110 protein-coding genes, 2 pseudogenes and 1 riboswitch (1 of these 113 cut by a window edge) are annotated in these 115,343 nt (G+C 35.1%); of the genes and pseudogenes, 43 read left to right on the top strand and 69 right to left on the bottom strand.

What is annotated here, in order from left to right; genetic code table 11:
* The 5 genes from AC4BHA_RS06420 to AC4BHA_RS06400 all read right to left on the bottom strand — a co-directional run.
* Nucleotides 1-207, bottom strand: partial view of an ABC transporter permease gene (locus tag AC4BHA_RS06420; RefSeq protein WP_066099955.1) — the start only. 648 nt of this gene lie to the left of the window's left edge; 207 of the gene's 855 nt are visible here — the first part of the coding sequence; its start codon is at nucleotides 205-207; its stop codon lies off the left edge, out of view.
* Entirely contained in the window at nucleotides 200-1,120 is a 921-nt protein-coding gene (locus AC4BHA_RS06415; RefSeq protein WP_066099958.1) for an ABC transporter ATP-binding protein, read from the bottom strand. Before AC4BHA_RS06415 ends, AC4BHA_RS06420 begins: the two co-directional genes overlap by 8 nt.
* 421 nt (nucleotides 1,121-1,541) lie before the next feature.
* Nucleotides 1,542-2,165 carry a pyridoxamine 5'-phosphate oxidase family protein gene (locus AC4BHA_RS06410; RefSeq protein ID WP_490558312.1) on the bottom strand — a complete coding sequence of 208 codons (624 nt, stop codon included), beginning with the start codon at nucleotides 2,163-2,165 and terminating at the stop codon, nucleotides 1,542-1,544.
* A 128-nt stretch (nucleotides 2,166-2,293) separates the two neighbouring features.
* Entirely contained in the window at nucleotides 2,294-2,602 is a 309-nt protein-coding gene (locus AC4BHA_RS06405) for a GNAT family N-acetyltransferase (RefSeq protein ID WP_306821531.1), read from the bottom strand.
* Nucleotides 2,603-2,660: 58 nt separating this feature from the next.
* Nucleotides 2,661-3,287: an NUDIX hydrolase gene (locus AC4BHA_RS06400; RefSeq protein WP_066099964.1), complete on the bottom strand. Its 627-nt coding sequence runs from the start codon at nucleotides 3,285-3,287 to the stop codon at nucleotides 2,661-2,663.
* A 182-nt stretch (nucleotides 3,288-3,469) separates the two neighbouring features.
* On the opposite strand from AC4BHA_RS06400, the gene AC4BHA_RS06395 reads away from it, so the two are divergent.
* Entirely contained in the window at nucleotides 3,470-3,886 is a 417-nt protein-coding gene (locus AC4BHA_RS06395) for an organic hydroperoxide resistance protein (RefSeq protein WP_140461321.1), read from the top strand.
* Between the two features lie 144 nt (nucleotides 3,887-4,030).
* Here AC4BHA_RS06395 and AC4BHA_RS06390 read toward each other — a convergent pair whose 3' ends face one another.
* A complete protein-coding gene (locus tag AC4BHA_RS06390; RefSeq protein WP_490551768.1) occupies nucleotides 4,031-4,303 on the bottom strand; it encodes a DNA-binding protein in 273 nt (90 codons plus the stop codon).
* Between the two features lie 349 nt (nucleotides 4,304-4,652).
* Between AC4BHA_RS06390 and AC4BHA_RS06385 the strand changes: the two genes are divergently transcribed.
* Both AC4BHA_RS06385 and yidC read left to right on the top strand, forming a co-directional pair.
* Nucleotides 4,653-4,940, top strand: coding sequence for a hypothetical protein (locus AC4BHA_RS06385; RefSeq protein ID WP_066099970.1), 288 nt, complete (start codon nucleotides 4,653-4,655; stop codon nucleotides 4,938-4,940).
* A gap of 26 nt (nucleotides 4,941-4,966) precedes the next feature.
* Nucleotides 4,967-5,749: a membrane protein insertase YidC gene (gene yidC / locus AC4BHA_RS06380; protein ID WP_308810529.1), complete on the top strand. Its 783-nt coding sequence runs from the start codon at nucleotides 4,967-4,969 to the stop codon at nucleotides 5,747-5,749.
* 145 nt (nucleotides 5,750-5,894) lie between these two features.
* Here yidC and AC4BHA_RS06375 read toward each other — a convergent pair whose 3' ends face one another.
* Complete coding sequence (locus AC4BHA_RS06375) at nucleotides 5,895-7,382, bottom strand: aldehyde dehydrogenase family protein (RefSeq protein WP_490551769.1); 1,488 nt, start codon at nucleotides 7,380-7,382, stop codon at nucleotides 5,895-5,897.
* A gap of 358 nt (nucleotides 7,383-7,740) precedes the next feature.
* On the opposite strand from AC4BHA_RS06375, the gene AC4BHA_RS06370 reads away from it, so the two are divergent.
* Nucleotides 7,741-8,157, top strand: a complete 417-nt coding sequence (locus AC4BHA_RS06370; protein WP_066099976.1) for a hypothetical protein — start codon at nucleotides 7,741-7,743, stop codon at nucleotides 8,155-8,157.
* Between the two features lie 62 nt (nucleotides 8,158-8,219).
* Here AC4BHA_RS06370 and AC4BHA_RS06365 read toward each other — a convergent pair whose 3' ends face one another.
* Nucleotides 8,220-9,143: an aromatic acid exporter family protein gene (locus tag AC4BHA_RS06365; protein WP_066099977.1), complete on the bottom strand. Its 924-nt coding sequence runs from the start codon at nucleotides 9,141-9,143 to the stop codon at nucleotides 8,220-8,222.
* Nucleotides 9,144-9,307: 164 nt separating this feature from the next.
* Here AC4BHA_RS06365 and pepT point away from each other — a divergent pair, with 164 nt between their 5' ends.
* A complete protein-coding gene (gene pepT, locus AC4BHA_RS06360) occupies nucleotides 9,308-10,540 on the top strand; it encodes a peptidase T (protein ID WP_066099978.1) in 1,233 nt (410 codons plus the stop codon).
* A 377-nt stretch (nucleotides 10,541-10,917) separates the two neighbouring features.
* Here the strand turns inward: pepT and AC4BHA_RS06355 are convergent, their stop codons facing one another.
* Nucleotides 10,918-11,292 carry a DUF2750 domain-containing protein gene (locus tag AC4BHA_RS06355; RefSeq protein WP_066099981.1) on the bottom strand — a complete coding sequence of 125 codons (375 nt, stop codon included), beginning with the start codon at nucleotides 11,290-11,292 and terminating at the stop codon, nucleotides 10,918-10,920.
* A 1,639-nt stretch (nucleotides 11,293-12,931) separates the two neighbouring features.
* Here AC4BHA_RS06355 and AC4BHA_RS06350 point away from each other — a divergent pair.
* On the top strand, nucleotides 12,932-13,912 hold the full coding sequence (locus tag AC4BHA_RS06350; RefSeq protein ID WP_066099986.1) for an ABC transporter permease subunit: 981 nt from the start codon (nucleotides 12,932-12,934) through the stop codon (nucleotides 13,910-13,912).
* A 179-nt stretch (nucleotides 13,913-14,091) separates the two neighbouring features.
* On the opposite strand, the gene AC4BHA_RS06345 is transcribed toward AC4BHA_RS06350, so the two are convergent.
* The 4 genes from AC4BHA_RS06345 to AC4BHA_RS06330 all read right to left on the bottom strand — a co-directional run bounded on the left by AC4BHA_RS06345 (nucleotide 14,092) and on the right by AC4BHA_RS06330 (nucleotide 18,014).
* Nucleotides 14,092-14,568 (bottom strand): BsuPI-related putative proteinase inhibitor, encoded by a 477-nt coding sequence (locus tag AC4BHA_RS06345; RefSeq protein ID WP_066099988.1) that lies wholly within the window; start codon nucleotides 14,566-14,568, stop codon nucleotides 14,092-14,094.
* A gap of 62 nt (nucleotides 14,569-14,630) precedes the next feature.
* Entirely contained in the window at nucleotides 14,631-16,052 is a 1,422-nt protein-coding gene (locus tag AC4BHA_RS06340) for a hypothetical protein (protein WP_490558311.1), read from the bottom strand.
* 333 nt (nucleotides 16,053-16,385) lie between these two features.
* Nucleotides 16,386-17,153 (bottom strand): alpha/beta fold hydrolase, encoded by a 768-nt coding sequence (locus AC4BHA_RS06335; RefSeq protein ID WP_066099995.1) that lies wholly within the window; start codon nucleotides 17,151-17,153, stop codon nucleotides 16,386-16,388.
* Between the two features lie 465 nt (nucleotides 17,154-17,618).
* Nucleotides 17,619-18,014, bottom strand: a complete 396-nt coding sequence (locus AC4BHA_RS06330; protein ID WP_066099998.1) for a hypothetical protein — start codon at nucleotides 18,012-18,014, stop codon at nucleotides 17,619-17,621.
* 394 nt (nucleotides 18,015-18,408) lie between these two features.
* Here AC4BHA_RS06330 and AC4BHA_RS06325 point away from each other — a divergent pair, with 394 nt between their 5' ends.
* Both AC4BHA_RS06325 and AC4BHA_RS06320 read left to right on the top strand, forming a co-directional pair.
* Nucleotides 18,409-19,446 carry an endonuclease I family protein gene (locus AC4BHA_RS06325; RefSeq protein ID WP_139891174.1) on the top strand — a complete coding sequence of 346 codons (1,038 nt, stop codon included), beginning with the start codon at nucleotides 18,409-18,411 and terminating at the stop codon, nucleotides 19,444-19,446.
* 98 nt (nucleotides 19,447-19,544) lie between these two features.
* Complete coding sequence (locus AC4BHA_RS06320; protein WP_066100001.1) at nucleotides 19,545-20,030, top strand: DUF4306 domain-containing protein; 486 nt, start codon at nucleotides 19,545-19,547, stop codon at nucleotides 20,028-20,030.
* A 200-nt stretch (nucleotides 20,031-20,230) separates the two neighbouring features.
* Here AC4BHA_RS06320 and AC4BHA_RS06315 read toward each other — a convergent pair whose 3' ends face one another.
* Nucleotides 20,231-20,545, bottom strand: coding sequence for a hypothetical protein (locus AC4BHA_RS06315; protein ID WP_066100008.1), 315 nt, complete (start codon nucleotides 20,543-20,545; stop codon nucleotides 20,231-20,233).
* Between the two features lie 413 nt (nucleotides 20,546-20,958).
* Here AC4BHA_RS06315 and AC4BHA_RS06310 point away from each other — a divergent pair, with 413 nt between their 5' ends.
* A complete protein-coding gene (locus AC4BHA_RS06310) occupies nucleotides 20,959-21,186 on the top strand; it encodes a hypothetical protein (protein WP_139063780.1) in 228 nt (75 codons plus the stop codon).
* A 124-nt stretch (nucleotides 21,187-21,310) separates the two neighbouring features.
* Here the strand turns inward: AC4BHA_RS06310 and dacB are convergent, their stop codons facing one another.
* Nucleotides 21,311-22,792, bottom strand: a complete 1,482-nt coding sequence (gene dacB, locus AC4BHA_RS06305; protein WP_225983682.1) for a D-alanyl-D-alanine carboxypeptidase/D-alanyl-D-alanine endopeptidase — start codon at nucleotides 22,790-22,792, stop codon at nucleotides 21,311-21,313.
* A gap of 1,163 nt (nucleotides 22,793-23,955) precedes the next feature.
* Between dacB and AC4BHA_RS06300 the strand changes: the two genes are divergently transcribed.
* The 4 genes from AC4BHA_RS06300 to AC4BHA_RS06285 all read left to right on the top strand — a co-directional run bounded on the left by AC4BHA_RS06300 (nucleotide 23,956) and on the right by AC4BHA_RS06285 (nucleotide 28,027).
* Nucleotides 23,956-24,399 carry a hypothetical protein gene (locus AC4BHA_RS06300; protein WP_490558310.1) on the top strand — a complete coding sequence of 148 codons (444 nt, stop codon included), beginning with the start codon at nucleotides 23,956-23,958 and terminating at the stop codon, nucleotides 24,397-24,399.
* 313 nt (nucleotides 24,400-24,712) lie between these two features.
* On the top strand, nucleotides 24,713-25,174 hold the full coding sequence (locus AC4BHA_RS06295) for a hypothetical protein (RefSeq protein ID WP_139891175.1): 462 nt from the start codon (nucleotides 24,713-24,715) through the stop codon (nucleotides 25,172-25,174).
* A 206-nt stretch (nucleotides 25,175-25,380) separates the two neighbouring features.
* The gene (locus AC4BHA_RS06290; protein WP_490558309.1) at nucleotides 25,381-26,451 is read left to right on the top strand and encodes a DUF3900 domain-containing protein; all 1,071 of its coding nucleotides are present in this window, start codon (nucleotides 25,381-25,383) and stop codon (nucleotides 26,449-26,451) included.
* Nucleotides 26,452-27,157: 706 nt separating this feature from the next.
* Nucleotides 27,158-28,027, top strand: a complete 870-nt coding sequence (locus AC4BHA_RS06285; RefSeq protein WP_490558372.1) for a DUF6612 family protein — start codon at nucleotides 27,158-27,160, stop codon at nucleotides 28,025-28,027.
* A 55-nt stretch (nucleotides 28,028-28,082) separates the two neighbouring features.
* Here the strand turns inward: AC4BHA_RS06285 and AC4BHA_RS06280 are convergent, their stop codons facing one another.
* The 3 genes from AC4BHA_RS06280 to AC4BHA_RS06270 all read right to left on the bottom strand — a co-directional run bounded on the left by AC4BHA_RS06280 (nucleotide 28,083) and on the right by AC4BHA_RS06270 (nucleotide 32,242).
* On the bottom strand, nucleotides 28,083-28,937 hold the full coding sequence (locus AC4BHA_RS06280; RefSeq protein ID WP_490558308.1) for a DegV family protein: 855 nt from the start codon (nucleotides 28,935-28,937) through the stop codon (nucleotides 28,083-28,085).
* Between the two features lie 166 nt (nucleotides 28,938-29,103).
* A complete protein-coding gene (locus AC4BHA_RS06275) occupies nucleotides 29,104-30,549 on the bottom strand; it encodes a UDP-N-acetylmuramoyl-L-alanyl-D-glutamate--2,6-diaminopimelate ligase (protein WP_490558307.1) in 1,446 nt (481 codons plus the stop codon).
* A 310-nt stretch (nucleotides 30,550-30,859) separates the two neighbouring features.
* Nucleotides 30,860-32,242, bottom strand: a complete 1,383-nt coding sequence (locus tag AC4BHA_RS06270; RefSeq protein WP_066102227.1) for a DHA2 family efflux MFS transporter permease subunit — start codon at nucleotides 32,240-32,242, stop codon at nucleotides 30,860-30,862.
* Between the two features lie 443 nt (nucleotides 32,243-32,685).
* Between AC4BHA_RS06270 and AC4BHA_RS06265 the strand changes: the two genes are divergently transcribed.
* The gene (locus tag AC4BHA_RS06265) at nucleotides 32,686-33,060 is read left to right on the top strand and encodes a YuzC family spore coat inner layer protein (protein ID WP_066100033.1); all 375 of its coding nucleotides are present in this window, start codon (nucleotides 32,686-32,688) and stop codon (nucleotides 33,058-33,060) included.
* 284 nt (nucleotides 33,061-33,344) lie between these two features.
* Here the strand turns inward: AC4BHA_RS06265 and AC4BHA_RS06260 are convergent, their stop codons facing one another.
* Nucleotides 33,345-33,782, bottom strand: a complete 438-nt coding sequence (locus tag AC4BHA_RS06260; protein ID WP_077247926.1) for a GNAT family N-acetyltransferase — start codon at nucleotides 33,780-33,782, stop codon at nucleotides 33,345-33,347.
* 299 nt (nucleotides 33,783-34,081) lie between these two features.
* Nucleotides 34,082-34,960, bottom strand: coding sequence for a Cof-type HAD-IIB family hydrolase (locus AC4BHA_RS06255; RefSeq protein WP_066100036.1), 879 nt, complete (start codon nucleotides 34,958-34,960; stop codon nucleotides 34,082-34,084).
* Between the two features lie 414 nt (nucleotides 34,961-35,374).
* Here AC4BHA_RS06255 and trhA point away from each other — a divergent pair, with 414 nt between their 5' ends.
* Nucleotides 35,375-36,025, top strand: coding sequence for a PAQR family membrane homeostasis protein TrhA (trhA, locus tag AC4BHA_RS06250; RefSeq protein WP_066100039.1), 651 nt, complete (start codon nucleotides 35,375-35,377; stop codon nucleotides 36,023-36,025).
* Between the two features lie 327 nt (nucleotides 36,026-36,352).
* Here trhA and AC4BHA_RS06245 read toward each other — a convergent pair whose 3' ends face one another.
* The 4 genes from AC4BHA_RS06245 to AC4BHA_RS06230 all read right to left on the bottom strand — a co-directional run bounded on the left by AC4BHA_RS06245 (nucleotide 36,353) and on the right by AC4BHA_RS06230 (nucleotide 38,403).
* Nucleotides 36,353-36,526, bottom strand: coding sequence for a hypothetical protein (locus tag AC4BHA_RS06245; RefSeq protein ID WP_181161988.1), 174 nt, complete (start codon nucleotides 36,524-36,526; stop codon nucleotides 36,353-36,355).
* A gap of 53 nt (nucleotides 36,527-36,579) precedes the next feature.
* On the bottom strand, nucleotides 36,580-37,377 hold the full coding sequence (locus AC4BHA_RS06240; protein ID WP_490558306.1) for a type II toxin-antitoxin system SpoIISA family toxin: 798 nt from the start codon (nucleotides 37,375-37,377) through the stop codon (nucleotides 36,580-36,582).
* A 101-nt stretch (nucleotides 37,378-37,478) separates the two neighbouring features.
* The gene (locus AC4BHA_RS06235) at nucleotides 37,479-37,937 is read right to left on the bottom strand and encodes a hypothetical protein (RefSeq protein WP_066100045.1); all 459 of its coding nucleotides are present in this window, start codon (nucleotides 37,935-37,937) and stop codon (nucleotides 37,479-37,481) included.
* Nucleotides 37,930-38,403: a DUF2243 domain-containing protein gene (locus tag AC4BHA_RS06230; protein WP_140461313.1), complete on the bottom strand. Its 474-nt coding sequence runs from the start codon at nucleotides 38,401-38,403 to the stop codon at nucleotides 37,930-37,932. Before AC4BHA_RS06230 ends, AC4BHA_RS06235 begins: the two co-directional genes overlap by 8 nt.
* Nucleotides 38,404-38,545: 142 nt before the next feature.
* Between AC4BHA_RS06230 and AC4BHA_RS06225 the strand changes: the two genes are divergently transcribed.
* Nucleotides 38,546-40,078 carry an FAD-dependent oxidoreductase gene (locus AC4BHA_RS06225; protein ID WP_139891181.1) on the top strand — a complete coding sequence of 511 codons (1,533 nt, stop codon included), beginning with the start codon at nucleotides 38,546-38,548 and terminating at the stop codon, nucleotides 40,076-40,078.
* A gap of 256 nt (nucleotides 40,079-40,334) precedes the next feature.
* Nucleotides 40,335-41,195 (top strand): EamA family transporter, encoded by an 861-nt coding sequence (locus tag AC4BHA_RS06220; protein WP_490558305.1) that lies wholly within the window; start codon nucleotides 40,335-40,337, stop codon nucleotides 41,193-41,195.
* 122 nt (nucleotides 41,196-41,317) lie between these two features.
* Here the strand turns inward: AC4BHA_RS06220 and AC4BHA_RS06215 are convergent, their stop codons facing one another.
* On the bottom strand, nucleotides 41,318-41,938 hold the full coding sequence (locus AC4BHA_RS06215; protein ID WP_490558304.1) for an FMN-dependent NADH-azoreductase: 621 nt from the start codon (nucleotides 41,936-41,938) through the stop codon (nucleotides 41,318-41,320).
* Between the two features lie 180 nt (nucleotides 41,939-42,118).
* On the opposite strand from AC4BHA_RS06215, the gene AC4BHA_RS06210 reads away from it, so the two are divergent.
* Both AC4BHA_RS06210 and AC4BHA_RS06205 read left to right on the top strand, forming a co-directional pair.
* Nucleotides 42,119-42,538, top strand: a complete 420-nt coding sequence (locus AC4BHA_RS06210; protein WP_066100061.1) for a MarR family winged helix-turn-helix transcriptional regulator — start codon at nucleotides 42,119-42,121, stop codon at nucleotides 42,536-42,538.
* A 10-nt stretch (nucleotides 42,539-42,548) separates the two neighbouring features.
* Nucleotides 42,549-43,772: an MFS transporter gene (locus AC4BHA_RS06205; protein ID WP_066100066.1), complete on the top strand. Its 1,224-nt coding sequence runs from the start codon at nucleotides 42,549-42,551 to the stop codon at nucleotides 43,770-43,772.
* Between the two features lie 229 nt (nucleotides 43,773-44,001).
* On the opposite strand, the gene AC4BHA_RS06200 is transcribed toward AC4BHA_RS06205, so the two are convergent.
* Together AC4BHA_RS06200 and AC4BHA_RS06195 are read right to left on the bottom strand one after the other, a co-directional pair.
* Nucleotides 44,002-45,480 carry a sensor histidine kinase gene (locus AC4BHA_RS06200; RefSeq protein ID WP_181161987.1) on the bottom strand — a complete coding sequence of 493 codons (1,479 nt, stop codon included), beginning with the start codon at nucleotides 45,478-45,480 and terminating at the stop codon, nucleotides 44,002-44,004.
* Nucleotides 45,473-46,129, bottom strand: a complete 657-nt coding sequence (locus tag AC4BHA_RS06195; protein WP_066100072.1) for a response regulator transcription factor — start codon at nucleotides 46,127-46,129, stop codon at nucleotides 45,473-45,475. Before AC4BHA_RS06195 ends, AC4BHA_RS06200 begins: the two co-directional genes overlap by 8 nt.
* A 367-nt stretch (nucleotides 46,130-46,496) precedes the next feature.
* A riboswitch (cyclic di-AMP (ydaO/yuaA leader) is annotated at nucleotides 46,497-46,623 on the bottom strand.
* 428 nt (nucleotides 46,624-47,051) lie between these two features.
* On the opposite strand from AC4BHA_RS06195, the gene AC4BHA_RS06190 reads away from it, so the two are divergent.
* Nucleotides 47,052-48,353 (top strand): NCS2 family permease, encoded by a 1,302-nt coding sequence (locus AC4BHA_RS06190; protein ID WP_490558303.1) that lies wholly within the window; start codon nucleotides 47,052-47,054, stop codon nucleotides 48,351-48,353.
* Between the two features lie 133 nt (nucleotides 48,354-48,486).
* Nucleotides 48,487-49,713, top strand: coding sequence for an aminopeptidase (locus tag AC4BHA_RS06185; RefSeq protein ID WP_066100078.1), 1,227 nt, complete (start codon nucleotides 48,487-48,489; stop codon nucleotides 49,711-49,713).
* A gap of 154 nt (nucleotides 49,714-49,867) precedes the next feature.
* Here the strand turns inward: AC4BHA_RS06185 and AC4BHA_RS06180 are convergent, their stop codons facing one another.
* A complete protein-coding gene (locus AC4BHA_RS06180; RefSeq protein WP_139891185.1) occupies nucleotides 49,868-51,628 on the bottom strand; it encodes an ABC transporter ATP-binding protein in 1,761 nt (586 codons plus the stop codon).
* A 310-nt stretch (nucleotides 51,629-51,938) separates the two neighbouring features.
* On the opposite strand from AC4BHA_RS06180, the gene AC4BHA_RS06175 reads away from it, so the two are divergent.
* The 4 genes from AC4BHA_RS06175 (at nucleotide 51,939) to AC4BHA_RS06160 (ending at nucleotide 56,900) form a co-directional block, all read left to right on the top strand.
* Nucleotides 51,939-52,385 carry a MarR family winged helix-turn-helix transcriptional regulator gene (locus AC4BHA_RS06175; protein WP_066100083.1) on the top strand — a complete coding sequence of 149 codons (447 nt, stop codon included), beginning with the start codon at nucleotides 51,939-51,941 and terminating at the stop codon, nucleotides 52,383-52,385.
* Nucleotides 52,386-52,399: 14 nt separating this feature from the next.
* Entirely contained in the window at nucleotides 52,400-54,130 is a 1,731-nt protein-coding gene (locus AC4BHA_RS06170) for an ABC transporter ATP-binding protein (RefSeq protein WP_490558302.1), read from the top strand.
* Complete coding sequence (locus AC4BHA_RS06165) at nucleotides 54,127-55,980, top strand: ABC transporter ATP-binding protein (protein ID WP_490558301.1); 1,854 nt, start codon at nucleotides 54,127-54,129, stop codon at nucleotides 55,978-55,980. The genes AC4BHA_RS06170 and AC4BHA_RS06165 overlap by 4 nt, the downstream gene beginning before the upstream one ends.
* A 236-nt stretch (nucleotides 55,981-56,216) precedes the next feature.
* The gene (locus AC4BHA_RS06160) at nucleotides 56,217-56,900 is read left to right on the top strand and encodes a Na-translocating system protein MpsC family protein (RefSeq protein ID WP_490558300.1); all 684 of its coding nucleotides are present in this window, start codon (nucleotides 56,217-56,219) and stop codon (nucleotides 56,898-56,900) included.
* Nucleotides 56,901-57,913: 1,013 nt separating this feature from the next.
* Here the strand turns inward: AC4BHA_RS06160 and hmpA are convergent.
* The gene (hmpA, locus tag AC4BHA_RS06155) at nucleotides 57,914-59,125 is read right to left on the bottom strand and encodes an NO-inducible flavohemoprotein (protein WP_490558299.1); all 1,212 of its coding nucleotides are present in this window, start codon (nucleotides 59,123-59,125) and stop codon (nucleotides 57,914-57,916) included.
* A gap of 166 nt (nucleotides 59,126-59,291) precedes the next feature.
* Between hmpA and AC4BHA_RS06150 the strand changes: the two genes are divergently transcribed.
* Complete coding sequence (locus tag AC4BHA_RS06150) at nucleotides 59,292-59,744, top strand: RrF2 family transcriptional regulator (RefSeq protein WP_066100101.1); 453 nt, start codon at nucleotides 59,292-59,294, stop codon at nucleotides 59,742-59,744.
* Nucleotides 59,745-61,055: 1,311 nt separating this feature from the next.
* On the opposite strand, the gene AC4BHA_RS06145 is transcribed toward AC4BHA_RS06150, so the two are convergent.
* Together AC4BHA_RS06145 and AC4BHA_RS06140 are read right to left on the bottom strand one after the other, a co-directional pair.
* Nucleotides 61,056-61,586 (bottom strand): NADPH-dependent FMN reductase, encoded by a 531-nt coding sequence (locus tag AC4BHA_RS06145; protein WP_066100107.1) that lies wholly within the window; start codon nucleotides 61,584-61,586, stop codon nucleotides 61,056-61,058.
* Between the two features lie 281 nt (nucleotides 61,587-61,867).
* Complete coding sequence (locus tag AC4BHA_RS06140; RefSeq protein WP_395940463.1) at nucleotides 61,868-62,176, bottom strand: GNAT family N-acetyltransferase; 309 nt, start codon at nucleotides 62,174-62,176, stop codon at nucleotides 61,868-61,870.
* A 269-nt stretch (nucleotides 62,177-62,445) separates the two neighbouring features.
* Between AC4BHA_RS06140 and AC4BHA_RS06135 the strand changes: the two genes are divergently transcribed.
* Nucleotides 62,446-62,994 carry a 2'-5' RNA ligase family protein gene (locus AC4BHA_RS06135; RefSeq protein WP_066100113.1) on the top strand — a complete coding sequence of 183 codons (549 nt, stop codon included), beginning with the start codon at nucleotides 62,446-62,448 and terminating at the stop codon, nucleotides 62,992-62,994.
* Nucleotides 62,995-63,404: 410 nt separating this feature from the next.
* Here the strand turns inward: AC4BHA_RS06135 and AC4BHA_RS06130 are convergent, their stop codons facing one another.
* Nucleotides 63,405-64,298, bottom strand: coding sequence for an alpha/beta hydrolase (locus tag AC4BHA_RS06130; RefSeq protein ID WP_373925461.1), 894 nt, complete (start codon nucleotides 64,296-64,298; stop codon nucleotides 63,405-63,407).
* Nucleotides 64,299-64,424: 126 nt separating this feature from the next.
* On the opposite strand from AC4BHA_RS06130, the gene hemH reads away from it, so the two are divergent.
* Nucleotides 64,425-65,399 carry a ferrochelatase gene (gene hemH, locus AC4BHA_RS06125; protein ID WP_490558298.1) on the top strand — a complete coding sequence of 325 codons (975 nt, stop codon included), beginning with the start codon at nucleotides 64,425-64,427 and terminating at the stop codon, nucleotides 65,397-65,399.
* A gap of 245 nt (nucleotides 65,400-65,644) precedes the next feature.
* Here the strand turns inward: hemH and AC4BHA_RS06120 are convergent, their stop codons facing one another.
* From AC4BHA_RS06120 to AC4BHA_RS06095, 6 genes are all read right to left on the bottom strand, one after another.
* A complete protein-coding gene (locus tag AC4BHA_RS06120; RefSeq protein ID WP_490551780.1) occupies nucleotides 65,645-66,097 on the bottom strand; it encodes a threonine/serine exporter family protein in 453 nt (150 codons plus the stop codon).
* Between the two features lie 12 nt (nucleotides 66,098-66,109).
* Nucleotides 66,110-66,871, bottom strand: a complete 762-nt coding sequence (locus AC4BHA_RS06115; RefSeq protein ID WP_225983679.1) for a threonine/serine exporter family protein — start codon at nucleotides 66,869-66,871, stop codon at nucleotides 66,110-66,112.
* A gap of 362 nt (nucleotides 66,872-67,233) precedes the next feature.
* Entirely contained in the window at nucleotides 67,234-67,407 is a 174-nt protein-coding gene (locus AC4BHA_RS06110; RefSeq protein WP_225983678.1) for a hypothetical protein, read from the bottom strand.
* Between the two features lie 80 nt (nucleotides 67,408-67,487).
* Nucleotides 67,488-67,628: a hypothetical protein gene (locus tag AC4BHA_RS06105; RefSeq protein WP_225983677.1), complete on the bottom strand. Its 141-nt coding sequence runs from the start codon at nucleotides 67,626-67,628 to the stop codon at nucleotides 67,488-67,490.
* 563 nt (nucleotides 67,629-68,191) lie between these two features.
* Nucleotides 68,192-68,506 carry a thioredoxin family protein gene (locus AC4BHA_RS06100; RefSeq protein WP_066100123.1) on the bottom strand — a complete coding sequence of 105 codons (315 nt, stop codon included), beginning with the start codon at nucleotides 68,504-68,506 and terminating at the stop codon, nucleotides 68,192-68,194.
* A gap of 356 nt (nucleotides 68,507-68,862) precedes the next feature.
* Complete coding sequence (locus tag AC4BHA_RS06095) at nucleotides 68,863-69,009, bottom strand: hypothetical protein (RefSeq protein WP_180349910.1); 147 nt, start codon at nucleotides 69,007-69,009, stop codon at nucleotides 68,863-68,865.
* Nucleotides 69,010-69,690: 681 nt separating this feature from the next.
* On the opposite strand from AC4BHA_RS06095, the gene yfkAB reads away from it, so the two are divergent.
* Nucleotides 69,691-70,818: a radical SAM/CxCxxxxC motif protein YfkAB gene (yfkAB, locus tag AC4BHA_RS06090; protein ID WP_140461303.1), complete on the top strand. Its 1,128-nt coding sequence runs from the start codon at nucleotides 69,691-69,693 to the stop codon at nucleotides 70,816-70,818.
* Between the two features lie 283 nt (nucleotides 70,819-71,101).
* Nucleotides 71,102-71,575: an 8-oxo-dGTP diphosphatase gene (locus AC4BHA_RS06085; RefSeq protein WP_490551998.1), complete on the top strand. Its 474-nt coding sequence runs from the start codon at nucleotides 71,102-71,104 to the stop codon at nucleotides 71,573-71,575.
* A 175-nt stretch (nucleotides 71,576-71,750) separates the two neighbouring features.
* Here AC4BHA_RS06085 and AC4BHA_RS06080 read toward each other — a convergent pair whose 3' ends face one another.
* Complete coding sequence (locus tag AC4BHA_RS06080) at nucleotides 71,751-72,311, bottom strand: transglycosylase SLT domain-containing protein (RefSeq protein WP_066100133.1); 561 nt, start codon at nucleotides 72,309-72,311, stop codon at nucleotides 71,751-71,753.
* A gap of 385 nt (nucleotides 72,312-72,696) precedes the next feature.
* On the opposite strand from AC4BHA_RS06080, the gene AC4BHA_RS06075 reads away from it, so the two are divergent.
* Both AC4BHA_RS06075 and AC4BHA_RS06070 read left to right on the top strand, forming a co-directional pair.
* Entirely contained in the window at nucleotides 72,697-73,005 is a 309-nt protein-coding gene (locus AC4BHA_RS06075) for a hypothetical protein (protein ID WP_140461302.1), read from the top strand.
* Nucleotides 73,006-73,106: 101 nt separating this feature from the next.
* On the top strand, nucleotides 73,107-73,574 hold the full coding sequence (locus AC4BHA_RS06070) for a hypothetical protein (protein ID WP_139891193.1): 468 nt from the start codon (nucleotides 73,107-73,109) through the stop codon (nucleotides 73,572-73,574).
* A 348-nt stretch (nucleotides 73,575-73,922) separates the two neighbouring features.
* On the opposite strand, the gene AC4BHA_RS06065 is transcribed toward AC4BHA_RS06070, so the two are convergent.
* The 3 genes from AC4BHA_RS06065 to lepB (AC4BHA_RS06055) form a co-directional block, all read right to left on the bottom strand.
* Nucleotides 73,923-74,402, bottom strand: a complete 480-nt coding sequence (locus AC4BHA_RS06065) for a DinB family protein (protein WP_066100145.1) — start codon at nucleotides 74,400-74,402, stop codon at nucleotides 73,923-73,925.
* 205 nt (nucleotides 74,403-74,607) lie between these two features.
* Entirely contained in the window at nucleotides 74,608-74,904 is a 297-nt protein-coding gene (locus AC4BHA_RS06060; RefSeq protein WP_066100150.1) for a hypothetical protein, read from the bottom strand.
* 152 nt (nucleotides 74,905-75,056) lie between these two features.
* Complete coding sequence (gene lepB, locus AC4BHA_RS06055) at nucleotides 75,057-75,587, bottom strand: signal peptidase I (RefSeq protein WP_066102238.1); 531 nt, start codon at nucleotides 75,585-75,587, stop codon at nucleotides 75,057-75,059.
* A gap of 949 nt (nucleotides 75,588-76,536) precedes the next feature.
* Between lepB (AC4BHA_RS06055) and AC4BHA_RS06050 the strand changes: the two genes are divergently transcribed.
* A complete protein-coding gene (locus tag AC4BHA_RS06050) occupies nucleotides 76,537-77,316 on the top strand; it encodes a 3D domain-containing protein (protein WP_066100154.1) in 780 nt (259 codons plus the stop codon).
* Between the two features lie 1,120 nt (nucleotides 77,317-78,436).
* Here AC4BHA_RS06050 and AC4BHA_RS06045 read toward each other — a convergent pair.
* Nucleotides 78,437-78,985 (bottom strand): annotated as a pseudogene (locus AC4BHA_RS06045) (phosphogluconate dehydrogenase (NAD(+)-dependent, decarboxylating)); the annotation flags it as partial.
* Between the two features lie 247 nt (nucleotides 78,986-79,232).
* On the opposite strand from AC4BHA_RS06045, the gene AC4BHA_RS06040 reads away from it, so the two are divergent.
* Nucleotides 79,233-79,415 (top strand): hypothetical protein, encoded by a 183-nt coding sequence (locus AC4BHA_RS06040; protein WP_139891195.1) that lies wholly within the window; start codon nucleotides 79,233-79,235, stop codon nucleotides 79,413-79,415.
* An 82-nt stretch (nucleotides 79,416-79,497) separates the two neighbouring features.
* Nucleotides 79,498-79,983, top strand: a complete 486-nt coding sequence (locus AC4BHA_RS06035) for a hypothetical protein (protein ID WP_490558297.1) — start codon at nucleotides 79,498-79,500, stop codon at nucleotides 79,981-79,983.
* Between the two features lie 547 nt (nucleotides 79,984-80,530).
* Here AC4BHA_RS06035 and AC4BHA_RS06030 read toward each other — a convergent pair.
* Together AC4BHA_RS06030 and AC4BHA_RS06025 are read right to left on the bottom strand one after the other, a co-directional pair.
* A complete protein-coding gene (locus tag AC4BHA_RS06030; RefSeq protein WP_490558296.1) occupies nucleotides 80,531-81,370 on the bottom strand; it encodes a S1C family serine protease in 840 nt (279 codons plus the stop codon).
* A gap of 531 nt (nucleotides 81,371-81,901) precedes the next feature.
* Entirely contained in the window at nucleotides 81,902-82,135 is a 234-nt protein-coding gene (locus tag AC4BHA_RS06025) for a metal ABC transporter permease (RefSeq protein ID WP_262365954.1), read from the bottom strand.
* A gap of 320 nt (nucleotides 82,136-82,455) precedes the next feature.
* Between AC4BHA_RS06025 and AC4BHA_RS06020 the strand changes: the two genes are divergently transcribed.
* Nucleotides 82,456-82,758, top strand: a complete 303-nt coding sequence (locus AC4BHA_RS06020; protein ID WP_066100171.1) for a hypothetical protein — start codon at nucleotides 82,456-82,458, stop codon at nucleotides 82,756-82,758.
* A 62-nt stretch (nucleotides 82,759-82,820) separates the two neighbouring features.
* Here the strand turns inward: AC4BHA_RS06020 and AC4BHA_RS06015 are convergent, their stop codons facing one another.
* The gene (locus tag AC4BHA_RS06015) at nucleotides 82,821-83,342 is read right to left on the bottom strand and encodes a type 1 glutamine amidotransferase domain-containing protein (RefSeq protein WP_139891198.1); all 522 of its coding nucleotides are present in this window, start codon (nucleotides 83,340-83,342) and stop codon (nucleotides 82,821-82,823) included.
* Between the two features lie 213 nt (nucleotides 83,343-83,555).
* Between AC4BHA_RS06015 and AC4BHA_RS06010 the strand changes: the two genes are divergently transcribed.
* A complete protein-coding gene (locus AC4BHA_RS06010; RefSeq protein WP_066100175.1) occupies nucleotides 83,556-84,146 on the top strand; it encodes an FtsB family cell division protein in 591 nt (196 codons plus the stop codon).
* A gap of 225 nt (nucleotides 84,147-84,371) precedes the next feature.
* Nucleotides 84,372-84,728 carry a helix-turn-helix domain-containing protein gene (locus AC4BHA_RS06005; protein WP_066100178.1) on the top strand — a complete coding sequence of 119 codons (357 nt, stop codon included), beginning with the start codon at nucleotides 84,372-84,374 and terminating at the stop codon, nucleotides 84,726-84,728.
* 39 nt (nucleotides 84,729-84,767) lie between these two features.
* On the opposite strand, the gene AC4BHA_RS06000 is transcribed toward AC4BHA_RS06005, so the two are convergent.
* From AC4BHA_RS06000 to ppc, 9 genes are all read right to left on the bottom strand, one after another.
* A complete protein-coding gene (locus tag AC4BHA_RS06000; RefSeq protein WP_490558295.1) occupies nucleotides 84,768-85,178 on the bottom strand; it encodes a MaoC/PaaZ C-terminal domain-containing protein in 411 nt (136 codons plus the stop codon).
* Complete coding sequence (locus AC4BHA_RS05995; RefSeq protein WP_066100182.1) at nucleotides 85,175-85,624, bottom strand: MaoC family dehydratase N-terminal domain-containing protein; 450 nt, start codon at nucleotides 85,622-85,624, stop codon at nucleotides 85,175-85,177. The genes AC4BHA_RS06000 and AC4BHA_RS05995 overlap by 4 nt, the downstream gene beginning before the upstream one ends.
* Before the next feature lie 14 nt (nucleotides 85,625-85,638).
* Nucleotides 85,639-86,403 (bottom strand): beta-ketoacyl-ACP reductase, encoded by a 765-nt coding sequence (locus AC4BHA_RS05990; RefSeq protein WP_490558294.1) that lies wholly within the window; start codon nucleotides 86,401-86,403, stop codon nucleotides 85,639-85,641.
* 82 nt (nucleotides 86,404-86,485) lie between these two features.
* Nucleotides 86,486-87,664, bottom strand: a complete 1,179-nt coding sequence (locus tag AC4BHA_RS05985) for an acyl-CoA dehydrogenase family protein (protein ID WP_490558293.1) — start codon at nucleotides 87,662-87,664, stop codon at nucleotides 86,486-86,488.
* Nucleotides 87,665-87,773: 109 nt separating this feature from the next.
* Nucleotides 87,774-88,664: a R2-like ligand-binding oxidase gene (locus AC4BHA_RS05980; RefSeq protein ID WP_139891201.1), complete on the bottom strand. Its 891-nt coding sequence runs from the start codon at nucleotides 88,662-88,664 to the stop codon at nucleotides 87,774-87,776.
* A 24-nt stretch (nucleotides 88,665-88,688) separates the two neighbouring features.
* Entirely contained in the window at nucleotides 88,689-90,227 is a 1,539-nt protein-coding gene (locus AC4BHA_RS05975) for a class I adenylate-forming enzyme family protein (RefSeq protein WP_490558292.1), read from the bottom strand.
* Nucleotides 90,228-90,965: 738 nt separating this feature from the next.
* Nucleotides 90,966-91,187: a DUF2187 family protein gene (locus tag AC4BHA_RS05970; RefSeq protein ID WP_066102241.1), complete on the bottom strand. Its 222-nt coding sequence runs from the start codon at nucleotides 91,185-91,187 to the stop codon at nucleotides 90,966-90,968.
* Between the two features lie 378 nt (nucleotides 91,188-91,565).
* A complete protein-coding gene (locus AC4BHA_RS05965) occupies nucleotides 91,566-92,027 on the bottom strand; it encodes a competence protein ComK (protein WP_490558291.1) in 462 nt (153 codons plus the stop codon).
* A 518-nt stretch (nucleotides 92,028-92,545) separates the two neighbouring features.
* Entirely contained in the window at nucleotides 92,546-95,296 is a 2,751-nt protein-coding gene (ppc, locus tag AC4BHA_RS05960; protein ID WP_490558290.1) for a phosphoenolpyruvate carboxylase, read from the bottom strand.
* A 448-nt stretch (nucleotides 95,297-95,744) separates the two neighbouring features.
* On the opposite strand from ppc, the gene AC4BHA_RS05955 reads away from it, so the two are divergent.
* On the top strand, nucleotides 95,745-96,455 hold the full coding sequence (locus AC4BHA_RS05955; protein ID WP_490558289.1) for a DsbA family oxidoreductase: 711 nt from the start codon (nucleotides 95,745-95,747) through the stop codon (nucleotides 96,453-96,455).
* Nucleotides 96,456-96,585: 130 nt separating this feature from the next.
* Here the strand turns inward: AC4BHA_RS05955 and AC4BHA_RS05950 are convergent, their stop codons facing one another.
* The 5 genes and pseudogenes from AC4BHA_RS05950 to AC4BHA_RS05930 form a co-directional block, all read right to left on the bottom strand.
* Complete coding sequence (locus AC4BHA_RS05950) at nucleotides 96,586-97,230, bottom strand: EAL domain-containing protein (protein ID WP_490558288.1); 645 nt, start codon at nucleotides 97,228-97,230, stop codon at nucleotides 96,586-96,588.
* Nucleotides 97,231-97,355: 125 nt separating this feature from the next.
* On the bottom strand, nucleotides 97,356-98,009 hold the full coding sequence (locus tag AC4BHA_RS05945) for a response regulator (RefSeq protein ID WP_066100207.1): 654 nt from the start codon (nucleotides 98,007-98,009) through the stop codon (nucleotides 97,356-97,358).
* Nucleotides 98,010-98,243: 234 nt separating this feature from the next.
* Nucleotides 98,244-98,627, bottom strand: a complete 384-nt coding sequence (locus AC4BHA_RS05940) for a hypothetical protein (protein ID WP_139891203.1) — start codon at nucleotides 98,625-98,627, stop codon at nucleotides 98,244-98,246.
* A 294-nt stretch (nucleotides 98,628-98,921) separates the two neighbouring features.
* Nucleotides 98,922-99,248, bottom strand: a complete 327-nt coding sequence (locus AC4BHA_RS05935) for a hypothetical protein (protein WP_490558287.1) — start codon at nucleotides 99,246-99,248, stop codon at nucleotides 98,922-98,924.
* 11 nt (nucleotides 99,249-99,259) lie between these two features.
* Nucleotides 99,260-100,002: pseudogene (locus AC4BHA_RS05930) on the bottom strand (TspO-related membrane protein).
* A 485-nt stretch (nucleotides 100,003-100,487) separates the two neighbouring features.
* On the opposite strand from AC4BHA_RS05930, the gene AC4BHA_RS05925 reads away from it, so the two are divergent.
* Nucleotides 100,488-101,003: a LemA family protein gene (locus AC4BHA_RS05925; protein WP_180349931.1), complete on the top strand. Its 516-nt coding sequence runs from the start codon at nucleotides 100,488-100,490 to the stop codon at nucleotides 101,001-101,003.
* A complete protein-coding gene (locus AC4BHA_RS05920; RefSeq protein WP_308810527.1) occupies nucleotides 101,000-101,764 on the top strand; it encodes a TPM domain-containing protein in 765 nt (254 codons plus the stop codon). The genes AC4BHA_RS05925 and AC4BHA_RS05920 overlap by 4 nt, the downstream gene beginning before the upstream one ends.
* Nucleotides 101,765-101,927: 163 nt before the next feature.
* On the opposite strand, the gene AC4BHA_RS05915 is transcribed toward AC4BHA_RS05920, so the two are convergent.
* Genes AC4BHA_RS05915 through AC4BHA_RS05905 form a run of 3 tightly spaced genes read right to left on the bottom strand, consistent with a single transcriptional unit; the run spans nucleotide 101,928 to nucleotide 106,725 of the window.
* Nucleotides 101,928-103,736: an ABC transporter substrate-binding protein gene (locus AC4BHA_RS05915; protein WP_490558286.1), complete on the bottom strand. Its 1,809-nt coding sequence runs from the start codon at nucleotides 103,734-103,736 to the stop codon at nucleotides 101,928-101,930.
* 47 nt (nucleotides 103,737-103,783) lie between these two features.
* Complete coding sequence (locus AC4BHA_RS05910; RefSeq protein WP_139063783.1) at nucleotides 103,784-105,259, bottom strand: ABC transporter permease; 1,476 nt, start codon at nucleotides 105,257-105,259, stop codon at nucleotides 103,784-103,786.
* Nucleotides 105,260-105,273: 14 nt separating this feature from the next.
* Entirely contained in the window at nucleotides 105,274-106,725 is a 1,452-nt protein-coding gene (locus AC4BHA_RS05905; RefSeq protein ID WP_373925463.1) for an ABC transporter permease, read from the bottom strand.
* A 202-nt stretch (nucleotides 106,726-106,927) separates the two neighbouring features.
* Here AC4BHA_RS05905 and AC4BHA_RS05900 point away from each other — a divergent pair, with 202 nt between their 5' ends.
* Nucleotides 106,928-108,652, top strand: coding sequence for an ABC transporter ATP-binding protein (locus AC4BHA_RS05900; RefSeq protein WP_490558285.1), 1,725 nt, complete (start codon nucleotides 106,928-106,930; stop codon nucleotides 108,650-108,652).
* A 71-nt stretch (nucleotides 108,653-108,723) separates the two neighbouring features.
* On the opposite strand, the gene AC4BHA_RS05895 is transcribed toward AC4BHA_RS05900, so the two are convergent.
* The 6 genes from AC4BHA_RS05895 to lepB (AC4BHA_RS05870) form a co-directional block, all read right to left on the bottom strand.
* Nucleotides 108,724-108,861, bottom strand: coding sequence for a hypothetical protein (locus AC4BHA_RS05895; protein ID WP_490558284.1), 138 nt, complete (start codon nucleotides 108,859-108,861; stop codon nucleotides 108,724-108,726).
* A 21-nt stretch (nucleotides 108,862-108,882) separates the two neighbouring features.
* Entirely contained in the window at nucleotides 108,883-109,872 is a 990-nt protein-coding gene (locus AC4BHA_RS05890; RefSeq protein WP_490558283.1) for a Gfo/Idh/MocA family protein, read from the bottom strand.
* A 73-nt stretch (nucleotides 109,873-109,945) separates the two neighbouring features.
* On the bottom strand, nucleotides 109,946-111,157 hold the full coding sequence (locus tag AC4BHA_RS05885) for a phospholipase D-like domain-containing protein (protein WP_490558282.1): 1,212 nt from the start codon (nucleotides 111,155-111,157) through the stop codon (nucleotides 109,946-109,948).
* 138 nt (nucleotides 111,158-111,295) lie between these two features.
* Nucleotides 111,296-111,727: a YlbF/YmcA family competence regulator gene (locus tag AC4BHA_RS05880; protein WP_066100229.1), complete on the bottom strand. Its 432-nt coding sequence runs from the start codon at nucleotides 111,725-111,727 to the stop codon at nucleotides 111,296-111,298.
* A gap of 2 nt (nucleotides 111,728-111,729) precedes the next feature.
* On the bottom strand, nucleotides 111,730-113,268 hold the full coding sequence (miaB, locus tag AC4BHA_RS05875) for a tRNA (N6-isopentenyl adenosine(37)-C2)-methylthiotransferase MiaB (RefSeq protein ID WP_139891208.1): 1,539 nt from the start codon (nucleotides 113,266-113,268) through the stop codon (nucleotides 111,730-111,732).
* Nucleotides 113,269-113,683: 415 nt separating this feature from the next.
* On the bottom strand, nucleotides 113,684-114,238 hold the full coding sequence (gene lepB, locus AC4BHA_RS05870) for a signal peptidase I (RefSeq protein WP_490558281.1): 555 nt from the start codon (nucleotides 114,236-114,238) through the stop codon (nucleotides 113,684-113,686).
* Nucleotides 114,239-114,780: 542 nt separating this feature from the next.
* Between lepB (AC4BHA_RS05870) and AC4BHA_RS05865 the strand changes: the two genes are divergently transcribed.
* Nucleotides 114,781-115,341 carry a GNAT family N-acetyltransferase gene (locus tag AC4BHA_RS05865; RefSeq protein WP_066100238.1) on the top strand — a complete coding sequence of 187 codons (561 nt, stop codon included), beginning with the start codon at nucleotides 114,781-114,783 and terminating at the stop codon, nucleotides 115,339-115,341.
* The last annotated feature ends 2 nt before the right edge of the window (nucleotides 115,342-115,343 follow it).

The following is a 115,343-nucleotide window of genomic DNA, read 5'->3' as shown; positions in this document are numbered from 1 at the left end:
GACAGAGGTAACGGCAAGAAGACCGCCCATAATCCAACTGTCCATTAAGTATCGAGCTTCCTTAATTTCGGTCATGTCCCCTGCAATGGTATCTCCAAGAAAGAGGACATATAAGCCAATGATAATGAAGACGGCCAATAAGGAGAAGAAGACCGCACTTTTATCCCGAAAAAATAGTTTTAGATTACGCTTTGCTAAATTAAACATCAGCACGTATTTCCTTTCCTGTGATTTCGATGAACACGTCATCCATTGTCCCATGCATCACTTCAAAATTTGCAATCAAGGGCTCTGCCAATTTTAGAATCGAGAGGGCCTCTTTTGTATTCGCTATTTTAATGATCATCAGTTGATGCTCGTTTTTGTAACTGATTCCATTGGCTTGAAAAAGCTCATCGAGAGCAGCATAGTCAATCGGTTCAATTTTCAGCATATCTGAGCTATATGTATTTCGCAGTTCATAAGGAGTTCCCTTTGCCACAATCTCTCCATCATCAATAATCATGATATAGTCGGCAGAGGCGGCTTCCTCCATATAATGTGTCGTCAAGAATACAGTCAGTCCCTGATCTCTTTGCAGGTTCGTAATCGTCTCCCAAACACTTCTTCTTGTTTGGGGGTCAAGACCGGTAGTCGGCTCATCCAGGAAAAGAACCTTCGGTGTGTTCACAAGAGCTCTTGCTATATCAGCGCGGCGCCTTTGTCCTCCTGATAATTTTCCGTATGGGCGATCAATAAAGTCCATGACATCAGCTGCAATCGCTGCTTGTTCCACTCTGGATTTGAGCTCCGATTTTGGAATCTGATAGAATTTGGCTCTTGTTAGGAGATTTTCCCGTACAGTCAGGAGAGGGTCGAGCAGACTTTCCTGGAAGACTACCCCGATTGATTCACGGATTTTTGAATCATTTTTAGCAATCTGAAAGCCATTGATGATGATTTCTCCTTTATCTGGCTTCAAGAGCGTGCATAACATATCAATTGTCGTGCTTTTGCCCGCGCCATTAGGACCGAGGAAGGCAAACAGCTTTCCTTGCTCTACATAAAAATCAATATCATTCACCGCAGTAATGTCACCATAGGTTTTGGAGAGGCGGCGTACCTCAATGATTTTTTCCATATAAACACCTCAATTCATATAAATAGGCAGATTAGAATGTTTTTTCGCTGGAGAGTTTTAAAAATGGGGTAAATTCGTAATATTTAATTACATTATAGCTCGGATAGAAGCAATTTGGCGATGAAATATATGCGATGAAATGAACATTCTATCCTGATTAAAACATATATAGACTGGATTTACAGATTGAGGGAGAACTTCGAGATATTTACACGACAATATGATGCTCCTCAATTTTCTTAATGTATTAAAAAATAAACCGATTAATGATGTAAAACCACTCTATAAATATGTAAAAAGGTACATGAATTAACGCGTGATTTCTTTAAATAACAAGAACAGCCACATCCTTACGAAAACAGTCTTATTTTTACTGTGGCGAAAGAATAAGATTACTATCAGAGAGCAACAAAAAAATTGCTTAATATAATCTGGTTGTGTAACCCTCCTTTAATTGAATTTCAATGTCTTCAGCTCTTGTTTTCAATTTGCTGGCATGCGCTGCAAGTATCTTTGAAGCTTGAGGAAGAGAATTTTTATCTGGCCACGTTGTCGGGTTCCATAATTCTGATCTAATAAATGCTTTTGCACAATGAATAAAGCATTCCTCTACCTTAACCCCAATACCGATGTTTGGTGTCTTTCCATTAACACCTAAACACTCAAGCAAGTCTGGATCTTTTACTACGTACCCTTTTCCATTTACACGGAGGGTTTCACCCAAGCCTGGAATAATAAACAACAAGCCTACTCCAGGGTTCATTAGAAGATTGTATAGGGTGTCCATTCTTTTATTGCCTCTCCGTTCTGGAATTATCAAATAATTTTCATACAATATTCGAACAAATCCAGCTTGGTCTCCCCTAGGTGAAACATCTAAATTCCCGTTTCCATCCGTTGTACCAATAAACACAAACGGAGATTTGCTTATGAAATGAACACAATGATCATCCAATCGTTTAATCACTTTATTTTTTACTAGTTTACTTGGTTCTCCTATCAGAGCACGCAGTTCATTTGCCTCCGTTATAATCTGTTCAAACATTGTATTCCCCCTTTTTTATTTAACCAAATAGGTTTCAGCCAACTCCTGATTCAAATAGCGGGCCATACCTGTTTTCAATGGGTAAAATCCGCATTTTTTATAAAATTCCTCGTTTCCGACTGTCGAAATTAAGTGGATACAAGATACGGATTCAATTGTGTTAATAGAGAGTTAATAATTTCCTTAGCTACTCCATTACCCTGTTCGTCTGTATGGACTACGAGATCATAAATCGCACCATTAAATACACCATCTGATAGCGCTCTTCCAAAACCAATTAGTCTATCTTCTTTAAAAGCAATGGCCACATGCGTGCTTACTGTGAATACTTGATTAATCATTTCAATTGTATGCTTATTCCAGCCCACAGATTGATAGACTTGCTGCATAGACTCGGCATATATTGAGTTATAATTTACTTTGATTTCTATGTCCATTCCGAGATTCAGTTGACTATGCTACCGATCGTTTATCTTTTCTAAGCACTTCCTCGATTTAAGCTTTCCGGTTAGAGCAAATAGCTTCTGCCACGCTAACAAAATACTGCTTAGAATGCGGTACAAACCGGTCCTTACTTATTGTCTCCTTAAACCAGGTTTTACCTCCGCTAGAATCCTGCTTATAGCCTTCAATCTCCAAATGATCTGAATCTCCATTGTAAAAAGAAATAAAATCGTATAATCGAGCTTTTGCCATTCCAGATACTTCTTCCGGCTGCAGGATAAAAGTCTCCATAGGTTCTGTCATTTCATAAAGAAAAACATGACTTAATTCATGGTCTTTGATTGTCTCTGTTTCTATTACATTAGGAAACATACCAAGGCTGTTTAGTTGATCATAGGTAACATTTAATCCAAGTTCCTCATTAACTTCTCTTACACCATCAGCTACCGTTTCGTTTGAAAGAATATGTCCCGCTGCAGTTATATCGTAAACATTAGCAAAATCTTTTTTTAAATGACTTCTAAGTTGAAGATACATATATTCTTCATGATTTTCTTTTCCAACCACATAACATTGAAAGGTTTGATGCCAATATCCTTTATTATGGACTTCATCGCGTGTGGCTACCCCAATCGCGGAACCTGATTCATCAAAAATAGTTAGCATTTCTGTTTCCATACATATACACACTACTTCCCATATATTTACTTTCACCATTATTATATGCCTAGCTTTTCTATGTAGTCTAGATAAAAAAGGAGATATTTTCATAATGATTAATACCTATTCTTTTGACAATCTGTTTAATAAAACCAAAATAGGGAAAAGTGCTATATATCATTAATTAAGGAGTTGGTTTGATGGAACCATTATATACAGCAACCGTCACATCCACAGGCGGTCGTGAAGGACATGTAAAATCTGAAGACGGGATTATAGATTTAGATGTGAGGCAACCAAAAGCATTGGGAGGTAGCGGAGAACAAGCTGCAAACCCAGAATTACTGTTTGCAGCAGGATATGCTGCCTGTTATGACAGTGCATTAAACCTCGTATTACGTAAGGATCGAAAAAAAGTAGATACAACGGTCACGTCTAATGTAACGATTGGTAAAGATGAAGAAGATGGCGGTTTTAAACTGGCTGTCCGCTTAGATGTCTCTATCCCTGGTTTGGATAAAGAAGAAGTTAAAAAATATGCTGATATGGCCCACCAGGTTTGCCCTTATTCTAAAGCAACGCGAGGAAATATTGAGGTAACCATTATTACGGTGTGATTACTTACTTTCTATATAAGTATTTTTATAGGATAGAGTCTATTCGCTTATAAATAACAGAACAAACGACTGGGAAACCAGCCGTTTGTTCTGTTTTTACTTAAACCGTCCGTTTAACTGCTAAAATTCTTGGATGAAATCCATTCAATTAATTGTTTTAGGATAATAGGTAGTTCCGTTTAATACCAGCTTAGGGACATCCTGATGTTCAGTCAATAAAGCCTTTATTTCATTCCTATTTAATTTAAAAATATAGGCTAGGTCACTCTCTTTTAAAAACACATTGTAATCAATTACATTTTTAGACTGACGAAAATTTATGAGTCCTTTACCTATGTAATGCCCCAATAAAGCTAATCCAACCCCAATACAAAATAGCCCAAAATTTATTCCTGCACCTGATATATCTATTTCCAAATCTATCTCCCCCTTCTTTAATTCTAGTAAACATAAAGAAATTTCCCTTCGAATTCTGACTCTTTTATATACATCTATATTTATTCGATTAAAATATTGTTAAATCCTTTTATTAAACTTTATTTTGATCTTGCAGCATAATGATTAAGGTAGCTAACACCTTTGTTTATATAAGTAAATATCAATCAAAAAAAACTGTTCACCTCTCAGCTAAAACTTTATTCCCTTCTTATTCGTCTCTTCTCACTTAATAAGAGAACTTCTTCTATCCCTGGCATTCATTTAATGGTATAGTATCCATAACAAATCACTTCATAATTTGAAAATCTTAAACGGAGAGTTGCCAGCCATGATAGGATTATTAATTGAATACGATTATGATGTCATACAGCAGACATTAATAATTGCCTTTTTATTCTCGGTTGTCTTTCCGTTAGCCGCCTTATTCATAGTGCATAAGCAAAATAAAGTCCTTTTCAGTAACCACTATGAAGAAGGAACGAATCAACCGATTTTAAAAAGCAATAAGAAACAGCCAATTATAGATAAACGCCATATTCAACGCTTTTTCACTTTATTTCGTATTAAGGTAAACCCCGGAGATAAAGAAAGCAGCCATTTCCATCCCATCGTATAAACAAATACATGATCGGAGGAAATGGATTGAAAAAATTAATAGGTGTTTTATTCGCAGGAATGTTGTTGAGTGGATGTTCAGCCAATTCTAACGGAGACGGTTTTTTCCAACACTTTATTGTCTCTCCCTTATTATCCTTACTGGAATTTAATGCAGATCTATTTCAGGGGAATTATGGGCTCGCCATTATTTTGGCTACGTTGCTGATTAAATTATTGCTCATGCCGTTGACTGTTAAACAGTATAAAACTCAAGCTGATATGAAACGGAAAATGGAAGTTTTAAAGCCTGAGATGGAAGCTATACAAGAAAAATTAAAACAAACAACTGATGCAGCGAAGAAAGCAGAAATTCAACAGGAAATGATGCAGCTTTATCAGAAGCATGGCGTAAATCCTCTCAATATCGGATGCTTACCAATGCTGATTCAAATGCCGATATTAATGGGATTCTATTATGCCATTAGGGACTCACATACAATTGCAACCCATGACTTCCTTTGGTTTAGTCTTGGCGAGGCGAACATGATCATGGCGTTAATTGCCGGATTGATTTACTATCTCCAATTCAAAGTCAGCTCAAGCCAAATGCAGCCTGAACAGCAGAATCAAATGAAATTAATGGGACTCTTGTCACCTATGATGATTATGTTCATTTCTTTTTCGGCTCCGGCTGCTCTTCCGCTCTATTGGATAACAAGCGGAATCTTCTTGATCATCCAGACATTCGTTTTACAAAGTATCTTTAAACAGGAAGAACCAAAAGACCTTCCAAAAATTCAAACTGAGCCATCTTTAAAGAAAAGCTAAGCTCTTAATAAATAAAATCACCCCATAAAAGACAGACATAGCTCTGACTTTTATGGGGCTTATTTATGCTCTTATTTAACTGATTAACCAAATAAGGAAAAACAGTGTGATTACCGTCCATAACCACACTGCTTTCTTAAAGATCTTAGTCCATATTAATCCATACACTCTTCACTTCTGTGTAGTTATCGAGTGCATAGCTTCCCATTTCACGACCAATACCGGATTGTTTGTACCCTCCAAAAGGAGAAGCCGCATCAAATGTATTATAGGTATTTACCCATACCGTACCCGCTTGTAACTTATGTGCGATTTGATGAGCCTTTTTCAAGTCCTGTGTCCAAACACCTGCCGCTAACCCGTAGTTGCTGTCATTGGCTTTTTGTATAAGATCATCAATATCATCAAATGGCATGGCCGCTACAACAGGTCCAAATATTTCTTCTTTTGCTATTGTCATGCTATGGTTTACATCTGCAAACACGGTCGGTGATACAAAATAGCCTTTATCAAATGGAATATCCCCTCCAATTAACACTTCGGCTCCTTCTTCAACACCTTGGTCAATATATCCTTTTACCCTGGACTGCTGCTGGGCGGAAATAAGCGGGCCCATCGTTGTATCTTCTTCTAACCCATTACCCTGTTTAATATCCTTGGCACACGTTATTAAATCAGAAACGACATTATCATACATTTTCTTTTGGACATATAAACGGCTGCCTGCACAGCAAACTTGCCCCTGATTGAACATGATACCCATTAATGCACCCGGAACAGCCTTTGATAAATCTGCATCCGGAAGAATGATATTCGGCGATTTTCCTCCAAGTTCCAATGTTACGCGTTTCAGCGTATCAGCAGCTGATTTCATAATTTGTTTACCCACCTTAGTCGAACCCGTAAAGGCAATCTTATCGATCATTGGATGATCGACCAATGGTTGTCCTGCTGACGGACCATATCCTGGGACAATATTGACGACTCCATCCGGGAATCCAGCTTCACTAATTAGTTGTGCCAGGTATAATGCAGAAAGAGGTGTGTTTTCTGCTGGTTTTAATACGATTGTACACCCGGTAGCAAGTGCCGCTCCGAGTTTCCAGGCAGCCATTAATAATGGGAAATTCCACGGGATAATCTGCCCAACCACTCCAACTGGTTCATGTTTTGTATAATTAAAAAAATTACCGGCTACTGGGATGGTTTGTCCCATGATTTTAGTCGACCAACCTGCAAAATAGCGGAAGTGTTCAATGGCTAATGGAATATCTGCATTAGATGTTTCACGGAAAGGCTTCCCGTTATCCAATGTTTCCAATTGAGCCAACTCCAGCTTGTTTTCTTCCATTAAATCTGCCAATTTGTATATTAAACGACTGCGTTCTGCAGCATTCATTGTTCTCCATGGTCCTTGATCAAATGCTTTACGTGCAGCTTTGACAGCTATATCAATATCTTCAGATTGCGCTTCTGAAATCACAGCCAAAACTTCACCAGTAGCAGGATTCATTGTTTCAAATGTTTTACCAGATACTGAGTCTACGAATTCACCATTCATATATAACTGTTTTGTACCTTTTAGAAACTCTGCTAATTTGGGACTAATATTAGAGCTTATAGTAGTGGTCATTTAATTCCCTCCATTTATATCCATCATTTTGTGAACGCTTTCAGTATATTCCATCTATTTTCCATTTTCAATTAATTACCATCTGAAGAGCAAATGAATCGTTCGCTCCTTTTTGACATGAATTAATTCAATACACCATATATTTGTTGAAAAAGAGCAAAGCTTGATCTATATTGTACTTTTGTGTTCTTTTAGCAACATAGACGCGCTTTTTGCATTTTTAAACACATGCTTTCAAAATGAATGATAAAATGCTCTCATACAAAATAGTTTCTCTTATTGATAAAAGGGAAATATATCCATTGTATAGAATAGTATTAAAGAGGCTCCATCTTTACTTTAACGAGGAGGTTCCAATTTGAATCAGTCAGTACTTATTGAGGATTTTAAGTCCTTCTTTCTTGAATTTCAATCTATATGGAATAGCTGTAATACTGAATTGATGATTTCCAAGCTTTCTCTGAATTTATCTGTTCGTTGGGCAAATGCGGATGGTGTCGTTTCAGATTGGGGATATAAGGAGGCTTGCCTAGGATGGGCAGAAGCTTTTGAACAATATTGCGGACATAACCCAAAATGGAATTTTACTATTTTACATACTACTCCAGCGTCTGAGGATGAGGTCATTGTTTTATTTTGGGTAACATTTGAAATGGATGGTGAAAAGAAAGAGGTTGTTAAACTGTTTGTACAGAGATTTAAAAGATATGAAGATGGATGGAAATTGTTGCATGAATACTGTGAAAGTTTACGGCCAGAAGCAGCAATATTATAGACGCCATACCTTTCTTCCACACAAAAAAAACGAACTGTTTTGAAAACAGCACGTTCTCTTTACTACGATTGGATTTCGATAAATTGCTCAATTTTATTGATCAAGATTAACAGGGCAGCACGAGTTTCAAACTCCTCCCTTGTTTTTGGTAAATCCATATTCTCAAACTTACCTCTTAGATTCTGTAATTTTAACAGTAGACGATTCCGGTCTTCTATATTTGCACCCAAATCATCTACGAAGTCAGCTACCATTTCATTCTGCTCAAATGTTGTAGGCAGATGAATGATTAAAGGAGCCATTCGCTCAACGATTTGGAATTGCTGATGCACTTTAGTGAAGTATTGCAAATAATAGGAGTCTCTTTTAAAAAAGGAATTTTCCTCACTTCTCTTGGCTAATTCCATACCCACTTCGATTAGCTTCTTTGTTTTAATAATGTATTCATCATTCCAAACACGTTCTTTTTTCCGAATAAACTGACCGAATTGCAAGAAGATCACTTTAAAATTTCCTTCTAGCTCCTTTATAATCTTCTTAATCTCACCTTCAACACTTGGCATATATAAGTTGAACAAAAGAGCGACCAGAATTCCAATCGATACGATGCAGATTTGGTTTAAAATAAGCTCATACGTAATATTTTGCGATATGTATAATTGCATGACAATAACAAAACCAGGTACAATACCGTCCTGAAGCCCCAGCTTAGCCATGACCGGTATATAAATAAATAATAATAAACCTACTGCAACAGCTGTATAAGCACATCCTTCAAATATCAATACAGCCAATAAAATCCCAAGTATACAAGCTGCAAACCGCTGCCATGCAATCTGTATACTTCTGCGCTGTGTACTCTGAACACTTAATAAGGTGATAACTGCAGCGGTTGCTGTATTTTCCAGCGACAAAACTTGAGCAATAACCAAGGCAATCATCGCGCCAATCGCTGTCTTAACTGTGCGGCTTCCAATTGTAAACATGGTTGTATCGATCCCTTCTTTCTTTCCATCCCCATTATATAAGAATACCCGAAATAAATAAAATTACCTCTGTACGGAAATATTAACCTAAAGAAAATTCGAATAACTTTTTGTTGATCAATAAAACTTTCGTTATAATAGGAATACAGAAGGAGATGAATCTGATGAATAAAAAATTAGTTGAACGCTTTCTTACATATGTAAAAATTGATACCCAATCCGATGAAAACAGTCAAACATGCCCTTCTACAGAGAAGCAATTTGACCTCTTAAATCTTCTAAAAGATGAATTGCAGACAATAGGAATGGAAGAAGTAACACTTGATGAAAATGGCTATTTATTTGCCACCCTTCCCGCGAATACAGAAAAAGAAGTACCAACAATCGGCTTCCTTGCTCATGTCGATACGGCTACTGATTTTACCGGTAAGAATGTAAAACCACAAATCGTAGAGAATTATGATGGCGGTGATATTACGCTTAATAAAAATCTTAATGTCATCCTATCACCGAAAGACTTTCCTGAGCTAAAAGAGTATATAGGTAAAACACTTATTACCACTGACGGCACTACTCTGCTTGGTGCTGATGATAAAGCAGGCATCGCTGAAATCGTAACGGCAATGGATTACCTAATTAAACATCCGGAAATTAAGCACGGCAAACTTCGTGTCGCTTTTACACCGGATGAAGAAATTGGCAGAGGCCCTCATAAGTTTGATGTGGAGCGTTTTAATGCTGACTTTGCTTACACACTGGATGGCGGTCCCATTGGTGAACTTGAATTTGAAAGCTTTAATGCTGCAGGGGCAAAATTGACTTTTAAAGGAACCAATGTCCACCCAGGATCCGCTAAAAATAAAATGGTCAACTCCTTAAAGATTGCCATGAATTTCAATGATGAGCTTCCAAAAGAAGAATCACCCGAATATACAGAAGGCTACGAAGGCTTCTATCATCTCCTATCGTTAAACGGTGATGTAGAACGTACTCATGCCGCTTATATTATCCGCGATCATGACCGTGAAAAATTTGAAGCCAAAAAAGCGACGATGAAAGACCTTGTTGCAAAATACAAGGCTAAATACGGCGAAGAAAATATTATATTAGATATGAATGATCAATATTATAATATGGGAGAAAAAATTGAACCTGTAAAGGAAATAGTCGATGTCGCCCATCAAGCCATGGAAAACTTGGGCATTAAACCAATTGTTAAACCAATTCGCGGCGGTACAGATGGTTCCCAACTATCCTATATGGGCCTGCCTACTCCTAACATCTTTGCCGGAGGAGAAAATTTCCACGGTAAATATGAATATGTAGCTGTTGAAAGTATGGAAAAAGCCACCGAAGTCATCATAGAACTTGTACAATTATTTGAGAAACGGGCATAATTTCTCTTATATGAAAAAGAGTGTGCAGAATAGAGGATACCAAGTCTATTATAGAGGCTAGGTATCCTCTTTTATTTGAATTTAACCAGACAAGGAAAATGGTATATCCAATATAAAAGAACTATTAAAACCCCAATTATATCCCTCCGCAAGCCGCAAAATATATACTACTTATTTTCAATTTTCTCCAATAGGGCAATAACTTTTTCGTTTTGTGCGATTATTATTTCATTTTGCTTTCTCAGTTTTACAAAGTCAAAGAGATAGACTAATAAAATCACTATAATTAAAAATCACAATCCTATTCCCCTTTCACAGTACAAAATAATTCCATTTATTATTCATTTAACCTACCCAGCCAGTAGGAACAACCTATCCTATAGATTACGAATCATTTCCTTAATTTCATCACGTGATTGAATGTTCGAATCTTTCCCGTTAGGAAAAATCACCGCAATACCACGGTCATTTTCAATATCAACAAGTATATCATCTAAAAATGTAGTTAATGGAACGTTAAAAGCTTCGTATGAATTATGATCTATTTTAGCAGCCTCTATTTCAGCAAAACTTCGGCTTGGCCAAACTGGAAGCAAAAAATGATATTCTCCTTCATCTTCTAATAGTAATAAGTCGCCATTATTTTTATCACGAAGTAGCCACACCTGTTCATCCGTCACAACCATAGCATAAAAATAAGTAAGTCTTTTTTCAGCAGGACGTTTTAAAATAAATTGTTTAATTAACTTCATATAGACCATTCCTTTTCACGACATATAATTTAAATTTATTCGACAGATAAAATAGAAAGTCCTTCTTTCTTCCGAAGAACTGCCCTTTACCCCTGTAAGAATTCATCGAAAAAAGGCAGTAATTCGCCTTGAATCAATGCCGCTATTAAATCTATTACTCTATTTATTTTTAATTAAAAAAACAACGTCTGCATAAAACTCATTGTCTTATATAACTTCATAACGCCATAACCCACTTTGAGGAACTTCAAAATTAACTGTAAAACGCTCTAATTTTGAATAACCCGGTGACGGTTCTTTGATTCTTATTGGATTTAGAGCCGTTATCTTCTCTTCTGTTTCTTTATGATAGGCATATATAGCTAATTCTTTACCTTCAAAGGTTTTAAAAGGGGCAGTAAAATGGAATACCTACCCAAATGGTTTACCTGCTATTAAATTAGGTTCTGGATTTACCGTTAATAAAATTTATATTCATTACGAACTTGCCATTCTTGATTCATTATGGTTTCTTTTGGTTTATTATTTTCGGTTTCTTTTTTTGGAGAACAGCTTACTAACGTTACAAGAAAAATAAGCAAAAATATGGGCAGAAACCTTTTATTATTAATCACTTCCTCTCAGTTATTTTTAACAAACTTCCTTTTATTAAATAACCATATATTCGTGTAAATAGACTTAAAGATTCGTATTCTGGAAACAAAAATAATTTATAGACAAAAAAGATAGATATAATTATGATAAAATTATATCCAAAAATTAGGATAAAAAGGAGATGATTTTATTTTAATTTTCAAAAAAACTGCAGTAATGATAACAGAAGTGCTTATAGCCATTTTTGTAATTATCTGCGTTAGTGCATTGCCAACACTCTTCAGAGATATTTCTGTTAATTTTTTTGCTTTCTTAGTAGAAATCAAAAACACTTTTCTATCGTTATTACACCCTCTAGATATCACATATGGGATGGGCATCCAAAGACCAGTTTTTCCACAAATATTCTACCATTATAAAGAATCAGTCCTACTGATTGTTGCATCACTTTTAATTTCAACCATACTTGCATTCTTATTAACTTACCTAATCCTATTAGTTTTTCAAACAATTAAAGGTAAGATTATGTGGTTTCTCACGATTATTGAGTCCCTACCAGATATATTTTATATAATCGCACTTCAATTTCTTACTATTATGTCCTTTAAAAAAACAGGTACGCTCTTATTTAACGTAGCTTCCGCGGGGGATGATCGGGCCTTTTTTCTCCCTATTGTATGTCTTAGTTTGCCTTTAACCTTACTGTTGACTAAATTTTTAATACAGCAATTTGAGAAAGAACAAGGGAAGTTATATGTAGAATATGCTGTAACTAAGGGAATGAAGCCACTATACATATTTAATATTCATATATTTAAAAATGTATTATTCAGTTTATACCACTATTCCAAAACGGCGATTTGATTTGTTATATCTAATTTGGTTATTTTGGAGTATATGTTCAATATGACAGGGATTATCTATTTTATCTTTAGAAAATCACCCGAAATATTTGTAATCGGTATACTGATGATTTATTTGCCATTATATCTTATTTATCGTATATGCGATTGGTTAATTCCCCCGGTTGTAAGAGGTGAAGCGATTGATTAAACTTTTGCTAAAAAATAAAACATTTATGGTTGGATTTTTATTTGTATTTATCTTATTGATTTTGAGTATGGCTAATACACTCTTTAACGATAGTACGATTAGAACTGTGCCTCTATATATGGATGATCAAGCGAATATAGTAGATTCTCCTCCTTACCAGCCATTTACACATGGGTTTATAGCTGGTTCAGATTCAGGTGGAAGAGATTTACTTCATATGATTATACATGGTGCAAAATTTACGATAGGGATTGCTTTTCTCATTGCTATCTTACGGGTTTTATTTGCCTTAATATTTGGCGCTTTTTTAGGAGTATATTGCCAAAAGTATATTCGTTGGTACGAAAAAATATTTGATCCAATTACGGTGATTCCACTAACGTTAGTAGCATACTATGTTCTATTCAGTGTAATTGTCTATGGAGGAGATGGTTCTCCTTTTCCATTTTGGGAAAGAGCTTTGTTTGAAATAGCAATTCTAACTTTTTATGCTGTACCGACATTGGCTATCTATCAAGCTAATGAAATAAAAAAACTTCATAAAGAAGAATTCATGGAGGCTGCTATGGTGTTAGGTGGCGGTAAACTACATAAATTAAAGACACATATACTTCCTCATTTAAAAGAAAATATCGTTATTATTTTGATTCAGCAGTACATACAAGTACTCGTTGTATTAGCTCATCTAGGAGTACTAAAAATTTTCTTTGGCGGTACATTACAGGATTCTGATGGAAATGCTAACTCAGCTTCTCACGAATGGTCAGGTTTGATTGGCCAAGCTTACGATAATCTGATCGGGTATCCCTGGTTACCACTTATACCTATCCTATTTTTAGGATTAACCATTTTATCCGCTCAAATGATGCTAAGCGGGTTCACAGATGTAATAAATAATAAAGCTTTATATCTGGCTAAAGTATCTAAACCGAGAAAACGTGCTGCTAAGAAGAAGATAGAAACACAAAACTAACTATTTAATGAACACGAATGTGTCTGGCTTGATAGTTGTATAAGGTAGAATCATTAGGAATTGAATCATAAAAAAATAGCCCAATCATATTATAAAATTAAAATATGATTGGGCTATTTTTTTACATTGATTTGAAGGTTAAGTATCCAAATATAATATAAATTGGTACCCTCCTTTCGTTAGTCTACTTTGAACTGAATTTTTTTCCTTGAGTCATCCTTCACCCCTTTGGCTGTTAACCATGCTTCTAGAGTGTATTCTCCAGGTTCAAGGTCTTTCAAATGGATATCATGCGTTAATTGCGCTCCTTTAACCAGTTCTTTTTCAGTAATAACCTGTATAAAGGATTTTCCCTCTGAATACTGGATGATTGTTTTTCCCGCTTGATCCTTTAAAATATAATCAAACGTTTGGCCGCTGTTAAACGTTAATTTAATCGGTTTCGCTGTCTCGTTTTCAACTGTATATACAAATAAGTAATCATTTTCGACTTTGTTCTTTTGGACTAAGCTTGACGTTAAACTTGCATCATTGATACGATTTGTACTCTTATCTATATTCACTGGTTTATCATCACTTCCTTTGTTTGGACTGGGTTCTTGCCCGCATGCTGCCAACAGGAGGATACATAAAATAAAGCTTAGACTTTTTTTCAAACTCACACCTCCTTATAATTCCTTTGTTTGTTAGGTTCTACAATCATCTGCCATTCCCCTGCTCAATCATTCTTAGATTTTATTTTTTCCTTCATCCATTTATAGACTGTTACGATTCCTAACACTCCACCCAACGCAATTCCGGAATATGCTACAAATAAAGCGATATATTCAAAGAAGGAATAGGATGCAGCCTGGGACCAGTTAATATTCCCTTTCCAATCCTGTTCAATGACCAGATTCATGCCGTAAATTCCCGAAATAACCGTATATGTAGTTAAAAACGTAAGTAAATATTCATGTCGTTTCCCTGTTAGCTTTTCGTGGTTTTTATAGAGATTGCCAAGTGTTCGGTTCACATGATTATAAAGCTCATCCATATGAAAAATATCTTTCATTTTTAAATAGATTTCTTTCCCAAAAATCCGGCTATGTACTTCAGGCTGATAAAATTGTGCAGAAAAATTCGTGATTCGAATGATAAGCTTTTCAATAGAACCTTTTTTATCATCCACTCTCAGCTGGGAATTCTCATACGATAATTCTAATAAGAGGAGTCGATTGAAAAAGAATAAAATATTTGTGTAAAAATTTTCTCCATACATACGCTCAGCAATAAATTTACTTTTCTCTTCACATTCATTTGATAGACAGACAAATGCATAATTACTGATTATATAATAGGAAGAATCGCCCCATCGATCATATACATGCTGATCACAAAAGCGATGGATGTATGCCTCCGATTTAGCACCGGCATAGGGATGTCCTTCCCTATCATATCCCTTAATCAAAGCGGCTCTGTATAAAGAAATTTCATCCAGGAGGGTATTCTTTTCGAAAGCTAAATAGTAGTAAACTTGCATACGTTCTTCTATAAAAAATGGCAAACTGCCAAAATAGGTTGTATGCTCTTTCTTTGATAAATGATCCTCCAGCCATGGACAATATTCATTGAAAATAATTCCTTTTGTTTCAGAATACTCTTTTTCATTTAATCTAATAACTATATCATGCGGTTTATCTAGTTGTCTGAATAAGTCTATAAAATGAAGAACATCATTATAGCTCATATGATCAGGCAAATTAATTCGCATATTCATAATGCCAATATTATACGGACAAACAAAGATATCAAAAGATACTAATATAAAATCAGTTTCTAAATACTTGGATTGTAAACAACCCTTTTGATTGATAATTTTACTAAAGCGACGAAATGCATTTTTATCCTTTATAGTTGGGGGAAATAAAATGGGCTCCATATTAGGAAGAAAAAATTTCTCCATGCGTTCATGAGATACTCGTATATCTCCATAAAATTTGCAATCCTGACTTGTATCTCTTAAATCAAAAAACTCCCACTGCTCTTTTATTAACTGCTGAACCAAGCCCTCACTCCGTGAGTCCTTTATTTGAAAGGGGAAGATGAACTGTAGGTAGGATTGTTCCACTTGAAGTTCTGGGATTTCTATCTTAGACATTCTGTATACCCCCATCTCTCTATCTATCTCTCTTTTCCCTCAATACTGGATTAAAAAACTTATTGATTGGTTTATATAATAACCTATGATGAATAATTGGGTTTATATTCAATATATACAAAACAAGTACTAATATTAAGAGGAGAGTGGACTATATTCTCTCATCACACCCATTCACAGTCCAAAATAAAAAACCTTCTAGAGAGATTACCACATCACTCTAAAAGGTTTAATAACCGATGTAAAAGAATTAAGATTATTTTAGTAAATGAATTGTTTAATCGATATATATGCCAATCGCTTTACTATCATCAACTTTGGCTTTTTGTTATTTCAATGCGCCAATAAAAATTGTAAGGATATCTCATTGAATTGGGCAGCTTGATCTATATTACATACATGACCGCTATCCTTTAATATGACTAACTGACTTGATGATTGTTTTTTTACTAGCCGCTTCACTGGTTCTAAAAACACATAATCCTCATCTCCCATAATATATAATGTAGGAATATGTGTATCTTTTTCATTGATTTTCAATAAATAGCTTGCGATATCACCAGTTAGTGATAACCAACGCAAAAATTCTCTATGCTTAATTTTTCTCGCCTCTTGAACAAATAAATGACGTGAAGTTTCATGGGTTTTTCTCGGCATTAAAATCCAGGCAAATAGTTTATATAACCACATAAATGGGATTATTTTCTTAAACATATTTGCGATACCAAGTAAAAAGTGCAGCCTTGGTGTAATACGTATTACAGCGCCTGCAAGTACCATCGAATGAAACCTTTCAGGGTTCGTCTCAGCTAACTGACGAATCAGCATTGTCCCCAGTGAAATTCCTACAAAGTGAGCTTTATCAATCTTTACTTCATCTAAAACATTTAAAATATCTTCGCTAACCAAATCAAGTGTATATTTAGTTGGACTGTTCTCAATCTCACAATCACCATGGCCGCGAAGATCGACGACCAACACATTAAAATGCTTACGGTATACTCGAATTTGCTTGTACCAAATAGTTGAGCTACCTCCTGCACCGTGTACTAAAACAACCCATTCTTTATGTTGTTGACTATAGATTTTATAATGTAACAAATTTTTCATCCTTTAGTTATTTAACATATACTATCATTACGTACAGCAACACTCATGGTTTCAAATTTTAGAGTATTTTACATTAGATGTATGCCCAAAAGTAATATCCGTAAACATTTCCATTTATCAGATACCGAACATATCTATAATTTTTTCGCTTCCTGCTAGCGTTTGATCAAGCATTTATCACTTCTAACATTTATTTCCTCTTGGGTGCTAGATATACAAATATTTTTAATAAATGAAGGAGCAGCGGTAAAAGACGATACATAGTCTAATCATACTGAATCTTTCAGTAAGGGACTTTGTGAAACAAACGATAATCAGAGTATTAAATAAGCCAAAAGAGAAAAAGCACTTTTTATAGTTCATGATAAATTAACATCGGCCGATATAATAAAAGCCCCATAGACAAGTCTATGAGACTAGAGGTATTATTTCGTTATAATAGTAATATTCAAATATTTATTTTTTGGGACTGCGCCATTTTTCAAGTGCAGTCTGTAATACAGATGCTAAAAAAAGAGTTTCTCCTATACTGATTAAAATTCGATTCATTGGATTATGCATATTAATCGATTCTCTATCAAGTTTACCTATCTGTTCTTTTTTTAATTGAATAATAGCTTCTTCAGCTTGACCTTTTGAGAATCTTAAAAGCTTATTTCCCCAATCCTGATCATCCTTCGTAAATAATACAGAGTCTTCTTCAATGATTGCAGCAAATTTTACACCGTAATTATTTTTGTAGTGATACGGAGCTTTTTCAAAGAAATCCTCAGGCGTGTCTTCTAACATTTCATGTTCAGCTTGTATAGCCTTAATCTCTTCTTCTACTTCTAAACTAGTGCTTGTAACCATAAATACCAACTCCTTCTGCTAAGTACTTAAAAGTATAAACGGTTTACCAAAAGTTGTCTTCTTATATATGGAAGGATATAAAAAGTAATTATATTTAGAATTTTCTTTTAAATATAACTACAATATTGGAATAATGATTACATTATGTAATAAATAGTTCTACCCTCGTATACAATAGCTAATTCTAACTTTAAACGATATATTATACATTGATTTATAGAAAATTTTATTATTCGAAGAATTTCTTCACCCTTTTTGTTAATATTCACTCTATGATTATCTTATAATCATTCTACTGAAATCATATATTTCTTAACCTCTAGATAATCTGTAACCATCATTTATTTACATTTGTTTCCACACTTGATATTATCAAAATAAAGAGGTGAAGCTGATGAAAAAAAGAATCCATCCGTCTTTTTCTCATTCCTATGAAATAATCTTGCAGGATACCGTCCATTTTTTGCTAGCTTTATTCCATAAAAATCCCTCACACCGTTTGATAAAGGAAACTCTTAATGTATGCTATGACTCTATTATTCATGTTACACAACCCCTTACCCGCCAACTTCAGGAACAACCTACAGAGAAAATTGAATTCCAGCTAGTTACAGACATGATTAATGAAATTTATTACGATGAAAAAGAGGACCAGAGCATTATTGATATGTATTACAAAAACCTTCCACTGGATGACTTTTCAAATGACAATTTAGTTTCGGAGCTGACCGAATTGCTGACAAGAACTCATAATCCCCAGCTCTCCTATTCAACCAGCAGAAAAGCGCTCCATTCATGGGTAGATTTGCGTGAAGATGGTCAAATAAAAAGCATATATTCCGACCAAAGCTTAAATCCCAGTGATGTAATTGCTCAGGATAAACTGCTGGAAGATGCGGCAATCGACCAAATGATACAAGTATTGAGTAAGGATTTCGGAGTGCTTCATGAACATAAAAATATATTGATTGAGTCCGTATTGCGGTCTCTCCAATTCAATATTGAACATGTCATTCCACAATCGTGGTTTGAGAAAAGACACCCCATGGTTGGAGATCTTCATCATTTATTTACGTGTGAAAAAGATTGTAATTCATTCAGAAGTAATATTCCTTATTATGATTTTGAAGACTACAAACCTGGAGCTTATAAAGAAGTCATAAAATCCTTTTGCGGAAAAAGAGATGGCAATCAAAGGTTTGAGCCTGAAAATGGCAAAGGTGAAATAGCACGAGCATGCTTATATTTTTTAATGAGGTATCCTGATGAAATTATACAAGAAAAAATGTCATTGATTGATATCGACCTATACAAAAAATGGCACAACAACCATCCGGTCTCTCTTCATGAAAAACATCGAAATTGGGCAATTTTTAAACTCCAAGGAAATCGAAATCCCTATATTGATTTTCCTGAGCTGGATTTCACATGATTATAAGATATTTTTTCAGAGTTTGCTAACAATTGAAGATTCCAGTCATATTTTTTGGTAACTACATGATCCATACTATAAAAAATGAGGGATACAAAATGAAACTGAAAACCATTATTCCGCTTTCAGCTTCATTGTTATTGCTATGTTTATCAACAATGGCCGCTTTCTATGAAGGAAGTGCTCTCCGAGATGACATTTTCGAATGGCGGTGGTCCACTCCATTTACTATGCTTACAGCAGAAAGAATTTCACATGCCGATCAAGTATCAAAATTAGATTACCTGGTTTATGCTGCAAAATTCCAGCCGTTTTTTCCTGCTATTATGTTGATATGTCTCATTAGTATCCTCATCTTAGCCAGTTATATTGGTATTAAAAATCCAAAGACTCATGCTTATTATTTTTCGGTCTTGGCTTGTGTAATGGCAAGTGCAGGTTTAATGATACTCTCTGATCATGTGGGGACAAAATTTATTTATTCCAGCATACTACTATCAGGAGTTATTATTTCCTCTCTCTTAGCCTATCAGCACTTTACTCAAACACTCACACAATCTACATTTAAGCAAAATGAGACTTAAAATAATACCAATAATTAAAAGAAGGAGTGAAAATTCCACTCCTTTTATTGCGACATTCTTTTGTTTCAACTCTGTTAATGATTAAGGATGAGATTAGCGGAATTGCAAAAACCATCCCATTGTCGATATGTCTAATGTGCTAAGTCAATGTTTTTGTAATGAATAGTTTTAAAAAGGAGTACTCCAAGAGGCATATCTTCTTATGAATTCCCTGCTTCGAATTGATCCATAAGCATAAAAATAAAAACAATCGCCAAATGAAGAATTGCCAATATTGCGAAATGGTATCCTTCAAGGATTTTTATATAATAAAAAAAGATGGGAAAAGCAACGGTTTCATAACCAAATAAAACCAATAGCCACCCTATTCTTTCAGCCAATTTTTTCTCATTCTTCGGAATAAAGACTTCATTATTCCCTGCGATAAAGGACGTTTTTCCTTTTTTTCTAATCGAGTTCCCACTCATCATGAGTAATATACCGATCACCGCAAGTACAACAGAAGGCAAAAGCATTCTCTTTCCTCCTCATAATTCATCAGCATATTCTTAAACATGTATTCTGATTTTTTCAATAATTAAGTGAAACTTATTTATTGATTTTATCATCAAAAATTATCATTTAGAATTGCTAAATGCCGCTTTTTAAGTAAAAGGATTCCAACTAATTAGCATTATTCTATGTACCAATGAATTTTACAAAAATAGGAGGTATACCTTTGCCATTAACTTTATAGTATAAGGTAATACCTAATATAGGTCTCCCCCTTATGTTTATAAAAATACAATTGACATAGTGTACAGTTTAAAGGAACGAATGTGCCTCAGAATAAAGACGTCAGTTACATGTTTATTTGTTTTAATGATGTTTTTAAAATGTTCCCATTCCTACATCATGAATAGACTATAAAGGAAAGGAGCGGTTTTTTTTGAACAGAGATAAGTACGACGGTCTCCATTTCTTAGCGATTATCTGCATAACCTTTTTACAGTTGAACTTTGGCTTTAATGACTGGATTTTCGGATTGCTTATAACCATATATGCCGTATTTGCCATTTTAGTTATTGAAGGACTATCGAAATACTCCGTGACAAAATTTATCATTTTATTACCAATGATCTTCCTATTAAGAATCTTCATCACTTTATACTCATGATTTCAAATAATTTATAGATTACTATAAAATACAAAACTAATTCAGATATCAGCATGACCTGCACCAAGGTTAGATGGTCTTGAGCTCATAATAGTGCAGGTCCTACTTAATTGGATTGTTCTTTCTAATTGCTAGCCAGAATGACAGCCATCTCGTCTTCAATTTTCTTCAGCTGATTTTCTTTCTTGGCATTGTTAATAATGATGGAGAAAACGTATTTATTCCCCTTCTTTCCTTTTACATATCCCGTCAAACTACTGACCGTTGAAATCGTACCTGTTTTGGCTATGATTTTACCTTGTGCAGCTGTGCCCTTCATTCTGTTTCTTAATGTCCCTCCTACACTTCGATCACTATCACCTGCTACTGGAAGTGCATTCTTATATGTTTTATACCATGGTTTGGTTTGCGCTTTATAAAGTAAATTTGTTAATGCGTTAGCTGAGATCATACTAACATGAGACAACCCTGAACCGTCTCTCATAAGTATGGCATCATTTCCAATCCCCAAATCGACAAACTGGCCCTCAACAACTGATAATCCCTTATCCCAGCTTCCCACTTTTCCTTTTACCCTGCCCATTTCTTTTACAAGAACCTCAGATATTGTATTATTACTAAGCTTCATATATGGTACAAGAATCGTACCCAATTTAGGTGAATGGTCGGTGGCAAGCTTTGTAGGCTTAGCTGGTATTTTTCCGGCTGTATAATTCCCAGTAATTTTAATGCCTTGCTTTTCTAAAGATCTTTTAAATAAAGCAAGGGTATATCGAGTAGGCTCCCATACAGAAATCCATGTTTTTGTAGTACCGGAATTTAGAGGGACATTCCCGGTGACAGTAATTCCATTGCTGCCATGTTTTCTATGTATCTTAACAGTATTTTTACTGTTAACCTTACCAACTTTGGTTTTGTTCGATATCTTCACATAATCCGTCTTTGGAGTCATGGTTACAGAGGCGGCTTTACCTACTTTATTGCCAGACTTGACTTGTATAATCACTGTACCTGCATCATAATCAGCATTGGGGGAAAAGGTTAATCCAGAAATTTGAGCACCATAATACTCTTGCTCATCACTCCATGGCATATCCAATGATAATCGGATTTGGTCATACCATGTATCATCCGCCACAAGATTTCCTTTAATCTTCTTTATCCCCTTCTTTTTTAGAGCTAAAGCAATATTGTCTAGATCCTTCTCCCCTAGAGTAGGATCCCCCTTCCCTCTGATGTAAATATTTCCCTTTAAGGTACTTCCTTTTTGTTTACCATCTGTATAGATCTCAGTTTTGAAACGATAGTTTTCTCCAAGTAATTGAAGAGCAGCAGCACCGGTAACTAACTTCATACTTGAGGCCGGCCTTAATCTGGTATCCCCATTATGCTTGTATATTATTTTTCCATTAGATGCATTTCTCACGCTTATTCCAATACTGGCACCTTTTAAATCAGGATGGCTTAGCACCTTGGCGATTTTAGAGCTTAACTGGCTTCCTCCAGCGGCATTAGAAGCCTCGTCCTTTTTCAAGGGACTGACAGAGCTAAAACTAATAACCATAACAACCATTAACAGACATAACCATTTCATCTGCTTGTACAATGGACTCTCCCCTTCTATATTTTTTTTAAACACTTTTATTAAACAGCAGAGTATAACTGGCTATGAAGGCATAGCCATATTAATTTGTATATGAAAGCACCTAAAAGGAGAATCATTTTTAAAAAAATGACCTCACACTTTTTACTAATTATCTTCTCCCTAATCATATTTACTAGTACTGCTTCTATTGTTAAAACATTCAGAGAAGGGATATAGTTCGCGAATACATTGGTTGCTCCCCCTTAACTTTATATATTCTGATTTATTAGCTATATAGTGTGGGGATGAAGAAACAGCTAAAAAAGACTGTGAGTTAGGAAGATTATGTACAAACACGTTTTCAGAAACAGGGTTAGTACCCCCAGTGCTTGTCTTGATGTTTGGAGTAAATGTTGGGGTTATCAAGGGGAAAAATATGTACAAGGATGGAAAGACCTATAAAGTTATAGTGTGGCCTTGGCAACAGTATTCAAACAGCTCGAATCACCAATCATATTATAAAAAAAATAATGCCAGGCGTTAGCATCCTTTTTTATATGATTGGAGTAGCCATAACCTCTAATTTTAAAATATGTAGAACATACTTAATTCTTATTATATAATGTAGAGATATATACATAATTCTATACTTTTAGTTGTTTTTAGATTCATTAGTCAAAACTTTTACTAATACTAAATAAAAATATTATGTAAACAATCATTTTAAAATCTAAGCATATGTTAAACCGAGCACAACCTATATAATTGAGGAAATGAATTCCTCTAATATCATAAAAGTGTAAATCACTAATGCTATACCAGCAACAGCAATGAATCCAACAAATAGTGCAGAGCAAATTATCTTTATAAAAGAAATAATAGTGGTAAGAATATTTTTGTTAAATATTATAATATGAGCCATCTTATTCAACCTTTCTGAAAGTCTTCTACTTTCACTATACCGTAATCCCTTGCCAAATGTTAACACCTATTTTCCTTTATTTTGTAATAACATTTCCGTATTTCAAGAGGACCTCTAAAAAACAAACGTTAAAACCTTGCTATAAGAATGATTTATGTTAGATGAAATTATAAATATATGATTCATATGGAATCAAAATATTTTGTTTTTTTTATTTTTTGTTCTATCATAGATTATTAAAAAAGGAAAGTTAGGTCTTAAGATGAAAAAAAACACATATCATATAATTATTGCTGAACTAAATCAATCAGACCAAGTTTCTCAAAAATTATTACATTCTTTATCAGCTCCGATTATTATAAAAATGTTTTATAATTTATTCGGACCTTCTGGGACACACCGGTTAAGTGAAAATGCTTATTATAAAATTCTTACTGAATTGAAAGACCACACGGAAGAGCTTCCAAACACTTCTGTGCCATATGCCAGTTCAACACTGATTCATTTATTTTATGACAAGATTGGCAGGCACGTCACGGCTGAGACCGTTTTGGAGGATGATGAAGGGGACTCCAAAGAAGAAACAAATGATTTAACAGTAGATGACCTACTGGATTTACTTAATTTCGCAAACGAAGATCATGATGAGCTTTATGCAGAACATATTAAAGATCGCCTTTCTCAAATTTGTTCTTTATTACGATAAAAATTATAAATATGTGGGGATGCTTTTTTAAAAGGCATCCTTTTTAATGCGTACAAATGTTAATTACAATAAAATATCAAAATTGATCAGCAACCATTATAAATAGATTATTTTGCCAAGCGATTACATATAGAAGTATTTCCAACAAAGATGCCATCTAATTACAGGGTATTCCTTCTAATATAGGGAAAATAATACTATATTGTGACAATTGCAATTATTCAGTTCACTACAGTGTAAATCATATAAAGGTATATGTTATTATGGTCCCAACAAAATATTGTGCGATTATTATTTTTTGAGGGGGATTTAAATGAAATCAACGACTAAGGAAATCATAGTATCAGAAATCAGGCAGACAAAAACTGTATATGAAAAGCTATTGATATCATTAACAACTCCAGTCCTACTTACTATTTTCAAACAATTATTCGGCAGAAACGGAGAGTTTTCCTTATCCGATAAAGGATTCGATTGTGTTGTAGAAGAACTTGAGTCTCAGAATCGACTACCAGAAACAAATGGGGAAAAAATCACAGATGCCTTATTGGTAGATATTTTCACTGATTTTTATACCAATCAGAATGAAGATAACCCTCTTAAAGATCAAATGCCTTCTGTTGACGAACAATCAACCCCTCATCTAACACTTGATGATTTATTAGATTTACTTAATATAGCTATGAAACATCATGATATCCTATATGCCAATGAATTAAAAAGACGTTTATTGGTACTTAACAGGAATCATAAAAACAGTATAGAAGCCTCCTGAATATCTACCTTCTAAGCGAATGAAGCACCCTGTTCATTCGCTTTTATTATTGCATCACTAAGGAAAGTTCATGGCTAGATGGTTGGTTAAATTTAAAAAGAACTCTCAGCTTTCTTTATTTCGATCTTCGACCATGTCTTCATTGACGAAATACCTCTGTTTTGGGATACTGAAAAGGCTGACTCTAAGGAAAAAAGGTGTATAACATGGAATTTGAGATTAAATTTTTATCTTTCTTTGTTGTGGAAACAGAAGATAAGGAACAGCCTACAGCTAAGCATTATCAAACACTTGATACAGATGAATATGAGGAAAGTGCTCTTAAAGATTTCCTTGATGGCGAATTCAAGAAAATCGTAAAACGTAAAGTCGATCGTCATCCCAATTCAGAACAAGTACCAACAAAGCTGGGCCATTTTATAATTGAACCAGGTCATACATTGGATTCAAATCCAAACTACAATGCATTTAACCGTACTCGCTTTGCTGATAATAAAGAAGATTTTAAAGCATTCAGTGAGGAATTCGTTCATGCTTATCTTGATACAAGTGCAGTTCGGGGCGGTGTGTTTGTTATGGCTTCAGCCGTACCGCGGAAATTTTTCGAACATCGATTTTTATTTTTAATGAAATGTGATTTTGAACCAAAGGTCGCTTCTATATCTGATGAAAAAACATTAATTAGCAATGTCGAGATGGCCATCACTACTAAAAATATGAAATCCATTCTATACCCTCATATGCCTGAAGAAGGCATGATTGAGGAAAGCGAATTAAAAATTCATCAATCCTCACATGCCCGATATTTCGAAGATTTTTTAAAATTTGTAGAGTATGGTGAATCTAAACAAGAATTAGTGAAGAATCATGTCATTGACATGGTACAGGAGCATATTGGTGAAGTATATGAGCCCGAAAGTGAGGAACGCCGTCAGTTTGAAGAAGCTATTGAAATCTGGGCTGACAGTCCCAAGCGTGAGCTTCAGGAACGATTAACAACTGAACAAGTTGTAGAAGCAGCCGCTCAAATTGTTGAACAAGAACCGGATATTGAACTAAAGATGAAGCTGGATAATACGAATATTAAAGGATTGCTGGCCGATTTCGGTGAAACCATTCATTTAGCCAAAATTAACAATCGTTATGTATTGGTGATTGAAGCAGAGCAAATTTTATTTGAGAAGGGATTCTCCCCCATCGAATTCCACAAACCTGATGACCTGCATAGGGTAATCGATAAAATAAATAAAAAGACCTATGAAAATAATACTTTTTAAATCATAGGTTAAATTCCATGATTTAAAGAAGGGTTCTGATTTTAAAGCTATAAATCCTGATATATGATAACCTTTAGATTAGATGGTTTTTAGGCTGCCGACTTTGTCGACAGCCTATTTTTTTAAACACTATTTAAGATTGGATATTAAGACAATCCATTTTTTGCCACTATTGCTAGTAAAAAATTTATCTGCATTCTGACAAAACCGGCTATATAAAATAGGCCAGAACCCCTTTCATTGATCCAGCCATTCTTTGCTACTTTTAGATTATCATTTATAAATTTAAAGTTTAGATTAATGTAGCGGTATCCTCCATTCAGAATTCACACCAGCTTTTGCCCCCCTTCTCTTCTGTTTTGTTTACTTATATAACTAGTAATACAGTTGCTATAATCATATTCAAACAAAATATTAATTATATTTATAAAGATGCATTTTTTACAAAATTTAGGGCATTGTGTTATTGTTGATTTGATCATTACCACTATGAATAATCTCCAGATGCTCTCTTCATTAGGTATCATCTCAATCAGTATAAAAAATTCATTTCCTGATATCAGTCCAATTGTCTACTTAGTTAAGCACTTGCAAACTTGCAATTAATTTATACATATATGACTTTGCTTAATATGCTTTAGAATGTACTTCGTTTTCAGTGAATTCAATATCAAGGAGGAACATATGTTGAAGAAGTCAGTATCTTATTTGGGAAGTATTTTTTTTCATTTTATTTTTAACTGCTTGTAATGAGGAAGCTTCACCGGTATCTAAAAATGGCAATGAGGTAGCAAAGGCAGAGGAAACAAAAAATGGTGAATCTGAACTAACAGCCAAGGAAGTCTATAAAAAAATGGTTGAGGCTTCTTCTGAAGTTAAAAGTCTTGGTCTTAAATTAGATATAGATCAAGAAATATCAACTGAAGCTGATGGAATCATTTTGACAACAGAAACAAGGACAGACTCTAAAATGATTCAGGAACCTTTGTCCTTATACCAACAGATTGAAATTTATTATAAAAATCCAGCAACCGGAGAACAGGAAGGTAAAATCGATCAATATTTAACAGATGAAGGATTTTTCATGCACGATATCGAGGGAGATCAGTGGGGAAGATATAATGCAGATTATACTGAGGTGGCGAAAGGGCTTAATTTACAGCCGGGAACGAATCAATTAGATTCTCTGAAAGATTTAGAGTCATTTGCAGACGACTTTACCTTTGAGCAGGAAGCTGATCAATATGTTTTAACTTTAGCAGGCAATGATGAAAAATTAAATGAATACGTAAAAGGATCATTACCTGCTAATATACCTGAATTAGAAACAGCTCTGAAATCTATGACACTACAAGAAGTCGAATATGAAATCTTTATAGACAAAAATACTTTTTTACCATCGGTGATGAATGTAGATATGAATATAGGTATCTCGGAAAACGGAAATTCCCTTGTATTAGAACAAAGTATTGAATCTAGCTACTATGACTATAATAAAATTGATAAGATTGTACTTCCTAAGGAAGCATTGGATAATCCAAACGAAATAAATTTAAATGATACAACCAGTATGTAACTATAAAAAACTAAAGCTCCCAGTCGAGGAGCTTTAGTTTCTTTAGTTTTACTATTTATTCACATACCCATGAGACTCCGATTGTTCCTACTCCTGTATGGACTCCAGCAACAGGAACCAATAGCATTCGCTCAGTAGGAATGGAGTTAAATTCTTCATTTATTTGTTTTTCCAATTTACGCGCATTTTCTTCGTCATCAGCATGGATAACTACTATTTTACTAACCTTACAAACTTTCATATCTTCTCTTAATAAATCCAATATATAATGGATAGCTCTCTTTTCAGTTCTAACTTTTTCTCTAATTTTAGCCCCTTCTGTTTCTATAGAAAGAATAGGCTTAATATTAAACAAGTTAGCAATGAGCCGTTGGCTTCCTGAGACTCGCCCGCTTTTATGGAGCTGATTAAGATTAGACGGTATGAGGAAAAGCCTTGCATTCGTTTTGATTTCTTCGATTTGTCTGACAATTTCTTCAGCATCAAAACCCTGTTCAAATAACTCTATACCTTTTTTCATCAAATAAGAAAGAGGGTAAGATCCAGTACGTGAATCAATTGCAAACAATTTAAAACCTACTTGCTCAGCAGCCATTACAGATGTTGAAAAAGTACCTGATAGTTTACCCGAGCAATGGAACGCTATTCCATAATCATACTCTTCATTCAGTTTTTCATATAATTCAACAAATTCACCAATTGATGGTTGTGATGATTGGAAAGTGGTATTTTCACTTGCCATTCTTTCGTAAAATTCTTTTTCTGTAATATCAATTGTTTCTTTGTATGAAACTCCATCGATAACAATTTGTAAAGGAATAATATTTATTCGATTTTTTTTAATAAAATTCTCGTTTAATGTGCATGTCGTGTCTGTAATCCAAGCAATTCTTGGTGGTTCTTGTTTCATTCCCTCTTCCCCTTTTAAACAAAATGGTATGACCAATTTTATATTAAAAATAGTATGTAGTAATCATTACTACATACTTAATATAATTTAACTACTTACTATAGTCAAACGTTTTCTTGGAAATTCGACTATATTATTATTTATTCAACAAATTTTGCAATCAGGCTCAAATTACCTTAACTGTTTTTTCCTCTTTTGAAAGATAAGTTAATGTATCTATGTCGGAATTAGTCGGTAAAAGATACGTATTTTTATAAACTTCATTGCCTTTTCCGGTAATAAAAATCCAGTCACCATCTTTTGCAATTTTCCAAGCATATTCGATTGCCGACGTACGATCCGGTATGACCTTCCCTTTGGCAGATGGCTTTAAATCATGTAGTGCTTCTATCATCCCCTCAAAAGATTCGGTCCCTAAATCATCCAGCGTTAAAATACATAGGTCACTGTGCTTTTTCGAGATTTCAACCATACCACGTCTCTTTGTCACATCTCGATTTCCCCTAAATCCAAAGATATGAATGATGCGCTTTGCCCCCATCTCTCTTCCGGTTTTAAGACATTGTGCAAAAGCATCGCAAGTATGAGCATAATCTACAACTAACTGTGCACCTGTCGGGTGATTCACTACTTCAAATCTCCCCGGCACGCCAGGGAATGATTGTAGTGCATTAATTATTACTTCACCTGGTACACACATATTTCTCGCTGTTAGAAATGCAAGCGCCGCATTTTGAATATTATGTTTTCCCTTAATAGAAAGCCTAATAGGATAGATTTCTTTATTTTTATATACAAACTGTATATCACCCGTTTTATTTTGCTGAATATACAAATCAGATTCTTTATTCCCTACACAAAAAATTTGGTCATTAGTACCGCATAACCTTTTTTCAAGTTTACTGCCCCATTTGTTATTCGTATTAATCACAGCAGCACCATCTGGCTTTAATTGAGTAAAAAGCTGTGCTTTTACTGAAAAATAATCATCCATATCCTTATGATAATCTAAATGGTCATGGTCTAAGTTTGTAAAAAGAGCATAATCATAGCTAATCCCTTTCACTCGATATTGTGACAGTGCGTGTGAAGATACTTCCATTATGACAATATCATCTTGACTTCTTGATAATTCTTTTTGTAATTGCAATGCATCCATGGTTGTATTTACAGAGGGTGTAGATTTTTCACCATTTATATAATTATAAACCGAACCAAATAAAGAACAGGATCTACCATAAGCTTCAAGGATATGCTTCAACATAAACGAAGTAGTAGTTTTTCCATTTGTACCTGTTACTCCAATAATTGTTCTATCTGCTTGCACAGGATAAAAACGTTTAGCTAAATCAGCCAGGATAGCGCGGCTATTTTCAACCCTAATATACGGGACCGATAGATCAGTGATTTCTTTTTCGCCGATTATAACTCTCGCTCCAGCTTCAATTGCCTTTTCAATATACGTATGACCATCCACCTGAAATCCTGTAATGGCTACAAATATGAATCCCTCTTTTACCTCTAATGAATTATTAGCAATCCCGTTAATATATATTTCTTTATCCTTATCTGACACTTTTGCGACATCACTCAACAAATTTTTAAGCTTCAAGTCTTAGCAACCCCTTTTGTTCTTCTGCTTCTGTGAAAATATTCAAGATTTTTTGTGGTATTCTATGGTAATTCACTATCTTTTCCGATTTACTATCTGTATAAAAGATAGTTAGTTATATGTTTTGTATTAGCTTTCATATTATACAAACAGAACAACACCTATACCTAAATTCTCTATTTACAAACTTATAAACCCTTTTTACACTTTTTGATTATTTTTTTACTTTAATATATACATTTATTTCAAAATAATCGGCCTATATACCCAAAAAGAAAACTCCCTATTTCACATAAGGAGTTTTCTTTCTCTATACTTTCACTCTTTTCAGAAATAAAGACAATAATAACCCGGTAATTGAAGCAACCATTATAAGGATATACCCTTTTTTCACACCATAAATGAGAGCCTCCGTTAGAACCTCTGAATTAGGATAACTCCCTGCTTCATTTAAATATGAATTTTGCCCCATTGTCATAAAGGTAATCGCCAATGCAGTTCCGATAGCTCCGGCAATTTGCTGAAGCGTGCTCATGACAGCGGTCCCATCAGGATAATATTTTCTGGGTAATTGATTTAAGCCATTTGTCTGTGAAGGCATCATGATAAAAGCAATGCCAATTGATAAGCAAACATGCATTATGATAATTGTCGATAAAGAAGTATCAGCTGTGATTTGTAAAAATAAAATACTCGCTATACTAGTTAATACAAACCCAATAACCACCAACCATCTCGCCCCATATTTATCCATTAATTTTCCGTTAATTGGAGACATAATCCCATTCATTATCCCACCAGGCAAAAGCGTTAAACCAGCTGTAAATGCCGATAATAGTAGCCCTCCTTTTAAATACATCGGTAATAGAATGGCATTCGATAAAATCATTAACATAGCTAAAAAAACCAATGAGACACCCAGGGAAAACATAGGGTAAGTGAATACGCGCAAATTAATCATAGGATTATCAGTATAAATTTGACGGAAGGAGAACAATATCAAGAAAAATAGACCGATTCCAATAGGGAGTAACACATGTGCTTCTCCCCATCCACCTCCGCCCTCTCCGGCAGCACTAAATCCGTAAACAATCCCGCCAAATCCAATTGAGGAAAGTATTACTGACCTTATATCGATCTTTGGTTTTGTTAGTTTTGTAACATTTTTCATAAAAAATATCCCGGCACCCATGGAAAGCAATAATATCGGCAAACATGTCCAAAAAATCCAATGCCAACTTAATTGGTCTACAATGATTCCAGAGAAGGTAGGGCCAAATGCAGGAGCAGACATGATAACAAGCCCCATTAATCCCATCACTACCCCACGTTTATGCGGAGGAAAAATAATAAGTGTGCAATTAGTCATTAAGGGTAAAAGAATAGCGGTTCCAATGGCCTGGATGACTCGCGCCGACACCAATATAGGAAATGAATGCGCAAGGCCACCAATCAATGTGCCAACAATTCCCATCGCCAGAGAGAAAAAAAACAATTGCCTGGTCGTAAACGTTTGAATTAAGATAGCCGAAACAGGTACCAAAATTCCCAATGTCAATAAATATCCTGTGGTCAGCCATTGTGCTGTTGAAGCTTCTATATTAAAGTCATGCATAATATTGATTAAAGCCAAATTTAAGGCTGTTTCACTGAATAAACCAATGAATGCTGCCACTGCCAAAACTGCCATCATTGGTACAGCCCTGAACTCCTTTTTCTCTTCTAAATCCACTTTTCCAGCATTCAATGAAATACCTCCTGTTAGCTTCACATCAAAAAGTTTCTAATACACTTACAATGAGTTAATCTGCTAGATCGTCTATATCATTTTTCTGATATATCATGCCTTATTTAAAGCAGATTATTAGTGGAATTTTTTTCTTAGTTCTTCTTTTAAAGAAGAGTAAATAAAAAGACAATCAGCTATATAGGTTGTCTAGGTTAAGGACCCAACTAAAATCCCAATAAAACAAGGAGTAATTATAAGTAAAAGTATCATTAACACTTTAACCAGGCATCTTCTCCTTACATATCCAAAGATTCACCTATCGCCAGTCCTCTTCATAGGTATGAATACTATAGACCATCTTTAATATCTATTCATTTATAATTACTTTGATAAAAGGAGATAGGAACATGAATAATCCATATGACATGAATAATATGCACCCCGGTTACCATAATAATTACCAAAATTATGATCGCCAGCTTCCTCCAGTTCAACCAGTAATATTTATTAATTCAGCAGGGGTTGCCAAGGAGCTTATAAATGATGCCTACACCATAACTAACCACATTCAAAACAATCCACAGTTTTCAAGACAAATAATGACGTATGCTCAGCATGGGCAAAAAAATGAAATCTTAGGAATGCTTAACAGTTTACCTTTAAAGCATCGCCCAGAGGTAGTCTTTACACCAGGAGCCATATTAATTAAATTATTCCCAGGTAATCCAAATGACTCCAGCAGTGCCTTAACCATAACTATGCTGTGGCATGAAGCTTTTTAAGTCATCAGCAAATATCAAAAAAGCCGAAGAAATGCTGATTAACAACATTTCTTCGGCTTTTTTGTTATTCATTATCATACTCATAGTAGTTCTATGCTACTATTATTTTATTCCTAAAGGAGAAAGTTTGTATGTTCACTTTTTTCAATAAATGTTCTATTTGCAAAAAGAAAGATAAAGATTTACGCAAATATCAAAATGGTCACGGCAAAAAAAATAAAATATGCAAAGCTTGCACCTTGTATGCCGAAAGAAGGGCGTTCCGCAGAATCTGAAATCATGTATTACAGCTTTTTACGAAATGAGTAACACCATTTATCGTAGCCTAACTTTTCTTCATAGAAGCGGTGAGCATCCGTGCGTGAAAGAGCAGATTCTAATGCTACATAATTCGCACCATTTTCCTTAGCCCATTCATGAATAAAAACAAGCAGCTTTTCCCCATATCCTCTCGAACGTTTACTTTCAGTTGTTACCAAATCATGAACAATGATATGACGTTTATTATAGAAATTCACACGAGAACTAACACCAATTACAGCTACCACTTCTTCACCTAAAAACAATGCAAAAAGCCTGTACCCTTCTTTATGCATTTGATTCATTAATTCTAAATACGAATGCTTATCCAAATCAGTACGTAATTGCTTCATTATTGAATATGCATCATCCCATTGGTCAACCGTAATCAATTCCATAATATTTTCTGTGCTTATCGTCATGTTTTTCCTCCTGAGGCTATAATTAGATCAATTATAACCCTGCAAAATTTTACGGAGTCAGCTCCGTTACCATTATACACCAATCATTCTATTTCGCTATTGTTTTACATATTTATATAAACAAAATGAATGTATATACGGATGTTAACAACTGAAAATTTATAAACATATCACGTTAGAATCAGCAGAAAATCATATATCATATATAAAGTTTGAGTTTTGTTAGAATTAGACTTGATGAAATATATTATTAGCAATCTCATTTAGAATTGACTTAAGCTGTAATCATACTAACTACCTTAAACTTGACGTATTGCAAGGACTTCTTCAATCGCACAGGCAACACCATGTTCTACATTCGTTTTAGTATGATATTGGCAGAGTTCTTTCACCTCATCGGAAGCATTTCCCATAGCTACTCCACGTCCAGCCAGCTGAAGCATGGAAACATCATTTAAATGGTCACCAAGTGCCATAACTTCTTTCATCTCGATATTAAATTGATCAGCCAACATCTTTAATGATGTTCCTTTCTGAGCTTTTGGATGATTAAATTCTATGTTTCCGCGCTCAGAAGAGGTAATGATATACTCGGTTTCACCGGCTAATTCGCTATTTATACGTGCCAATTCATCCATATCAGCTGATAATACTAAAATCTTATAGATAATCAATTCTTCATCCAGGTATATACCTTCAAAGTTATCTACAAAATGGCAGTGTTCGAATTTAAATCGTTCCTCCGCTCTTCTTCTAACATCCTCTAGCATTAGAGCTTCATCAGCGTATGGGAATCTCTCCATTTTTAATTGCATTCTAATGTCAATATACTGTTCCATACTTTTAGAAAAAACTCCAACGTTAGTAAAAAACTCAATATATACGTTTTTATTTTCCAGTACTTTTTGAATTGAGCGGCACCATTCTTTTTTTAGTGGGAGTTTATTTAATACTTCTCCCTGCTCGTCTCTTATTTCAGCTCCGTTTAATGCAATTACAGGACAACACAATCCAGCCAGTTCCAATGGCATCAAGGCATAACTGTATGGTCTTCCTGTAACAATAACTACCTGAATCCCTTCCGCCTGTGCTTTTTCAATTGCGATTATATTCTCCTTACTGATACGACCTTTACCATTCAACAAAGTCCCATCCATGTCTGTTGCAATTAATCTCAACGTCAATCATTCCTTTTACTGTAACTTAAATAAATACCATACTAGTATACTACTATATTCATTAAATTCGTAGAAGCCATTCATTATTTATAATGGTTAAAATAATGATTCTTATTGAATAGTTAAACAACACGCCTCAGAAGAACTAATGCGAGTCTTGGTATAGTTAAATCTTTCATATAATAGACCTGCGTAAACCACAAAAAAACTGATAACCAGTTTCCTTTTCTTAATTAAGATGAATTCAAAAATATCTCATTTAACATGCATACTATAAAAAGGGTGATAAGTAGTTATTAAAACTATATAATGAATTGTCGAAGCAATAATATAGAGTATTAATATTTACATATTAATGATATTGCATTATACTAATGATAATAATTCATATTGTACTAGAAAGAAGGAAATTTAATGAAGGACATTCATGTTTATAGCAAAGGTGAAGAAATCGCAAATGCAGTTACCCATGGCCTGGGTGTTATATTAAGTATAGTAGCGCTGATTTTGCTGGTTTTCCATTCCTCTATATATGGGACCGCTTGGCACATCGTTAGTTTTACTATATTTGGAATAACAATGCTTCTTATGTATCTGTGCTCCACTCTTTTGCACAGCTTACCCCAGGGCAAAGCTAAGAATGTATTTGAAATATTCGACCATTCAGCTATCTATTTTTTTATCGCAGGTACGTACACGCCATTTTGTTTTATTGTATTGGACGGTTGGACACGTTGGACTTTATTCGGTATTGTCTGGGGAATAGCTTTTGGGGGAACAGTTTTTAAATCATTTTTTGTTAAAAAATATATGATCGTATCAACACTTCTTTACATAGTAATGGGTTGGATGATTGTCTTCGCATGGAAACCATTGGTCAACTTCCTTGAGCCAAATGGAATGATTTTATTAGTTACTGGAGGTATTCTATACACGGTAGGTGCTATCTTTTATGTATGGAGAGGCTTCAAATTCCATCATGCCATTTGGCATCTTTTCGTTATCGCCGGAAGTGTTATGCATTTCTTCTGTATTCTCTTCTACTTACTTCCATGGGATAAATAATAACATATTCTTATTACAATTTAAGGCAGCTCTCCCTATCCGGAAGCTGTCTTTTTTATCTTTAACGAATGTTTTATTTAGCCTTTAGTCTCTTCAATTATCCAAATTTACCTCGAAGTTTTTTTAAAACTCTAATGGCCTCATGATTCATTTTACTGATCCTTAATGCCTTATTGCCCAAAACTGTGTACCTTCTGTTTTTTCCTAATTGTTTAGTTACATTCTTAGATGTCATATTTTATGCTCCTAACATGTGCATTTTGTTATAGCTTATGCTATAACACAAAAAAGCAATACAAAAAAAAATAACAAAGTCCCATCACTTTGTTATTTTACAGAGTATATATAAGCCAATGCTTTTTTATTCATTTCTTTTACTTTCTTTGTCTGCTTACTGACTGATTTATCAGAGAGATGGGTGATTTTGGGACCTGACTGGGAGTTTTTTGCCATTGCCTCAGCGGAATCGTCAGACTGAATGTTATTTCTCCTACGCCTCATAGCCATCTTACTCCTCTCTTCCTTAACTTTTATACCCTTATTATACCAAAGTTTCACATAAACGAATCATAAATGTGAACTAAATTAGCAATATGAACACCATCCACTTCAATGGGAATGCCCTTATCTTTCTTTAAAACTATAATAAAGTTATACATTTGTAAATGGATAGGAATTAACAAAGCATCGTGGTCTTCAAGGGTGATAACCTCTAAATTGAAAATCGAATCGGTAAAGCTTTGTAAAAGCTGCTGATTAAAATCGAAATTATGTATATGATCAATCCTGATAAGCTTTTGTTTAATTCTCTCCCTGACGGATATATCTAAGTCAATCGAATCGTCAGCTTCGTACTGATTGATATCAACTGACAAACCAAATTCCTCACAATACAGGACAAGATATTTCTTTAACTCTCTCTCATATTCTTCTCCGTTTTCAGGAACAGACTTTTGCTCAAAATAATAGATAGCATCCTGTACTAATAAGGACATATGCTCTACCTTTGTCACCGTCGCTCGTTGAATTTTTTCATTTTCCTTTATGGTAGCTTCAAGAAATTCAGAACCTGTTATAAACTCTGCCTGCCATATCTTTAAAATGCTTGGTGTTAAAAGAACGGATAAATCGATAAAAACAACGATTGCAGTTAAACTCAATATATATGTCCAGTTGGTTATATTTATTCCGCCTGCAATAATGCCGATTCCGAGGCAAAGCACAAATAACGTATAAAGGCTTCGGCGAAAATTTTTTAAATGCAAGTCAAATATGGAAGGTTTTACGATGGCCATCATACAAGAAACGAGAGAAAAACATACTAGAATAGCAATATAAATTTTTCCAAACATTTCATCCTCCATCGATAATCATTTATATGAATAATCATACCATTTAATTCCAAATTACCATATAGGTATATCTTCTGAATTGTCAGATGACTGTTTGTAATCTATTTCACCTTAAGTTTATAGTGATAGGCAATCTCCTTACCGTTATACATTAGTGCTTTATGATTATTCGTATTTAACGTAACCTTCACCTTGTACACCCCTGGTTTGAGTGTGCCTAAATCATAATATTGACCATAAATTCTATTCTTTTTATCTCCATTCATATATAGATGGGCATGACCTTCATTAATTCGTTGCTCATTCGAACCCAGCTTTTCTGGTTTAAACGAAAAGTTTTTTGTGTTGATTTTCAGCATCCAACACCCTGTTTGATCCTGCTTGATCCATCCATTAATTTCCGGAATTTTCACTTCACTTATATTGCTTATTTCTAATCCATCATGTTGTCCCGTATGCCCAGCATGAGCATCATTGCTGAAATGGCTGCTTTGTTGATGAAAATATAGCATGATGGATACAAACCCAGCGATAACAATAAAGCTAAGTATTCTATACATGAATCTCTTCGCCACCCTTATGCCTGGACGCACTATTTTTCAAATACAAACCAATCAAAAATAAAATAGCTCCAACTATCAGAAACGCTATATCATAGAATAAAGCATTGGGATCACCTGGTTTTACCCTATGAATCTGCAGGATATGATGATTAACAATCCCTTCCAACATATTGAATAAACCTGAGCCAATTAAAAACCAACTAATAATCTGTTTGACACCCTGCTTTTGGTCTGATGGGTTACCAGCAAGCCATAAAATAAAGCCCCCTGCCACCAAAGCAATCGTCACCGCAAAATGAAAAATCCCATCACTCATGATTTGACCTGAGCGACTCGTTTCCATCACGACACTATGCCATTGTAAAAGCTGATGAAAAATAATCCCATCCATAGCACCCATAAAGCCGAATCCCAACAGAAAGCTTCCTATTACTAATAATTTCTTTTTAGTTTGACTCCTCAATCGAATTCCCCTCCAGCCCCCATTTTTTTACTTAATATCCAATTGGTCTTCATTATAAACAATCCGTTTATCATAATTAGCTGATTTTTTTAACAAAACATGGGTAACTATATACTATATTGGAAAAACCGGAGGGGTTAAAATGAATCAATTACCTAATCAATCGAGTTCATATTGGACGAAGTTCATGCAGAATCAAGAAGAACTGAAATTTAATAAGCTACAAAATGATTTAGAAACAGATGTTGTTATAGTTGGAGCTGGAATAGTCGGTATTTTAACGGCTTATCAATTGGTCAGCAAAGGAGTAAAGGTTGCATTAGTTGAGGCAAGCGAAGTGATGAATGGGACAACAGGCCATACAACAGCAAAAATAACCGCCCAGCATGGATTAATTTATGACAAATTAATTAATTCGGTAGGTGAAGAAAAAGCGAAACTATACTATCAGGCAAATATGGATGGCCTTGAATTTATCCATTCTCTCTACAAAGAAGAAGAGATCGATTGTGATTATGAAGAACAGGAAGCCATCCTTTACGCAGAGACTGAAAAATTTGAAAAGAAAATCAAGTCAGAGTTCGAAGCTTATCAAAAACTGGGCATTCCAGGTAAACTTGTCGAACACCTGCCTTTGCCTTATCCAATCAAAAATGCCATTATTATGCCTAATCAAGCACAATTTCATCCAGTTAAATACTTAGGCCATATTTTAAACCTGATTATAAAAAAAGGCGGACAAGTATTTGAACAATCGCCAGTAGAAGCTATTGAAGATGACGATAAAGGACCTGTTCAAGTTAAAGTGAAGAATGGACATACCATTTATTGCAATAAAGTTGTGATTGCTTCCCACTATCCATTCTATGATATGCAGGGACTGTACTTCTCTCGCCTGAGCCCGAAACGCTCTTACATTGTTGCCGCTGAAATCAAGGAAGACCTACCAGATGGAATGTACATTAGCGCCGAGCAGCCTACCCGCTCAATCCGCCATACAAAAGACGGGGATAAAACCCTGGTATTATTTGGAGGAGAAAGTCATAAAACCGGTCAAAGCGAAAATCCATTTAAGCATTATGAAGCACTAAAGGATTTTGCCGAAAAGTATTACACAGTTAATGACCTTCCATACAGATGGTCAGCACAGGATTTAGAAACATTGGATTATGTCCCTTATATTGGTCCATATTCTTCTATGAAGGATCATATTTTTGTTGCAACTGGTTTTGGGAAATGGGGAATGTCGAACGGAGCTGTCGCTGCTCTAATTTTAAGTGATTTAGTACGTGGAAAAGAAAATCCATATTTTGATCTGTTTACCCCCACTCGTTCAGAAACACATATACAATCTGCCGGTAAATTCATAAAAGAAAATATAAATGTAGCAAAAGAATTAATTAAAGGAAAACTTGCTGATAAAGATATCAGTCCAGATGAACTTAAACCCGATGAAGGCAGTATCGTTACCTTTAATGGTAAAAGAGCCGGTGCCTATCGCGACCATACAGGTAACGTTTGTGTAGTAGATACTACCTGTACCCATATGGGGTGTGAAGTGAAATGGAATAATGGAGAACGTTCCTGGGATTGCCCATGTCATGGATCCCGCTTTGCACCTAACGGGGAAGTCATCGAAGGCCCAGCAGTTAAACCGTTGGAACGTTTGAATTAACAGCTTGAAATGAGATTCCCATATACCTACTATATATCCTTTGAATCCTAAAACTAAAATACACTTTTTATGCCGGGTAGATAATCTATGTGACATAAGGAGTGTATTTTTTCTTCATGTAAATACAACTCAAGAATCAAGTATTTAAACTTATATGAAACCAAATACCTTTTTAAATGGAATTGAGTTATAGTTAAAGTTAGAAAAAACCAGAGGAACAAACCGATTCTAAGTACATAAATAAGCGAGGATTTTCATGAGCATACTGTTAGCTTTACTGGCTGCTTTATTTTCAGCATTAACGTCAATATTAGCAAAAATCGGGATTAATAATGTGAATTCAAATTTGGCCACTGCGATTCGAACGTTTGTAGTCCTAATTATGGCTTATGCCGTTGTTCGAATAACCGGGCAATGGGATGAGCTGTATACTATCCATCCTAAGGCATGGATTTTCATTATCTTATCAGGTATAACCACTGGCCTATCGTGGCTATGTTTTTTTAAGGCCATACAAATTGGTGATGTATCAAAAGTAGTTCCTATTGATAAATCAAGCGTCATAATTACAATTATTTTATCCTTTATCATCCTTCAGGAACCGTTGACTCCGTTAGTGATTGCAGGAGGGGTCGTTATTACGATTGGTACTTTTATTCTTATCGGTAAGAGAGAAAAAAAGAAGAAAGAAGGCTATCTTCAGTCGTATATTTTCCTGGCTGTCTTATCAGCCGTTTTTGCAGCACTAACCAGTATATTGGCGAAAATCGGTATCGAGGATGTCGATTCAAATGTCGCCACCTTCATTCGTACTGTAGTGATCTTAATTTTTGCCTGGAGCATTGTATTTTTCCAAAGAACGCAAAAAGATCTTAAAACGATCTCTAATAGGTCCTATGTCTTTTTAATCCTATCGGGTATCGCAACTGGCTTATCTTGGTTGTGCTACTTTGCTGCCATTCAAATCGGAAAGGTGTCTATCGTAGCTCCCATCGATAAATTCAGCGTAGTCATTACAATGGTGTTAAGCTTTATTATTTTAAAAGAAAAACCTAATAAAAACACGATTATTGGTGGTATTGCGATTACAATTGGTACTATTCTGCTTATTTTTTAACAAACGCGTCATTTATCGTCCTTTATATATAAAAACAGTGGGAATTCTTAATCGAATCCCACTGTTTTTATTGTTTTCTATATTAATGGTAAATCCAACGATATAGTATTGATGTTTCTTAATTAGAAGCGGGCAGCAAGTGTAGCTGTTTTCTCAAGCCCTTCTGCAACAATTCCAACCGTACGGTCTGGGTATTGATTATGTCCTTCAATAACCATAACTTCTGGGTTAGTAATTCCCCAAAGGCTAATAGCAGATTTAACTAAATTAACTGCCATTTCCGCTCCTGGTATAGCTGAGTAATCAGAACCTCTTGCAGACAATAGTGCTACCTTTTTATCAGCTGCATATCCTATCGGACCTTCAGCAGTATACTTAAACATTTTTCCGGCTTGAGCCAAATACGAAATATACGTAATTAATGGCGCAGGAACAGTTGAATTCCAAAGAGGGAAGGCAAAAACAATTTTATCCATGGATAAGAATTGATCGATATATTGATTTGCTAAATTAACATATTTAGTTTCTTCTTCTGTTAATTCGATTCCTTGATTGTTTTTATAAAGAGCGGTAATCGCCGCATTTCCATAGTAAGGGAGTTCTACTTGGAATAAATCCAGCTCTGTAATTTGATCAGTTGGATTTGCTTCTTTATATGCTTGTAAAAATGCATTGTACATTTGAACAGAAACAGCTTGGTCTGCCGGTCGATCGTTTACTTTAACAAATAAAACTTTAGTCATATGTATACCTCCATGTACGATATATGATTTGTAAATTTATTTTAATATAGTTTGAATTCAAAGCAAAATAATATGCCTATCTTTTACCATTATAAAAAGACTGGACATCTTCTCCTCTTCTCTGCCATAATAAAAAAATTGGATTAGTTAACTAAAGTAACTAATTTATAAGGAGGTAAAATGGAAAGATATCAACAGTTATTTCACGAGTTGTCTATGGTGCATAAACCTTATATTGACCAGTTAAATGAAATTCTAGGTAGATATGCTTTGAACAGACCACAATGGACAATTATGTATATCCTTTTTAATTATGGGCCACATACCCTTGTTGAGATATCTAAATATCAAAGTATCGAAAAGCCAGCGATAACCCGCACAGTCAACAGCCTCGAGCAGCAAGGGTATATTCAGTCATTTTCAAGCTCAGATAAAAGGAAGAAAAATATTCAACTGACTGCTAAAGGAGAGAAACAATATAAAGTTGTAAGAAGTGAGATTGATGAATTTCAGATTGGTAAGTTAATAGGTATTACGACAGATGAACAAGAACAATTCCTAAATATCCTAGAAAGGATTAAGCAAAATTTTAATGAGTAAGGAGATAACTATGCAAACGGAACGAGCAAAATTATGGACAAAAGATTTTATCATTGTATCCACCATTAATTTTTTATTAACACTTGTTTTTTATTTATTAATGGTGTCAATTTCGGTCTATGCTGTTGAACAATTTAGTGCTTCAACGAGTGAAGCAGGACTGGTTACCGGAATTTTTATTATTGGAGCACTTATTGGCCGACTTCTGACAGGTAGAATTATCGATAAATACGGCAGAAAAAGAATATTATTATTCGGACTTATCGTTTTTACATTAACAACTATTTTATATTTTGGGATTAATAGCTTGTCTTTTTTGATGGTTAACCGCTTATTACATGGAATCGGATTAGGAATTGCAAGTACGGCTACCGGTACCATTGTAGCGCAAATCATACCAGCAGAACGACGTGGTGAAGGCGTTGGATATTTTAGCCTTAGTGCCACTCTTGCTACTGCGATTGGTCCTTTTTTAGGTATTTATTTAAAACAGCATACAACATTTGAAGTCATTTTCAGCTTTTGTATAGCATTGGGAGCTGTTAGCTTTTTAACTGCCTTTCTATTAAAAATACAAAATGAACAATCTCACACTTCTGTTGAATCAGAAAACAATAGAGTTAAGCTTTCCAGTTTTATTGAACCAAAGGCTATCCCCATTGCTATCGTTATGATGCTGGGAGCCCTATGCTATTCAAGCGTCTTATCATTTATTACTTTCTATTCAGAAGAGATTCAATTAGTTGAAGCAGCAAGTTTCTTTTTTGTCGTTTATGCAGCAGCGGTTTTAGTGTCAAGACCTTTTACTGGCCGCTTGTTAGACTTAAAAGGATCTAATATTATTATGTATCCCTGCTTACTTGTATTTGCCCTTGGACTTCTTCTATTAAGCTATGCTAATAACGGATTTATTTTGCTTTTAGCCGGCGCAATTATTGGACTCGGTTTTGGGAATATCCAATCTACAACTCAGGCTATTGCCGTAAAAGTGACTCCTCCTCACCGAATCGGTTTAGCAACAGCAACCTTTTTTATCTTTTTGGATGTAGGCTTCGGAATTGGCCCATATGTACTTGGAATGATTATTCCTTTCACAGGCTATCGAAATCTCTATCTAATCATGTCGATTCTCGTATTGGCATTAATCGTAGTCTATTATTTTATGCATGGAAAAAAGGATTCTTTAGAGATGCGCAATAAATTAACAAAGCTAGAGGAAACAAAATCAAATTAAAATCACCATTAAGGAAAAAAAGCGGAATGTCCGATTTTGGATATTCCGCTTTTTTCTATTAATTCGATTTTCATTCAGCATAATAGCATTCTCATTCTATTTTAACCGCTATGATAAATGCTCTAAAGCAGCTAAAACTTCAAGTAATAAAACGTATTCTCCAAGAAATATTCAGTAATGTAAAAAAGAGTGAGGCATGCATTAAATTGTTGCCCCACTCTTCCCTGCGCTATTCTTCAATATTTTCCTGTTTAATATGCTTGAACTTCAGCGAAAAGGTTGCTGATTGATTTGTACTATTTACATCAATATTCACATCATAAATTTCAGAAACCCTTTTAACAATCCATAACCCAATACCCGATCCAGACGTTATCTGCTTAGCCATACTTAGACGTACATACTTATCAAAGATCTTATTGATATTAGAATAATGGATAGATGAGCCAGTGTTGGTTACGTCAATATTAATAGTATTATCAAGCTTATTCTCTCTAATTCCCACAAAAATGGTTGATTCCTTTGTAGAATATTTCACTGCATTGCTCAATAAATTCTGCATGACTAATTCAAATGAATACTCATCAATCCAGATTTTGGTGGTTTTACTTACATTATCATTAAAAATAAATGTGTAGGAGGGGTAATTCCTCATATAGGCAGCCATTAATGGTTCAATACAGCTTTTTGGTTCTATCCAGCTATCTGGAGGATTTCCTCCTAAATAATAAAGTTCATGCGATAGTTTAATACCCTTTAATAATGAATCTATATTACTAGATTCATTTTTAATATGAAATAATCCTTCCTTTATCTCAGGAAGGGTATCCGTTTCAATCAGGTCCTCCAAATATTCGATGGTATTCTTAATATTATGAGCAGGATTCCGAACCTCATGGACAATCTCTTCTAGGAAAGCATGCGTCTCGTCGGTTACAGCGAGCATTTTTTCAACACTACTATTGGTAACATTGTTTAACTCTTCCATTTCCCTTAACATATAGTCATTCATAAAATGGGGTGTAATATTAAACTTGTTTTTCAGCTTATAATGATTGGTCATCTTCGATAAAGGTTTAAAAATAGTTTCAAATAATAAGGCCTGAAACAAAAAGAAAAAAATGAATATAATCAAATATAAATAACCATTCGTGATGAGTATTTCTTTAAAATCTTCAATAAGCAGAACCGAGAGATTTATTTTCGTATATAACTGACCATTGAATGCTTCCGTATGAATGGCATGCTCAATTTCAGCTATTACAGATCCATTAACTTCATAAAACTCAACCTTAATTTTTTTATCACTTAAACCATCTTTTACATAGATGTCTTCTCGACTCTGACCTAATAACCACTTAATTATTGGTAAATATTTTTTATCTTTTCCTTCATAAATATTGATATTCTTTGATGTTTGGTTATAAGCAATATTTTGATAACTTGAGTCATTATCCAAAATCATCATATACTCATAAGCACCAGGTAGCTTACCGAATTTATCATTTAGAAAGTCTTCCTGTAAACCGTATTCAGCTAAATGAGTTTCAACCAAATAGAAGTTCGGCAATACTTCATTGATTCGATGTTTTGCATAATCGTTTACCCGATTAATATTTTGCAGTAAGACTATGCCTGTAAATATCAAGAACATGAGAATATTGGATAAAATGGTAAACCGTTTAACAGTAAGCCAATTTTTAGTCATTGATTTCATATCCAACATTTTTAATCGTATTAATGCTATTCTTACCTATCTTTCGTCTAATCCGATTTATCGTTGTATTAATAATGTCATCACTCATATCCCCATGCTCAGTCCATATTTTTTCCCATAATTCTTGTTTACTGACAACTTGATTTTTATGTTCTAATAAATACGTATACACCTGCATTGGAATTTTCGATAGCGTTTCAACACTGCCATCTTCTTTCGTAATCGTACCACGAAGAGGCTCAATTTTTAATCCTCTATGTATATAATACGAATTATTTTTTACTGCTGTACTTTCCATAATATTTTTTATGTTAAGGACAAGTTCTTTGTAGCTGAAAGGCTTTGTAAAATACAAAAGCGCACCTTCCTGTAATCCTCGCAATCTTGCATCTGACGAATCTGCTCCGGTAACGAGGACAAAGGGAATATTATGTTTTTTCCTTATAATAGAAGCAGCTTCCAAACCATCAATAATTGCACCATGAATGGTAATATCAAAAATTAATAAATCGTATTTCACTTTATCACAAGCTATAATTGCATCCTCTGGATCGTCAAAATCATCTACTGTATATCCTTGTAATTCAAGCCTTTTCCTTAGTACTTTTCTCGCAACAGGCTCATCTTCTAAAATTAACATTCTAATGGGAATCACCCTCTTTAAAAAAGTAAATAAATTATATCACCATAATTTTTTGAGGTAAATACTTACTTGTATTTTTATGCATAAAGATGCCATCATTATTTCATATAACTATTAAATCTAAAGGGATGTGTAGTTTAAGCAAAAAAAAGAGTGATTCCATTAATAGCGGAGATCACTCTGTGTTTATATTGACTTTAAAGGACGACCAATGAGTATACGTTTTATTGATGAAACCACTCTGCTCACCCGCTTTTATTATTAAGAAATTAATAAATTAATAGCTTGATCAACAAAAAACGCCTGCAAGCCATCAATAAATAGACCTGCAGACGTTATATTAGTTTCGTCTCACAAGTTCCACCTTCCTTCTCATAAAACGCTGAGGAGTTAGCTGTCGGATTCGTGCCTACTGAGTAGCCCTACCATAATGGATTCACCCCAGAACACAATGGGTCCCCCGCGCAATTATGCTTAAGCGATTTAGAAATTAGAAACTTTGATAATAATACTCCCGATATGAAAAATGTAAATATTTTCATCTACTAATTTTTATATATTTTTAATTTATTCACATAAATTTCTTTTTGTTTTTTGGTCACAGTCTACTTTGTATTTCAACCTATACAGAAGTCACAAAAGTAACATCAACCATTTACAAATCAAAGTCCTGAAATGTTGAAGCACTATTCATAATGACTTCTAATACTAACAATCAGTTTTAGTATGATAATGTTTTAAATATCAACCTCATAACTAGGATAAAGCCTCTCTTTAATCCTCATATTATAAGTAGTTATTGCAAATAATTAATATAATTATTAATTTGTGGTTGAAAAATAACCTAAAAGCGAATATTATATTAAATGTCGTCAAAAACGTTCGCTTTTTTAAAGGTGAATAGATGGAGGTATACGAATTGTTAGACAAATTTTTCTCAATTAGCCAAAACGGGTCTACTGTTAAAACGGAAGTTTTAGCTGGTATAACTACTTTCTTTACAATGGTGTACATTGTAATAGTTAACCCGGCAATCCTTTCCGCTTCAGGAATTCCCTTTAATCAGGTATTTATTGCTACCATTATCTCGGCAGTAATTGGTACTTTAATTATGGGCTTGTATGCAAAATACCCAATCGCCGTTGCGCCAGTTATGGGAATAAACGCTTACTTTACGAGTGTTGTTGCGACACAAGGACTTAGCTATCAAGTGGTTTTAGGCGCAGTATTTATCGCCGGACTTTTATTTATGTTATTAAGTTTTAGTAATTTACGTGAAAAGATCATTAATTCCATCCCTCTTTCTATTAAATATGGAATTACATCCGGTATTGGTTTATTCATAGCGTTTCTTGGTTTTAAACAAGCACAAATCTTTGTCGCAAACGAAAGCAATCTTGTTGGTTTAGGTGATTTAACTGCTCCTGTTCCATTATTAACAATTGCCGGTTTATTCATTACCCTTATTCTTATGGTAAGAAAAGTACCTGGTGCTTTGTTTATTGGAATGATTATTACAGCAATTATTGGCTATTTTACAGGCATGCTGGACATTACAGCCAAGCAATTACTCCCTTCACTTCCAGAAGGAATAGCATTTTTTGATTTAGATCTCGGTGGTGTATTCACTAACAGCTTATACGCCGTTGTATTTTCATTCCTACTCGTAACGATTTTTGACACAACAGGTACAATGGTGGCTGTATCCGAACAGGCCGGATTATTAAAAGACGGTAAGTTTCCTAGGGCAAAGCAAGCTTTCCTTGGTGATTCTATCGCTACTACTGTTGGTGCTGCTTTTGGTACAAGTCCTTCAACAGCATATGTAGAATCAAGTACAGGTGTTGCTGCCGGTGGTCGTACTGGTTTAACAGCAGTAGTTGTTGCTATATTGTTCAGCTTAGCATTATTCTTCTCACCATTTATTGGAGCCATCTCAAACTTAGCTTCCATTACAGCTCCTGTTTTAATTATTGTTGGGTGCTTTATGATGGAAGGTATATCAAAGATTAGATGGTCTGAGTTTGATGAAGCTTTTACAGCATTTGTTATTATTCTTGCGATGCCTTTAACTTCAAGTATCTCTACTGGAATCGCATTTGGATTTATTATTTATCCAATCTTGAAATTAGTTGGTGGCAAAGCGAAAGAAGTTCCACCTCTTGTTTACATCTTTGGTGTACTATTCCTTATTCAATTGGTCTTCTTAGGAGGACATTAATAAAAATGCTATATAGAGCTGGATTTCATATAGATCCAGCTCTATATTTTTATCCCAATAAATTTTTGATATTTTCTGATATCTAGATGATATACTTTTATAGTAAATAATATTGTATGGGGAGGATTAATCCATGAATAATTTTGAAGAAAAATTAGATCGTTATGCTGACTTGACTGTTAAGAAAGCTGCTAATGTACAAAAGGATCAAATTGTATTCATCATATCCACTATTGAAACTGCACCATTTACACGTAAACTTGTTAAAAAAGCCTATGAAGCAGGTGCAAAGCAGGTTTTTGTGGAATGGAGTGATGAAGAAATTAACCGAACGAAATATTTGCTGGCACCTGACGAGGCATTTACTGAATTTCCTTCATGGATGGCTGCCTCCAGAAACGAAATGGTTGAAAGAGGTGCAACTTTTATAACGATTGTCTCTCAAGATCCGGATTTACTGAATGGGATCGACTCAAATCGGATCGCTAATTTTCAAAAGGCTGCAGGTAAGGCTCTCAATAATTTACGCGAAGCAATGCAGTCCAATAAGATCAGTTGGACAGTCGTTGCTGCTGCAGGTGAGGGTTGGTCCAAAAAAATATTCCCCGGACAAGAAAACAGCTTAGATTTACTTTGGGATGCCATCTTTTCTTCAGTCCGTGTTGATCAGGAAAATGTTATCCAAGCATGGGAGGAGCATCTTGATACATTAATCAGTAAAGCTGATTATTTAAATAACAAAAAATATAAATACATACACTATAAAGCACCTGGTACGGATTTAAGAATTGAACTTTCCGAGAAACATAAGTGGTGCGCAGCAGGAGCTAAAGACTCAACCGGCAAAGAATTCGTAGCCAATATGCCTACTGAAGAAGTATTTACGATTCCTTTAAAAAATGGAGTAAATGGCACGGTTTCAAGCACAAAACCGTTAGCTTATGGCGGCAATGTAATTGATGAATTTACGTTAACATTTGAAGAAGGAAGAATCGTAAATGCCGTGGCAAAAAAAGGAAATAAAATTTTAAATCATCTTATCAATGTTGATGAAGGAGCTAAATACCTGGGTGAAATTGCGCTGGTACCTCACCATTCACCGATCTCTGAATCAAATATCTTATTCTATAATACGTTATTTGATGAAAATGCTTCTAACCACCTCGCCATTGGAGCTGGATATCCATTTTGCCTCGAAGGTGGAGAAGAAATGAATATCGAACAATTGCATAAGTATGGGGTAAATATCAGCCAAGTGCATGAGGACTTTATGATTGGTTCAGCTGATATGGACATTGATGGAGAATTGCCTGATGGTACACGTGAGGCCATATTCCGAAATGGGAATTGGGCGTTTTGATTCTATTTACAGGTTTATAACCCTTAAATAATAGTAAAATTGCTTTTAAAAAAACCAAAACGCGCTTAGTAAAATATTTCTAAGCGCGTTTTGGTTTCGTTTAGCTAGTTGTTCATTCTTAAATATCAAAAAAAATTGTTATGCTTTGTGCAATTTATGCCTTCTCTTTTAAATTCTCATTAATTTTTAATTGCTGTGTTGCGAATTCATGGTAGAGCTTGTGAGTTTGCATTAATTCTTCATGTGTTCCTCTACCTGTAATTTCACCTTTTTCAATAAATAACAACTGATCGGCATTGACGACGGTTGATAATCGATGGGCAATAACGATTGTCGTCCTCCCTACCATTAGTTTATTTAATGCAGCCTGCACGATTTGTTCAGACTGGCTGTCTAAACTTGATGTGGCCTCGTCTAGCATTAGAATACTTGGATTTCTCAATAACGCTCTTGCTATCGCAATTCGTTGGCGCTGTCCTCCTGACAGCTTCAATCCCCTCTCCCCTACATCCGTTTGGAATCCTTCTGGAAGCTGCTGAATGAATTCAAGTGCATGAGCCATTTCAGCTGCTTGCTCCAGTTCAGCGGAGGTGACTTCCCTTTCCAAACCATAACATATATTATCCTGGATCGTACCTGCCAACAGCGGGCTTTCTTGAGATACATACCCAATATGCTTCCGCCATGATTGCAAATTGTATTCACCGATAGGAATTTCACCTATCCTGATTGATCCCTCACTTGGTTCGTAAAAGCGTTCAAGCAATTTAAACAGAGTCGTCTTCCCTCCACCGCTTGGTCCAACAATCGCTGTTACTTTTCCCGCTTCAATCTTTGCATTTAAATGACGAAGAATTAAAGACTCCTCTGCATATCCAAATGATAAATCATCGAGAACGATATCGACATTTGCTTTTACTAGTTCTTTCCCTTTGAGTAAATCCTCTTCTTTTTCATTCAGGATTTCAATTATTCTCATGGTTGCTCCCATCGAACGCTGCAATTGAGTAAAAAATGTCGTAATTTGCCCCATAGGCATAATAATTTGAAAAATGTAAAGAATAAAAGCTACAAGCGAACCTGCTGTAATAATTCCGCTCGCTACCTGCATACCGCCATACCCAATAATTCCTACTAGAGCAGCCATTAGCACTAATGTGATAATTGGTGAAACAAGAGACTGGGTCTTCGCTTCTTTTAAACCAAGAGCGAACAACCGGTTTACACCTGACATTCCCCTATTATATTCAATTTCTTCTGCATTGGATGCCTTGACTAAGCGGATTTCAGGTAGGACCTGATTTAATACCCCTGTAAATCTACCAGTTTCAGCTTGGGTCTCCTTCGAGATATTAAGCATAATTCGGCCAATTGGTATTAAAATCATGGCTGCTATTGGGAAAACAATAAATATTAACAGGGTTAATTTCCAGTTCATGATAAATAATATCGTTATAGACCCAATAACTGAAATCATTCCAGTAATAGCCCCAACTAAATGGGTAGTTATCAATTCTTTGACGACCATTGTGTCATTTGTTAATCTGCTAATCATTTCCCCTGAACCATATTTGTCAGAGTACGATACAGGCAGCTTAATCAACTTTTTCCATAATAAATCCCGCAAGCCTGCAATGATTTTTTGACCATTATATCCAAGTGCATAGGTCGCGTATGCACTTAAACCAGCTTGAGCAATAAACACCAATACAATTATGAGAATCTGACTTTTAGATAATGAAGACATACTGAAGCCGTCTACCAATTCCTTTGTTAACAATGGAATGAGCAACCCAATAAGGGTAGTAATAATACTCAGACCGAGTGCAAAACCAAGTCTTCCATATGAAGGGTTCGTTGCATGCAATAACCGAAAAAAGCGTTTATAACTCCCCTTCTGTTTTCTTTCTTTCATAAACTTTCTTCCTCCTGAGTTTAGCTTCTATATATAACGTTACCGAAGAACTGATATAAAGACAATCCTAATTATGTAAAACATTGGGATTTTAAGCTGAATTTAATATGTTTTATACATTATACATTTTTTCATTTCCTATTTCTTTTATTTAACAGACCTACAAAACCATCGTATTTAATTTGTCATATTTTACACTTTCTGAAACTGTATAGCTATATTGACTTGTATATATTATATAAATATAATTTTATTTGCTTTTAATTTGGTTACTTAACTATTAGGAAGACTTTGTTTTAGAGGTGGAGGTATGACAGTTAACAAAGACCGATCAGTTGAAAAATTGATCAGGGCTTTTACACAGTTTGACAAATTGGATTGGGAAAAGAAAACAATAAAAGGATATAAACCAAGTGAAATAAGAGTTTTGACATGTATCAAAGAAAAAACTCAACATATTACCGAGATTAAGGTATCCGAGATCAGCAAGCAGTTAAATGTTAAAATGCCATCTGTTACCCCCATTTTAAATAAGCTGGAACAGCATAACCTAATTACCCGCAGAATTGATAAAAATGATCGCAGGGTGGTACTGGTTACATTAACATGTGAGGGAGATTCTGTAGCAGATGCAGCACTTGCTAAATTACATCAAACTTTTACCCTTCTAGAGGAATATATCGGATTAGATGATAGTAAGGAACTCACCCGATTATTAACCAAAGTGTATGAGTTTTTTAATGAAAATCAGTATTAAGGAGTTGTTAATTTTTGAGGAAATTGTTTCGCTATTTAGCACCGTATAAATTACCGATTGTTTTTATATTCGCATTGGTATTTATACAGTCATTATCAGAATTATTCTTACCCACATTGATGTCTGACATCATCGACAAAGGTGTCATTAATCAGAACATACCATACATATGGAAAATTGGCGGATTTATGCTTTTGGTTGCTGCAGTTGGTACGCTTTGCTCTATTACGGCAAGTTACTTCAGCGCCAAAGTATCCATGTCATTTGGCAAAAATCTTCGCTCCAGAGTATTCTCCCATGTTGAGAATTTTTCACTTCATGAATTTGAACAAGTTGGTACTGCTTCCTTAATTACAAGAACAACCAATGATATAACACAGGTACAATTGGTCCTTAACATGATCCTTAGAATGATGATAATGGCACCTTTAATGGCTATTGGTGGCATTATTATGGCCTTTTCAAAAGATCCCGAACTATCCTGGGTTATCATCCTTGCGATTCCGGTCTTATTGGGCGTTATTCTTTTTGTCATCTGGAAAGGCGTCCCTCTATTTAAACTGGTTCAACGCAGATTGGATGCTGTAAACCGTGTCATTCGCGAAAATTTGACTGGTGTCCGTGTCATTCGTTCCTTTAATCGGATCAATTTTGAAAAGGAACGTTTTAAGAAGGCCAACAAAGACTTAAGAGACACTACTATCAAAGTGAATAAATTAATGGCTACACTTATGCCGCTCATGATGCTGATTATGAACTATACAACCATTGCGGTTGTTTGGTTTGGTGCAATCAGGATTGATCATGGAGATATGCAGGTCGGTGATTTAATGGCCTTTATTCAATATGCCATGCAAATTATGTTTTCCATGGTTATGCTTTCCATGATGTTTGTCATGATTCCTCGTGCTTCTGCTTCCGCAGCTCGTATTAATGAAGTATTGGCGATTAAGCCCACTATTAAAGATGAGCCAATTAAACATGAAGCTAAACCAACTAAAACTGGCTACCTGGAATTTAAGAATGTTACATTCAGCTATCCAGGTGCCGAAGAACCTGCCTTAAAAGGCCTTTCATTTAGCGCTGGTCCTGGTGAGGTTACAGCCATTATCGGCGGAACTGGTTCTGGGAAATCAACATTATTAAAGCTGATTCCTCGTTTTTATGAACCGACTGAAGGCAGTATTTATCTAAATGGAATCAATATTAAGGAACTGGAATTAGTGGATTTACGTAACCGAATTGGTCTAGTTCCTCAGAAAGCTGTTTTATTCACCGGTACCGTAAAGGAAAATATCCTCTACGGAAATGAGAATGCCAGTGATGAGGAAGTCATCCATGCTGCAAAAGTCGCACAAGCCTATGATTTTGTTTCTAATATGAAGGAAGGCTTTGACTCTCCTATTTCTCAGGGCGGTACAAATATTTCCGGAGGACAAAAGCAACGTCTGTCCATTGCGAGAGCCTTGGTTCGAAAACCGGAAATCTATATGTTTGATGACAGCTTTTCTGCACTGGATTTCAAAACGGACGCTAAGCTGCGGAAAGCTTTAAAAAGTGAAACCACGGAAGGAACGGTTTTATTGGTTGCCCAACGTGTATCTACGGTTATGGATGCCGATCGTATCATTGTATTGGATGAAGGAAATGTTATGGGAATTGGTACACATGAAGAATTACTAAAATCATGTGAAACCTATCAAGAAATTGTGAAGTCACAGCTTTCTGAGGAGGAGATTGCATGAGCAGAATGACAAGAAGACAATCAAATCCGGGATTTGGTCCTCCAGGTGGTCCAGGAGCACCGATACAAAAAGCAAAAGATTTTAAGGGTACGTTAAAACGATTAATTCGTTATTTAGCACCTTATAAATTTCGCCTTTTAACTGTATTGCTGGCTGCAATCCTCAGTACGGTTTTCACCATTGTCGGCCCAAAAGTATTAGGTAAAGCGACAACCAAAATATTTGAAGGCATTATGGAAAAAATGTCAGGTATTCCTGGCGCAGGCATCGATTTTGAGTATATCATTCGAATTCTCTTCCTACTCGGCGCCTTATATTTGTTTAGCTCAATCTTCGCCTTTATCCAGCAATATATTATGGCAAGCGTTGCTCAAAATACGGTATTTACATTAAGAGAAGAAGCTGAAGCTAAGGTATCTCGGCTGCCTTTAAAGTATTTTGATGGAACAACTACAGGTGAAACTTTAAGCCGGATTGTGAATGATATTGATAATATCAGCACTACCTTACAACAAAGCTTAACACAGCTTATTACCAGTGTAGTAACGATTATTGGTGTTATTATTATGATGCTGTCGATCAGCCCGGTTATGACAGGAATTCTTCTTTTAACATTACCTTTAAGCGGAGTAGTCGCTGTATTTGTAGCCAAAAAATCTCAAACCTACTTTGCTGGCCAACAAAAATCACTTGGAAATTTAAGTGGCCATGTTGAAGAAATCTATACTGGACATGAGGTCGTGAAAGCCTTTGGCCAAGAGGAAAAAGCTTTGGAAGAGTTTGAGGCAATAAATGAAAAATTATACGAATCATCCTGGAAAGCACAGTTTATTTCAGGTGTAATTATGCCCTTCATGCAATTTATCGGAAACATCGGATATGTACTCATATGTGTAGTTGGCGGTATTTTTGTTACAAACGGAAGAATAACAGTTGGTGATATACAGGCTTTTATACAATATGCACGCCAATTCACACAACCGATTACTCAAACGGCGAATATCGCTAACATTATTCAATCTACTGTTGCTTCTGCAGAACGTGTATTTGAACTGCTAGATGAGGAGGAGGAGGAAGCAGAAACAACGAATCCACAAATGATTTCTCATCCAAAAGGACATGTGGTTTTTGATCATGTTGCATTCGGATATAAGCAGGATCAGCTATTGATTGAAGATATGAATCTTGATGTCAAACCAGGGCAAAAAGTAGCCATAGTAGGTCCGACCGGTGCAGGTAAAACAACAATGATTAACCTGTTAATGCGTTTTTATGAATTAAATGGCGGAAGCATAAAAATTGATGGTGTCGATATTAAAGAAATGAAACGCGGAGATCTCCATGGATTATTCGGTATGGTTCTTCAGGATACATGGCTCTTTAATGGTACCATTGCAGATAATATTGGCTATGGTCGTGAAGGTGCCACTCGTGAAGAAATTTTTGAAGCAGCCCAAGCAGCTCATGCCGATCATTTTATTCGTACATTGCCAGAAGGATATGAAACTGAATTAAATGAAGAAGCATCCAATATATCACAGGGTCAAAAACAATTGCTTACAATAGCTCGTGCCATTTTAGCAAACCCTTCTATTCTAATCTTGGATGAAGCAACAAGCAGTGTTGATACAAGAACTGAAATCTTTATTCAGAAAGCGATGAATCGCTTAATGGAAAATCGTACAAGCTTTGTGATCGCTCACCGTTTATCCACGATTAAAGATGCAGATTTAATTCTAGTAATGAATAAAGGAACCGTCATTGAACAAGGTACTCATGATGAGTTGCTGAGACAAAATGGTTTCTATGCGGATCTTTATAACAGCCAGTTTGCAGATGAAGCCGTATAAAACAAATGTGCCGGGAAGAAAACTTCCCGGCACATTTGATAATATTAAATATTATTTCCGCAGCGCCAAAGTTTGACCAATCACCCCTCTCATGTCCTAATCGTTTCTAGATGTTTTCGTTGACTTTAATCTTTTAATTCAGACTAAAATCCCCTGTAATAAGTCTTTGTCTGATGTTTTAAAAAAATTACTTAGGGATAAATGATAAGAAAGTCACAAAGCCTGAGGTGCATGATATGGAAATAACAAAAGCCGAAAAAGACATTAGCAGTTATATAGGAAGAATGCTAAGAGAAACCTTCGGACGGGGCCCCAGCCACGTTATTTGTACGTTATCGTCTCCTACTCTTGCTGTGCATCTTGCCGATTTCCTTTCCCCTATGGAGAAATCCTTATTGGCTAATCAAGATGGTGAAGTTTACGTGCAAAAGAACCGGGACCTTCTCATGGAAACCATAATCAAAGACATCACCTCCTATATTGAAGCAGCATTAGGAACAAAAGTTGATGAATTCTTTTATGATTGGAATTTGCAAACTTCGACTGGCATGTTTATTATTACGCTATCAAAAACAGCAACGAGCATCAGTGATTATAGAAATAGAGAGAAAGTCGAACGAGAATTAGCGAAGGTTACCAAGCTTGCTCAAAAAGAACCAGTGGAAATCTATTCAACTATGCTCAATAAGCGGCAGCTGATGATTGTCCGAAAAGGTATAATGGTTCCGATCGAAAAGGAATTGATCAAGTTCGGCTTTACTGAACAATTAACGATCGCGAAGCGGGATTTGGAGAAACGTTTGATAATAGAGCATAAAAGAAACTTCGAGAACTATTTAAACACCAAAATAATCGATAAATTTACTTTTTGGAATTTCGAGAAAGATACTAGCTATATTATTTTCATTTTGCAAAGTTGATTGGTTGATTGACAATAACCCCCATCTGCGATAAAGTTATCTGTAACATCTTAATAAAATAACTGATAGCAATGAGTGGGCATAGAACCATACATAAGTCAGGAAAGGATTAATAAATTTGTCCTTTTCTGGCTTTTTTTATGAATAAATTCAAAAAAAACAGGGGATGATTACCTATAAATATGGAAGATTGTATACTAATAAAGAAGGAACTATTAGACAGATTAGATTCGTTTAAGAAACAGAAATTATTAGGCAGCCACATAATTAAACGGATGGAAATGGAACATTATATAGAAAATGTTGCAAGCTCTTTATCAATTAATTATAAAAAAGAGTCAAATTCGACTAACACTGTTTATTATTTCTGTATCAATGAGAGTCAATTACAATTGAAATTCTTGTTTCGCTACGGTACATATTATACACGACACCAAATTATTAACCGATATGAATAGAGACTGATTTTATCGGGTGATCCTTTTATTAAGTATACTGACTATCTAGCCATTCAATCAGCTACCTTTATGAAATGTCAATGCAAACATATGAAATGTACATATAGACTAAAAGAAACCTGGTTTTTGTGTACAGCTGCAGATTAATCATTTAGGGTTAACCAGCTGAGATAGTTGTGTCTCTGAACATACCGATTTAAGGCAAGAAGTATTAGATTAATCCTTAGGCACTTCATTTGAATGTCTTTCACTAAACAAATGACGGTAATTAATACCTGATCAACAAACGCACTAAAGGTGCTTGAGGAATTCTTCTTATTGTTTTTTATAATCTTTATCTCTGTATATTCCTTTACCATCCTCCCCTCTTTTAATCTATTAAACCAATCAATTCAGCGCACACTTTTAGTAATGTTTGGGATCGTTATAGAATAATAAAATCATGGTGAGTTACGGAGACAAAACATATTCTCTGCTGATTTTCACAACAAAGAGTTTAACAGACGAGGAATTTATAAAAAATATGCCAGGAATAAACTTCCCAGCATGTTTTTTTCACACTTTTTCTGTTACTGTTTCGATTTTCATGGAAGGTCCAAAAAATTCAAACCGTACTTTTTCTTGCGGTACGCCTAGTTTATAAAGCATTTGAGTGACACCTTGCATAAATTCGACTGGGCCACAAACATAGAAAATTCCATTCTGATCTAATTGCCTCAATACCTCTTCATTGATTCTGCCTATTTTATAATTCTCCTCGATTACATCAGCTTCTTCATTATAAAAGTTGATTGTCATATCATGCATTTGCCTGTTTAACATGGAGAGCTCATCAGCAAATGCTTGAAGCTTCCTGTTTTTAAACGCGTGTATCAAAGTAATTTTTCTTAATGATTCCTGTTTATAAAGTGTATTCAACATACTAATAAATGGCGTTATCCCTACTCCGGCAGCTATAAAGGTAATTGGCTCGGTGTCCTCTTCTAAAGTAAAATCTCCCGCTGGTACCGTTAGTTGTACTATATCACCCGTACAAACTTCCTTATGCAGGTAATTAGATACTTTACCATCAGGATTGTCATGCATACTTTCACTTTTTACAGAAATTCGATAGTATTCACCATTGGATACATTCGTTAAGCTATATTGGCGATTCATCATAAACTGTTCTCCTGGAATTTGAACCCGAACAGTTATATATTGGCCCGGTTCAAATTCGGGTATTGCCAGCCCATCGGTTGGTTTTAAATAGAAGGAAGTAATACCGTCACTTTCCCTCACTTTCTTTATGACTTCAAATTCTCGATAGTCTCTCCAACCACCAACCTTATTTTCCGCTTCTTCATACATTTCACGTTCAACCCCTATGAAGATATCAGCGATTGCCCCATAGGCCTCTTCCCACGCTTTTAAAATATCATCTGTAGCCGCATCACCTAATACTTTTTTAATAGCCAACAATAAATATTTTCCTACAATCGGATAATGCTCAGGTTTAATCATTAAACTACGGTGTTTATGTGCAATTTGTTTTACAACCGGCAGAAGCACTTCCAATTGATCGATATAATAGGCCGCAGCTGTTACCGTATTTGCTAATGCAGTCTGCTGTCTGCCTCTTTTTTGATTTGCATGATTAAAAATATTCAAAAGCTCAGGATGTGCTTCAAACATCGTTTTATAAAATACCGTAGTTATTTCCTTACCCCTTGTTTCCAATATTGGTGCAGTTGATTTCACAATTTCGATTGTTTGAGTAGACAACATATAAAAATCCCCTTTTAAAGATGTATTTGAAATACATCTTTAATTTTACTCTATTGGAAAGTAAAAGCAATATTTCAGATACATCTTTTCTGTGAACTTTCTTTGGAAGCCTATTTATGTATGGTAGTATTAAAGATGAGTAGATAATCTGAAGCGGGGCGTGACTATGCGATTAACAAATTTCAGTGACTATTCCATCAGGGTGCTTATGTACTTGGCAAGTCATCCCGATCGATTAGTAAATATAAAAGAAATTGCTGATGCCTATGGCATATCCAAAAATCATTTAATGAAAATTATATACCAGCTGGGCAAGTTAGGTTATATAGAAACAATACGTGGGCGTAATGGCGGCATGAGACTGGCAATGAAACCTCATGAAATCAATATCGGGGGTTTAGTAAGAAAAACTGAAGAAGATTTTAACATAGTTGAGTGTTTTTCTGATCATAATACATGTCCCATCTCTCCTGTTTGTACGTTGAGAGGTATTTTAAATAAAGCATTGTATGCTTTTTTAAACGTATTAGATGGCTATACACTCGCAGATATATCTCAAAACAAAGAAGTGTTAGCTCAATTTCTAGGAGCTTATTCCGAAGTAAACAATGATTCGTAAAATCCACTTTAGAAATAACATTTATGATACAAATCTATTTAAAAGGCAGTGCGGCAGTCATTTATGGCCTGTTGCACTGCCTTTTTAGACAAATTATATTTACGTACCACATTAAATCGTTGAAGAGAACCGTCCTATATTAAATCTTCATTCTTCTATCATCTAAATTCCAATAATCATAATCGTTCGCTGTGAGAGTATTATAGATAAGCAAATAAAAAAACGAGGCTGGGAAATAACTTGAAAACAATCCTGTAGACGAACGATATCTAAATTAATCTTACTAGACTTTGTTGCTCATTAAAGAGTTAAGTTTGAGAAAAAAGTCTGTTCCATTGGGCGCTTCCTCGGCTGAGCCTGCTGGGTCTTAAGCCTCCTCTACTTCCCAAGGAGTCGAGTGGCTTCCGTTCCATTCCACTTGATATGAATAATCGTATGCAGAATGAACCTTTCTATTGAAGACAATTAAAACGCAACCTAGCCGGCGAATATCCAATTGAAATATCACCTAATAGTTTGGGTTTATCATTAACTGAAATACTTGTCCCAGCCTCGCCTCTCTTTAAAAGGCAGTAAGTTTTTCTCTTTGATATCATGGTCTATTTTAGACCATTTATCATTACCTGAAGCTTTTTTGAATGTCATTCTATGCGAAGGTTGGAACCTACGAAAGGAAATTCGTCGTGATACAATTTTTACTATAAACAATCTCGGTCTAATTCTAAATAGGATTCTACCTTTAACAGGAACTTGATACTAACCATTAGTCTTAAGGGTTATAATTTACATAATATTTTGAATGTGGAAAAATTTTAACGGTGAATTAACAGAATCTTTTGTGATATTATTTAAATATAACATCATGAGGAAAGAAGGTGATATAGTGTGCGCTCAAAAAAAATATAATGAATTATTAAATGAATTGAGAAAAAATTATCAAATGTACTATGATAACCGGTCCATATCACACAAAGATTTTTATAAACGACGCGTACATTTAATTATGAAACTTCGTACATTGGATATCAATGAAGATAAATCATTAATAAGCGATATTTCAAACTATTCATCTGATTTTAATAAACACAATTAACCCTTTCATATAAATTGAATGAAAAAGAGATTGAGCAGTTTAAAAATCAATTCAATCTCTTCATCCAATTCTCTGTAGGAAGAAAATCTCTTACTTTTTTATGTCTTAGTAAGTCGTCTACTCCTATCTTTATCTTGAATGCTCTATATTCTATTGAAATGCTAGGAATGCAGATACCATTTTTCTCATTCACATTTAGTTAGAGGATCTGATAAAATTTAGTGAATCTCCTTTAAATCAATAACTTCCTGAGCCAATGCTTGGATCCTATTATTCTCCTCTTCATTTACAATTTTATTGCCAGGTCCAAAGCAGCTTGTATGTAAAAATACATTATTAAATGGTATTATCGCTTTGAAATAAGATAATATCGGTTTTAATTGGTACTCAGTTACTAAAAAGTGTTTTTCAGATCCTCCATTCGTAACAATTCCTACCACTTTTCCTTTAAAACAATCCGGAGCTAAATGATCAAATAGATTTTTTAGAACACCCGGTATCGACGCCTGATAAATGGGTGTACCAATTATTATAATATCCGCATCGTTTAGTTTATTGACTACCGTTCGGGTATCCTGATTATAGGATGAAAAAGGAATGCCTCTTACAAATTCCACATTATAATTTCTAAGATCTATTAATTCTGTATCTAATTGATTATCTATTTTGTTTACAGCTGCCAATACCTCTTCCACTGATTTAGGTGTTTTTTCACCAATTATGGAACCTGATAATCCTATTACTTTCATTACCTATTCACACTCCCACTCCATGCATCGCCATATTTTGTTATTTCTATACTTTTATCATACTTTTTGGAGGACGGAATATCTACTATTTCTGCTTTTCGTAAAAATCTGTATTCGAAATAACAAATCATTAACATAAAGGGGTGAAAGCCTCTTTAATGTCAGCAAAACAAGAAGTACCTCGGCCCAAACAGATTTTGTATATCCATATTTTAAAAACAAAAATCCTTACTTTTGCAAATAAGGAAGTGAAATAGGTGTGTACATTTTAGATTATTGGATTACATTAAAACATCCTGATATTCTTTTTTATTTTCAAGCATCATTTTTGCAAATGGACAAACGGGCTTAATATATTTATTTTCATTTCTTGCATGCAATACTACACGGTTTACTAATGCCTTGCCCAAACCTTTCCCCCTGTAGCTATTTGCAACTAATGTATGATTAATGATGATACTCCCTTGTTCAGATACCTCTTGCTCATCTGCCACAAATTCTATCTGAGCAACAATATTACCGCCAATTGCTATATAAAAATCGTTACTACAGCCAGGCACAATAACCCTCTCCCATCTTTTATTATTTATGACATCTGTAAAGTATATGAATAGACTGGTTGATTATCGGTATATAACATTTTAGAAGCTAATCCTCATAAGGACTATTGAAGATATAATTGAATACAAATTTTATATTAAAGTCTTAAACTTCGAGACAGTTAAAGTTTCTTTGTCTCATTAAAAGTATATGAATAGCATCTTTTTTATGGCTGTTGTTTTTCACGTAATAATTCCATTTGCATGTTCGGAATTTTCTGTTAAAATAATTAAAACTGAAAATAAGGGTGTAAAGAAGAATGAATTTGGAGTATTTTATAGGGATTGTTCCACCTGAAGAATATTTGGAACGTATTGAGCATTTTCAAAGTAAATGGATTAAACAATCGGGTGTAGAACCACACATAACATTGAAAGCACAAGGAGGACTAACTCCAGATAAACAATGGATTGATAAGGTACAAACCGTATGCGATACCTTCAAACCTTTTCAAGTATCATTAGATAAGCCCAACTATTTTGGAGATAGCGTTTTATATTTGAGTGTTAACTCAACTAACTTACACAAATTGCATCAAAAAATCATTAATGAGATTTCACCGTCAGAAGACTTAATAAAACAGTATTTTGAACTTGATGCCTTTGTACCTCACTTAACTCTGGGGAAAGAAAAATACGGTGGAAATATTTCTACTGGGCTCTCTAAAAAAGAACTAATAGAAATGGAAAAAATAGCAGATAGAGAGTTGAAACCGTACCCTAATTTTACAGTAGATTTTATTAGAATATATGAACTGAACATTGAAAAGCAAAGATATGAAAAATATTTAGATATCTCTTTAAGGTGATCACACATATCAAGGTCTTTTTATGCATTTCTCAACATTCCAACTGTTTTATAATTAGATTTTTTTGAAATAAACATTTGTTCCACGCGTTTATTAAATCCTAAATCTTTTCCTGATTCAAGCCAATGGAACCAATAGAGATAATTTCCAATATTATCCTTAAATCAATTATACCCATTTATACAGGGCACAAACTATACAAAACAGCCTTATTATTAATAAAATCCATCATTCATGTATATATATCCATTTAATAACATTATTATGAACTTTTTTAATAAATATGTTTAAGGATATGCGCTTATAAAAAGAAGCAGTCCAACTCTAAATGAATTGAACCGCCATTGTTTTTCGATTTATTTATATAGATTTATCAAAAATCATCAGGACAGCGTAAGCCCAGCATTAATCTAGGAAAAGGCCTCTTTTAATTCATCACTAATTAAGTGCCATGCCTCTTCAGCCTGTTTCAATTCACCTGTATGAGTAAATGCATGTGCAGCTTCCATGTACCTCTTCTTCTTGACTGTCACCCCAGCTTCTTCAAGCTGGCTTGCATAGTAGTCGGCTTCATCTGCAAGAGAGTCAAATTCAGCAGTGATGATTAAAGCAGGCGGCAAGTCTTCCAAATCCTCAGCATATACAGGAGAGACCAATGGGTTTTCCGCATCTTTCATTGATTTTAAATAGGATTCATTAAACAGTTTTGCCAGTCTGGGTGGTATGGCTTTTTTATGCTTGAATTTCAGGTCCGGATCAGTAGCAAGGTCCAGCGGTGGATAATTAAGGATTTGCTTCACTAAAGGAATCTGCTCTCTCTCCTTGTTCAGCAAACAAAGAGCAGCTGCTAAATTCCCACCTGCACTATGTCCCCCAACTGCTATTCGCTTATTGTCTACCTGAAGGACATTGGGGTTCTCATAAAGCCATTTCAGAATATCATAGCATTCATATATTGCAGCAGGAAATTTGTATTCTGGTGCCAGATGATAATCAATATTCACTACTAAACAACTGGCTCGGTCCGCTATCACAGGACACCACGCATCATCCAATTCAGCACTTCCCATCACAAATCCACCGCCATGCATATTCACAAAAACGGGTAATGGTCCCTCTGTATTCCGGTTTGGCCGATATGTAATGACGCGAGTATTTCCTAAATTTGTTTCAATCAACCGCTCCTCCCTTTCAACGTTAGGTTTTATACTAGGTTTCAGGAAGGAGGCCTGTACCATCTTACGTTCCATCATCCGAATGGTCTTTGCGAGTATTTTTTGATTTAGAACAAGCAATATACACACTCCTTTTATCTGGGACTGTAACAATTGAGTCAAATAGTACGTTTTTGTACAAAAAGTTTTTGTAATATAAATTATATATATATTAAAATAATAATAACAATATTATTATACGGCAGGAGAATGGATATGGAAAAGACAGCTATTCTTTTAGTTAACTTGGGTACACCTGATCAACCAACCACGTCCTCTGTACGTTCGTATTTAAAAGAATTTCTAAGTGACAGTAGAGTAATTGATTTACCTAGGTGGAAATGGATGCCTGTCCTGCACGGAATTATTCTGAGAACACGGCCGCCGAAAACCGCAAAGCTCTACCAATCTATATGGACGAATGAAGGATCACCTTTATTAACCATCTCTATTAAACAAAAACAAGAATTAGAGAAACAATTCGCACATTCTAATATTAAAGTCTCACTTGCTATGAATTATGGTAAACCATCTATAAAGGATGAATTAGAAAAGCTGCATAAATGGGGAATGCGCCGATTAATTGTCGTGCCTTTATTTCCGCAATATTCCTCCACTACTACAGGATCTGTATGGGATCATTTGAACCAAACATTATCTAAATGGAGAGATATCCCGGAAGTAATATTTATACGTGACTACCCTGATCATCCAATATGGATTAAATTATTAAAAACGCGTATTGAACTATGCACAAAAGAACATGGCCACCCTGATGCGGTAGTCCTGTCCTATCATGGCATACCTAAAAGATATGTATCTGATGGTGACGATTATCCATACCAATGCTTAAAAACCACTCAAGCTCTAAAAAAAGAATTGCCAGATCACACTATCATTACATGCTATCAATCTAAATTTGGTAAGGAACCTTGGCTTGAACCTTCAACCAGTGAAACGTTACGTCATCTTGCCAAAAGCGGTTCTAAACATATTCACATTCTCGCTCCCAGTTTTACAGTAGATTGCCTGGAAACACTGGAAGAACTTCAGGTTGAGAATCATACTATTTTTATGGAAAACGGCGGTGAAAAATATCATTATATAGAAGCTGCCAATGACGATCCTTTATTTATTGAATGCCTGATGGATATCATTAAGCCTTATTTGGCTCCAATAAAAATCATTTAGCATAGCAATATTGGAAAATATTCCAATTTAATTTTATCATAACCAGCAAAAAAATAAACAATAAAGAACCAACCCTTTTTCTGGAACGTCCTTTATTGTTTATTTAGCTCGGTTCATGAATTTCTAATCTAGCAACATTTCTTCCATTTTTATCATATATTCATTTAAAGGAACCTATTCCACTAGATAATTTTCTCTCCTAATTAACTCCACTAAAAAAACAGTATGATTATTATCATACTGCCTTAACGAACTATCTTGAAATTTTTAATCATATATAAACTGCTCTTAAATAGGATATCTGATAAAACCAGTCCAATTGCAATCCCAACTGCACAGTAACCAACATTTAAAAATCCGATTAGCGCACCATCATAGTCCTGTAGTGTTAATAAACGAAATGCCTGAAAAGCTGTTATTCCCGGAACGATTGGCACCAGTCCCGGTACATAAAAGACAGTCAGCGGCATCTTAAAAATTCGTGCAGAGATTTGTCCGGCAAAGGCTAATAACAACGAACACACTATACTGGATAGAAATACGCCGTACCCTTCCGTGCTTAAAATCCAGTATCCCATCCAACCGCACATCCCTACAAGTCCTCCTATTGGTATAGACTTGCGCGGAACATTACAAATAACTGCGAAGGATATCGATGATAGAAAGCTAAAAACCATATGAATAAGGATCTGATTCACTATTTCCGCCTCCTAATTGATAAATAAATAATAGACGGTAGCAATACCCGTACCAATCGCACCCGCAATGAAGACAGCCTCCACTAACCGGATTGTTCCTGAGAGATAATGCTTTGCCATCATATCGCGAATAGCATTGGTCATCGCAATTCCAGGTACAAGCGGTGCAACCGTCCCTATCATGACGGAATTTAAATGACTTCCCATTATACTGTTAATATAATAGGCAACAATCCCACCCAAAAAAGCAGCTATGTATTCCACTATGAATGGTGTTTTCATTATTTTAAAGCCAATTAAATAGGTTATATAACACAAAAGGCCACCAATCATACTAGCCGGTAAATCCACAAATGTGCCATTCATAATCAGCATAACGCTTCCGCTCAATACAGCTGTACAAATAAGTCTGAACCATAAGGGGTAGTCAAGCGGGTCCTGATCCACTGCTTTCAGTTCCGAAAGAACTTCCTCAATTGTCAGACGGCCTTCTGAATACATTCTTGATATTTGATTGACCTTCGTTACCTTTTCAAGATTATGATCCCGATTATCGATTCTAACGAAATTCGTATTGTCCAAGCCTATATTCACAAAAATTCCATTAACTGTCACATATGTAAATGCATTTGTTCCATGCTTTATTCCTAGTGAAGTACTAATCATTCTTTCCATTGTATCCTCTACCCGGCTCGTTTCCGCTCCGTTTTCCAGCATAATACGCCCGGCCAGAAGACTGGCATCAATAATAATCTTATTTTTGTCTACTGCCACTTTCGTCAACTCACTTCACATTTAATATCAATCAATGCCTATATATTGTACAATAATTTTTCTGAAAAGATAGAGGTAAAATGAGCGAAAACTAAAACTTTGTTAATAGAGAGGATAAGACTAATAATCTAACCCTATAATTCACTATTTCGCAATGATTAAGTCGATATTCTTGTTATGAATTATCCAATTATCAGGAAATCCATAAATTAGACTAAATTACTTCAAATATTATACTACTGTAATTCAGCTTAAATAACAGGGCTCTGTCCAGACATTTGTTGCTAATAAATCAATAATGGAGACAGCCGACTATAGCTGTCTCCATTATTGATCTAACGCCCCAATTTATATTATTAGGATTATTCATTTGAATTTAGTTCATCTATTGTCTTGAAAATCCTGGAATATACATCTTTTATATGTTCATCATTTTTTTCATCATTATATAAACCATATCCCCACTTTTTTAATGTATCATCATCTTGTGTTGTAAAAATTCCAACAGCATAACTATTACCTGAAGTCCAATTCATTATTTTATCGTATTCCAAATCTTTTTCAGTAAAAGAGACATAATGATTTGTTCTCATAAAAAAGTAAGGGATAGCAGAATTTAAGTAAACATCTGCATATTGACTTTCAGCAGCTTCAAAAGGTTATTTTCCGAAATAATGACAGCATCATAAGAGTTCATTTCTTTGTTTGTCATTTCTCCAAATGAAATTTCTGTAAATTCCACTTGTTCTTCTTTCACTTCCGGTTTTTCTCCAACAACAGCTATCCGTAAGGCATTTCCTTCGTATAACTCGAAATCGGGATTTGAAACACAAGCTGATAGGACAGATATTATCAGTATTAAAAATGCAATATTTAAAGATTTCGTTCCGTTTATTTTCTTCAGTTACTCCTTATATTCTCGTTTATTTACATTATATAGTGATAGATATTTTTCATTTGCATGCTAAGGTCCTTCTCTAGGGAGCGAACAGCTTAGCGGATCGAATCCCTCTCCACTCGCTACTGAGTGATTATATTCAAAAAGTTTAATCAGAACGTTCTCACTGGCTATAGAATCCATTCCCATTCAATGAGAAGCATCCATATTAGACCAACCTAGTTTGAGACGTACTATACATATCTACTTCTCTTATAAAGCAAACTATGTAAAATAGGTGCAAAAGCAATAATATATACGAATAAAGCCAATAATAAAGAGCATAACAGATATGATATTCTAATCTGTTATGCTCTTTATTTAATCTACTTTATGCCTGGATAATTTTTCTCAGCAATAGAGATGATTGGTTAACCTCTTTTTTAGAAATTGCTTAAAAAATCTCTGACTTGATCAGGCGTTTTAGCATTAGCGCTATGTAAATGAGCTATTTTTTCTCCATTTTTATAAACTAATAAGGACGGAATTCCCATAACATTTTCTTTTTCTGCCAATTCGGGTAATTCATCTTTATCAATTGTAAACCATTGTTTATCTTGATGCTCCGTAATAATTTCGTCAATAAATAAATCAAGTCGTTTACAATCTGGACACCAAGTAGTCGTAAATATATTTACTGTTAGTTTATCGCTTTTTATTTGATTATCAAATTCTTCTATAGATGTAACTTGTTGCATTCTCTAAATCTCCCTTCTCTTTCTCTATTACTATAGTAAACATTTTAAATACTTTACACATTTTAAATGCTTATTATGATGTTTACAATAATAACTATTCTCTTCAAAAATTGGTACAATAGGCTTATATAAGGAGATTTCTGTAATGGAGGTTTTTTATGCTATAGTTACATCTAATGTGTATAGAATAAACAGAAGAAGCGATTGATTTATTAAAAAACACACTGCAAGAATCAGTAGAGATGTCCTCATTTGGGTCGCTCGTTCGAATGGGTGTAGTTCTATTCGAATGCAGAAAACAATTTTTACATATAAGCTTACCTTTGCTTCTGCTATTTCAATAAATCCTTTTTCTATTAATCGATATGGTCATTCCCAACAGATCCTTTATTATAGTGTGAATCCGTAAAAGCTAGGTTTGTTCTTTTTCTAAGATATTCATCTATTACTACATACAAAATCGCTGCAACAATCCCAAGATAAGCAAAAAATTTAGTCTCCATTGCTACAAATAAAAATCCCGAAAGAAACATTCCATATACTGTAATTTTTATTAGAAGTCGTGCTTTTTTATGCTGTACTAGACCAGCGATTATTTCTCCAATGATTGATGCTATAAATCCATAAAGAAAAACAAACAGGAATGAATATGGAAATGCCAAGAATTAAAAAAATTTAATTACATTATCACTTTGTTCTCCTAAGATATATGAAGTACCTGTAAGAAATAAGGATGTTAATACAGAAACAATAATAACCGATAGTAAATTTCTTATGATTATCCTAATGTTTGCTCCCCCAGTGCGTTAAACTTTACCGTTACATTGTAGATACTAATTTCTTAATCCATCTTGAATTATCACTTATAAAATTTCCCTTAGCTCTCGAAGTATAAATTAAACGCCTACCATCAAAATAAAATTAGCATATTCGTTATATATTTTCCGCTTTTTACCAAATATTTCTGTGAGTGGGGATTAAATCCTCATATCCTACCCATTCTTAACCCAATCATTTATTTTCTCTGAAGCTAATAGGATATTCTTATGCCCTTTATCTATTATCCGAGTCTTCTCTCCATTTCAATTTTAATAATTTTATAGAATCTCAATTATAAGAATGTTGACATACTTCTAAATTAATGACCATAATATGGGATATGAATTTTTATGAGGAGTAATAGGATGATCACGAAAAGCACACAAAAAGCAACGCCTTTAAGCCCGGATTATGACCCATGGGAAACCTATATGGATATAGAACAATATGGAAAGCTAACCCTTTCTAATATAGAATTTACAACCACAACTCTATGTAATATGCGTTGTGAGCATTGTGCTGTTGGATATACCCTGCAACCGAAAGATCCTGATGCTCTGCCTTTGGAACTAATCTTACACCGTCTGGAAGAAATCCCTGCTTTACGTTCCATCAGTATAACCGGCGGTGAACCTATGCTCTCAAAAAAGAGTGTTGAAAATTATGTTCAGCCTCTATTAAAATATGCACACTCACGTGGGGTGCGAACACAAATAAATTCTAATTTAACACTTCCGTTAGAGAGATATGAAACAATTATTCCTTATTTGGATGTTTTACATATTTCACATAACTGGGGAACCATCGATGATTTTATAGATGGCGGTTTTGCTATGATGGAAAGAAAACCAACTCGTGAACAGCGAGAAGTCTTATTTAATAGAATTATTACCAATTCCCAGGCATTAACGAAAGCGGGAGTACTCGTATCTGCTGAAACCATGCTCAATAAAAGAACGCTCCCCCATTTAGAACATATTCACAAACAAATTGTTGAAGAAATGGGCTGCCAAAGGCATGAGGTGCATCCTATGTACCCTAGTTCTTTTGCATCTACTTTAGAAACACTTTCATTGGATGAAACAAGAAAAGCCATTCACCATCTTCTGGATATTCGTAATGAAAACATTTGGATGCTGTTTGGTACACTGCCTTTTTACCCATGCAGCCAAAACAGTGAAGATCTCGAATTACTGCAAAGATTATATTCAAGTAAAAACGTGACTGTTCGGAACGACCCTGACGGACGATCTCGTTTAAATGTAAATATCTTTAGTGGTGATGTAATCGTAACTGACTTTGGAGATACTCCGCCACTTGGTAATATTAAGGAGCAGTCATTGCCTGTCGCCTATAATAATTGGATGAAATCAAGCCTGGCCGATTCATTAAATTGCCATTGCCCGACAGTAAAATGCCTAGGTCCAAATGTATTGGTTAAAAACGCTTATTATCCAGAAATGAATTTCAAATTAAATAAAACCAATTTATAACGGTTCCATCTTTTAAATACGAACAGACCGCTATTTAAAAAAAGAATGGTCGATTTTTAGAAATCGGCCATTTTTTATGTCTATATAGATAGGAAAGGATCGATTAAACCACCAAACACTTTGTTCAATCCCCGACATCCCTCATTTCTTCTCCATTCTTTTTTATCTTTTGATCAATCTGGTTTATCTAATTTAGTTTGGTGATATTATGGAATTTTAAGGTAAAATTAAATTTAATACCGATAGTTATTAAAGACTGATGATCGAGGTGAATTAGGTGGAACTGGAGCAATCTATTCATTACAAATTTTGGACTGTTTGTTTGGTTCAGAATGGAGATTATGTCCTGTTATTAAATAGACAACACGATCATTTCAAGGGATTTATACCACCAGGAGGAAAAGTAGAGTTTCCAGAAAGTTTTACGGATTCCGCTATTAGAGAAGTGAAAGAAGAGACAGGGTTAAATGTAAGTAATCTTGTCTACAAAGGGCTTTATGAGTATGTCAATCCCGAAAAACATGACAGACATATTATTTTTAACTATTTAGCTACTAGTTTTAGCGGCACATTGTTGCAAAACTCAACCGAGGGTAAACCTGTATGGGTTCATATAGATGAAGCTTCTAATCTCCCTATGCAAGAATCTATAAGAAGAAGATTTCCATTGTTTTTTGAAGAAGGAACATTTGAGATTCAGGTCGAATGGGATAATGAGAGAAATCAAGAAGGTAAAGTTTCTATAAAGAAGACCTAAGCTACTGGTACAGGAGATTCTAGATACTTCTTTTTAATTGCTGTTTAAATAAAATTCTTCCGATAAACCTTAATCATTATAGTACTGTTCCTTATAATTATAGATATTTATGCACTTTCATTAATCAAACAACAACAGCGTCCGATAAACGAACGCTGTTGTTAATTATTGTTAATTAGAACCATTTTTTAACTTTCGCTAGACATTGGTTATGCTTTTTTATGTAGGCTTTGGCTTTTCCATACTTCTTAAATCCACCTTCACCTTTGTTATAAGCACTCAAGGTAGCTTCTTTTAAAGCAGTACCCTTATAACCTTTTTTCTTATATTTCTTTTGTAAATCGGATAACATGTATGTTCCCCAATTCATATTTACGTATGGATCATAGGGTTTGTTCTTTGTCTTTGTAATTTTAGCTAAATTTTTATGGTTAATTTTATTAATTTGGAAATATCCGTAATTACTTCCACCTTTTGCTTTTACTTTCATATTGCTTTCATGCAGCATCACTGCCAGCGTTTCTTTATAATCCAATCCTCTTTGTTTAGTCATTTTATAGAGATATTGTTGTTGAGCTTTAGGCAAAGGAACTTTTTTTGAATACTTAAATCCAGCTAAACTGCTACTTGCTGCATCAGCTTTTTGTCCCGGTATAGTCGTACTTGCGATTAACGCAAAAATGAATAGTAAACTGATAGCAATTTTCCCAAATAGTTTAGGTTGTAATTTAATCATATAAACTCCTTTTCATTAGCAACTTTTTTACTACTTTTTGTTACTCTTGTACTATATCAAAAGTCTTTACCAGAAATGTATGAATTCATCAGATTATAACGTTATTGTAAGGATGATGTCTTCTATGTAATCTGTTTGTAAAATAAGTAGTACAATTTCAATATAAAAATGGAGTGAACTGATTTAGAAATCAATATTCTTCTATATAAAAAGGTTTTACTTTTTATAGGAAAATCTATCATTTCAGTATGGTTGCAATAGCAGCAATTCTCTTAGGGGGGTTGGAAAATAAATAAAAAAGAACCGCACACGCACACCCTTTTTTTAGCCACAAAGCTCTGTACTTCAATTTAATAATCCACGAATAGAAGGTGAATCTATGTTTTTGAACGAGTTAGAAAGATACAGAGAAACAGAAATTCTTCAAGCTGCTACTTTTGCCGCCAGTCTTAAACTACAAAAAGAAGAAGCAAAATTGATAGATAATTGGGTAGAATCGTTGATCGAAATCAATACAAAGAAAGAAATAGGGAGCAAACAAACGGAGGGTTTTTTTTCGATTTATAATACTCTGCAGGAAGCATCAGATTCTTTAGATAGTAGTTCTTTAAAATATATTTTAGGTCGGCTTCTTAAGATTTACGACTCTATGTGGGGCAATGTTTTTTCATCCGTTATAGATCGTACTACATAGAAGATTAAAGAGTATATAGATGAAGCATTTTCTTTAATAGGTTTGATTATATTTGGAAAATAGAAAAACTAAGTAAATTCTTTCATTCTGCTGATTTTTTTATGCGCAATAAAGCTCTTAAATACCTACTGGACCTAAATGAGATAAGAGGATTCCATCATACTATCAAGGATTTCAAGAAAATTATAGGATTTATAAAACCAGATAATACGGATATCATACATTACCTTGTTCATTACAAAGTAAATAATAATCAGGGGTGCTATCAAATTATAAGCTTCATTTTTAATGATCTCAAAACTAATAGTTACAGGACATTCGAAATTAAAAGAGATTGTATAATTTGGTTAGATAATGCTGTTGGCAGTTCACCAAAAAAGCCTTGGTTGGACAAATTAACAGCTATTCAGAAAGAGCTTAAAGATGAGGAACTACTAAAAATAGCTCGTTGGATTTTGAATCATGGAGATTTCGAAAAGGAACAAAGTACAGGATGGACTGATGGAGTTTATAAAAAATTACAAAAATCTTCATTATGGTATTTGGATATTCGAAGTAATGATATTTAAGGAGGTCAGCCATTTAACAGTACCATTAAAACATTTCCGTTTCTTAAAAAAACATATCCATTGGGAATTGCGAGGCTTTTAGATATATTATATATTACAGTTTCTGATCACTTTATGGATTCCATATGCACTTTAAGTGCACTTCTTCATATTTTTCCAAGAAAATCATTACAAATAATTATTATTTAGAGTTATATAATTTAATTGATTTAGCACAAGGGATATATGGCTACTAATTAAAGAGGAAAACAAATAAATGGAGTTGAATGTTTTTTTATTCTATCATGCATATAAAATAGGGATTCATTCAGCTTTTTTTACTTGTCTTCCTATAAGGATTAAATTATTTTAACTTAATACCTCTTGAGATGTAACAAGCTTTTTCAATGCAAGAATATTCCCCAAATGTATTCCTTCATGAAAAATAGTTCTAACGAGGACTTGTTCCACTGTAAACATTCCAGATTCCGTTACAGAATATTCTTCTTCCAGTCTTTCTCCATATAAATCTCGAATCATAAAAGGCTGTACAGCAAGCAGTCTTTTTAAATAATCAAGTTTAGGAACCTCTCCCCTCCAATCTTCCGGGCTCGTACCATAACCAAACCATTCATTAAAATGATTAGGCAGGATGATTGGTTCCTTTGTCAAATGTTGAATCCACAAATATTGATCCAGGTATACATGTCCCAGGTTCCATCGTATATTATTTCGAAATCCCTCAGGTACAATATTCACCTCATCCTCATTCATCGAATCCACCGCCACTAACAATTCATGCCGATAATCAGCCAATTGCTTAAAGAGTACTTCATGTCTTTTTAACATATTCAACCCTCCTAAATTGTGGTATATCCATTTATTTCGAGCTGTGATTGACAATTCCCTTCCTACTTTGTAACCAATTAGAATAACTATTTAAATGAAGCTAAAAATCAACTAAATTACCATTCCATAGTACGAAACCTCTAAAGATAAGAAATTCAATTCAATCAAAAAAACATCCAATCTTGGTTGGATGTTTTCTTCTTTATCAGGAGGACTTTAGACACTTAAGTATAGTAAGCTGCATCGATATACCGTCTGTTATGATTTTTTTCCGTTCCTTTATCTTGTAATTCATTCCATCAACGATAAAATGTCCATTGCCAGAGTAGGCAACATATTTCCCTTGTTTCTCCAACTCATATTTAATGGCAACTACATATTCATTCGCATTTGGATACGTTTCATTCATCCTGAGTATAATTGTATTTCTCTCATCCCGTTTATATTTAATAAACAATAAAAAAGCAATCATAACAATGAATAAAGTTAATATATACACCACGCAGACTACCTCCGCCTCCATATATTAACTTTATTTTATAACAAAAAATGACAATACACCACATACTTTACTATTATTAAGAAATTCACTTTTTATAAACTATTAATATGTACTTGAAATAGAATTATTTTTCATTGATTTAAGAAGACTCCTCAGTCCAGTTTTCTTAAATCGGTAAATGGATAAAAGACATATTTACCTTGTCCTATAACCTGATCCTGTTTAATTAACCCTAATCCATTGCGACTATCCATACTTACAAGACGATTATCACCCATAACAAAATATTCATTTTCAGGAATAAGAATCGCTTCGAAATCTCCATTTGATTTTTCGCCTTCTTCATGGGTTTCTTGTCGATTTTTATCCAGATATCTTTCCTTTTTCTGAACATCATTAATATAAAGGATATTATTTTTCACTTCAATCTTATCCCCTGCTACACCAATTATTCTCTTAATGAACATTTCACTGTTATCACCCTTAATGATGACAATATCTCCTCTATTATATTTCTTTTCTACTAATGATTTACTGACCAGTATTCTCTCTTGATTGCGGAGAGTAGGTTCCATCGATACTCCTTCCACTTTATACGGAGTAAATAGGAAAGTCCTGATTAACATAATGACAGCAACAATGATCAGAATGGACTTTAACCAGCTAAATGTTTCATTTTTCATATTTCTATCAGGAATCAAATAATTCACCTCATCTTTCTAAAAGGGCTGGAACTCAAGTAATAAAACTTTTCAATCCTCCAAGCATATAAGGCATTATTTAAGTTCTTATGTATCCAGTCAATTCTTTATTACATACTATCCAGATATGGCATCAGTTACTCTCTTTCGTTCCGATATCTGACTAAAAACAATCTCCTCATCTTTATAAGCTCGACATACGGTAATTTAGCGTTTCATTAGCAGATTTCTAACAAATTGTTATCGTGTTTCTTCTATTATATTGATTCTTTCAAGAACTGATTAATTATCTTTTTGACGAATTAAGTCCGTTAACCTAATTTATTTAAAAAAACCTTAGAACTATGTCATATTTTAGGGTATAATAGGAATAGATTATTTTATTACAACAAAAGAATGAAAATCGACCAGCTAATATGCTTCCTTACATACAGGAAAATGAATTTACTAAAGTTTCTTTTAATTACTAATTAGTTATCAACATCCATTCTCTTAAAAACTAAATTTACATCTATTCTTATAACTACGAACTATAATTTTTGATATTTTCATTTTTTACTTTATAGCAATCACACCCATTCATTACCCTTTTCTTCCAATTTTAAGCATTGTTTTTCATAAGTTTAATATTTTTTCTCAGTTTTTTTAATCTCTTTTTTTACCATTAATTCAAAATAATGGATATTTTTGTGACAATTATGACAAAAACTCCTCTATCTAAATTTACTAGAAAAATATATTAATACCATGGTTTTATTAAGTTTTTTTACCTATAGTTTTCTGAATATTCAAATTATTAGATATGTATTTGACATATTCCCGTTATATCAGTAATGAATTTATCATCTCCTCGTTATTACTTCTTTCTCGTAAACCTGATAAGATTGTCACTGTTAGCTCAAAACAAACAATTTTAGGAGGTTCAAACTACATGAAGAAAACTTTGTTATCATTCGTAGCGGTAGCTTCCATCGCCGTTGCTATGGGCGGACCCCAAGCATCTGCCCAAGAAATCACAATCAAAAAAGGTGATACACTATGGGGTATCTCAAATAAATACGACACTTCTGTTGATCATATTAAAGAACTCAATAATTTAGATTCCGATATCATTATTGAGAATACTAAATTGATCGTAAAGGAAGACCAACCAAAAACTTATACCGTTAAAAAAGGTGATAGTCTTTGGAAGATAGCTGTTAAAAATAAAATCTCTATTAATCAGCTAAAAAGTTGGAATAGCTTAAATTCAGAAATTATTCAACCAGGTCAAGTCCTTAATTTGTCTGGTGTAGGCCAACCGGCAAAAAATAATACTGAAGCTGTTCAACAAAAAACAACAACTACATCAACAACTACTAAAACTGAAACAAAAACAGAGACAACAACTACTACTGCAAAGTCTACTGGGCAAAAAGCAGGAAAAACTCTCTCTGTTTCAGCCACAGCTTATACAGCTAGTTGTAACGGTTGTTCTGGCGTCACTGCTACCGGAGTCGATTTAAATGCGAATCCAAATGCTAAAGTAATCGCAGTTGACCCTAGTGTAATTCCATTAGGTTCAAAAGTTTATGTTGAAGGTTATGGATATGCTACTGCTGCTGATACCGGTGGTGCTATTAAAGGGAACAAAATAGATGTTTTCATCCCTACACAAGATGCTGCTCTTAATTGGGGACGTAAACAAGTTAACATTCAAATTTTAAACTAACACATTTCGCTTTAAACGACACCTTCGAGTTTACATCCAGTTCTCGAAGGTGTTTTATATATATTTTTCTTTTTCAATCTACTATTTCTCCTTAAAAACAACTGAAATACATTCTTACTCACCCTGTCTAAACCTACGTACAACACTATAAATATATCAAGAACAATTACAATCAATTAATTTTATTTATGATCTATTCATCCTCATGACTTCTTAAGGGTATCGGGGATTTAAATAGCATGACCTCTTTAAAGTCAGGTTCCGCTCATCTTCCATTTATAATGATAAAGATAGAACTTTGTGATGCTACTGACAAAACAATAAGCCAATCTTTTTTAATCTAATTGTGTTTATTAAAATCTGTTTCTCGTATTTTTATTGGCTTATTAAATCTTGAAAAATCACATATTTATTTCTTATGAATTATGAATTGAGAATCATCGGTTACTTCAATAAATCATCTATGTCCATTCAATGAACCACTTCCTGTAAAGTAATTCCTATATAGGAATTTAAATAGCTACTCGAATATACTTATTCTACATCTCCAAATCATTATTTATCATTTCTTTAAGTATTATGATTTACTAATTAACTTTGTGGGTCGCTTCTATAAAATGCTGTTTTCTAATAGATTTTGATTTATAAAAAGAATAAAATTACTATTTTGTGGTGCCATTATATATGAAGTTAGCTACTTCAACAAACCAAAAAAGAGTATGTCATAGAGGAAAATAAACATTTTGAGGATGTTTATACAGGGGATTATCTAAAATTATTCGTGATAATGAGACAGGAGTCCTATATTTTCATGATAGCTTTCCAGCTTCCGAATTGACTGTCATGGGCGATAAAGGATGGAAAGCCTTTAATTGATAATAATCTCCCATTCCGCAGTCGGGGACTTAGTTGAATAATCCGTTGTCCGTTTCCTAATGAAGCTGGCTTTTTCACACTTCCATAAATATTTTTCCGTGATAAACTTTATATCTTTGTTAAAGGTATTTGATTCACTCGTTCTTTGGTCGCAAAGAGTTGATCAAATTAGTAACAAATCCCCTATACAAAGAGCATACCTCCATTAACAGTTATGCTTGTTCATTAATCTATTAATCATGTACTACTTGTATTTATTCATTTTTTCGACTTTATGGCCGCCAAACTCATTTCTTAAAGCAGCTACAACCTTACCGTTAAATGTGTCATTTTCCTGTGAGCGAAAACGCATTAATAGGGCCAATGCCATTACTGGTGTCGAGGCTTGAAGGTCTAAAGCAGTTTCTAGTGCCCATTTTCCTTCACCAGACGAATGCATAACTCCCTTAATTTCTTCCAAACGGGCATCTTTAGCAAAAGCTTGCTCCGTTAATTCCATTAACCAGGAGCGCACAACCGATCCATTATTCCAGACTCTTGCTACTTGTTCATAATCAAAATTAAACTCACTTTTTTCGAGGATTTCAAATCCCTCACCAATAGCTGCCATCATCCCATACTCAATTCCGTTATGAACCATTTTTAAATAATGTCCGCTCCCCGAATCACCTGCATATAAGTACCCATTTGGTACGGAAGTGGCTGCAAATAATGGTTCAATTACTTTCCATGCGTTTTGATTGCCACCAATCATATAACATGCCCCATTTCTTGCTCCTTCCATTCCCCCTGCCAAATTCATCCCCATCTTGCCAAGACCGATTAAACCTACCTTCATCAAGTCTCCTCCTTATTAATATCTTTATTAGTTACATACCGTTATTTTCAACAAATAAACATTTCAATCCGTTACATCTTGCCAATAGTCTAATACTAAACTTTCGAATTCTTAATTGTGTAGTGAGGTTTCCAATTCTTTGCCTATTCAACAAAAATTAGTTAAAATTCTATATAGATAAATAATAAAGGAGAGTAATAAGATGGAAATTTGCAAAGAATGCTTTGATGGGAATATAGTTGATGAACAACATGAGCAATATGAAAATCTAGATCGTGAGTTAGTTCGCCTTATTGAAGTAAGCCATTTTTCCTATGACGAAGCCTTTAAAAGGGCAACCAGATTATATCCTGCCATAAAGAAATGTCCTGAGTGCAATGACTGAAACTAAATTTAATAGCTTAAATTTAGTTTCAGTCATTGATCAAACCATCATTCAATCGTGTAAATAAAAATGAGGTATTTTTATGGTTAAATTAAAAGATTCTCAGCAGGAAAAACAAGATATAAAAGTATATATCGGCGATCACTATCATTCATTTTTAAATGAGAATCATAGAATTAAAAGATGGAATTTTTTCGGTTTAGTCTTCGGGATGTTCTGGCTTGCGTATCGAAAAAGATATCTGATTGTCGGTATTTTCATCCTGATTGATATTTTAGTATCTCTCCTATTCCGTAACCACCTGTTTTATTGGTTAGTTTTTGCCGCATTAATGCACCTTTATATAGGCAGAAGCGGTAATCTTTTATATTTAGCCGGTACAAAAAAACATGTTGAACAGATAAGACGTAGACATCCACATCTCGATGAAAAGGAGATGAAACGCTTACTAATAAAAAAAGGGCGAACCAGCTGGTGTACTATTCTGCCTTTACTTATCTATTTTGTTCTTATTCATACCTATGTGTTTATCGACGATATTAAAATTATAGTAGCCTCATATTTTTAAATGATACTTAACAAAAAATTAGAGTGATTATCCAAATCACTCTAACACTATTGACCTATAAGGTTTTCAATTTAGATCAGACGATTCCTATCCTTCGGCAAATATGTACATTTTTCCCTCTGTCTAGCATAATTAGACCCCAAAATTACTTCAGCGAAAATTCCATAATGGATAACCTTACAGAAGTTGATTATTCTTCGTTCTCCTTTTGTTCTTTTACAGAAATACTTACTGGTTTTTTCGTCACTGGGTTCTACTATTAATTGTTCCTCTTGTTTATTGTCTAAAAGATTTCCTTCAATAACATCCTCTTTTTCAGCCTCAGATTGATTATTATATTCCCCATCTACCTCATACCAGTCTTCAGGAATTTCGTAATAAACCCCTGGCTCATCAGTTGTTTCTCCACCTTCAAAATATCCTCCGTCAATCTCTTCATCTTCTTCCTCAAAATGATAATCACCGGTCTCCGTATAAAAAAAGCCTGTTATATCACTCTCCGATAACGGATTTGAAACCCAACCACTGATAAACGAATAAACATCCTTCAGGGGAATGCTAACCCAATTGATTCATCCTCAATCGATCTCGCTGAATTGATTCCAATTACTTTGCCTGATTTTACAGATACTAATGGACCGCCACTGCTTCCAGGAGATATCCGAGCAGTCATTTGGTAAATATTTTCATATATACGCTCCCCAATATAAAAACTTCGGTTAATGGCTGCAATTGTTCCCAAAGTTGCTGTATTAGTTTTTCCGAGCGGACTCCCCAATGCTATTACTTCCTCACCTATCGAAGCATATTCCTGGGTAGCTAGCCCCAAGGATTGCTGATTCGCCATTTCAGGTATCCTGATAATTGCGACATCATGGATATTCGAATATCCAATGACTTTTCCTGCATAGGATTGACTTGTATAATCGATTGCTGTTATATCAACAGAGCCCTCTACTACATGAGCATTTGTAAGGATATCTCCATGATCATTAATGATAAATCCAGTACCTTGATTATCCTCAGTGAAAATAGTAAAAACTTTTGCAAGTGATTCAGTTATAATCTCAGAAACCTCTTTTTTGGTATCTACTTTTATTTCAGTTGCCGGTTTAGGCGTTGTTTTAATTTCCTCTGCTTGATTCGTTTTTCCATTCTCTTTATGTACCAATTTTATTTCTTTTATGCTTCCATATTCGACCTGCTTATGATTATCCGTTTGATTTGCAGCTAATAAATAGATGCTTGCTGAAAGAATAGCGATGATACTAAAAGAAACCAAGACAACTTTTGATCTCTTTCTTTTTGGTCCATTCTTCAATTTACCACAATGCAAACAGTACTTACTTCGGGTATTTATTTCATTCTGACAATAGCGACATTTCATTCTTTACACCTGCTTCTTCATTGACAGCTAAATGACCATCATCTCTTATACATTATTTCGTCATTCACGCCAGAAAAATGAAGCATGGTCATAAAATATTCTACAATTCAGCGTAGAATAGCCTAATAAGAGCTAAACTGAAAAAGAAAAACGATAGCACACCGTTTACTATAGCTAATCCCATATGTTTTAAACGTATTTGTTCAATACACGTCACCATAAACATGAATCCTATCGACATATGCAAGTACGGATAAAGCCAAATGCTCGCTAACGACAAAAATAAGCTATTACAATTACAAATGAAGAACTGATGAACTTAAAAACTTTCATAAAAACTCCTTTTATCCTTTTTACCTAAAATCTTCCCTTAGCATGTTACCATACTTTAAACCGCCAGATGAATAAAGAACATAAACAAAACAAGGATTGCTCAATAAACTGCTTCTGTTCAGCTTATTAGACAATCGCTTCATTTACCTTTGAACATTTTAAATAAAAGAATTTCTTAATTTTCTATGTTGGAAATTTTTAAACACGATTCCATGGGTAGGTGAGAACAAAAACACGTCCAAAAATCAAGCCAGACACTGCAACCATACAACCGGCAATAGAGACATCTAAAACAACGGCTGTGTAATAACCGAAAACGGAGCTTACCCCAACTATTAAACTGATCATAATCATGACACTCAGGCGCTCTGTTAAAAGATAGGCAGTTGAGGCCGGTATAATCAACATACCTATAACAAGAATAGCGCCCACACTCTCCCCCCTTTAAAAAACACTTATAAACCTTTAAAATATCAATATCACTAAAAAAGTTTTATAAGTGTATCTATTCCATCCCATTCGCTCTCCAAGAACCCTTTTTATTTATAATAATTATAAATAAAAAATATTACAGTTTTGGTCATTTAAAAGAACTTTCTCCATATTAAATTTTAGTTAACAATATCGAAAATCTAGCTATGGTGAAAATTCAGATAAAATTATATAATTAAATCTTATAGGACACCATACACACATGTTTCTTATAAAAAACTCATGTTAAGAGTAGAATAATAAATTAGGAGGGAACTTGTATGAAGGTCATTGTGTATAAAAAAGATATCGATCAATTCCTGGCTGATTTTAAATCTATCTCTTCTTATGATGAAGTTGGTAAGAAGTATTACTTTATCTTTGAAGACCATATTAGAGGTGGCCACTGGACCTTAATGTTTTATGATAAAGAAGGAAAATGGACAGCGCATGGTAAGGGAGAGTTTTATAGCGACATAGATGAATTACAGCTTTCAGGTGATCAATTAAAACTTTTCATTTACAAAAACAGAAAATATATTAATAATGTGATTCGACAATTAAGAGTAGCTATTCCATCTTAAGTCTTAGGATCCACAGACAATATAAAGAAGCCAGTGTTTACATTTAAACACTGGCTTCTTTATTAGTTCTCTAGTACTTTGATAAATTCACGCATGTAATCCGGTAAATCAGGCGGGCGTCGACTTGAAACAATATGTCCGTCTACGATAACCGCTTCATCATACCAGGAAGCTCCTGCATTGACCATATCATCTCGTATTCCAGGTGTACTTGTCACCTTTACTCCCTTTAAAATATCAGCTGATATCAATACCCAGCCTGCATGGCAAATTTGTCCGATTGGTTTTTGCTGTTCATCCATTTTTTGGATAAACTCTAATACTTCTGGAAATCTGCGAAGTTTATCAGGAGCCCAGCCTCCAGGAACTAAAACTGCGTCATAATCATTTGGATTTACTTCTGCAAAGCTATACTCACTTTCTGCGGGTACGCCATACTTGCCAATATACTTGACTTTTGCCTGTTCACCCGCCAAATGAACTATTGCTCCTTCTTCACGCAGTCGATGAATTGGATACCACAATTCGAGGTCCTCAAATTCATGATGTACAAAACTTAGAATCTTCTTATCCTTTAATCTCATAATGTCACTCCCTATCAATCATTTCTTATGTACCTATTCCCTATTCTTATAAAACTATTCTTCGTAATCATATCAACCACTTATGCATTTATTAAATCAATTTTATCAACACACTTTAGCAACTCAAGATAAAACGGAATATTCGCATTTTAGACTACACATCTAGCCTATTTATTTATAAAATTATATTAAAATAACAAGAGGGAGATTCATATGAGAAAATTAAACACAAGAAAAATAGTACTATTATTTGTTTTAGCAGGTTTGTTTAGCCTCGGATTAATCATTCAATATTACTATCAGCATTCTAAAGCTTCCGCTGAGCTGGAACAATTAAATAAAGAAATTAATCTTGCTAAAGAAAACAATAAACAGTTGGAAAGGGAAATCATAAATTTACACAAAGAAATCGAAAAATACGCCGAAGAGGAATCACCTATTACCGATGATGTTGATTCAAATATAAACTCCACAGAAGATAAAATAAACACTGCTGATACAACGAATACGGTTGAAGATGAAACAACCAAACTCTCGTCTGATGAAGAAAACGAAAAACAACAGGGCACTTCTGATCTCGAATCCGCTCAGGATCAGGCTATTAATCTCGTAAAGGATCATATTAATTATACCAATGAATCAAACGTTCATTTCGAAGTCCAAGGGAAGATATCAGGCACTGAGGATTTATCTATACATGTATATGAAGTAGTAGTTGATGAGGGAGAAAGCCAGCATACCGCAACCTGGGGATGGTATGGAGTTAACGTTACAACAGGAAAAGTTTACGAAATTAATGGTTGAGCCATACTGATTGGCAATACTTAAATATGGATTACGGCATTGTTTAGACAACAAGAAGGATAAAAGAGATCATAGGCACAATTTGGGTGATTTCTAATTATGCACGATAAAAAGACATATAAAATGTACTATAAAGAGACATTTTACACCTTATTACTCGCTCATTTGTAACTTTTGTCCTATAATATATATATACAATACGTTTCGTAAAAGGTGGGAGCAACCATGAAATCCTCTTTTGGAAGCAGGTTAAAAGAGTTGCGTAAAGAGAAGCGTTTGTCACAGGAAGAACTAGGAGCTATTATAGGGGTCGCACAATCAACCATGGGATCTTACGAACGGGAAACACGCGAACCAAGTATTGACGGAATATTGGAACTTGCCCATTATTTTGATGTATCTGTCGATTATTTACTGGGTAACTCTAATGAACGAAAAATACCTGAATTAACACAGTTACAAGGATCCTATGACTTGCATAAATTCATGCATGAGAATGAGATTGTGCTATATGGCAGAACCTTAACAGAGGATGAAAAACAGCGTCTGTTAGATATCTCATTAGGCCTCTTCTATCGTTAATCATTTACCGGATACAGGCAGCTTAAAAGCTGCCTGTATTTAACTAGTTTCGTATAAATAATACACTACGGTACCTTTCAGTACCTCCTGCTCTTTTTGATTAATAGCAGAAACGATAAAATGTAACTCACTTTCTAATTTTGTTTCAAGCTTTGCTTTTAATCTTATTGAATCGTTCAAAAAGACCATGTCACGAAAACGAATTGTAAAATCTTTTATAAATCCATCCTCATAATAAGGGGTAAACAGTTTTGACAGATTCCCCATTGTCCACATTCCATGTGCTATAATACCCGGAAGTCCTAATCTTTTTGCTTGCTCCTCATCCTTATGGATAGGATTATGATCCCCAGAAGCATTAGCGTATTCAACCAATGCTTCTTTAGAAACAGGTTCCAATTTTACTTCTTCCAATTCATCACCAGTCTGTATATCAAGCAAACATGTCATGCTTTCAACTCCTTTTGCACAACTTCATTTATAATAATGACAATGGTAGAAGTAAATATCGAGTTTCCTTCTTTATCTTCACCATTGTTTTCAATCCGCAAAATGCCCATTTTTCCGTTACTTCCAGTTCTCTCTTTATAATCTTTTACTTTTGCAAAACAATATACTTCTTCATCTATTAATAAAGGTCTCTCATAATGATAGATTTGCTCTCCATGGATTAGTCCTTTAGATGGCAGCTCCAGACCTTCTAACTCTCCATAATTGAATACTCTTGGATATGTTGGTGGAGCGATATTCTCACCGTATCTTGATTTCTTGCCATATTCCCGATCAACATATATAGGATGCTCATCTCCAATTGCTTTGGCAAATTGTTTAACACGTTCTCTGTCAACTCTATTTAACACTCGATTTGATCTCTTGCCTACTGCTTGAGCAAACATTCATCTCACCTCAATTAATTTTTAGGTCCACCTGCCACATATAAAACCTGTCCGTTTACAAACGAAGACTTTTCATCAGCAAAAAATAAAACAGCGTTAGCAATATCTTCAGGTTTACCACTGCGTCCAACAGGAATGATTGAAACATTTGCTTCAATTAACTGTTCAAATGGTATACCGACTCGAGCAGCTGTCTCCTTTGTCATATCTGTTTCAATAAATCCAGGTGCCACTGAATTAGCCGTAATACCAAACCCACCCAGTTCAATAGCCAAGGTTTTAGTAAACCCCTGCAAACCGGCCTTTGCTGCAGAATAATTCACTTGCCCTCTGTTCCCAAGCGCTGAGGTGGAGGAGATATTAATAATGCGCCCATACTTTTGCTGGACCATATATTTTTGCGCTGCTCTAGTCATATTAAAGGAGCCCTTCAAGTGAACATCCATTACCAATTGCCAATCTGTATCTGTCATTTTAAAAATCAGGTTATCTCGGATGACTCCTGCATTATTAACCAGAATATAAATAGCGCCATAGTGTTCATATACTTCCTTTACAGCTTTCTCCACTTCCTCTGATGAAGTAACATCTGCAACACGAGTCATACAATCAAATTCTTTCTGTTTAAATTGTTCCGCAGTCGCTTGCAGTGCTTCTTCATTTACATCAAAAAGCGCTACCTTAGCACCTTGTACGGCCAAATTTTCTGCAATTGCTTTACCTATCCCTCTACTTCCTCCGGTAATAATGGCCACTCTATTTTCAAATCTCCCAGTCATGCTACGTTCACATCCCTTTCAAATAAGATAAACGTTAATTATTTCTACAAAAACCACAAAATTCCTTTTATTAGGAGTTGATTCAGCTAAATTCTCCTATTTTAACATGACCTTTTATAAGATTACGGGCGATGATCATTCGCTGGATTTCGTCAGTTCCATCATAAATTCTCCAAAGTCTTGCTTCACGGTACCAACGCTCAATCGGTAATTCTCTCGTATAACCCATACCACCATGAATTTGTAAAACCCGATCGACCACCCGATTTCCCATATTGGCCCCATACAATTTTGCAATCGACGCTACATGCCGGTTATCTTCCCCATAATCAAGAGTAAATGCAGCATTTAAGGTAAGCCACCTCGCTGCTTCAATCTCAACCGCAGAATCAGCTATCTGCCATTGAATGGCTTGTCGCTCGGCAATTGGTTTACCGAATGTGATACGCTCCTTTGCATAATCAATTGCCATTTGCAATAATCGCTCAGCCGCACCAACAGCGCGCGCTCCTACAATCCATCTTGCAAAGCCAATCCATTCAAGCCCTAAATTATATCCTTTATGCAATTCACCTAAGATATTTTCCTCAGGAACTCGAACATTATCAAACACTAATCCGGCTGGACCTCCTTCCCCCATCGTTTGGATAAACTCAGAACGCCATCCCATATCACGGTCTACGATAAAACAGGTTACTCCTTCACGACCTCTTGATTCGATGTGCTGTTGTTTATCGGTAATTGCCATGGCCATAACAAAGTCAGCATCATTTCCTCCCGTAATAAAGGTCTTCTCTCCATTAAGGACCCATTCTGAGCCATTCTTTACAGCTGTCATTTTTATATTTTGCGTATCCGAGCCTGCACCTGGTTCTGTCATGGCGAAACAGGATTTCTTGTCACCGTTTATTGTAGGGATCAAGTATTTTTTCTTTTGTTCATCATTTGCATAGTACAGAATATTGTCCGCTGAACCGCCAAAGGTGAAAGGGACAAACGTTTTGGCTACCTCAATAGCTACAATAGCCATCATCATCTGACCTAAGTCAGCGCCGCCATATTCTTCAGGTGTGTTAATGCCCCAAAATCCAGCTTCCTTCGCTTTTAATTGTAATTCCTTAAGCTTACCCGGAGAGAGGCTTGGTTTCCCTTCTCGTTCATTTCGTAACACTTCATTTTCTAATGGCATTAATTCCTTTTCCACAAATCTACGAATTGTTTTTTGAACCATTTTTTGTTCATCAGTTAAACGTAAATACATACTAATCCCCCTATCATTTAAATACTAACCAGTCGGTATGTTTTATTTACAGATGCTCTATAGAGCACCTGAATAGATTTACTAGATTTATAGAGTCGAGTGTTCTTACTTAAATCATGCCAACTTCGCTTTCAGAAGTTCTATAGATCTCTTCAATTTTCTTTCCTCTCGCCCTTGATAGAATATCCATTCTAATTTGAAGCTGCTTCATGGAAAAGTTAACAACCTCTTCAGGGCTTGTCCCAAATGCCTCTATATCCGCATCTGTTAATCCCTCTTCCACAATTGTTAGAGCCAGCGGCGTTAACTCCGCCATCCGTTTCATGACAACATCATCATATATATGAGGATGCTCACAAATCAAACGCTGAAGCAAGTAAGTACCATAGCCGATATGGCGAGATTCATCCCTCTTCAAATTGCCAATTCCCTCAAGCAATCCTGGCATTAAATTTGATTTTTCCAGCGATTGATAAAATGAAAAATATCCCGTTTCAGCAAGTACCCCTTCTACAAACATGTTATATACAGTGGAGGCATCCGCAATCGCCTCAGGTGATTGATCTGTAAGCAGGCGATCCATTGCATTTGGTAAAATGACTTGAAATACTTGCTTATACGTATCTGTTAATAAAGGATTTAACTCACCCTTTTCTCCAATTGCGTCCAAGACGGCTCTAAAAAATTCAGTATGCTTTGCTTCTTCAAACAGGAAGGTAGTCAGGAACATTTCCTCTTCAATCCGTCCCTCCTTGGCAATTGCCATCATAAGCGGTAATAAATCAAGTGTGACAGCTTCTTCTCCTGCCTGAAATTGTGAAAGAAGACGAAGAATGCTATGCCTTTGTCCCGGTGTTGCCTGCTTCCAATCCGTAGCATCCTTTGTAAAATCGATATCAGCTGGATTCCATGTCCCCACCCTTTTTGCTTTTTGATACAAACGATATGGAAATGAATCTACCAAGAGGCCTCTTGACGTAGCTGTAATGGTTTCTCTCATATTTATAAACTCCCTTCATTAAAATTATTTATAGTCCCGCTCTATTATTCTCTCGGATGCGGCAGTTCGGAGATGAGTCTTCAGAATTTTCCCTACACCATTCCGCGGTAGTGCATCAAAAAATAATATTTTTCTTGGCGTTTTATTTTTTGCAAGATGTTCCTGGCAATATGCAATTAGTTCCTCTTCCTGGATATCTTTTTTTGATTCCCTGACAATGCATGCTACCAACTCTTCACCCATACTGGCATCTGGTATTCCAATGACAGCCACTTCAGATACCGCATGATGCTGACTTAATATCTCCTCTACATCACGTGGATAAATATTGAATCCTCCACGGATAACTAAATCTTTTTTTCGGTCGACAATATATAAATAACCATCTTCGTCGATACGTCCTAAATCTCCCGTATGCAACCAACCGTCTATTAATACGTTGTTTGTTTCGCTTTCATTGTGAAAATAACCGGGTGTCACATTTTCTCCCTTCACCACCACTTCTCCAATCTCACCGGTTGGCAGCTCCAAAGCCAATCCATCCACAATTTTAATTTGTACCCCCGGTATAGGAAATCCAACAGATCCGGGTCTAACCGGCTGACCCTTTTTATGAGCTGTAACAATAGGTGAGGCCTCAGATAATCCATAACCTTCATAAACCTTTGCCCCAAACCTTTCTTCAAATGCTGCCAGCAAGGCAGTGGGTAATGGCGCAGAACCTGAACTTATAGATTCCAAGCTTTGAAGATCGTATTGATTATAATCAGGATACGAGACCAAGGCATGAATCATGGCAGGAACACTGGCAAACGATTTAATTCTGTGCTTTTCTATTGCTGCTAATGTTTTTGCAGGGTCAAACCTGGAGAAGATAACAATTGAACTTCCCACTATGTAACATGTATTTGATATGGTTAACCCATACACATGAGCTAGCGGAAGAATTCCGAGTGTCGTTCCTCTCTCTGTATTAGCATGTTTGGCAGAGTTAACCGCATTTGAATAGAGGTTTGAATGAGTCAGCATAACTCCCTTTGGGTTACCTGTAGTACCTGAGGTATAGAGAATAACAGCAGTATCTTTTGAATCGATATCTATAGAAAATCGCTTGTCCAAATTCTCATTGGAATCCATATATTCATATATATTAATCGCAGTACTGGAAGTATCATCATCTGTAATAATTACGGTTGGTTTTATGTTTAATAAATCAATCGCTTGTTGGATATGATCGAGTATGATTTTAGAGGTGATAATTAGTTTGGCTCCGCAATTTGCGGCAATATAGGCAATTTCTTTTGGATGGAGTGAAAACATAACAGGTACAATGATAGCACCGGCTCTTGTTATCCCTTGATACGCAATTAATACTTCAGGCATATTTGGCATAATGACAAGGATTCTGTCTCCTGGCTGAATCCCTCTATTTCTAAATCCATTGGCCAATCGATTGGCATATCTCCTTGTCTCTACATTTGTAAATTGCTTGTTTCCATAGAATAAAAAAGAGTACTCATCGAATTTTTCAATATTCGAATCAAGCAATTGTGATAGCCTCACTTTTTCTCCTCCAATTCGCGGAATTTTTCACAAAAAAAAATAAATTCTCATGTCTCCAGTTTGAAGCTTCCTATAAGGACCTACCAATTAAAACTACCAATTATATCAAACTGAACACTGCTAATCTTGAAGTGTTATTCCTATTTAAAACGCTACGATACCTCAGAGGATTCATAAATTTACCAAAGGATTTTCAATGTAGCAGTTAACCATTCTCTTGCATATTAGAAACAAAGAAAAATTACGGTACTACTTTACCTTTTTATCTAAAGACTCCAGGACGTAAATAAAAGAATAAACAAAGCCGATTAAACACCCCCTTCGCATGTAAGCGTTTTCAAATAAAATTTTAAAAAACTGTCGATACAAACAAAGCTATCTTTTTTCAGATGATTAATTCCACTATGCTTCTTACAATATGTTCTTTACACGACCTTTAAATTCCTACCTATAATTTAAATATTCAGAAAAATTATTATAATAATTTGTTGGGGGAATAAATTTTTTTGTTGTGGGAATAACCAGCTTTTTATACAGATTGATAGACCAAGTCCCTGGTTACAAGAAGAATGAACAGATAAAGGCACTCAGCATAAAAATCTGAACTAAGAAAGTTAGATAAGCAGCTAACTTTTATGTACAGTTCATAAACCGAGTGCTTTTATCTATATATGAATATTTCAGATTATTAAATCTATTTCATTCAGTTTAAGTGCTAGTTTTATAGACAGATACAGGTTACATGGATGATGATCTAACTACTTTGTAATTATTATGGCGCACGACCGTTCTCGGTGTTTCATAACAAAAATGCTCTGCTACTTCTTCATCTATTTCAACAATACATGATAACTCCCTAACAATTGATACTTTTCCTAAAATAGAAAGACCACGTCGCTCAAATTCAACGATATCTCCCACTTTACCTTTATCCTCTATAGCAAGTTCATTTAGTAGCATATTATCCACTTCTTTTCCTCCTCATCAGACTAATATATAAATTTTTATGCATAATTTAGTAATTAATTCAACAAATCAGTGTAATTTGTGACCATTTACATAGAATTTAACACAAATAGTATTAAGAATCAATTGAGTTTTCAAAAAAAAGAGTCTATTTTCTCATTTTGTTTTCTAATATAACTACTATTCTGATTATTTACTATTTATATCTTAAATAGATAGAAGTACCAGTACGTCTGTCGCTTTGCACTTAAAACCTAACAAAAAAGAATCCAGTCTAGTGCTGAATTCTTTTAATCTAAACTTTTAGAATATCATTTTTCAAAATTACGAAACTTTCTATTAAACAGCCTTCATGATTTCAAAGAAAGATCATTAAGTGAGACTGAACTTTTCTATTTTATCTTTTAGCTTTAATGCGTTATTATAGCGTTTCATTAGTATGGATGCTTTACAATTAATGTTTATAGTTGTTTGATTGGAAAGGTATACGTAACACTCACTACTATCAATCGGGTCGCATCCTCGATAGTGATCTAGTGCTATCCAAGCACATTCTACATCACGACAAGAATGAGTCGGAAACATATAAATACTATGTTGGCCGCTAATCTGCAGAGGCAAAATATAACTTCCTCCCAGATATGATTTTGAACTGTTTTTTGCCCCCTGATAATCAGCACCATAGCCAATGATACTGTCTTTTAAAATAGCAAGCGGAGATTTCTTCACCATATAAAAAGTATCCTGAAAATATAACTGAGTATACAAATAACCTTCCACAAAAACGGGTAATAAAACCTTTGTATCTATCCTAATATATGGTCTGTTTTCCACTATCATATACTCCACCCTTTTTGAATTATATTTGCTTTCTATTCAATAATGGGTATACTACTATTATGTTGGTATACCCAGCAACAGACTATTGGGCCCGGTCCCCCAGACTGCAGGCCCAATTTCTGATATCCTCTTAATCTCCTTTCCTGGAAATAGATAGGATTTTTATCCTATCCTTAAATAATTATATGACAACCGACATTCTTCTCCAAATCTTTCCTATATCATTTTTTATAAGCCTCTTTACCTTAAAATCTATCGTTTATTTACATCCTTAGGTTTTTATATTATAATAATATATTTTGAAATTGGTATTATAGCAAAATCATAATAAATAAGCAGTTTTTACCGTATAATTTTCATGTTTCCCGTAGGAAAACCTTTAAATTCGGAGAAAATTTACCTGTAAAATTTAATTTTTAATTTTTCACAATAAATTCAAATAAATGCTTTTACGCATTTCAAGAAAATAAAAAGAAGGATGACTCTACTGTCATCCTCCCTACCTTAATCAATCATCCTGTATTACGAAGACCTGCGGCTATACCATTAATCGTATGTAATACCTGAACAACTAATTGGGTATCCACTTCCTTTAAACTTCTTAGTTCTTTAATTAAGTGAACTTGAATGAAATTCAATGGGTCCACATAAGGATTTCGAAGACGAACTGAATCCTTAATATTCGGTGTTTGATCAAGTAATTCTTCATCTCCAGTTATCTCAAGCAGAACTGATTTGGTTTTGTTGTACTCTTCCACTATATCCTCAAATATCCGATCTCCAATTAAAGGATCTTCAACCAAATCAGCATATTCTTTCGCTGTTTTAAGATCTGCTTTCATTAATGCCATTTGCAAATTATCAATTGTGGATCTAAAGAATGGCCAATCCTGATACATCTCTTTCAATGTCTCTATATTGCCTTTTTCTTTATATGCGTATGTTGCTAGACCAGTACCGGAAGCATACCAAGCAGGAAATAACTGTCTGCTTTGTGTCCAGGCAAACACCCAGGGAATAGCTCGTAAATTTTCAAACTTATCACTGTTTTTACGAGCCATCGGTCTGGAACCAATATTCAGTTCACCAATTTCTTTTAGAGGTGTAGCTTGGTTAAAGTAAGTTAAAAAACCTTCATCCTTAAATACAAGTGACTGATATTTTTCATAAGAGATATCAGAGATACTTTCCATGGCGCGTACCCAGCTATCATCCCTTAAATGGCCTTGTTCAGAAGATTTCGAAACATTAGCAGCCGTTTCCAGAAGCGTTGACGTTGCTTGCTCTAAGGAACGATATGCGATGTCTTCTATTAAATAACGAGACGATAATACCTCTCCTTGCTCTGTTATTTTCACCCCGTCTCCCAGTGTTTCGAGCGGCTGAGAGAGAAGACTTCTGCTCAAAGGCCCGCCACCACGGCCAAGAGAACCACCACGTCCGTGAAAGAATTTTGTTGAAATATCATATTCCTTTGCCAATTCATGCAGTTCTATCTGTGCTTTATAAAGCTTCCAATTGGCGGTCAGAGTCCCCCCATCCTTACTGCCATCCGAATACCCCAGCATAATTTCCTGCTGGTTTTTCAGCTTTCTTAGATGCTCACGATAAACTGGCAGGTCAAACAATGCTTTTAAAATAGCAGGTCCGTTTGACAAATCTTCTATTGTTTCTAGTAATGGAGCTACATTCAAATCACTTTCAACTGTACCATCTGCATGAAGCTTATATAATCCTGCTTCTTTGGCCAATAATAAAACTTCCAGCAAATCACTTGCCGAACGTGTCATACTGACGATATAAACCCTAATGGATGCTTTTCCAAATTCTTTATGGGCCTTTTTGATTAATTTAAATACCTTAATAATTTCCTGCGTTTCCTTGGTATATTCTTCATTGTCTAGCAATAGCGGCCTTGGATCCATCAACAATTTTTCCAGCAGCTTTTCTTTTTCAGACTCAGTCAAATTTGCATAACTGTCTGTAATCTTAATTTTCCTTAGGATTTCATCAATGGCACCTGCATGCTCATCACTATGATTTCGAATATCCAATGTTCCAAGATGGAAGCCAAACAACTGAACCTGTCTAATTAATTTATGTAAAAGCTTTAACTGATGCCCTTTTGGATGATGCGTATCTATACTTTCTTTAATCATCAGTAAATCCTCAAGCAGTTCTTCCGATGTTTGATACCCTCGTTCATCATTAGCCACCATGCGGACACGTTCAACCATAATAGCCAATTTACGACGGTACGCTTCATTTTTGACAGGCCATTTTTTATCGTCGTTTATATATTTTGATTCTCCCAATTCTATCGATCTCATTATCTCATCACCAACTCTAATTTGGACTGTTGAGTGAGATAAACGTTTCATTAATTCAATTAAAGCCTTTTCATATTTTTTGAGAACTAATGCTCTGTGTCTATTTACAGTTTCCCATGTAACAGCTGGGGTTACATACGGATTTCCATCCCGATCCCCTCCAATCCATGAACCGAATCGAAGAAAATTTGGCACATTCCAGATTTCACCGCTGTAATGTTCAGTCAATTTGTCTTCTACTTCCTGATGTATTTCGGGTAGGACATCAAAGAAAATCTTATCAAAATAATACAATCCATTTCTGACTTCATCAATGACTGTTGGTTTCCTGTCCCTTAATTCATCAGAATGCCATAAAGTAGTAATCTCATTATAGAGGTCTTCTTTAATTTCCTTATATTCATTTTCGGTTAACATAGGATTATTAAGCGTTTTAAGGAGAAGTAATAATCTCTTTTGGATTTCTAATATAGACCGTTTAGCCGCCTCTGTAGGATGGGCAGTAATAATCAATTCCAGTGATATTCGTTCAAGAACATGCTGTATAATTTCACCACTAATATTTTTATCCTTCATAGATTGGATGGCTTTTTCAATTGAACCAGGCTGCTCATCGGAATTGTTCAGTTGATATTCACGCTTTCGTCGAATACGATGATTTTGTTCAGCTGCATTTATTAAGTGAAAATAAACGGAAAAAGCCTTAATAACTTGCATTCTTGTCTCTGGGCTAAGCATTTCTATTTCCTTTTTTAATGTATGATACGTCTCATCTTCCACGTGTAAACGAAGAGATTTACACATTGTACGAATCTTTTCAACGGTATTAAAAAGCTCTTGTCCACCCTGATAAATGAGAACCTCGCCTAGTATATTGCCTAGCAATTTTACTTCCTTGCGCAACGGCTGATTCGTATCCTGTTTTGTGACCACTCAAAATCCCTCCCACTCTCTAACCAATAAATACTTCAAATATTTCGAGTATTTCTATTAATTATATATAACTATCTAAATAAATGACATTATTTAACTCAATTTCATTGTTTTATTGATAACCATGTATAAAGTGACATATCTCTTTCGCTTTTTGAAAAGGAATATTCCATTGTTGTAAAAGTCATTATAATCAAATAAAATAACTGTATTTATCAGGATTCCTTTGTTCAAAAGCGGAAAATTTAATTAGTCCAGATTCCTCTGGTTGCAGCATTCATATATATATCAACATGTATAATATGTATCTAAGGCAAACTACATAGAGCAATTAAACTCCGAACTGTTACCCGAGAAGACACACACCTGCAAGCATGTATATTGTCATGCCCTATTTGAAAATGTATACTTTGAACATACAACCAGATAGACCAGGGAGGCTTGAAAAATGAGAGTTGATATATGGTTCGATTATGCTTGTCCTTTCTGTTATATAGGGAAACGGCGATTAGAAGCCGCCATAGCTGAATTCATATACAAAGATCAGATAGAAGTACATTTTCACAGCTATCAACTGCAGCCTGATGCTCCAAAGAAATCAAATTCAAATATTCATGAGCTTATTGCTGCTAAATATGGCACTACAGTTGACCATGCCAGAAAAATGAATGAACATATATCTGAACAGGCCCGCGAAGAAGGGATTATATTTCGCTTTGATTCAATGATTCCTACAAATACAACAGATGCTCACCGTCTTACCCACTATGCTAAGGAGTATGGGAAAAGCGAGGAGATGACTGAACGAATAATTAAAGCTTATTTTTCTGAATCACTGCATATAGGAGACCGCGCAACCCTTCTGAAACTTACAAATGAAATAGGACTTCCCGGACATGAAGTACTAGATGTACTTAACACGGAGCAATATAAACAACAAGTAAATGAGGATATACAAATAGCCGAACAAATAGGAGTTAAGGGAGTCCCTTTATTCGTATTCAATAATAAATATGCCATCTCCGGAGCCCAAAGCACTGAAACACTTAAAGAAGTGCTTCAGGATGTATGGGAAGAAGAATATGATATGGCATTAATGACCGCTTCAAACAAACAACATGTATATGAATTTTGCACAGATGATGGATGCTTCGATTAAAATCGAATAAAACGCGAGAAGGCAATAAATCCTAATAGCCTTGCTCGCGTTTTTTATTTTTGGACAGATACTTTCCCTCAACTAAAAAGCCTCTTGTTCTATGCATAAGAACAAGGACCTAATTTACTAGTTAATTAGCGATTCTCCTAAGCTTTGTTTTTAGTTCATGTGCAGGCACAGGTTCTGAATATAAATAACCTTGGGCTTCGTCACAGCGGATACTTTTTAGAAATGCCATCTGCTTATCCGTCTCCACACCTTCAGCGATTACTTTCAAATTTAGAGAATGTGACATCGAAATAATAGCAGAAATGATTTTACTATTACTTTCGAAATCATCAATAAAGCTTTTATCAATCTTTAAAGTGTCAACAGCCAATTGATTTAAATAACTAAATGAACTATATCCGGTTCCAAAGTCAATACTGACTTGTATCCCCATTTGACGGAGCTGTTGCAATAAATGATTATTTTCCTGTTTATCATGCATCATGATAGTTTCGGTCACTTCAATACCAATTTCTTTCCCGGTTAACCCATATTCTTTTAATGCTTCTGCAAAAAATTCAACAAAGTCCTCCTGTGAAAAATGTATAACAGATATATTTATTGAAATAGGTTGAATATATATCCCTTCCCTTTTCCATACCTTAATTTGCTGGAATACTTGGCGGATAATTAACCTTTCAAGCGGTACAATAAGTTTGGCCTCTTCAGCTATCTTGATGAATACAGCCGGCGACATGAATCCATAGGTATAATAATGACTAAACAAAGATAGCTCACCTCTTTTCATTTCTAGCAGCCTAATCAATAATTTAGTGAGTATTAAAAAGAATCCCACTCTATTTATCGACCATTCTTGGGTGAAGTTCAATCGACTATTTCATTCCTATTTATTTAATTCACTAAAGAATATATATAAGCCATCAATTCTGAACGGTTATTTACTTTAAACTTTCTGTATAGCTGACTTACATAATTCTTAACTGTACCATTAGATAAGAATAAATAGTGGGCTATTTGTTCATTTGTATGCCCTTCTGACAATAGTTTAATAATGTCATGTTCCCGATCGTTCAGGTTAATTCCCTGTTTCTCCAGTTTAATTGGTATTGGCGATGATGGTTCATTTTGTAAATACATAATTAAATTCTTTTGAATAATAGAGGGCAGTACGATATGCCCATTCACGCATTGCCTAATTGAATAAAGAAGATGCTTCGTTTCCACATTTTTTAAAATATACCCGGTTGTTCCCTTTTTGATACTATCGATGATTTCATCTTCATTTGTATCCGCTGCAAGCATGATTACTTGACTGGAAGGATAGGCATTTTTAATGATTGCTAAGGCTTCATTCCCTCCATTTGGAGGAAGATTGCTATCAAGGAGTATTACATCTGGTTTTTGCTCAGACATCATTTTTATAAGACTATCAGTATCTCCAGCACAACCTGTCATTTCAAAGTCATGTTCATCCTTCAAAATCATAAATAATCCATCACGAATAATGGCCTGACTCTCTCCTATAAGAATATTTATTTTACTCATACATTCCACATCACTTCTTACCCTTCGTTACTGGATTATTGAAAAGTTTTATACACTTTACCTATTTGTAATTTTTGGTAAAACAAGTCTATAGTCCTAGTATAATAACAAGTTTTGTCGAAGTATATACTTTTTTCCTAAGTATTCCTAGTATTGTAAAATAAACTAAGAGCCTCATTCCCTAAAAAGGAAATGAGGCTCTTATAAAGATCAGAAAAATAATATGATTAGTTATTAATAGATGGATTTACGCTGTGGTATGTATCTATGAAGTATATGGATTCCTCCAAAGTTTCTTTTTTTAGATGATCTCATATACTCAGCATATAAAGTTTGGGCACGTTCTGAATAATATTCCCGATAATCTTCATGCAATTCCGCATTAATATAATTCATAATTTTTATGTACTGTCTCTTTATCCTTTTTGCATCTTTAGATAATTGAATCATCTTCTCAAATTCCATCAGATAACCTTGAACCAAAAGTACATTCCCGGCTACATTTAATAAAACATCAAGTTTTTGATCCGGATTATCCATATAGGGTACCTGTGTACTTATCCTGCTTCTATTTTTATGTAAACTCTTTTCGTGTGAATGAATCAACAAATCTTTCATCCTCCCTGCTTTAGAGTTTTTCCAATTCCATAATACCAAATATTCTGACTAATTTATATTTTTAGTATAAGTCGTTACCTACGGATATGAAAAGATGCCCAAAGTCATTTTAATATTTAAGGAAGATAAGCCCTTTTACTTATTTATCTAACTAATAATCATGAAATTTTTATCCTTCTAGAAGAAAATCTGTGGGCAGCTGTATTATTACATTGCTATAAATTTAATTCATTATTGCACGTGCTATAATATATTTTTGTTATTTATTATCCAGTCGGTGCTTATCATATCTATTTATATCCAATTATTCAGCTGATTTATCCAATTGTTTCTTAATTTGCTTAAGCATCTCTTTAAATACTTTACATCGTTTTTCGGAATATCCTCTTCCCCATAACGAGATCTTTCATATATTTCGCTTAATTGACGATTCAGCTCATCATTATTTAAATGAATCCGGTTCAGCCAATCACGGAATAATTCTCCAAACTTTCTTTTATGTATACCCTTCATATCCCTTTCAAATTTATAAACTAGCATTCTGATCGGTATATTTGAAGGAGGATTATGCTGAGCTCTATTGTCTTTATTTCGTTTTATTTGTCCCAGCCTCTTTAACATTAACTATTTATCTACCTTACGTTGTGATTATATGTTTGTTTTTGTTTGTTTACCGGGATACATGATGCAATAAAGATGATAACAGCCAACCCATATGCCATGTAGGCAATGCCCTCTGAAGTCTCCTGATTACGAATTCCAATCGCATTGTATGCCCAAACAAAGACAAAGGGATATCAATAATTCGATTCCTTAAATTTAAAGATAATCGCCAGTCCTGTACCAACCACAAGCATAATAGCTGTCCATATCTCACCGGATAAACCAAAGCCGTCCCACCCATATTCTTTCAATACATAAGCTACATTAACAATTGTCGCAACACTAATCCATCCAAGATTGATTGAAAATGGTGCGATGTCTAATAAGCCAGGATTGCTATTTTTCATTCGCCTATACAAGATGATCAAACTGATTAAATAGGTAAACATAACAGCAAGACTAGCTATGAAATATTCATAATGCCAGGTCAGGATCCACGTACAGTTCAATAGCCCGCTTAACATAAATATAATGCTAGTATTTGTATAAACAGGCAATCCTCGACGCTCCCTTGGATACTGTCGAATAATCCATATACCTATTAAAATATTAAAGACCAGATAGAAAATGCGTAACCTGCACGTGTGATTAATACATCAATTCGATTTGATATTTCTCCTGTCGTCTGACCGTTGATTGGCAGCAAGTTAGCCAAAGCATTAATAACCACAATTAAGATAAAGACAAGAGTATTTAACTCCCGTCTAATCATAAACAACCCCTTCCAAGAATAAGATAGTCAATATATTCCTCAATTCACAACCCTTTAACCATTTAATACAATAGCCAGGTTATCACCTAGAACTTGGAGAATAGTTCAACAAAACTCTTCCTATACTGTTTAGATAATAAATGGCCGACAGTACTCTGTCGCATTTTATTCAATTGGCTTCAACTTGCTTGCAAATTATTATCTGATTTAGACTGACCTCTCTTTAACATTTCTCTTTACTATACTAACCTGACAATTTGGCAAGAATATTAATTAAAACATTCTTTTTATTAGGTAAACCCCATTATAATTAGGAAATGAAGCCTTTCAACTAAGATTGCTTTTTTATATTTAGGGGTATGATGATTAATGAAACTTTTTCACCCATCAAACGTTATATAGTGTAAGAAAGGAGTGCAAAAATATTGAAAAGAGGATCAATCATATTACTTGCTGGGGTTGTGGTTATTGGCATTATAATCGCTATGTTTGCTTCGAGTTATAATGGCTTTGTGAACGCAGAAGAGAATGTCGATAAAGCTTATTCCCAGATCGACAACCAATTACAAAGAAGGATGGACTTAATTCCTAATTTAGTTAATACCGTTAAAGGGTATGCCGAGCATGAAGAAGCTGTTATAAATGATGTCTCAACTGCTCGTGCAAATCTTGCCGGTGCTAATACACCGCAGGAACAAGCAACGGCCAATGATGAACTTACAGGTGCATTAAATCGACTATTAGTTGTTGTTGAAAACTATCCTGATCTGAAGGCCAATCAAAGTTTCCAGCAATTAATGGATGAACTGGCCGGTACTGAAAATCGGATTGCTGTAGCAAGACAGGATTATAATACGGAAGTATCCACTTATAATAAAAAAGTGAAGCAATTTCCCGGTGCCTTGATTGCCGGATTATTTAATTTTGATAGCAAGGAATATTTTAAAGCTGCTGATGGCGCAGAGCAGGCACCGACAGTAGATTTTAATGGAACTGAATGATGTTTAAAAGAATTCTCCACTCAATGGCGACTTTCTTATTCTTATTGGTCAGCTTGATTGGAAGTCCAGTGTCCGCAGCTGTTCCCAAACCACAAGGGGATATTTACGTTCAGGATTTCGCCAATCTATTAGATGACAGTGAGAAACAACAGTTGATTCAGTTAGGTCGTACATTGGAAGATCAAACAAAAGCCCAAATTGCTGTGTTAACCGTAAATACTTTAGATAATCAAACACCTGAAGAATACGCACTGGATGCCTTCCGTACATATGAGCTAGGTGATAAGGAACTTAATAATGGTGTCCTTTTATTAATAGCGAATAAGGATAGAAAAGCCCGTATTGAAGTTGGATACGGTCTTGAAGGGGCATTGCCTGATGGAAAGGTTGGCAGAATATTGGACACGTATACTATTCCATATATGCAATCTAACCAACCTAACGAGGCTGTCATCAATACGTATAAGGAATTATTTAATGTCGTCTCTCAGGAATATCAACTAAATGAATCAACCGATTCGAAAGCTTATGTCTCCGAAGTAAATAATGAAGGCGGTATGGCGACTTGGAAAAAACTATTAATAGGAGCTGCACTTGTTACATTTATCATTATTGATATGACTTTCTTTGGTGGTACATTTACTTATATGCTTCTTCACATTCTGTCTGCATTTTCAAGGAACGGCGGAGGTCGTGGAGGTGGAAATCGCGGCGGCGGTGGCGGTTCATCTGGCGGCGGCGGGGCTTCGAGAGGCTGGTAAATTATAAATACCTATAACTAATCAATACCATAATTGAACCCGGCGATAGAAAATCAGTTTGTTTTCCTTTCCCAGTTTCGTATTTTGTATATACAGAATATATTCTTAATCAGTCATACTGAACAAAAAAGAATCCTTTTCGGGATTCTTTTTTTGTTTCTATTTACTTTTCAGAGCGATAGGCTTCTAAAGCTTTTTTGACTTTTTCAGCATCAGGGGATAATTCGTTACCTGTATCAACAAGCGGGCTGACGGTTGAAATAGCCTTTGCTTTATCGCCTTTATAGAATTGAATGAACTCATCCTGATTAATGGAATAAAGAACTGCCTTTCTTAAGTTCTCACTTTGTGCAACATCACGATTTTTCGTGTTAAATAACAAGTAAGAAACGGCATTACTCTGGATGCTTTGTAGTTTCATCTTGCTGTCTTCCTTAAGAATATCAAACTTTGTTTCTGGTACACCGGATAGCATGTCGATTTCACTGCTTCGTAGTGCACTAAATGCGCTATCAGGGTCTTTGATAAATCGTACGGAAACTCTATTAATATATGGTTCGTATTCTCCCCCTTCCATATAAGCAGGGTTCTTTTGGAATACAGCTTCATAGTCATTTTTGTACAGCATTATATAAGGTCCGCTTGTATATAACGTGTTATTATATTGGCTGCCCTCGGTTACCGTACTTTGATCTCCATAAGGGATATCTTTCTTGACATCGAAAGAAGCTACATCATAAGTATTGATGCTTTCAACTTGTTTTTTCGAAACAATTCCTGCAGATTGGTGGGCCAGATAATTCAACACCTGTGGGAATGGCTCAGTTGTTGTCATTTTTACGACTTGATACTTCCCATTTTTTTGATCGGCATCCTCTTTTGCTTTGACTAGTCCCGTTATTTCACTTTCCAGATCTTTATTAAGAGCGTCCTTTACGGTGCCTTTCTCATTGGAAAGCTTCACTGATTCAAGGCTCGCCACGTCCTCAACGATTTCTACTTTCTTAATATGCTCATGCAAACTGTATGTTCTGTGGTCCGGTACGGAATCTTTGTCTTTCGCACGATTCAAGGAAAATATGACATCTTCTGCTCCGACTCTTTCACCTGAGTCAACTGCCTTTTTATTTTCTACTTTAGCAAACCGAATGTCATTTCTGAGTACAAAATAATATTCCGTATTTCCTTCAGCAATGGCATGATTCAACGATAAGGATGCATCCGAGGTGATTTTATCATCGTCAGTCAAATTCACCAAACGTATATACATATTCGTATTCAATTGGTTGATGGAACCATCATTCCCTTTGATTGGATCAAGAGAAGTTAGCGTAGACATCGCCTGTGTCAATTTCAAAGGTTCCTTATCACGCTTTGTAGTATCGGCAAAATCAATTGAATCCCACGCCAAGGCCCGCGACTTCGACAAACGTACGGATTTTTCCTTTAATATATCTGTATTAACCGCTTGATTTTTGTTGGATATATACAAAGGAGCAATATAAGCCTTTTCAAATACAAGGTGGTCTTCTAACTCTTTATAGGTTCCTTTATATTCTTCTGGAGTTTGAGTAGATGCTTTATTAATCAATTTATCCAATTTAGGATCTGATATAATGCTATAATCCCCTCCTGTTATAAACAACGATCGCACCGCATAATCCGGATTACCCGTAACTGTGGTCCAACTCGACATAGACACATCGAAATTGCCTGCATCTTCCTGTGCTTTAAAGCTTCCGAAATCCGGTTGAAGATTCAATTTGACTTCAAATCCATTTTTCGTAAGTTGATCACGAAGAATATTTACATCTGACTCGTTGGCACTCGTACTCAATATTTCAATCTCAATAGCTTCCTTTTTTTCACCATCATTAACTTTATTACTTATATCATCTTTTGTTTGGACTGTGCATGCGCTAAGAACCAATAAGAATACAAGCAATAACGGCATAAATCCTTTTATCTTCAAAATAACTCCCCCAAATGATTCATATTTGATAAAGCTTCTTTTCATAATCAGGATGATCGATCAAGCTTAGGATCAAGTGCATCCCTCAGACCATCCCCAAGAAAATTGAATGACAACACAAGCAAAACGATTGCTACTCCAGGAAAAATAGCAAGATAAGGATTAGATTCCAAGTAGGCGCTTCCAATTCGCAAAATATTTCCCCATTCTGGTATATGTGGTTCAACCCCAAGTCCAAGATAACTTAAGCTGCTTGTCGATATGACAGCTGCACCTATTGTTAAAGTGGATTTCACGATCATAGGAGCCATGGAGTTAGGGATGATATGTTTGAAAATGATGGCACGATCCTTTACTCCAAGAGCCCTCGAAGCCTCTACAAATTCATAATTAGAAACCTGGAGCACATTAGCGCGCATCGTCCTGGCATATGTAGGAATAGCCCCTACGCTTAAGGCGATAATCAAATTAACAGTATTAGCTCCAAAGGCAGCAATGATTGTAATCGCCAGCAAAATACCTGGGATAGCATATAAAATATCTAAAAGCCGCATGATGATATTATCAGTATGTCTGCCATAATAGCCTGAGATGGCACCTAGGAATCCTCCGATCAATACAGGAATAAGGGTAGCCAGGAAACCAACAATGAGTGATATTCTAGCACCGAATACAAGCCTGGAAAAAACGTCCCTGCCGAAATTATCGGTACCGAATGGATAAACGAGACTCGGAGATTGCAAGATTGCTCCGTAATTATTTTCGATTGCAAGACTCATTTCAAAAGTAAACATACTGCACACTGAAATCATGAACAGAAAGATGATAAAAAACAAACTCAGCATCGCTGCAAAATGCTTTGATAACCTTTCCCATATTGATTCCCACTCAGTCTTAACACCATACTGCAGATTTCTAGCCCTTAGTAGGATCGTTATTCCAAACACTAGAGAAAACAGATTTCCGGTAAGGGTGCTCAACAGAAAGAAAATAGCGACAACGATGGATGCCTTCTTATGCAGTCTCCCTTTCAGGAGCAACAAAACACCTAACAGATGGAACAATGTTATCGCAATCAAGGTAGCCATTCCTGTCATAAAACTGTTTGACACATACGGTTTAAACAAATTAAGGGCAGAAACACCTATTACAAAGCAATCAACCAATAGCATATAAATTCCAAGAGAGTAATAGAGATTTTTCTTCTTTTTAATCAAGATCAACGCAGCTGCTGTCAAAAAGACATTCCCGCTGAATAGACTTGCCAGTTGAATAATCCCCAACCTCCTGGTAATAATCGAAATATCTCCTTTTTCCAGTAAGTCTATTTTCATTCTCCTCAGCAAAATGCCCTGTATGGCAGTAAAGCAGGTATAAATCCCAAACATCCATAAGAAAAATCCTCTACTTTCCATACTTTTGAAATCATAGACATTTAGCAGAAAAATGATTGTAAGTATCAAAGAAATACCTAAAGCGAACTTCGCCTGTCTATATTCCTGTGAAGCTTTTAAACTATTCATTTCATACACCTGCTTTAGTATTGTTTCATCTTATGCCGAATCCGCGGATCAAAGAATGCATACAAGATATCGATGAACATATTAACAATAGAAATGATAATGGCTGTATAGATGACAGCGCCCATTACTGCCGGCACATCCGGTATAAATTGTTTATCGACAATATAACTGCCCAGACCGCTGATATTAAACACTTTTTCTGTGACTGCTGCCCCTCCGAGCATTCCTCCAAATTGTAGTCCTATCACCGTAATAATTGGGATAAGAGCATTTGGTACTGCATGTCTCATGACAACTCTTTTTCCACTTAAACCTTTTGCCCTTGCCGTCAACATATAATCTTCATGTATGACTTCAAGTGTCGATGACCTGGTCATTCTGGCAACTGCAGCTGTCAGTCCTGTTCCAAGTACCACGACAGGCATGATTAGCGAAAGCCAATTGTTAGCACGATACGTTGCAGGTAGCCATTCTAAATGAACCGAGAAGCCCAATATGAAGATCAGCCCTTGCCAGAAACTCGGAATTGATAGTCCAAGCAAGGCAATTAACATAAAAGAATGATCAAAGATTGTATTCCTTCTGATAGCCGAAATGATTCCGGTTGGTAATGCGACCAGTACTGCGAGCAATAAAGAAAAGACGGCGATCGTCAATGTAATTGGAAACTTACGCATAATGGAAGATATCACGTCTTCATTTCCAGCAAAAGAACTACCTAGATCAAAAGTGAAGATTCCGATTATGGTGTCTCGTAATTGAATAAAGTAGGGCTGATCCAATCCATGCAAAGTATTGAATGCGGCAATCTGCTCCTTCGTTGCCGTTTCTCCCAATATGTTAGCAGCAGGATTGAACGGTGAAATATACAAAATCGTAAAGACAAGTATACTTACACCCAAAACAACGAAAATAGTCATGATTAAACGTTCCATCACGTATTTTACATAAGGGTAACTAAAGATAAACATCAATATGTACATAAAAAAACCAGCAATGAAGGAAATGAAGAAGAACCACCTTTCGCGGAGCAATACAGAAAATACATCCTCGAACTGCATCTTCCCTTTCCACGGTTCACTATCATCGCGAGTCGAAGAGACCATTAACTCTGATATATAGACATTTAATCGATGCTCGGCAAGTTGGGTTGCTTTTTGCTCAATCTCCTTATCGTCTACTTTCTTGTCAAAGAAATCCCGCTTTTTTCTAAGCTGATCCTGATAGTCCTTCTTAAAAGCAGTGAAATGGCCAGAATCGATAAGGGATTGCTTTAGCTCTGCTTCTGCAGCTGTATAACTACCTTTGTTTCTTTTGAAAAGATAATAAAACATAACAATTAAAAAGAGCGGAGCCCCCAAAATCAGGAGGAAACTTTTATATGCAGAGTTAGCCATCATTTTCCTAAAAATTTGATCTATCCTCTGTACAAAAGAATGGTTCCCCTTCCACTCCTGCTCATTAATCAATAATATCCCCTCCTTTTTTCCTTCAGCGTTTAGCCGAATACATATAATCATTCGTATAAACAAAAGATTTAAGAATAATTGCACTTTTCCGAGTGGTATAGTATATTTTATTTTAGCAATTGGTAAAAGTCAACAGTACGAGGAAATATATCCATTAGCCTTTTTTGGACCAATATTATGATTTGGCAGGTGTCTTTTGATGAATTCATTATTGCAAGTGCAACACTTATCGGTATCTTTTGAACAAGAAGAACAGGAATTTCAAGCTGTACAAAATATCAGCTTTTCACTTAATAAAGGAGAAACCTTAGGAATTGTCGGTGAATCAGGCAGTGGTAAAAGCGTCACTGCACGTTCAATCATGCAGCTGTTACCAGTGAGCGCCAGACGAAAGAACGGAACGGTTCTCTTTAACGGAAAAGATATTGGGAAATACTCAGAAAAAGAAATGGAGGTCATTCGTGGACGCGATATCGGAATGATATTCCAAGATCCAATGACATCTTTGAATCCGACCATGAAAATCGGAGATCAGATTGCAGAAGGATTAATAAAACACGAAAATCTATCCGATAAACAAGCCAAAAACCAAGCGCTCGATATGTTGGAATTGGTCGGTATTAAGGACAGCGAAATTCGCTATGAACAGTATCCTCATGAATTTTCTGGGGGAATGAGACAGCGGGTAATGATTGCAATAGCATTGGCATGCCGACCGTCTTTGCTAATAGCAGATGAACCTACAACTGCTCTTGACGTCACCATTCAGGCGCAAATCCTTAATCTAATGAAGATGATGCAAGAAAAGTTCGGAACTTCAATCATTTTAATCACGCATGACTTTGGTGTAGTAGCTGGAATGTGCGACCGAGTAGCCGTCATGCAAAACGGGGAAATTGTAGAGACTGGTTCGACAGAGAAAATCTTTACCTCACCCACTCACCCTTATACAAAGAAGTTACTTCATGCACTTCCGAAACTAAATGAAAAGAAGAAATTGAAACCGGTACCTAATATAATCAGAAATACTGAAGATGTCCCGTTGCTGGAAGTGCGCAATCTTAAGCAATACTTCGATATTGGCAAAGGCAATACAATAAAAGCAGTAGATGATATTTCTTTCAGTATTAAAGCTGGGGAAACATTAGGAATCGTCGGCGAATCAGGAAGCGGTAAATCCACTACCGGACGCTCAATCCTTCAATTACATACCCCTACCGGAGGGGATATTCTTTTTAAAGGTATGGCGCTAAACGACTTTTCTCCTAATGAAATGCTCATCATGCGGCGTCATATGCAAATGATCTTTCAAGATCCTTATGCTTCTCTCAATCCAAGGATGCGGGTATTGGATATCATAGGTGAAGCACTGGATGTCCATCATCTCGCCACCAATAAATCAAATCGAAAGAAACGGGTTGAGACTTTGCTTGATATGGTTGGTTTGGATCCTGCATTCGCGATGAGATATCCGCATGAATTCTCTGGAGGGCAAAGACAACGAATCGGTATCGCCAGGGCATTAGCAGTCGACCCTGCCTTCATCGTGTGTGACGAGCCATTATCAGCCCTCGATGTCTCCATCCAAGCACAGATCGTTGAATTGATGGAAGATTTGCAACAACGGCTCGGTCTCACCTACCTGTTCATCGCTCATGATCTTTCCATGGTTAAACACATTAGCGATAGGGTAGCCGTCATGTATAAAGGAAAAATAGTAGAGTTGGCCGAAAGTGAAGAATTATATTCTAACCCTCAGCATGATTACACAAAATCGTTATTGGCCTCGATCCCTATCCCGGATCCAAAGATTGAAACACAAAAAAGAAAAAATGATGGATCAATTAAAACAGAGAAAAAAGAGTATAATGTTGAAAACACAAAACTAGTGGAAGTGTCTGCCGGACACTGGGTTGCCATTTAGCCTTAATCATTGGTTTGAAAACTTAAAGAGGCATCCAAGATCCTGAATGCCTCTTTCCACTTCTTTGTTTTTTACATAACCAGCTCTTCCACAACTGGATACACAAACTGGAAATTTTGCTCGTCTGGCAGTATATAGTAAGTATAATCAATGTTGATCTGTCTAAACTCTTCTTTCATATACTCACAGAAAAAACTTATGTTTCGCACTTAACAGACCCCAATTAAAAGTTACAACTTAACAATACTTTGATCTTTGATTGATTTATAACAAGCTTCAATTATTTTCATATTTTGCACGGTATCCAATGGCGTATATGCTGGGGTTTGATCGTTAAGTATACATTCTGCAAAATGATCCACTTGCATCATATATTGATCACACATAATCACTTCTTTTCGGGTCTCCCCTCCGCTTTTAACCAATAATTCCCCTTGATGTCCAACAAGATCTGGACGATAAGCATTTCTGCATATAATCTCTCCTAGAGTGCCAACCACGCGGTATTCATTTCGATTAGTCATTTCAAAACTGCAATCAAACATCGCTCGCACACCATTATCCATCGTCATATGCGCTGTGGTAGTTAAGTCTACATCATAAGGATTATTCAGATCTGCAAAGCCCATTATTTCTATTGGTTCAGCTCCTAAAATATGCCTGATAGCATGGATATTATAACAGCCAACGTCATATAGGGCCCCTCCCCCTTTTTCCGAAGATAAACGAATATTATCCTCATCATCACTTAATAAAAACGAATGACTGGCATACATATACTTTACCTCGCCTATTTCTCCCGTTTTAATAATATCTTTTACACGTTTATGTTGGGCATGAAATTGGTACATGAACGCTTCCATCATTTTCACACCATAACGCTCACACGCATTCATCATTTCAATTGTTTCTGACTCTGTCAAAGCAGCTGGCTTCTCAACCAACACATGTTTACCAGCTTTTGCTGCTTCCATTGTCCATTTTGCATGCAAATGATTTGGTAATGGAATATAAACAGCTTGTATTTCAGGATCCGCTAATAATTCTTCGTATGAATCATATGTCCTCGGAATCTCCAAGCTTGCAGCCACATCTTTAGCCTTTTGACTTTGGCTGGCAATCGCTGTTGCCTCTCCATGGACAGAACGTTTAATGGCGGGAATCACTTGAGTTTGCCCAATATCTGCCGTACTTAAAATACCCCATTTTATTTTTGGCATTCTTATTTCTCCTTTCCAAAGTCCTAAAAAAAACGGATCATTACAATGATCCGTTTCTTAGAAGTTACTTCTATTATAGATAATAATGTACGTATTTGGCAATTTTCATCAGTATTTTATCTTTCATTTTAAGGTTATCAAAATAATCTAATTTAATTTCCTTTGAATCCCCGAGATCTACATCTAATTGTTTTTGAACCGTTTGACTAAATGGTGATGATTTCATAAATAAAGTCATTTCATCATTCAACCTAAATGAACGTGAATCGATGTTGACTGTTCCAATTATTAATCTTTCATGATCTACCAGGACAACCTTCCCATGGAAAATTCCTTTATCATATTGGTATACCTTCATTCCGTTTTCGAGTGCTTCTCTGACAAAAGGATACGCAGCCTGGGTTAACATTAATCCATCTGAATGTTTGGGCCACATGATGATAACCTCCACATCACGTTTTCTTGCCCGTTTTAAAGCTTCCATAAAATCACGATTATCTGGAATAAAATAGGGGGTCGCAATGATAATTTGTTTTTTTGCCGCATCGAATTCTTGAATAAAATCCTCAACCAAGCCAAATCCACTTGAATATACCTTCAAATAATGATTGGTTTCTCCTTTTTCCAAGTCAACCTTATGTATGGGTGCAGAGTTACCTGTATTTACCTTCCAATCCTCGCAAAATTGTTGTTCAAAGTCCTGAACACCCTCACCTGTCATACGGATCTGATAATCATGCCATGTATTCTTTGTATATTTTTGTGCTACATTAAGTCCGCCTGTGTATCCGATTTTCCCATCTATCACAGCTATTCGACGATGATTTCTATGCTGGATGGAGTACCAAATATGAGGAAAATGAGGATCATTGCTATAGGTTATATGCACCCCTGCTTTTCTCAGTTCATCAAACCAATCATTCTTACCCTTTAAAGAGCCTGCTCGGTCTACCGAATAATAAACTTCGACTCCTTGATTCGCCTTTTTCTTCAATAAATCGAAAAATTTTTTGCTTGCTTCACCATTACCAATTGAAAAATAATGTATATACACATATTCCTTAGCCTCTACAATATCTTTTGAAAACTGAGGATAAAAGGTTTTCCAATCCGTGTACAATCCAAAATTACTGTTACGAATTGGATAGATATGAGGTTGGCTACCTGCTTCCGCCGCTTCTCTTCCCGCTTTAATATCATAATTCACCCATACTAAAAGCAAGCATATAAAGGTACTAAACAGTAAAAGACCGTTAATGAAATATATAATTATTTTTTTCAGCATCCTGACTGTCCTTTGAATGGAAGACAAATTACATCTTCCTTTTTGCTTAGTATGTGTAAAAGAACCCATATTATTAAATGAGTAAAAAAGCCACACATCACTCCTTTTAATAAAGGAGTAATATGTGGCTTTCTAAAATTAGCAGCTATGGCTGTGAGAATTATTTTTTACTTTTGAGCCAGTTTCCCCACGTAACAAATCACCATTAGTTGCTTTAATGATTTCATCTGTCACTGTATTTGAGATGACATTAGCTACCATCTGCAGAAGATCATTAACTTCCATCTGCGATTGTTTGAATTCCTGGACAATCGGAATTTCATCCAATTCACGTTCTACCTTCGCTAATTTTTCCTCTGTCTTTTTAAAGGCTTCTGTCTTTCCATAATGTTGGAAGTTGACCGATTGCTTTTGTAACCCCTTGATTACTGACATTAACTCAGCTACATTTTTATTTTCATTGATTTGTGCTTCCGCTCGTTTAAAGAAATCAACTTCATTAGTCGTTGAGATCATTTTAGCCAAGTCTTTTGCTTTGTCAATAATTTGTTCTTTCGTGTAGTTCCCCATTTTTAAACTCCCACCTCTACCTCATTTGTTTCTTCCACATACTCACCATCAAGTGACCATGTTTTAGCATTTGTAATTTTTACTTTTACAATTTTACCGATAACAGATTTTGGAGCTCTAAAGTTAACCAATTTATTTTTAGTTGTATAACCCGCCAGTACATCCGGATTATTTTTACTTTCCCCTTCAACTAAAACATCGAGAATTTGGCCTTTATATAATTGATTCTTTTTGTTGGCTGTTTCGTTTACCAGTGCATTCAAGCGTTGAAGACGCTCTTTTTTGACTTCCATCGGAACATTATCCTTCATTTTTGCGGCTGGTGTACCTTCACGCGGAGAATAAATAAATGTATAAGCCAAGTCATATCCAACTTCTTGATAAAGAGACATCGTTTCTTCAAACTGTTCGTCCGTTTCATTCGGATAGCCAACTATAATATCAGTTGTCAGTGTGACGTTAGGGATTGCTTCCTTGATTTTACGAACCAATTCCAAGTATTGTTCACGAGTGTATTTACGAGCCATGATTTTTAAGACATCATTATTACCGGATTGAACAGGCAAATGGATATGATCCATCATGTTTCCGCCCTTAGCCAGAACTTCAATCAAATGATCATCAAAATCACGAGGGTGACTTGTCGTGAAGCGCACACGCGGGATATCGATTTTACGAATTTCTTCCATTAAATCGCCTAGACGATAGTCGATATCTTCAAAGTCCTTACCGTATGCATTTACATTTTGCCCAAGCAATGTGATTTCCTGATATCCTTGAGCAGCCAGCTGACGAACCTCCTGAATGATATCTTCAGGTCTGCGGCTCCGTTCCTTTCCACGTGTAAATGGAACAATACAGTACGTACAGAACTTATCACAGCCATACATAATATTAACCCAAGCCTTGATGTTTCCTTTTCTTACTTTTGGAAGGTTCTCAATAATATCCCCTTCCTTGGACCAAACCTCAATAACCATTTCTTTGGACATATATGCTTCCATCAGTATTTCCGGTAAACGATGGATATTATGTGTTCCAAATATCATATCTACAAAGGCATGCTTTTGTAAAATTTTATTCACAACAGATTCTTCCTGTGACATACATCCACATACACCAAGCAATAAATCAGGCTTATTTTTTCTCAATGCTTTTAAATGGCCAAGTTCACCGAACACTTTATTTTCAGCATTTTCTCGAATGGCACATGTATTCAATAAAATTACATTGGCATCCTCCACGCTGTCAGTTGGTTCATATCCAAGAGCTAAAAAGATACCGGACATAACTTCAGTATCATGCTCATTCATTTGGCAACCGTACGTACGGATATAAAACTTGCGTCCCTCACCCATACCACGGAATTGTTCATTAATATTAAAATCCTTATGATAATTAATCGCTTCTTTTCCGCGTTTCTTAGCATCTTTTAAGGATGGTGGCATGTAAACCGTTTCAAAATACTTGCTATAATCTTTCTCTTGCTTTTTGTCATTTTTAACAGCGGTCGTTGTATCCAATCGTTGCTGCTCGTTCATATAAATCCCCTTCCATGTATCCACACTTATTGATTAAATCTATATATATTATTAAATAGACCAAACCACTCATAAACACAATTATAAAAGCACTAAACTCAAAAATAACAATTACAAACTGTATTGCAATCATTTTTAAAACTATCGTTGTCACATTCATTTAGTATAATGGTTTTGGGCAAATTTCTCAATATGAAGTGTAAAATAGCCTTTTTTGGGATAAACATGCAGATAAAAATACCTGTACAGGCATATATACAATTTTTTTGGTTCTTCCTATTACTTAAGAGCATTTGTCTTTCTAAACAATCCCTAAATCAATCACATATGTCTCCAAAAAAAATGTTTGTCTGCGTTATACCAATGTATTCTTTGATATAAGGCAGACAAACATCCTCCAACAACACTATTCATGTTACTTCGCAAAACCAATATCACTTATTGGCCAAATGCGCAGTTTCACTTCACCAATAATTCGATCCATCGGCACAAAACCAAATATCCTGCTATCTTTACTGTACAAGCGATTATCTCCAAGAACAAACATTTGTCCCTTTGGAACTTTTTGTTTACCTGTCAAATTCTTCAATGTAAAATCTTCAGTCAGACGTTCCCTCTCTTGTAAATCCTTCTTAAATTCCACAAGATAAGGTTCATCAACCGCTTTTCCATTGATATATAGAACATCATTCTTCATCTCAACAGTATCTCCTGGAAGACCAATTACACGTTTTACATAACTATCAGATGAATCTGTTGCATGAAATACGACCTCATCAAAACGGTTAATCGTTGTCATTTTACTTAAGATAACCCGATTTCCATCCTCGAGACTGGGAAGCATAGATTCTCCCCTCACTGTAGTTGGCGTAAAAACAAACTGACGCATTAAAGTCACAATAATAATTGCCAATACGACAGATTTAAACACTGACATAGCTTCTTTTCCTATATTTATTTTATCATTCATAAACCGTACTCCTTTAACCTAATTCATGTACATCCGCTCTGTTCTCTTCTTCATTCATTCCCTTACAAAGAAAAATACAAACGTGTTGGATGTATAAGACGTACAATGTCAATGAGCTAACAAGCCTTTATGTTCTTTCATTCTTAATGAAATTTCTGTACCACATAAAGACAGTTGGAGAATAGCAAATAAACAGATAGAGCAATAGAATAATTACATAGAAAAAAATTAAGCCACCTGAATAGGTTATCTAATGAATCAATGACAAAGTTTCCAGTACTGCTTTTTCTTCATTTTGTTCAATGAACCTACTTTCAGAGATATCGACCCTAAAGGTTACTCATCCTAAGTAATTAAACAAGCGAGAATCCTTTTAAATACTATTTGTAATTTTCAAATAATTGGTTTTGGGATATAGTTATACTATTAATAAAAAGGAGTTGTGAATATGACCGCGCATATGGCAGTAGATGTTTTGTTAACCAACAAATAATCTGAGGGAGTGTATCTCCGACTGCACCCCTTACTAAAGGGAGAAAAACATGAAACAATTTTTTGATAACTATTTATCAGGTAAAACAGTTTTATTGAAACAAATGGAACCACATCATTTTGAGCGCTTTGCTGAAATTGAAAATGAAAATAGTACACTATTACTTGCAAATGATGATATTCCATTTCCATTAACAGCTGAAGATCACACAAATTTTTTCAAAACGATTAGTGGGAAAAAAGAAGAGTTTATGTTTGGTATTTTTGAGAAAGAATCAAATGAACTTATTGGATCATGTGGTGTATTCGCAATTAACTGGAAGAATAGCACGTGTTTTGTTGGGATATCCATTGGCAACGAGTGGCACAATAAAGGCTTTGGCACAGATGCTATGAATACATTAATTTCTTTTGTTTTTAATTACATCCATATCCATAAAATCAAACTTCAGGTGTTCAGTTTTAATACCAATGCTATCCGCTCTTACGAAAAATGCTATTTTAGTAAGGAGGGTACATTACGAAATGAAATCTTCAGATTTGGGTCATTCCATGATGTACATGTATATGGTTTACTGAGAGAAGAATGGAACAAGCGACAGACTAACTAACT

It is taken from the genome of Pradoshia sp. Z3_51 (genome assembly GCF_058215915.1).
This window is presented reverse-complemented; position numbering and strand designations above follow the sequence as displayed.

Bases quoted from the DNA above. Each gene is read 5' to 3' on its own strand.
- AC4BHA_RS06415 (WP_066099958.1), bottom strand. From the start codon at position 1,120: ATGGAAAAAATCATTGAGGTACGCCGCCTCTCCAAAACCTATGGTGAC.
- AC4BHA_RS06410 (WP_490558312.1), bottom strand. From the start codon at position 2,165: ATGTTTGAACAGATTATAACGGAGGCAAATGAACTGCGTGCTCTGATA.
- AC4BHA_RS06405 (WP_306821531.1), bottom strand. From the start codon at position 2,602: ATGGACATAGAAATCAAAGTAAATTATAACTCAATATATGCCGAGTCT.
- AC4BHA_RS06400 (WP_066099964.1), bottom strand. From the start codon at position 3,287: ATGGAAACAGAAATGCTAACTATTTTTGATGAATCAGGTTCCGCGATT.
- AC4BHA_RS06395 (WP_140461321.1), top strand. From the start codon at position 3,470: ATGGAACCATTATATACAGCAACCGTCACATCCACAGGCGGTCGTGAA.
- AC4BHA_RS06385 (WP_066099970.1), top strand. From the start codon at position 4,653: ATGATAGGATTATTAATTGAATACGATTATGATGTCATACAGCAGACA.
- AC4BHA_RS06375 (WP_490551769.1), bottom strand. From the start codon at position 7,382: ATGACCACTACTATAAGCTCTAATATTAGTCCCAAATTAGCAGAGTTT.
- AC4BHA_RS06365 (WP_066099977.1), bottom strand. From the start codon at position 9,143: ATGTTTACAATTGGAAGCCGCACAGTTAAGACAGCGATTGGCGCGATG.
- pepT (WP_066099978.1), top strand. From the start codon at position 9,308: ATGAATAAAAAATTAGTTGAACGCTTTCTTACATATGTAAAAATTGAT.
- AC4BHA_RS06355 (WP_066099981.1), bottom strand. From the start codon at position 11,292: ATGAAGTTAATTAAACAATTTATTTTAAAACGTCCTGCTGAAAAAAGA.
- AC4BHA_RS06340 (WP_490558311.1), bottom strand. From the start codon at position 16,052: ATGTCTAAGATAGAAATCCCAGAACTTCAAGTGGAACAATCCTACCTA.
- AC4BHA_RS06330 (WP_066099998.1), bottom strand. From the start codon at position 18,014: ATGGTTACAAGCACTAGTTTAGAAGTAGAAGAAGAGATTAAGGCTATA.
- AC4BHA_RS06325 (WP_139891174.1), top strand. From the start codon at position 18,409: ATGAAAAAAAGAATCCATCCGTCTTTTTCTCATTCCTATGAAATAATC.
- AC4BHA_RS06320 (WP_066100001.1), top strand. From the start codon at position 19,545: ATGAAACTGAAAACCATTATTCCGCTTTCAGCTTCATTGTTATTGCTA.
- AC4BHA_RS06315 (WP_066100008.1), bottom strand. From the start codon at position 20,545: ATGCTTTTGCCTTCTGTTGTACTTGCGGTGATCGGTATATTACTCATG.
- AC4BHA_RS06300 (WP_490558310.1), top strand. From the start codon at position 23,956: ATGAAAAAAAACACATATCATATAATTATTGCTGAACTAAATCAATCA.
- AC4BHA_RS06295 (WP_139891175.1), top strand. From the start codon at position 24,713: ATGAAATCAACGACTAAGGAAATCATAGTATCAGAAATCAGGCAGACA.
- AC4BHA_RS06290 (WP_490558309.1), top strand. From the start codon at position 25,381: ATGGAATTTGAGATTAAATTTTTATCTTTCTTTGTTGTGGAAACAGAA.
- AC4BHA_RS06280 (WP_490558308.1), bottom strand. From the start codon at position 28,937: ATGAAACAAGAACCACCAAGAATTGCTTGGATTACAGACACGACATGC.
- AC4BHA_RS06270 (WP_066102227.1), bottom strand. From the start codon at position 32,242: ATGATGGCAGTTTTGGCAGTGGCAGCATTCATTGGTTTATTCAGTGAA.
- AC4BHA_RS06265 (WP_066100033.1), top strand. From the start codon at position 32,686: ATGAATAATCCATATGACATGAATAATATGCACCCCGGTTACCATAAT.
- AC4BHA_RS06260 (WP_077247926.1), bottom strand. From the start codon at position 33,782: ATGACGATAAGCACAGAAAATATTATGGAATTGATTACGGTTGACCAA.
- trhA (WP_066100039.1), top strand. From the start codon at position 35,375: ATGAAGGACATTCATGTTTATAGCAAAGGTGAAGAAATCGCAAATGCA.
- AC4BHA_RS06245 (WP_181161988.1), bottom strand. From the start codon at position 36,526: ATGAGGCGTAGGAGAAATAACATTCAGTCTGACGATTCCGCTGAGGCA.
- AC4BHA_RS06240 (WP_490558306.1), bottom strand. From the start codon at position 37,377: ATGTTTGGAAAAATTTATATTGCTATTCTAGTATGTTTTTCTCTCGTT.
- AC4BHA_RS06235 (WP_066100045.1), bottom strand. From the start codon at position 37,937: ATGTATAGAATACTTAGCTTTATTGTTATCGCTGGGTTTGTATCCATC.
- AC4BHA_RS06225 (WP_139891181.1), top strand. From the start codon at position 38,546: ATGAATCAATTACCTAATCAATCGAGTTCATATTGGACGAAGTTCATG.
- AC4BHA_RS06220 (WP_490558305.1), top strand. From the start codon at position 40,335: ATGAGCATACTGTTAGCTTTACTGGCTGCTTTATTTTCAGCATTAACG.
- AC4BHA_RS06215 (WP_490558304.1), bottom strand. From the start codon at position 41,938: ATGACTAAAGTTTTATTTGTTAAAGTAAACGATCGACCGGCAGACCAA.
- AC4BHA_RS06210 (WP_066100061.1), top strand. From the start codon at position 42,119: ATGGAAAGATATCAACAGTTATTTCACGAGTTGTCTATGGTGCATAAA.
- AC4BHA_RS06205 (WP_066100066.1), top strand. From the start codon at position 42,549: ATGCAAACGGAACGAGCAAAATTATGGACAAAAGATTTTATCATTGTA.
- AC4BHA_RS06200 (WP_181161987.1), bottom strand. From the start codon at position 45,480: ATGACTAAAAATTGGCTTACTGTTAAACGGTTTACCATTTTATCCAAT.
- AC4BHA_RS06195 (WP_066100072.1), bottom strand. From the start codon at position 46,129: ATGTTAATTTTAGAAGATGAGCCTGTTGCGAGAAAAGTACTAAGGAAA.
- AC4BHA_RS06185 (WP_066100078.1), top strand. From the start codon at position 48,487: ATGAATAATTTTGAAGAAAAATTAGATCGTTATGCTGACTTGACTGTT.
- AC4BHA_RS06180 (WP_139891185.1), bottom strand. From the start codon at position 51,628: ATGAAAGAAAGAAAACAGAAGGGGAGTTATAAACGCTTTTTTCGGTTA.
- AC4BHA_RS06175 (WP_066100083.1), top strand. From the start codon at position 51,939: ATGACAGTTAACAAAGACCGATCAGTTGAAAAATTGATCAGGGCTTTT.
- AC4BHA_RS06165 (WP_490558301.1), top strand. From the start codon at position 54,127: ATGAGCAGAATGACAAGAAGACAATCAAATCCGGGATTTGGTCCTCCA.
- AC4BHA_RS06160 (WP_490558300.1), top strand. From the start codon at position 56,217: ATGGAAATAACAAAAGCCGAAAAAGACATTAGCAGTTATATAGGAAGA.
- hmpA (WP_490558299.1), bottom strand. From the start codon at position 59,125: ATGTTGTCTACTCAAACAATCGAAATTGTGAAATCAACTGCACCAATA.
- AC4BHA_RS06150 (WP_066100101.1), top strand. From the start codon at position 59,292: ATGCGATTAACAAATTTCAGTGACTATTCCATCAGGGTGCTTATGTAC.
- AC4BHA_RS06145 (WP_066100107.1), bottom strand. From the start codon at position 61,586: ATGAAAGTAATAGGATTATCAGGTTCCATAATTGGTGAAAAAACACCT.
- AC4BHA_RS06135 (WP_066100113.1), top strand. From the start codon at position 62,446: ATGAATTTGGAGTATTTTATAGGGATTGTTCCACCTGAAGAATATTTG.
- hemH (WP_490558298.1), top strand. From the start codon at position 64,425: ATGGAAAAGACAGCTATTCTTTTAGTTAACTTGGGTACACCTGATCAA.
- AC4BHA_RS06110 (WP_225983678.1), bottom strand. From the start codon at position 67,407: ATGAATTGGACTTCAGGTAATAGTTATGCTGTTGGAATTTTTACAACA.
- AC4BHA_RS06100 (WP_066100123.1), bottom strand. From the start codon at position 68,506: ATGCAACAAGTTACATCTATAGAAGAATTTGATAATCAAATAAAAAGC.
- AC4BHA_RS06095 (WP_180349910.1), bottom strand. From the start codon at position 69,009: ATGGAGACTAAATTTTTTGCTTATCTTGGGATTGTTGCAGCGATTTTG.
- yfkAB (WP_140461303.1), top strand. From the start codon at position 69,691: ATGATCACGAAAAGCACACAAAAAGCAACGCCTTTAAGCCCGGATTAT.
- AC4BHA_RS06080 (WP_066100133.1), bottom strand. From the start codon at position 72,311: ATGATTAAATTACAACCTAAACTATTTGGGAAAATTGCTATCAGTTTA.
- AC4BHA_RS06070 (WP_139891193.1), top strand. From the start codon at position 73,107: ATGCGCAATAAAGCTCTTAAATACCTACTGGACCTAAATGAGATAAGA.
- AC4BHA_RS06065 (WP_066100145.1), bottom strand. From the start codon at position 74,402: ATGTTAAAAAGACATGAAGTACTCTTTAAGCAATTGGCTGATTATCGG.
- lepB (WP_066102238.1), bottom strand. From the start codon at position 75,587: ATGAAAAATGAAACATTTAGCTGGTTAAAGTCCATTCTGATCATTGTT.
- AC4BHA_RS06050 (WP_066100154.1), top strand. From the start codon at position 76,537: ATGAAGAAAACTTTGTTATCATTCGTAGCGGTAGCTTCCATCGCCGTT.
- AC4BHA_RS06040 (WP_139891195.1), top strand. From the start codon at position 79,233: ATGGAAATTTGCAAAGAATGCTTTGATGGGAATATAGTTGATGAACAA.
- AC4BHA_RS06035 (WP_490558297.1), top strand. From the start codon at position 79,498: ATGGTTAAATTAAAAGATTCTCAGCAGGAAAAACAAGATATAAAAGTA.
- AC4BHA_RS06030 (WP_490558296.1), bottom strand. From the start codon at position 81,370: ATGAAATGTCGCTATTGTCAGAATGAAATAAATACCCGAAGTAAGTAC.
- AC4BHA_RS06020 (WP_066100171.1), top strand. From the start codon at position 82,456: ATGAAGGTCATTGTGTATAAAAAAGATATCGATCAATTCCTGGCTGAT.
- AC4BHA_RS06015 (WP_139891198.1), bottom strand. From the start codon at position 83,342: ATGAGATTAAAGGATAAGAAGATTCTAAGTTTTGTACATCATGAATTT.
- AC4BHA_RS06010 (WP_066100175.1), top strand. From the start codon at position 83,556: ATGAGAAAATTAAACACAAGAAAAATAGTACTATTATTTGTTTTAGCA.
- AC4BHA_RS06005 (WP_066100178.1), top strand. From the start codon at position 84,372: ATGAAATCCTCTTTTGGAAGCAGGTTAAAAGAGTTGCGTAAAGAGAAG.
- AC4BHA_RS06000 (WP_490558295.1), bottom strand. From the start codon at position 85,178: ATGACATGTTTGCTTGATATACAGACTGGTGATGAATTGGAAGAAGTA.
- AC4BHA_RS05995 (WP_066100182.1), bottom strand. From the start codon at position 85,624: ATGTTTGCTCAAGCAGTAGGCAAGAGATCAAATCGAGTGTTAAATAGA.
- AC4BHA_RS05990 (WP_490558294.1), bottom strand. From the start codon at position 86,403: ATGACTGGGAGATTTGAAAATAGAGTGGCCATTATTACCGGAGGAAGT.
- AC4BHA_RS05985 (WP_490558293.1), bottom strand. From the start codon at position 87,664: ATGTATTTACGTTTAACTGATGAACAAAAAATGGTTCAAAAAACAATT.
- AC4BHA_RS05980 (WP_139891201.1), bottom strand. From the start codon at position 88,664: ATGAGAGAAACCATTACAGCTACGTCAAGAGGCCTCTTGGTAGATTCA.
- AC4BHA_RS05970 (WP_066102241.1), bottom strand. From the start codon at position 91,187: ATGCTACTAAATGAACTTGCTATAGAGGATAAAGGTAAAGTGGGAGAT.
- AC4BHA_RS05955 (WP_490558289.1), top strand. From the start codon at position 95,745: ATGAGAGTTGATATATGGTTCGATTATGCTTGTCCTTTCTGTTATATA.
- AC4BHA_RS05945 (WP_066100207.1), bottom strand. From the start codon at position 98,009: ATGAGTAAAATAAATATTCTTATAGGAGAGAGTCAGGCCATTATTCGT.
- AC4BHA_RS05940 (WP_139891203.1), bottom strand. From the start codon at position 98,627: ATGAAAGATTTGTTGATTCATTCACACGAAAAGAGTTTACATAAAAAT.
- AC4BHA_RS05935 (WP_490558287.1), bottom strand. From the start codon at position 99,248: ATGTTAAAGAGGCTGGGACAAATAAAACGAAATAAAGACAATAGAGCT.
- AC4BHA_RS05925 (WP_180349931.1), top strand. From the start codon at position 100,488: ATGTTTGCTTCGAGTTATAATGGCTTTGTGAACGCAGAAGAGAATGTC.
- AC4BHA_RS05920 (WP_308810527.1), top strand. From the start codon at position 101,000: ATGATGTTTAAAAGAATTCTCCACTCAATGGCGACTTTCTTATTCTTA.
- AC4BHA_RS05910 (WP_139063783.1), bottom strand. From the start codon at position 105,259: ATGAATAGTTTAAAAGCTTCACAGGAATATAGACAGGCGAAGTTCGCT.
- AC4BHA_RS05900 (WP_490558285.1), top strand. From the start codon at position 106,928: ATGAATTCATTATTGCAAGTGCAACACTTATCGGTATCTTTTGAACAA.
- AC4BHA_RS05890 (WP_490558283.1), bottom strand. From the start codon at position 109,872: ATGCCAAAAATAAAATGGGGTATTTTAAGTACGGCAGATATTGGGCAA.
- AC4BHA_RS05885 (WP_490558282.1), bottom strand. From the start codon at position 111,157: ATGCTGAAAAAAATAATTATATATTTCATTAACGGTCTTTTACTGTTT.
- AC4BHA_RS05880 (WP_066100229.1), bottom strand. From the start codon at position 111,727: ATGGGGAACTACACGAAAGAACAAATTATTGACAAAGCAAAAGACTTG.
- miaB (WP_139891208.1), bottom strand. From the start codon at position 113,268: ATGAACGAGCAGCAACGATTGGATACAACGACCGCTGTTAAAAATGAC.
- lepB (WP_490558281.1), bottom strand. From the start codon at position 114,238: ATGAATGATAAAATAAATATAGGAAAAGAAGCTATGTCAGTGTTTAAA.
- AC4BHA_RS05865 (WP_066100238.1), top strand. From the start codon at position 114,781: ATGAAACAATTTTTTGATAACTATTTATCAGGTAAAACAGTTTTATTG.